Raw genomic sequence first — 113,525 nt, 5'->3', positions numbered from 1 at the left:
CGCAGCCGGACACGACGATCGTCGTCGATCCCGGCCTCGTGGGCCGTGTCGACTGCTTCGGCAACATCGTTCTCACCCGGGAGGAGACGCCGTGATCGACGCCATCGACCCGAGGACGACCGCGCTCCTCACGATCGACCTGCAGAACGACTTCCTCCACCCGGATGGTGCCTACGGCCGCGCCGGCCAGAGTGCGGAGGCGATCGCCGCGCTCCCCGCGCGCATCCGCCCGCTCTCGGACGCACTGCGCGCGGCGGGCGGGACCTACGTGTCGGCGCAGTTCACCCTGGTGCCGGGCCCGGACGGCGAGCCGTTGATCTCGCCGCATCTGAAGGAGCTGCGGCCCTTCCTCGGCAAGGGCGATTTCGCGCCGGGCTCCTTCGGCCACGCCCTCGTCGAGACGCTGGCGCCGGCGGACTATACGATCGAGAAGGTGGCGTATTCGGCCTTCTACCAGACGCGCCTCGAGTTCGTGCTGCGCTTCCTCGGCATCCGCACCCTCGTCGTCGGCGGCATCGTCACCAATGGCGGCGTCGCCTCGACGATCCGGGACGCGCATCTGCGCGACATCCCGACCGTTCTCCTCTCCGACGGCTCGGCCGCGTTCCGGTCCGACGTGCACGAGGCGACGCTCCTGTCGCTGGGCACGGTCACGCGCGTCGCCACATGCGCCGAGGCACAGGTCCTCGTCACGGGAGCCGCCCCATGACCAGCCTCGCCGAACGCCTGCGCCGGCCCGAGATCCTCGTCGCTCCGGGCGTCTACGACGGCCTCACCGCCGCCCTCGCCGAGCAGGCGGGCTTCGAGGCGGTGTACCTCTCCGGCGCCGCGGTCTCCTACACCCGCCTCGGCCGCCCCGACATCGGTCTCGCCTCCGTCTCCGAGATGGCGGACACGCTCGCTCTCGTCCGTGACCGCATCGGCCTGCCGATCGTGGTCGACGCCGACAACGGCTTCGGCAACGCGCTGAACGCGCGGCGCACGATGATCACCTACGAGCGCGCCGGCGCCTCCGCGCTCCAGGTCGAGGATCAGGTCTATCCGAAACGCTGCGGGCACCTGGCCGAGAAATCGCTCGTTCCCTTGCGGGAAATGGCCGGCAAGGTCGCCGCCATGGCGGATGCGCGCCGCTCGGCCGACACGCTGATCATCGCCCGCACCGACGCCATCGCGGTGGAGGGCTTCGAGGCCGCCGTCGAGCGCGCGTCGCTCTATCTCGAAGCGGGGGCGGATGCGCTCTTCGTCGAGGCGCCGCGCTCGCTCGACGAGCTGCGCGCCGTCGCCGAGACCTTCCGAGGCCGTGCGCCGCTGATGGCCAACATGGTCGAGGGCGGCGCGACCCCGATCCGCACCGCGGCCGATCTCGAGGCGATGGGCTTCGACATCGTGATCTTCCCCGGCGGCATCGTCCGCGCGCTGGCAAAGACGGCGGAGGACTATTTCCGCAGCCTGAAGACCGCCGGCTCGAACGCGCCCTTCGCGAACCGCATGTTCGACTTCGGCGGCCTCAACGAGCGTATCGGCACCCGCGCCATGCTCGACGAGGGCAAGCGTTTCGAGAGCTTCGACCCGAAAGGCTGAGCCCGTGCGTGTCGCGCCGCCGCCCCGCGAAGGCTTTCCCGCGCAAGTCGACACCCTGATCGTCGGCGCCGGCGCCGGCGGCATGGTCGTGGCGCTCGCGGCGTCCGACGCGGGCGAAGAGGTGGTCGTCGTCGAACGCGACGCGGTGCCCTCCGGCTCGACGGCGCTCTCCGCCGGCCTGATCCCCGCCGCCGGCACGCGCTTCCAGGCCGAGCACGGCATCTCGGACGACGCCGCGACGTTCGCGGCCGACATCCAGCGCAAGGCGAAGGGCGAAAACGAGCCGGCGCTCGTCGAGACCATGGCGAGCACCGCCGCGGAAGCGATCGAATGGCTCGCCGATCGCTTCGGCCTCGCCTTCTCCCTCGTCCACGATTTCGACTATCCCGGCCACGGCCGGCGCCGCATGCACGGCCTGCCGACGCGCTCGGGCCGTGAGCTCGTCGACGCGCTGCGCGTCGCCTGCGAGGGCGTCGGCGTGCCGATCCTGTGCGAGGCCCGCGCCGACACGCTCTACGCCGACGCCGACGGCCACGTACACGGCATCGGCCTCGTGCGCCCGGACGGATCGCGCGAGCGGATCGGTTGCGAGCGGCTGATTCTGGCCTCGAACGGCTACGGCGGCAACGCCGCGCGGGTCGCGCGCCACATGCCGGAGATCGTCGGCGCGCTCTGGTTCGGCCATTCCGGCAACGACGGCACCGCGCTCGCCTGGGGCGAGGCGCTCGGCGCCGAGATCCGCCATCTCGGCGCCTATCAGGGCCACGGCAACGTCGCGCACCCGCACGGCATCCTGATCACCTGGGCGGTGATCGGCGAGGGCGGTTTCCAGGTCGACCGCACCGGCCGGCGCTTCTGGAACGAGGCGCAGGGCTATTCGGAGGCCGCCCGCGCCGTGCTCGCGCGGCCCGGCGGGGAGGCGTTCGCGATCTTCGACGCGCGCATCGCCGGCATCGCGCGCCAGTTCGCCGATTTCCGCGAGGCGGAGGCGCAGGGCGCCGTGAAGTCCGCGGACACGCTCGCCGCCCTCGCCGCCGCCCTCGGACTGCCGACGGACGCCTTCGCCGAGACCTGCGCCGCCGTCGACGCGGCGAAGGCGGGGCGGGTGGACGACCCCTTCGGCCGCCCCTTCGTCGACGCGACCCCGCTCGCGCCGCCCTTCTGCGGCGTGCGGGTGACGGGCGCGCTGTTCCACACCCAGGGCGGCCTCGCGGTCGACGGGAACGCCCGGGTGCGCCGCGCCGCCGGCGGCACCTTCCCGAACCTCCACGCGGTGGGCGGCGCGGCCTGCGGCGTCTCGGGCTCGGGCGATTCGGGCTATCTCTCCGGGAACGGTCTGTTGGCCGCGGTGACGCTCGGCTATCGAGCGGGGCGGGCGGCCCGTGCGTCGCGCGACGTTCCCGGTTGACCCGGCCGCGTGTGGTCAGGCGCGGCTCTCCCGGCGCAGCATGGCCTCTTCCACCCGTGCGGCGATCGTCTCGATCGCCGGCGGGCGTATGATCGTGTAGTGGTCGGCGTCGAGCACGACCACGTCGAGCGGCGCGGCGAGTTCGCGCCATCGATCGCCGGTCTCGGCGTCGTCGCGGCCGCGGCGCGCGACGACGTGCAGCAGCTCCCCGTCCAGGCGCCTCGGCACGTGCTCTTCGAGCGCCGCGGCACCGGCGCGGAAGACCGCGAAGACGTCCGCGAGATCGGTTTCGCGCATGGGGATGCCGTGCGCGGCGAGGTGCTCGCAAAGAAGGGCGAGCCGATCCGGCAGGGGACGCGACGCGAGATCAGCGAAATCCGGCGGAGGCACCTCGGCCATGGCTGCGACGTCGCCGACGAAGCGGGCGAAGCGATCGTCCCCGCGCCCGTCTCGCGCGCGGCGCGCCGGCACCGGGCTGTCGATCATCGCGACGAGCCCGATCGCCTCGCCCGCGCCCACGAGCTTGCGCGCCATCTCCTGCACGACGAGGCCGCCGAGCGACCAGCCCAGGAGATGGATCGGCCCCCGCGTACGGTTGCGGATCTCCGCCAGGTAGCGGTCCGCCATCTCTCCGATGGACGAAAGCGGGCTCTCGCCGGTCCCCGGGCCGGGCGCGCGCAGCCCCCAGACCGCGCGTCCCTCCGGCAGCGCCCGGGCGAGGGCGGCGTAACAGGCGACGTTGCCGCCGATCGGATGCACGCAGACGAGAGGCGGGCGCGCGTCGCCCGGGCGCAGCCGAGCGAGGATGCCGCCGGCGGCCGCGTCGCGGCCTTCGCGCAGCGCCTCGGCGATGCCTGCGATCGTCGGCCGCGCGAGCAGGCTCGCGAAGGCGAAACGGCACCCGAACCGCGATTCGAGCCGCGCCGCGAGGCGCATGCCGGCGAAGGACGAGCCCCCCAGGCGAAAGAAGTCGTCGTCGCGGTCGACGTCGACGACGCCGAGCACCTCGCGCCACAGCCCCGCGATCGTCTCCTCCAGCCGGTCCCGCGGCGGCGTGCTCCGGCCGCGACCCGGGGTGCGCGCGCCGAAGTCCGGCGCCGGCAGCGCCGAGCGGATCACCTTGCCGTTGTCGCTCAGCGGCAGCGCGTCGAGCGGCATCAGGGCGGTGGGCACCATGTACGCCGGCAGGTCCGCGACGAGGCGCGCGCGCAGCGCCGCGAGGTCGAGCGGGCGGCCGGAATCCTTCGCGACGACCCAGCCGACGAGATGGCGCGTGCCGGCCGGATCGTCGGCGGCCGCGACGAGCGCGGCGGCGACTTCCGGCGCACGCAGCAGCGCGGCCTCGACCTCCGCGCACTCGACGCGGTAGCCCTGGATCTTCACCTGGAAGTCCTCGCGCCCCAGGAACTCGATCGCGCCGTCGGGAAGGAGGCGGCCGCGATCGCCGGTGCGGTAGAGCCGCTCGCCGGTCGCCGGATGGGAGAGGAAGCTCGCCGCGGTGCGTGCCTCGTCGCCGAGATAGCCGAGCGCGACGCCGACGCCGCCGATGTGGATGTCGCCGGGGACCCAGGCCGGGCAGGGGCGCAAATCCGCGTCGAGCACGTGGATCGACTGGTGCTCCATGGCGAAGCCGTAGGGGATGGAGCGCCAGTGCGGGTCGATCGCGCGTATGGGGTAGAGGACCGACCAGATCGAGGCCTCCGTCGCGCCCCCCAGGCTCCAGATCCGCGCCGACGGCGCGCCCGTGCGCACGGCGTCGGGGAGCGTGAGCGGGATCCAGTCGCCGCTGAGCATGACGAGGCGCAACGAGGGCATGACCGCGCCGCGCGTGCCCTCGAGCGCGAGCCGCATCAGGGCCGGCACCGAATTCCAGATCGTGACCCCGTGTGCGCTCACGAGATCGCGCCAGTGCGACGCGTCCTTCGCCAGCACGGGATCGGGCATGATGATGGTCCCGCCCGCGGCCAGCGTGCCGAAGAGGTCCCAGACGGAGAGATCGAAGCTCAGCGAGGAGAGCGCGAGCACGCGGTCGCGGGGGCCGAGCGCGAAGCGCCGGTCGAGGTCGGCGATGGTATTCCAGGCGCCGCGATGGTCGATCATCACGCCCTTCGGCGTACCGGTGGAGCCGGACGTGTAGATCACGTAGGCGAGGTCGGCCGCGCCGCCGCCGTGCGGAGCGGGGGCCTCGTCGGGGGCCTCGTCGTCGGCGGCGAGGTCGTCGAGGCGGATGAGCGGGAGGTCCGGCCACCGGTCGACCGGCCACGCGTGCGCGGCCTTGGTCAGGACCGCGCGCGCGCCGCTTCCTTCGAGCAGCAGCGCGCGTCGCTGCGCCGGCAGGTCGGGGTCGACGGGGACGTAGGCGGCGCCCGCGAGGAGCGTGCCGAGCACGGCGGCCACCTGCTCCCAGCCCTTCTCCAGCGAGACGGCGACGAGGTCGCCGCGCCCCACGCCCCGCGCCTGCAGCGCCCGGGCGACGGCGCGCGCGCGCCGCCGCAGCGCGCCATAGGTGAGGGTGCCGTTCGTGGCGACGACCGCGGCATGATCGGGGTCGCGCAGCGCGGCGTGCTCGAACAGGGCCTCGAGCCGCTCGGGCGCGTCCGTCGGCATCGGCGCGGGGGCGGGCGCGCTCCGTGGCGCCGGCCAGGGATCGCGCCGTTGCCACGTCGCCTCGTCGTCGGCGAGGGCCTCCAGCAGCGCGAGTTGGGCGTCGCAGAGCGCCTCGACGAAGCCGGTCGGGTAGAGATCGACCACGTGATCGAAGGCGAGCACCGCCGATCCGTCCGGCGCGAAGTGGAGCTGGTGGTCGAGGTGGACCTGCGGCACGGCGAGCCGTGCGGTCTCGAGATCGAGCCAGGGGGCGGGTGCGTCGCCCGCGTGCGGCGGCGCCGTCACGGCGGTGAAGGTGACCGGCACGTGCGCGCCGGGACCGCTGCCCGCGCGCTGCTGGAGGGCGCGGGTCACGTCGAGGCCGCTGACGGCGTCGCGCTCGGCGTCGCGCCAGAACCGCCGCTGGAGGTCGCGCACGCGCTCGACGAAAGGCCGATCGCGGGTGGCGTCGACCGCGAGCAGGATCGTCGTGCCGAAATTGCCGATCGTGCGGGCCGCGTCGGGCAGATGCCGGAAGCGGCCCGAGTGCAGCACGGTGATCGCGAAGCGCGTGCTGCCGGAATGGCGCGCGAGTGTCTCCCCGTAGGCGGCGCAGGCGAGGAGGCTCGGCGTGATGCGCAGAGCCGTGCAGCGGGCGACGAGGCGCGCCCACGCCTGTGCGGGGAGCGTGCGGGTCAGGTGCCGGAAGCGCGGCGGCCCGGCGTCCGCGTGCCGCGGGACGAGCGGCAGGGTAGGCGGGCCGGGGAAGTCCGCCAGGCGCGGGCGCCAGTACGCCCAGGCGGCCTCGGCCGCGGGCCCCGCGCGCCGCCGTTGCTGCGCCGCGACGTAGGCGGCGAATCCCATGCCGGGGGACGCGAGGGCGGCGCCGGGATCGCGGGCGAGCGCGACGAGCTCGTCGAGGAGGAGATGGAAGCTCCAGCCGTCCATCATCCACAGGGCGAAGCACGCGTGCAGGCGAAGCCCGGTCTCTCCGCGCACGGCGCGCAGGTCGACCTGCGGCCAGGCCTCGGGCGCGAAGGTCCGCGCACGCATCGCGGCGCGCAGCGCCTCGCGGCGGGCGGTGCGCGCGTCCTCCGGCAGGCCGCGCAGGTCGAGGACCTCGACGGCGGCCGGGCCGGGGTCGTCGAGCACGCGCTGCTCGCCCGACGGCAGCACGACGGCCCGCAGCATCGGGTGGCGGCGCACCAGCCGGTCGTACGCGGCACACAGGCCGTCGGCGGCGTCGGCCGGGAGATCCACCTCGGCGTAGTAGGTCGCCGGCACGCTCAGATCGAGGGCCGCGCTCTGCCCGACCCAGTAGGCCTGCTGGATGCCCTCCAGGATGAAGGTCTCCTCCACCTCGCCAACCGCCGAAGCCCCTGCGTCCGTCATCTGCGCGCTCCCTGCGCCGGTTGCTCGGAGTGCACGATCCTAGCTTGATCGACACTGTTATACTAGAGTAACAACGACTGCAGGGCGAATGTGACCACGCTCGGGTGTTCACCTCGGGTGCATGCGAGAAGGCGGGATCGCGACGATGAAGCCGGAAAGCGCGAGTGGAACGACCGCCCAACTCCAGGGCCGCGCCGATGCCCGCCCCGACGCCCACGACGGCGCGCCCGACGCGATCGCGGCGCACCAGCGCGCCGCGGCGCGCGCCATCGCCGCCCATGGCGGCTATCCCGAGAGCTGGGTGCCGCCACGCGCGGGCACGGATCACGACGTCGTCGTCGTGGGCGGCGGCCAGTCGGGCGTCGCCATCGCCTTCGCCCTGCGCCGGGCCGGGATCGCACGCATCTCGGTGATCGACGCGGCTGCCGAGGGCGAGGAGGGGATCTGGCGCGGGACCGCGCGGATGAACGCCCTGCGCTCGCCCAAGGCGCTGCCGGGCCCCGAGCTCGGCATCCCGGAACTCGCCTTCCGGTCCTGGTACGAGGCTCGTCATGGGGAGGCCGCGTGGGACGCGCTGCCGGCGATCCCGCGGCTCGACTGGGCGGCCTATCTCGACTGGTTCCGCGAGACCGTCGGCGTGACGGTGCGGTTCGGCACGCGGCTCGAGGGCATCGAGCCGGTCGCCCAGGGCCTGCGGCTGCGGCTCGGCATCGAGGGGCGGCCGGCGAACGAGGTCTGCCGCAAGCTCGTCCTCGCCACCGGCTTCGCCGGCAGCGGCGGCGGCGCGGTGCCGGCCTTCGTCCGCGAGGCGCTGCCGGCGCATCTCCACGCCCATGCCGAGGCGCCCATCGACTTCGCCGCGCTGCGCGGGCGGCGCCTGGCGATCTTCGGGGCGGCCTCCTCCGCCTTCGACGCGGCGGCGGTGGCGCTCGAGCACGGCGCGGCCCGCGTGCACATGTTCTGCCGCCACGCCGACCTCGAGCGCCATTCCCTGATGCGGATGCTCTACTATCCCGGCAGCGTCGAGCACTTCCGCCTCCTGCCGGACGCGCGCCGCTGGCGGATCATGAACGCGCTGTGCCGGCGCGCGCAGGGGCCGGTTCCCGACGCCGTGCGCCGTGCCGTGCGCTACGAGACCTTCCACCTCCACTTCGACGCCCGCGACCCGGCGCTCGAGCCACGGAAGGACGGGGTGTGGCTTCGGCTCGCCGGACGCGACACCGGGCTCGCCTTCGATTTCGTCGTCGCCGGCACCGGCTACGCGACGGACCTCGCCGCGCGCCCGGAGCTCGCCGACGTCGTTCCCGACCTCGCGCTGTGGGGCGACCGCTACGTCCCGCCCCCCGGCGAGGAGAACGCGGAGCTGGCGCACCACCCCTACCTGACGCCGGGCTTCGCCTTCACCGAGAAGGTGCCGGGCACGGCGCCGCATCTCGCGGACATCCACTTCTTCGGCGCGGCCGCCCAGCTCGGCAACGGCCGCAACCCGGGCGAAGTCAGCGGCTTTCGCCACGGCATTCCGCAGCTCGTCTCGGCGATCGGCGCGGACCTGTTCGCCGCGGACGCGGACCGCCACGAGGCCCGCATTCTCGGCCCGGTCGCACCGATCCTCGACGAGGCGCTCTATCGCGATCGAGTCTGGGACGGGAGGACGGCATGACCAAGGACGCGACCGCCGCTAGTGCCGGCACCGTGCGCGCGACGATCCTCGACGAGGTGCGCGCTCTGCTCAAGTGCGAGGAGGCCGGGCCGGAGGACCACTTCATGGACCTCGGCGGGGATTCGCTGACGGCACCGATCCTCGCCGGACGGATCGAGGCGGCCTTCGGCACGCGTCCGGAGCTCGAGGAGGTGCTCGGCCGCAGCCTCGGCGATCTCGCCGACATCGTGGCCGCGCGCGCGCCGAAGCGTTGAGGGGGCGCCGGCCGGCGTCGCCGACCCGCGCCCCTCGCGGCCCCCCGGCCGGTCACGCCTCGGCGCGCACGCTCTGCCGCTGCGCACCGAGCCCGGTGATGCCGAGCTCGACGACGTCCCCCGCCTTCAGGTAGCGCGGCGGCTTCAGCCCCTGGCCGACGCCCGGCGGCGTGCCGGTGGAGACGATGTCGCCGGGATGCAGCGTCATGAACTGCGAGAGATAGCTCACGACGTGCGCGACGCCGTAGACCATCGTCGCGCTCGAGCCGTTCTGCATCCTCTCGCCGTTGACCGTCAGCCACATGCCGAGATCCTGCGGATCGGGGACCTCGTCGCGGGTGACGAGCCACGGGCCGATGGGCCCGAACGTGTCGCAGGACTTGCCCTTGGTCCATTGCCCGGCGCGCTTCGTCTGGAAGTCGCGCTCGGAGACGTCGTTGATCACGCAGTAGCCGACCACGTGCGCCAGCGCTTCGCCTTCGCTCACGTGCTTCGCCGGCTTGCCGATCACGACGCCGAGCTCGACCTCCCAATCCGTCGCCGTCGACCCGCGCGGGATGACGACGTCGTCGTTCGGCCCGACGATGGCCGAGGTCGCCTTCATGAAGATCACCGGCTCCGGCGGCACCTCGAGCCCCGCCTCGGCGGCGTGGTCGGCGAAGTTGAGGCCGATGCAGATGAACTTGCCCGTTCCGGCGACGCAGGGCCCGAGCCGGGGGGCGCCGTCGACGACCGGCAGCGCGGCGACGTCGAGTCCGGCCGCCCAGCCGAGATCGGCGAGGGCGCGCCCGCCGACGTCGTCGATCACCCCCGAGAGGTCGCGGATGCGCCCGTCGGCGTCGAGGAGGCCGGGGCGCTCGGCGCCGGCGGGGCCGTAGCGAAGGAGCTTCATGCTGGTGTCGTCCCCCTGGTGGGTCTCGCCCTCAATAGGTCGTGCGGCCGCCGGACAGGTCGAAGGTCGCGGCGGTGGTGAAGGTGTTCTCCTGCGAGACGAGCCAGGCGACCATGGAGGCCGCCTCGTCCACCTCGAGCAGGCGGCCCCGCGGGATGCGCGAGCGCATGTACTCGATGAACTCGGGCGTGAGCTGCTCGAGGATGCGCGTCTGCGCGGTGGCGGGCGTGATGCAGTTGACGGCGATGTCGAAGCCGGCGAGCTCCTTGCCCAGCGACTTCGTCAGGCCGATCACCGCGGCCTTCGAAGCCGAGTAGGCGGCGGCGTTGGGGTTGCCCTCCTTGCCGGCGACGGAGGCGATGTTGACGATCCGCCCGTAGTTGCGCTCCTTCATCCCCGGCACGACCGCCCGGTTGACGTGGAACGTGCCGTTGACGTTGATGTCGATGACGCGCTTCCACATCTCGATGTCGTAGGCGTCGAGCGGCGCGGCCGCGCCGGCGATGCCGGCGGAATTGACGAGGATGGCGATGGGATGGGCGATCTCCTCGGTCCGGCGACGGGCGGCGTCCACCGCGTCCCAGTCGGCGATGTCGACGACCTGCGTCGTCGCCGCCGCGCCGAGTTCGGCGCGCGCCGTCTCGAGCCGCTCCGCGTCGATGTCCCACAGCGTCACCGTGGCGCCCGAGGCGACGAAGCGCCTGGCCATGGCGAAGCCGAGGCCCTGCGCCCCGCCGGTGACGACGGCGTGCCGGCCGTCGAGATCGATCCTGTTCATGTCGGGCTGAGCTCCATCCGCTGCGGGGTCCGCGCGCCCGGACAGCCGGATCGCTCGGGACCGACCGAAGGCGCTTGATCGCCGTTGTTATATTAGTGTAACGCATTCGGCAAGGCGGGAAATCCGCCAGCCGGCACAGGGAGACGCGCAGTGAAGGCGAGCGATACGAGACGCATCGAGAGGACCGGGACGCCGCTGACGGCGCTCGGCATGGGCTGCGCCTCGATGGGCGGGCTCTACACGCCGGTCGACGGCGAGACCTGCCTTCAGGCGCTCGACGCCGCCTGGGCGTGCGGGCTGCGCTATTTCGACGTCGCGCCGATGTACGGTCTCGGCCGCTCCGAGCATCTGCTGGGGCACTTCCTGCGCGAACGGAGAGGCGAAGATGCCGGTGGCGGCGACGTCGTGCTCAGCACCAAGGTCGGCCGCCTGATGGCGCGCGAGCGCCCCGGCCGCCCGCTGCCGCCGGAGGGCGAGCGGAACCCGCTCGATTCCGGCTGGTGCAACGGCCTGCCGTTCCGGGAGGTGTTCGACTATTCCTACGACGCGGTGATGCGCAGCCTCGACGACAGCCAACAGCGCATGGGTCTGGCCGCGACCGACATCCTCTACGTCCACGACATCGGCCGCGTCACCCACGGGGAACGGGCCGAGGCGCATTGGACGGCGCTGACGACGGGCGGCGGCTTCCGGGCGCTCGACGAGCTGCGCCGGGCGGGCGTCATCGCCGGCTTCGGGCTCGGCGTGAACGAGGCCGAGGTCGTGCTCGACGCCATGAACGAGGCGGACCTCGACGCGACGCTGCTCGCCGGCCGCCACACCCTTCTCGAGCAGAGCGCGGACGTGCTGCTCGAGAAGGCGCGCGCCGCGCGCATGGCGATCGTCGTCGGCGGCGTGTTCAACTCCGGCATCCTCGCCGCGGGCGCCGGAGGCCTGCGCAAGTTCAACTACCAGGACGCGCCCGAGGAGGTCGTGCGCAAGGTCGAGCGCCTGGCCGAGGTCTGCGCCGGCTTCGACGTGCCCCTCGCCGCCGCCGCGATCCAGTTCCCGTTCCGCCACCCGGCGATCACCTCGGTGCTGATCGGCGCGCGCCACCCCGATCGGGTGCGCCAGAACGTCGAGTGGTTCGAGACGCCGCTGCCGGACGCCTTGTGGGACGCGCTCGCCCGCGATGGGCTGATCGCCCGATGACGGCCGAAGGCGGGCGGCGGCGCCGCCCGCTACATCGTCGCGCCGATCGTCCAGGGCACGAACTCGTTGTCGCCGTAGCCGAGCGCCTCGGACTTCGTCCGCCCGCCCGATGCCACGCGCAGGATCTCGGCGAAGATCTCCTCGCCCTTGCGCGCCAGCGAGACGCCGTCGAGCACGTCCCCGCAATCGACGTCCATGTCCTCGATCATCTGCTCGTAGACGTGGCTGTTCGAGGCGAGCTTGATCGACGGCGTCGGCTTGCAGCCGAAGGCCGAGCCGCGCCCCGTGGTGAAGCACAGGACGTTGGCGCCCCCCGCCACCTGCCCCGTCGCGGAGACCGGGTCGTAACCCGGCGTGTCCATGAACACGAGGCCGCGCTCGCCGACGAGTTCGGCGTACTCGTAGACCGCGCGCAGGTTCGTCGAGCCGCCCTTGGCGGCGGCGCCGAGCGACTTCTCCAGGATGGTGGTGAGGCCGCCGAGCTTGTTGCCGGGGGAGGGGTTGTTGTTCATCTCCATGTCGTGGCGGGCGGTATAGTCCTCCCACCAGCGGATGCGCTCGATCAGCTTCTCGGCGACCTCCGGCGTCTCGGCGCGCGAGGTGAGGAGATGCTCCGCGCCGTAGATCTCTGGCGTCTCGGAGAGGATGGCGGTGCCGCCCTGCGCGACCAGGAGGTCGACGGCGGCGCCGAGCGCGGGGTTGGCGGTGATGCCGGAATAGCCGTCCGACCCGCCGCATTGCAGCGCGAGCACGAGCTCGGAGACGGGCCGGGGCGTGCGCCGCGCCCGGTCGACGAGCGGCAGCATCTCGACGATGGCGCGCACGCCGGCGTCCACGGTCTTGCGGGTGCCGCCGGTCTCCTGGATCGTCATCGTGCGGAAAGTGGCGCTCTCCTCGACGCCGTAGGACTTCATCCAGCGCGGGATCTGGAAGGCCTCGCAGCCGAGCCCCACCATCAGCACGCCGCCGACGTTGGGATTGGAGGCGATGCCCCATTGCGTGCGTCGCAGCAGATCGTAGGCCGGTCCCTTCACGTCGATGCCGCAGCCGGTCCCGTGCACGAGGGCGATCACGCCGTCGATGTTCGGGAAGTCGCGCAGCACGCCCGAGCGCTCGATCTCCTCGGCGATGAAGCGCGCGACGCTCGCCGAGCAGTTCACGGAGGTGAGCGTGGCGATGTAGTTGCGCGTGCCGACCTTGCCGCTCTCGCGCAGGTAGCCGTCGAACGTCGCCCGCTCCGGCTCCGGCACCATGATCGTCGGCCGGGCGCCCGCGCCGGGCAGGTGGTCGCGATCGAAGGCGCGGACGTAGACGTTGTGCTCGTGGACCCACTCGCCCGCGTCGATCGGGGCACGGGCGAAGCCGATGATCTGCCCGTACTTGACCACCGGCTCGTCCGCCGCGATGGGGCGCGCCGCCATCTTGTGCCCGCGGGGCACGCGCGTCCTCACGGCGATCCCGTCGACGGTCTCGCCGGCCGCGAGCGGCTCGACCGCCAGCACGATGTTGTCGCTGTCGGACAGCTTGATGATGCGCGCCATTCTCTACTCTGCTCGAGGCGGCCGGAGGCCCGCGCCGCCGGAGTGGCGGGGAAGGGGCGGGAACGAGTATTGAATACTAATATAACAGAACCGGCGACGTCAAGGCGCGCGCCCGGGCGGCGACGCCCCGGCCGCCGGCGCGGCCCGTCAGTCCAGGTGGAAGACCTCTTCCATGGCCGCCCACCACTCGCCGTCGGCGCGGGTCGGCAAGGGGCGCTGCATCGGGTCGCAGACCGCCCACCAGCGGCGCATCGCCTCCGAGCGGCCCATCTCGGCGGCATCCGCCGCGAAGTCGGTGCCGTGATACTCCCAATAGGCGAAGAGCAGGTTCTCGGGCTCGCGCAGGAAGATCGAGTAGTTTCGGATGCCGGCCGCGCGGATCACGGCGAGCACCTCCGGCCAGACCTCGCCGTGCACGCGCTTGTACTCCGCGACCGCGGCGGGCTCGAGGGCGATGCAATGGCCCATCCTGCGCATGTCGGCTCTCCTGCGGCGTCTCGCGCCCTCAGCCGGCGAGTTCGCCGGCGACCTCGAACGTGTTCGACAGGGACGTCTCGAGGTGGTGCTCCATGGCGGCCGCAGCCGCCTCCGGGTCGCGCCGGCGCAGCGCCTCGAGGATCGCCTCGTGCTGGGCGATGGTCTGCTCGCCGTAGCCGGGCTTGGGGATGGCGAGGTAGCGCCCGCGGTCCATCTGGGCCTTCGAGATGTCGACGGCCCGCCAGATGCCGGGATAGCCGCTCGTCTCGGCGATGGTGCGGTGGAAGACGTCGTCGAGCTGGATCGCGGTGGCGTAGCGCCTCCGCGAGATCGCCAGGCGATGGGCGGCGATGTTGTCCTCCAGCGCCTCGATCCCGGCGTCCGTCACCTTCGCCGCAGCGAGCCGCGCGCTCTCCATCTCGAGTGCGCGGCGGATGACGTAGGCCTCCTCGAGGTCGTCCCGGCCGATCGGCGCGACGTAGGTGCCCGTCTGCGCCAGGACCTTGATGAAGCCCTCGTCGCTGATGCGCTTGACCGCCTCGCGCACCGGCGTGCGCGAGACGCCCAGCGCCTCCGCGATCGCGACCTCGTTGATCGGGTCCCCCGGCTTCAGCTTGCCCACGACGATCAGGTTGCGGATCTTGTGGTAGATCTGGTCCCGCAGCGGCAGTGCGCGATTGAGGGTGGAGGGATCGAGGTCCATCTGCGCGTTCCTTGCTCGTGCCCGCTTCGCAAGCACGCAATATATTAGCATGTCAAGCGGCGGGCGCCGCCGTCCGGCGCGCCCGCGCTCCCCTGCCCGGAGGCCGCGCACGAAAATGGCGGAAGCCTCTTGAAATGGCTATTATACTAAAATAACGTTCCCTTCCATCGGGGATGCGCGGCGTGCGCGCGGAGAGGACGGGGCCGGCCATGACCGCTGCGGATCGCGCCTTGGACATGCGGGGCATCACCAAGACCTTCCCCGGGGTCAGGGCCCTGTCCGACGTCGATTTCTCGGTCCGATTCGGCACCGTGCACGCCATCGTCGGCGAGAACGGGGCCGGCAAGTCCACCCTGATGAAGATCCTCAGCGGCTCCTACGCGCCGACCAGCGGGACGATCCACGTCGGGGGGCGGGAGGTGCACATGCGCCGCCCGGCGGACGCGCAGGCGCTCGGCATCCGGATGGTGCACCAGGAGCTCAACCTCGTCCCCGACCTGACGGTCGCGGAGAACGTCTATCTCGGCCGCATGCCTGGCCGCTGGACCTTCCTGCGCAGGGGCGAGATGATCGCCCGCGCCGGGGCCGTCCTCGACGAGCTCGGCGCGGGGATCGATCCGCGCGAGCGGCTCGGCAACCTCTCGATCAGCCAGCAACAGATCGTCGAGATCGCCAAGGCCTACGCCGCGGAGCCCCGCATCATCGTGCTCGACGAGCCGACGTCCAGCCTCAGCGAGCACGAGACCGCGGCGCTCTTCCGCATCCTGCGCAGGATGCGCGACGGCGGCATCGCCATCGTCTACATCAGCCACCGCCTCAAGGAGGTCCTCCAGATCGCCGACGAGGTCACCGTCCTGCGCGACGGGAGCAGGATCGAGACACGCCCCGTCGCCGGCATCACCGCCGCCGAGATGATCCGCCTCATGGTCGGGCGCGACGTCGGCAACGTCTTTCCCAAGACCGCCACGAGGATCGGCGCATCGGTGCTGCGGGTGGAGGGGCTCGGCGACGGCGTGCGCTTCGGCGACGTGAGCTTCGACGTGCGCGCCGGCGAGATCCTCGGGCTGACCGGCCTCGTGGGCGCCGGGCGCACGGAGGTGGCGCGCGCGATCTTCGGGCTCGGCCGCATCGCGACGGGCGCGATCCACGTGAACGGCGCGCGCGTGACGATCCGCTCGCCGGCGGACGCGGTGCGGGCGGGCATCGCCTATGTGCCGGAGGACCGCAAGGGGGACGGCATCGTCCCCGCGATGTCCGTGCGCGAGAACATCAGCCTGCCGGTCCTGCGCCGCATCAGCCGGCTCGGGCGGATCAGCCGCAGCGGCGATCGCGCGCTCGCCGCGCGCTATGTCGAGCGGCTCGGCATCTCGCCGCCGGACGGCGAGCGGCGCGTGAGCCTGCTGTCGGGCGGCAACCAGCAGAAGACCGTGATCGCCAAGTGGCTGGCCGCGCGCCCGTCGGTCCTCATCCTGGACGAGCCGACGCGCGGCGTCGACGTCGGCGCCAAGGCCGAGATCCACCACATCATCGGCGAGCTCGTCGCCGAGGGCATGGCGGTGGTGATGATCTCCTCCGAGCTGCCCGAGGTGCTCGGTGTGTGCGACCGCGTCGTCGTGATGCGCGACGGCCTCGCCTCGGAGCCGATCGATCGCCCGCACCTGACGGAGGAACGCGTGATGGAGCTCGCCACCGGCGAGGAAGCGGCATGACGGACATGGTCGGCGAGATCGACGAGATCGGGAAGCTGCGCGAGGCGAGCGCCGCACCCGCCTCCCGCTTCCGGCGGGCCGGGCGCCTCGCGGACATGGGCTCGAAGGCGGGGCTCGTGGTCGCGATCCTGGCGGTGGTGGCCTACGGCGCGCTCGCGAGCCCGGTCTTCTTCACCACCGGCAACTTCGTCAACGTCGCGACCTCGATGTCGATCGTGGGGATCGTCGTCGTCGGCATGACCTTCGTCCTCGTCTCGGGCGGGCTCGCGGACCTCTCCGTGCCCGCGACGATCGCCTGCGGAGCGATCCTCTCGCTCGGGCTCCAGCCCATGCTGGGCACCGTGCCGGCCTTCGTGGTCGCCATGGCGCTCGCGAGCGGCATCGGCCTCGTGAACGGGCTCTTGGTCGGGTACGCCGGCATCAACCCGATCATCGCCACGCTCGGCATCGGGACGATCGGCCTCGGCATCGTCCAGGCGGCGGTGGGGGGCGTGATCGTCTACGGGACGAACCCCGCGTCGGCGGAGTTCGTCAAGGGCCGGCTCCTCGGCGTGCCGGTCGTCGTGATCATCTTCGCGGCCATCGCCGTCGCGGGCCACTACCTGCTCTCGCGCACCTTCTGGGGACGCTGGACGCTGGCGACCGGCGGCAACACCAGCGCCGCCGAGGCGAGCGCGGTGCCGGTGCGCGCGGTCAAGGCCGGCGCCTTCGTGATCACGGGGCTCGTCTCGGGGATCAGCGGCGGGCTGCTGGGCCTCACGCTCCAGAGCGCGCGGCCCCTCGTCGGGACGGGCTACGAGTTCAGCGCGATCACGGCAGTGGTGGTCGGCGGCGTCTCGATCATGGGCGGCTTCGGTTCCGTGCCGCGGGCGATCGCCGGGCTGGTCTTCGTGCAGCTGCTGACGAACGTCATGGCTCTCCAGGGCGTGCGCACGCCGGTTCAGGGCCTGGTGCTCGGCGCGCTGATCGCCGGCGCGGTCGGCCTCGACGCGGTCCTGCGCAAGAGAGGCGGTGGGTGATGCGCACGCTCGAACTCGTCCTGCGCTACCGCGTCGCCATCATCCTGGGCCTCACACTCGCCTGCGCGGCGGTGCTCGTGCCCGGCTTCACGAGCACCTCGACGCTCAGCCTCGGCCTCGACCGGGCGGCCTCGATCGGGCTCGTCGCCATCGGGCTCACGGTGCTCCTCATCGCGGGTCAGATCGACCTCTCCTCGGGCGCTGTCTTCGCGCTCGCGGGAATCGTCTCGGTGATCCTGCAGCCGACGCTCGGCATCGCTCCCGCCGCCGTCGTGGGTATCCTCACCGGCATGGCGGCCGGCGCGGTCAACGGGCTCCTCGTCGTGGGTCTCAGGGTCAACGCGCTCGTCCTGACGCTGGCCACGATGCTGATGTTCCGCTCGCTCGCCCACTGGATCACGCAGAGCCAGCCGGTGACCGGCACCGACATCATGGTCTCGCTCGCGCTCGCGCAGATCTATCTCGACGTCTTCACCCTGCGCAGCGCGCTGTTCCTGGCGGCGATCGTGCTGCTGCACTGGTGGCTCACCCGCACGATCCCCGGGCGCAACGTCTTCGCCGTCGGCTCGAACCGGGTCGCGGCCGAGGAGAGCGGCATCGCCTCGGGGCGCATCATCTTCCTCGGCTTCGTCTTCGCCGGCACGCTCGCGGGCGTCGCCGGGGTGCTGCAGAGCCTGATCACCAACACCGGCTCGCCCGTCTTCGGGTCCGAGCTGACCGTCGCCGTGATCGCCGCCGTCGTCGTCGGCGGCACCCGCATCGAGGGCGGCCGGGGCTCCGCGCTCGGCACGCTCGGCGGCGTGCTGACCATCGGGGCGCTCACCGTCGCGATGGAATTCCAATCCGTCCCCTCGTACGTCCAGCAGGTCGTCACCGGGCTGATGCTCATCCTGCTGGTCGTGCTCGATCGGACCGTGAACACGAGGGGGACGGCGATCGTGAACCGTCCGAGCGCCGTTCGCGCCAACCAGCCGGCTCCGGGAGCCGGAACATGACCGGGAGGAAAACCATGCCCAAGAAGAGCACCATGCCGAGCAAGAACGCCACCGCCCTGACCCTCGCCGCGGCCGCGCTCGTCGCCTCGACGGGCCTCGCGGCGGCCCAGACCGTCTGCTACGTCAACGCCGCGGATTCGCACGCCTACGCGACCCCCGCCAACGAGGCGCTGCAGGCGCGCGCCGCCGAACTGGGGATCGAGATCCTCAGCCTCAGCCAGGACTTCGACGTCCAGAAGGGCACCGAGCAGCTCAACACCTGCGTGGCCCGCGGCGTGGACGGCATCATCCTGTGGCCGCTCGATCCGCAGGCCTACATCCCCGGCCTCGCCAGGGCGCAGCAGGCGGAAATCCCCGCGATCCTCATCAACTCCCCGATGGACGAGGCGGCGGGCCGGTTCGTGCTCTCCTTCACCGGGCCGGACGTCTACCATCAGGGCGAGCTCGCGGCCGACGCGCTCGGCACCGCGCTCGGCGGCGAGGGCTCGGTCGTCGTCATCGCCGGCCAGGCCGGCAATGGCACGACGATCGGGCGCGTCGGCGGCTTCGTCGACCGTCTCGCCGAGGTCGGCTCGAATATCGAGATCCTCGACACGGTCAACGCCGACTTCGACCAGCAGAAGGCGCTCGTCCAGAGCCGCGACCTGATCACCCGGTTCGGCGACCGGATCGACGGGGTCTACGCCAACGACGACACCATGGCGCGGGGCTTCATCGACGCCTGGAAGGAGGCGCGGCCGAACCAGCCGATGCCGCCGATCGTGGGCATCAACGGCCAGCGCGACGCCTTCGAGTCGATCCGCACGGGCGAGATGCACGCCACCATCGTCCAGTCGCCGGTCGAGGACGGCCGGCTCGCCATGGACACGATGGCGCGCATCCTCGAGGGCGAGGAGGTCGAGACGCGCCTGCCCATCCCGCTCACGGTCGTCACCAGCGCCAACGTGAACGACGTCGAGCCGGCGTTCTGACCCGCGAGAGGCCGGCCCGGCGCGCCCGGGCCGGTCTCTTCCCGCAGGATCGCCGACCCGGCGCACGGATGGAGAGCGGCCATGAAGTTCAGCCTCATGTTCTTCTCCGACGCCTATCCGGAGGACGCGGGCGGGGCCTACGCGGTGGTGTCCGAACTCGCGCGCTTCGGCGACGAGAACGGCTTCGAGGCGGTCTGGATACCGGAGCGCCACTTCCACACGCTCGGCGGAATCTACCCGAACCCGGCCGTGATCGCCGCCCATCTCGCCGGCGTCACCGAGCGGATCCGCCTGCGCGCCGGCAGCGTCGTGGTGCCGCTGCACCACCCCGCCGCGCTCGTCGAATCCTGGTCGGTCGTCGATCATCTGTCGATGGGGCGTGTCGACCTCGCCCTCGCCAGCGGCTGGAACGTCGACGACTTCGTGCTCGCGCCCGCCGCCTTCGCCGAGCGACGCGAGCTGTGGCTCGACCGCATCGACGAGATCCGCGACCTCTGGGCCGGGCGGCCCGTCTCCTATCCGAACGGGGAGGGCGCGCCGACCGCGATCCTCACACGGCCGCGGCCGATCCAGGCGCAGCCGGGGCTCTGGCTCACCGCGACGCGCCAGCCCGAAACCTTCCGCGAGGCGGGCGAGCGCGGGCTCAACGTGCTCACCATGCTCGCCGGCATCGGCCTCGAGCAGCTCGCCGAGAAGGTGGCGCTCTACCGCGAGGGCCGCGCACGCGCCGGCCTCGACCCGGCGACGGGGACCGTCACCTTGATGCTCCACACTTTCGTGCACGAGGACATCGACCTCGTGCACCGGGCGGTGCGCGGGCCGTTCCTCGAGTACATCAAGACGAGCCTCGCGAGCCACCTGCGCGGCAAGGCGGTCGACGCGGGGCATGCGCTCTCGCCCGAGGAGTTCGACCAGATGGCCGAGTATTCCTTCGAGCGCTATTTCGGTACGGCGGCCCTGTTCGGCACGCCCGAGAAGACCCGCGCCTATGCGCTCGCCGCGGCGAAGGCCGGGGTCGACGAGATCGCCTGCCTGATGGACTACGGTCCGTCGCTCGCCGACATCCGCGCGAGCCTGCCCCATCTCGCCGCGCTGAGGCGCAGCTTCGAGGGAGCGGGAGCCTGAGCGCCGCCGACGCCGTCGACCGGCGCCCTCGACCGGAAGGAGCCGCGCCGATGAACGAGCCCGTGGCGATCGTCGGCCTGTCGTGCCGCTTCCCCGGCGGCGACGATCCGGAGGCCTTCCACCGCGCGCTCCTCGACGACGCGCCACGCTTTCTCCCGCCGCCGCGCGAGCGCTGGGCCTGGTGCGCGCAGGACGGCGTGCGCGTGCCGCGGGTCGGCCGCCTCGACGACCCGCTCGGCTTCGACTGCGCGCGCTTCCGCATCTCGCCGCGCGAGGCGGAGACCATGGACCCGCACCAGCGGCTGATGCTCGAAGAGGCGCTCCGCGCCCTCGAGGACGCGGGCTGGGACCCCGACACGGTGCGGGGGCGCGCGATCGGCGTCTTCGTCGCCGTCTACGCCCAGGACTTCCAGCTCCATGCCCGGGACGGCGCATGGGACGAGATCTCGCGCCTCTACCTCGCGACCGGGTCGGCGCACTCGGTGGTGCCCAACCGCATCTCCTACGTCCTCGACCTGCGCGGCCCGAGCGAGGTGGTCGACACCGCCTGCTCGAGCGGCCTCGTCGCCCTGCATCGGGCGGTGGCGGCGATCCAGGCCGGAGAGTGCGCGCAGGCGCTCGTGGGTGGCGTCAGCCTGCTGCTCGAGCCGAGCCGGATCGTTCGGCTACAGGAACTCGGGCTGCTCGCCCCCGACGGGTGCTGCTCGCCGTTCGACGCGGGATCGCGCGGCCAGGTTCTGGGGGAAGGCGTCGGTGCGCTCGTGCTCAAGCCGCTCGCGGCGGCGCTGCGCGACGGCGACCGCGTTCGGGCGATCGTCCGGGGAACCGGCGTGAACCACCAGGGCGCACGCTCCGGCGGCCTCACCCGCCCGAGCGCGGCGGCCCAGGCGGAGCTGATCCGCCGCGTCCACGACCGTGATGCCATCGATCCGGGGGAGGTCGGCTACGTCGAGGCGCACGGCAACGGCGGGACGGGCGACGCGATCGAGCTCCTCGCCTTCCAGGAGATCTACCCGTCGGGCATCCCGGTGGGCTCGGTGAAGGGACACATCGGCTTCCTCGAGGCGGCGGGCGGGATATCGCAGCTCGTGAAGGTCGTCGGCGCGATCGACGCGGGCGTCATGCCCGGTACGGCCGGCCACGCGCGCCTGCTCGAGGCCGAGGGCCTTCGCCCCGACAGCTGCCGCATCCTGCGCGAGGCGACGCCGCTCGACGCGCTGGCGCGGCCGGGCGCGCCGTTCACCGCGGGCGTCCACGCCTACGGGCTCGGCGGCTGCAACGCGCACGTCGTCCTCGCGGCGCCGTCGCAGGAGATTCGCGTGGCGGCGAGGCGCCCGGCACGGGAGCCGACGCCGCTGCGCCGGCGCCGCTTCCCGCTCCCGGAGGTTCGCGGGAGCTAGCTGCCGGCGCCCGTCCGGCGAGCGATCTCGCGGGCGAGGTCCGCGACGGTCGGGTGGTCGAGGAACCAGCGCGGCGCGATGCCCACGCCGAAGTGCCGGTCGAGGTCGGATGCGAGCTTCACCGCGATGATCGAATCGACCCCGATCGCGACGAAGGAGGCGTCCGGCGCGACGTCGTCGGCGTGCAGGATTTCCGCGAGGCGCGCCGTGAGGTGCGCGCCGATCGCGTCCTGCGAGATCTGCGGCGGCGCCGGCGCGGGGGCCGGCCCGGCGGTCGCGGCCTGCGCGCCGCGCAGATGCGCCGCGAGCGTGGCCGCCGTGTCGTGGTCGAGGAGCACCTTGGGCGGGATGCGCATCCCGAGCCGCTGCTCGATCACCATGACGAGCCGGATCGCCAGCACCGAGTCGAGCCCCACCACGGAGAACGGCGTCGCGGGATCGAGGTCGTCGAGCTTCAGCAGCTCGACGACGATGGCGCGCAGGTGGTCCGCGAGCCCGTCCGCGAGCCCGTCCGCCGACGTGGCAGTGCGGGGCGCGGGGGCGGCGCCGGCATCGGCCTGCGCCGGCGACTCGGCGGCGCGCAGGAGGCCCGCCTCGAGATCGAGGCTGCGGAACATCCGGTCCGGCCGCCCGTGGACCACGATCGTCTCGGGCGCCCCCCGGCCCATGGCGTCGCGCCAGGCGGGGAGGCCGGCCTCGACGTCGAGGAAGGCGAAGCCGAGGGAGGCGAACCAGTCGTCGAACTCGACGGTGACCCAGCGGTCCCATCGCCAGCGCGACCAGGCGATCGTGCGGCTGGCACCCCGACGCTCGCCGCGCGCCACCGCCGCGGCGCGCCAGCCGGCGAAGGCGCTCTGGAAGGCGCAGCCGTAGGCGTAGTCCGCCCCGCCCGCGAGCCCGAGCGCCGCGAGCGACGAGAACGAGACGAAGAGATCGAGCGGCAGCGCCGCCGTCGCCCGGTCGAGGTTGCGCGTACCCCTGACCTTGGCGCCGCTCACCCGCGCGAAGCTCTCGCGGCTCTTCTTGTAGAGATACGCGTCGTCGTGCGCGGTGACGAGGTTGACGACGCCGTCGAGGCGTCCATGCCGGGCGACGATGGCGTCGACGAGCGCGCGCGTGGCGTCGAGATCGCCGACGTCGCAGGCGGCGTAGCGCACCCGCTCGCGGCCGCCCGCCCGCCGCGCGAGCGCGTCGATTCGATCCGCGACCACGCCTTCGATCGGCGAGCGCCCGCACAGGACGAACGTGGCCTCGACCTCCTCGACGAGCCGCCCGAGCAGTCGGTAGCCGAGCTCCCCGGCGCCGCCGGGCACGAGGTAGACGCCGCCCTCGCGGAACCAGGCGGTCTCGGCGGGGCGCGCCGCGCGCGCCGGCACCCGCGCGAGCGCCGCCCGCATGCGCGTTCCGCCGTCGACGCGGATCGCCTCGGGCGTCGGCGCGGGCGCCGCCGTCACCTCGGCGGCGAGCGCACGGGCCCGGTCCGCGCCTGCGCCGAGATGGATCGTGTGGATGCGCAGCCAATCGTGCTCGAGGAACGCGGACTTCGCGAAGGCGGGGAGGGCGTCGTGCGCCGGCACGGCTCCGGGCGCGCCGGAAAGCGCGTGGAACACCGTCACCGGCCGCCCGAAGGCGTGGTCGACGAGCCCGCGCGCGAGATCGAAGAGCAGCGCGACCTCGCCGTCGCCGTCGCCCTTTGCGTGTCCCTCGCCGGCCGTCTCGCCCGGCAGGACGACGACGAGGTCCGGCGGCGTTCTCGTGATCCGGGCGACGTCGAGCGACGGCTCCGCCCCGGCTCCCCTGCGGCGCAGAATCGTCTCGACGCCGGCCGACTCCGGCAGCACCTCGCGCAGCGCCGGCAGGAAGGCGGCGACCCCGTCCGCGTCGGGGCCGATCACCAGCATTCGCGTGCCGTCGAGGGCGCGCCCGGGAACGAGGGGCGCCTCGCGCCAGACGGGCTCGAGCATCAGCGTCTCGAGCCCGATGCCTTCTTCCGCCCCGGCGGCCGGGGCATCGGGCTCGCGCGGCTCGAACCAGAGGCTGCGGTCCGGCCACGGCGAGACCGGCAGCGGGCAGCGCCGCGCGCCGGCGATGTCCGCCCAAGTCGCCGGCTCGCCGCGCAGCCAGCGGCGGGCGTCCGCTCCGAGCCCGTCGCGGGCGACGATCTCGGGTCCGGCGATCGCGGGATCGTCCGTCCCCGTGGGCGCCTCGGCCAGCCGGCGCAGCGCCCGCGCGAGGTCCGCGAGGGAGGTCGCGTGCAGGACCCGGCGCTCCGGCCGCGCCTCGTTGCGGCTCCGCAGGGTGAAGGCGACGTCCGCCAGCGTCGCGGAGCCGTCGGCGCCGAGCGTCTCCACGGCGTCCGCCAGACCGGCGGCATGGGCGGCGAGCAGCGCGGGGGTCGCCGCCGCGACCGGGACGTCGACGCGCCCCTCCGGCGCCCGCTCCCTCGCCGCGGCCTCCGGGCGACGGATCACGACGCAGGCGTTCGCGCCGCCGAAGCCGAAGGAGTTCACCATCGCCGCACGCGCCGACCCGCCGCCGGCAGCCGCCGGCCAGGGTCCCGCACGTGTCTGCAGGAAGAGCCCCTCCTCGAGCGCGATGTGCGGGTTCTGCCGGCGGAAGCTCGCGAGCCCCGGCAGGCGGTCGTGGCGCATCGCCATCAGCACGTTGATCACGCCCGCCACGCCCGCCGCCGGCTCGAGATGGCCGATCGCCGCCTTCACCGAGCCGAGCGCGCAGGGCGTGGGCGCCAGGCTCTCGCGCGCCCGCAGCCGCCGGAAGGCGCGCCCGACGCTCTCCACCTCGATCGGGTCGCCGAGCACGGTGCCGGTGCCGTGCATCTCGACATAGCCGACGGCGTCCGGCCCGAGCCCCGCGTCGTCGAGCGCGCGGATCATCAGCGCCGTCTGCGCGGCGCTGCTCGGCGCGGTGAGCGAGGCCGCCCGGCCGCCGTGGTTGACCGCGCTGCCCTCGATCACGCCCCAGACGTGGTCGCGGTCGCGGATCGCCTCCTCCAGCGGCCTCAGCAGGAGCGCTCCGACGCCCTCCGCGCGCACGTAGCCGTCGGCGTCGGCGTCGAAGGTACGGCATCGACCGGTCGGCGAAAGAACGCCCATCTGGCGGCCCATCACGAACAGGTCGGGCGTCAGCAGCAGGTTCACGCCCCCGGCGATCGCCAGGTCGCACTCGCCGTCGCGCAGGGCGCGCACCGCGCGGTGGATCGCGACGAGGCTGCCGGAGCAGGCCGTGTCGATCGCCTCGCTCGGCCCGTGCACGTCGAGCAGGTAGGAGACGCGGTTCGCCAGCATGGCGTGGGCATTGCCGGTGCAGGCCTGCGCGCTGCGGATGCCGCGCGCGGCGAGCAGCGCCTGGTAGTCCTGGAACTGCACGCCCGCGAACACGCCGACCGCCCGCCCGGCGAGCGCCGCGGGGTCGTGTCCGGCGTCCCAGATCGCCTCGTAGGCGGCCTTCAGGAACAGCCGGTGCTGCGGATCCATCAGCTCGGCCTCGTAGGCCGAGATGCCGAAGACCTCCGGCGCGAACAGGTCCTCGCCGTCGATGAAGCCGCCGACGCCCACGTCCGTGCGGCCGGGGTCGCGGTGCGGATCGCCGTGGATCGCCTGCGCGTCCCAGCGCCGCCGCGGCACTGGGCGGATCGCGTCGCGCCCGGCCTCCTGGTGCGCCCAGAACGCCTCCTTCGAGGCCGCGCCGGGAAGCCGGCAGGAGACGCCGACGATCGCGATTCCGCCGCGCGTCCGCTCGTCCCCGGATCGGGCGAGGGCCGGTGCGGGGGTGGGCGCGTCCGCGGCGGGGCCCTCCTCGCCGGTCGCCAGGTACCGCGCGAGCCGCGCGGGAGTCGGATGATGCCAGAAGATGGTCGGCTCGAGCGGGCAGTCGAGCTCGGTCGCGAGCGCCTGTGCGAGCTGTGCGGCGACGACCGAGTCGAGCCCGAGCGCGCCGAACGGGTCGTCCGGCCGGCCGCGCGCCGCCGCTTCGCCGGCGAGCGTGCGCAAATGCGCGAGGATGCGCGCCTCCATGACCTCGGCGCTCGGCGCCGAGGTCGCCTTCCCGGGCGCGGCCTCCCTCGGCCGCAGCGGCGACAGCTCCCCCGCCAGGTAGAGGCTCTTCGTCATCCGCCGCTGGACCTTGCCGCTCGTGGTCTTGGGGAGCGAGGCGGGCGGGATGAGCACGACGTCGGCGAGCCTGATGTCGTGCTCGCGCCAGACGGCGTCGCGCACGATGCGCGCGAGCGCCTCGAGGTCGACGCCGTGCCGGGCGGAGCGCTCGATCTCGTGGACGACGACCGTCGTCTCGCCCTCGTCGCCCTCGACGGAGAAGGCGGCGCCGTTCACGGTACGGAAGGCGGCATGGCAGTCCTTGACCGTCAGCTCGATGTCCTGCGGGTAGATGTTGCGCCCCCGCGCGATGATCAGGTCCTTGAGCCGGCCGACGATGAACAGCTCGCGCGCGTGGAGGAAGCCGAGGTCGCCGGTGCGCAGGTAGCCCGGCGCGTTCGCGCCCGCCGGGCTCCGGCCGAAGGTCTCCCGGCTCGCCTGCGGCGCCAGCCAGTAGCCCCGCGCGATGCTGGCGCCGCGCACCCAGACCTCGCCCATCTCGCCCTCGGGCAGCGCGCGCCCGGTCTGCGGATCGACGATGGCGACGTCCATGTCGTCCGCGGGACGCCCCGAGCTCACCAGCTCGACGCTCGTCTCGTCCGCGGCGGAGGCGGGCACCAGCGCGCCGCGGGCGAGCGCCGCCTTGTCGACGCGCAGGAACACCGGCGCCTCGCCGACGCGCGAGGTCGTCGAGAGCAGGGTCGCCTCGGCGAGCCCGTAGGCCGGGAAGAAGGCGTCCGGCGCGAAGCCGTATGGTGCGAAGCGCTCCTGGAAGCCGCGCAGCGTCGAGGCGTGGATCGGCTCGGCGGCGTTGAGCGCGTTGCGCCAGCAGGAGAGGTCGACGCCCTCCATCTGCTCGGGCCGGATCGCCTTGATGCACAGGCGGTAGCCGAAGTCCGACGACATGCTCGTCGTCGCCCGGTAGCGGCCGATCGCCTGGAGCCACAGTGCCGGATTGCCGGCGAAGGCGGCCGGGCTCATCATGAAGCAGGTCGCGCCGACGAAGAGCGTCTGCACCACGATGCCGATCAGCCCGAGGTCGTGGAACAGCGGCAGCCAGCTGACGATGACGGTGCGCTCGTCGTGGCCCATGTGTCGGGCCGTCAGCGCCGCGTTGTGGACGAGGTTCGCATGGCTCACCATCACGCCCTTGGGCGTGCTGGTGGAGCCGGACGTGTATTGCAGGAAGGCGATGTCGGCGGCGCCGGGCATCGCCTCGTCCCAGTCCTCGGGCCGGACCTCGGCCTCGATGTCCTCGATGCACAGCATCTGCGGAAGCGGCACGGACTCCTCGCGCTGCGACCAGGCGCGCATCTTGTCGCGGATGGGCCGGCAGGTGAGGACGAGCAGCGGGCGGCAATCGGCGACGATCGCCTCGAAGGTCGCCCAGCTGCGCTTGCTCGGCTTGGGCGTGTGCGCCGGCACCGCGACGGCTCCGCCGTAGAGCGTGCCCAGGAAGCCCACCACGAACGCGACGCCCTGCGGCAGCAGGAGCAGCACCCGCTCGCCGGCCGCGCCGCGCGCCTGGAGCGCCGCGCCGATGCGCCGGCAGCTCCCGTCGAGCGCGCCCCAGGTCGTGGGCATGTGCTCGTCGAGTCCGTCCCTCAGGTTGGTGTAGGCGATGGTGTCGCCCGTGCGCGCGGCGCGCGCGCGTGCGATCGCGACGAGGGTGTCGTGACGGTCCGCCTGCATCGATCGTCCTCCGCACGCCCCGCCGGATGTAGCGTTACATTAGTATAAGAGATTGGCGGTCGCAATTCGCAAACGCGCGCCGCCGCTCGGGCATCCGCGCGCGTCCTCACGCCTCGTGCGTGATGCCGTAGATCCGGCAGGCGTTCTCGCCGAGGACCCGCCGGTCGCCGCGCAGCCCGTCGGGCAGCGCCAGCATCGTCGCGGCGAGCACCTCGCCGTACTCTCCCGCGACGCGGCAGACCGGCCAGTCGCTGCCGAAGATCAGCCGATCCGGCCCGAAGCACGCGGCGGCGTGGTGCACGAACGGCGCGAGATCGGCGACCGTCCAGCCGGGCTGCCGCGCCTCGGTCACGAGGCCCGATACCTTGCACGAGACGGTCTCGAACGCCGCGATCCGGGCGATGTCGTCCCGCCACGGATCGAGCCTGCCCGACGCGATCGGCGGCTTCGAGAGATGGTCCACCACGGCGCGCAGCCCAGGCACGGCCCCGAGCGCCCGCGCGACGTGAGGCAGGTGCCGCGGGAAGGTGAGAATGTCGAGGACGAGGCCGCTCGCCGCGAGCACCTCCAGGCTGCGCAGCACGGCGGGGCGGAGGATCCAGGCGTCGTCCTCGAGGTCCTGGAGCATCGGGCGCAGGCCGACGAGCTTCGGGTCCTCGCGACAGGCGGCGAGCTGCTCCGCGAAGTCGACGCTCTCGAGATCGAGCCAGCCGACGACCCCGCCGACGAAGGGCGTGCGGGCGGCGAGCCCGAGCAGGAAGTCCGTCTCCTCGCGCGTCTGCGCCGCCTGGACGAGGATCGTGCGGGTCACCCCGAAGCGGCGCAGGTGTGGCTCCAGGTCCTCCGGCAGGTAGTCGCGTCGGAGCACGTCCGGTGCGCCGGCCATCCAGTGATAGTCACCGCGGGCCGTCCGCCACGAATGATGATGCGCGTCGACGATCATGGCCGGCCCTACCCGGTCGCCGCGCGCTCGCCGCGCATCAGGGCGTCGTTCAGGTCCCACGACTGCACGTCGATGAGGAGCGCCGTCTCCGGCCGCTTGAACTTCTCGTTCAGGTAGATCTTGTTCGGCCGCGAGGAGCGCGCGTTCACCTCGTGCGACTTCGGGTGGGGCAGGTGGATGCCCGCTCCCGCCCGAGCCAGCGCGAAGGTCGCGCCGGCCTCGTGGAGCGCGAGCGAGAAGTCGATGTCCTCCGCACCCCAGGTCCGGTAGGCCTCGTCGAACCGGATGCGCTCGCCGAGCGTCTCGCGGCGCACCGAGATGTTGCCGCCCCAGCCGATCGCCCAGGGTGCCGGCAGGTCCGCGAGCCGGTCGCCGCAGCCGGCGTAGATCGGCTCGCGCATGTCCGGGTAGGTGCCGAGCGCACGCAGCCGCGCCAGTGTCGCGTCGACGTCGGCGAGGTCGAGGCTCTCGTCGAGCACGTGCGCGAGCGCCTCGCCGTTGTCGCCCGTGTTGGTGAAGCCGTAGAGATAGCCCAGAACCACCCGGTTCGGCTCGGCATGCGCCTCCACGTGCCCGCGCACGAAGCCCTGCGAGACCACGATGCCGCAGTCGAGGAAGATGCAGACCTCGCCCTCCGCGAGCGCGATGCCGAGGTTTCGGGCGCGGCCGGTGCGGTAGCCCTCGTCCTGCTGATGCACGTAGCGGATCTGCCGCGTCCCCGTCTCCGCCTGCGAGATCTCCCGCACCGCCTCGAAGCTGCCGTCGCTCGAGCCGTCGTCGGCGACGATTATCTCGAAGGCGTCCGGCGCCATGTCGCTCGCGAGGAGCGAGCGCAGGTTGGCGACGAGCATGTCGCGGCGTTGATAGGTCGGGATGATCACGCTCGCGGCGAACCGGTGCGCTCCTGCCATGGGCCTCTCCTCCTCCTCGACGGCCACCGCGTCTGGCGCGCGGCTCCCGTTCGGCACCGCCGCGCACGGCGGGTTCTCGTCACGGGGACGATCTTATTATACTAGTGTAACGTATGCAACGGGATTGCCGTTGGGGAACGTTTCTCACGCGCGGAGGGTGCGGCCCATGGGGGAGCGACGGCCGAGTGCCCGAACGGCGGCCATCGCGCTCGCGATGGGCCTGAACGCGTGCGTCAGCGGGGCGCTCGCCGCGGTCCTGCCGGTCGTGCTCACCGGCGATCTCGGGGCGAGCTACCTCGCCGCGAGCCTCTTCATGGTGGCGGGCACGCTCGCCTCGACGGTCGCGATCCACCGGCTCGGCGCCCTCGCCGACCGCCCGGGGCTGAGGCTCCCCGTCGCATTCGGCGCGGCGCTGTGCGGCTTCGCCGGGGCGCTCGCGCTCGCGGGTCTCGGGAGCTACTGGGCGTCGCTGGCCGTGTTCGCGACGCTGCTCGCCGTCGCCGCGAGCCTCTTCCCACAGCTCATGGCGATCGCCTTCGTGCACGATCCCGCCTTCGCGGCCCGCGCCCGCGCCATCGCCAGCGCGGGCTGGGTGATCGGCCCGCCGATCGGCGGGCTGCTCGTGAGCGGGCAGTCGCGGGAGGCCTTCTTCCTCGCGCTGGCGGGCGCCTACGCGCTCCTCCTGCCGTTGCTGCTCGCCGCCGCGCGCGGTCTCGCGGCGCCGGTTCCCCGCAGCGCCGCCGGCCGGGCGGCGGAGAAGCCGCCCCCGATCGCGACGCCCCGCGGCGTCGGGGGCGCCGTCCTCGCCGTGCTGGCGACCATTCACTTCCTGCTCGGCATCTGCGCGCTGGCGGTCCCTTGGTGGATCGTCGAGATCGGCGGCTCGGCGCGCGACGTCGGCATCGCCTTCGCGATCGCGGCCGCGGTCGAGATCCCGATCATCGCCGGCGCGAACGCCATCCGGCGGCGCGTCGGCCACGCGCGCGTGGTCGGGGCCGCGGCGGGCCTCCTCGCGGTCTATTTCATCACCGTGGCGCTCGTGGAGAGCGTACCCGCGGTTCTCGCCGCGAGCCTCGTGCACGGCGCCGTCACCGGCGCGATGATGGGCACGAGCCTGATCCTACTCCAGGAGCGTCTCCCGGACGAGCCGGGGCGGGCGAGCGCGATCTACTCGAACATGCTGCGCCTCTCCCACGTCGCCGCCCTCGCCGCGGCCGGCGCGCTCGCGCAGTGGCTCTCGGTCGCGGTGATCTTCTGGGCCGCAGCCGGCCTGGCGCTGACGACGGGCGTCGCACTCGCGGTGCTGCGACCGCACGCGAACGAGGTGGGCGACCCGGAAAACGCATCACGGTCGGCGGCGGCCGGGGGAGGGGGGCCGTCGCCCCGAACGGGACGCGGAGGATGAGCGGTCTCGGCAGGTCGTGGCGCCCCCGGCAGGGTCAAAGCCACGATTTGTCCGAGGAGCGTTGGAGCGGGCGATCGGGATCGAACCGACGACATTCAGCTTGGGAAGCTGACGTTCTACCACTGAACTACGCCCGCGTCGGCACCATAGATAGCCGCGCCCGCGGCGGCCCGCAAGCGGGTTTTCGCGCGCCTCGGGTGCACTCCGGGGCCGCCTGGGCGGCCGCTCAGAGCGGCTTCAGGCCGCGCTCGATCTCGGCGCGGCGTGGCTCGAGGAAGGGCGGCAGGGCGAGGCGCTCGCCCAGCGTGTCGAGCGGCTCGTCGACCGCGAAGCCGGGGCCGTCGGTCGCGAGCTCGAAGAGGATGCCGTTGGGCTCGCGGAAGTAGAGGCTGCGGAAGTAGTAACGGTCGACCGGGCCACTGGAGGGCACGCCGAGCCCGCGCAGCCGCTCCGCCCAGGCGTCGTAGTCCGCGTCGGGAATGCGGAAGGCGACGTGGTGGACGCCGCCCGCGCCGGGCCGCGCAGGCGCGAGGCCGGGCTCGACCGCGACGTGGAGTTCCGCCGCCGGGCCGCCCTCGCCCATCTCGAAGACGTGCGTCGTCGAGCCGGGCCGGCCGGGCGTCTGGTACGCGCGCGCCTCGCGCATGCCCATGAGGCGCACGAGGACCGCCGCCGTCGGCGCGAGGTCGGGCACCGAGATCGTGATCGGGCCGAGCCCGCGCACCTGGTGCTCGGGGGCGACCGGCGAGCGCTCCCAGGGATGCGCGGGACCCGCGCCGCCGTCGTCGACGAGCGTCAGCCGCTGGCCTTCGGGGTCCTCCAGGTCGAGCACGAGCCGGCCGTCGCGCCGCTCGATGCCGCGATGCGCGACGCCCCGTTCGGCGAGCCGCGCCTCCCAGAAGGCGAGCGCCGACGCGCCCGCGACGCGCAGGCCCGTGCGGGTGATCGCCCGCGTGCCGCGCTGCTCGCGCCCCACCGGCCAGTCGAAGAAGGTGACGTCCGAGCCCGGCGAGGCGAGCCCGTCGGCGTAGAACAGGTGGTAGGCCGAGACATCGTCCTGATTCACCGTCTTCTTGACGAGGCGCAGGCCGAGCACGTCCGTGTAGAAGGCGTGGTTCCCGGGCGCGTCGGCGGTCACCGCGGTGAGGTGATGGATGCCGGTGAGCTGCAAGGCGACCTCCTGATCTCGGTTCGGATCGAGGTTAGCACGCCCGCGGGGCATGCGGGCTTTCACGGATGCAAGACGCCGCATGCGGCGCGGCCGCCCCGGCGGCCCCCGCCGTCGCGCCGGCGAACCCGTGCTGCTAGGATCGCGTTCGCACGCCGTGCGGCCGTCCCGGGCGCGGTATTCGGATACGTCTCGGGACGAGGAGCGAAGTGCATGATCTGGTCCTTTCCCATCGGCGTCGTCGCCGGCACCGTCGTCAAGATCCACGTCACCTTCGTCCTGTTCCTCGTCTGGATCGCCGGGGCGACCTGGCGCGCGGGTGGCTTCGAGGCGGCGCTGACGACGACGCTCTTCGTGCTCCTCCTGTTCGCCTGCGTGCTCGCGCACGAGTTCGGCCACATCTTCGCGGCGCGCCGCTACGGCATCCGCACGCCGACCGTGATCCTCTCACCGATCGGCGGCATCGCCAGCCTCGAGCGAATCCCCGAGGATCCGCGCCAGGAACTCGTCGTCGCGGTCGCGGGGCCGGCCGTGAACGTCGTCATCGCCGTCGTGCTGTTCCTCGTGCTCGGCGCCACGCTCGACACCGCGAGCTTCGTGGAGATCGAGAACCCCGGCCTGTCGCTGCTCGCCCGGCTCGCGGCGGTCAACGTCATCCTCGTCGTGTTCAACCTCATCCCCGCATTCCCGATGGACGGCGGGCGCGTGCTGCGTGCGTTGCTCGCCATGCGCATGCCGCACGCGCGGGCGACCCGGATCGCGGGGCGTATCGGCCAGGCGGCGGCGGTGGCCTTCGCGGTGATCGGGCTGTTCTGGAACCCGATCCTCATCGTCATCGCGATCTTCGTCTATCTCGCCGCTTCCGCAGAGGTCGAGCAGGTGCAGATGAAGAGCGCCACCCGCGACGCCACCGTCGGCGAGGCCATGGTCAGCGTGGTGGAGACGCTGTCGCCGGGAGCGACCCTCGACGACGCGGTCGAGTGCCTCATCCGCACCTCGCAGAAGGAGTTCCCCGTGCTCGACGGCGCGGGGCGCCCGCGCGGGCTCGTCACCCGCGACGCGCTGATCCCGGCGCTGCGCCACGGCAGCCCGGCCGACCCGGTCCTCGACGTGATGACCCGCGACATCCCCGAGATCGCCGAGGGGGCGCCCTTGGCGGAGGGCATGCGCATCCTCTCGACGTCCCGCGCGCCGGCGCTGTTCGTGCTCGATCCGGCCGGGCGGCTCGCGGGCCTCCTCACGCGCGAGAACCTCGCCGAGGTGATGATGGTGCGCGAGGCCCGCCCGGATTGGCCGCTGCACGCGTCGCGCGGGTCGGGGGGCTGGAAGGATCACACCTATGGTTGAAATGTCCCGGACGTACCGATCTCGCTCGACGACGTTTGTGGAGAGTTGCTATTTCGTTCATGAGACGGCCGTGGAGGATGGGCGATGGACGGGCCGACCCGCGAGGAGGTGGACACCAAGCTCGCCCTCGTCGAGGCGCGGCACGCCACCCAGCTCGAGCGGATCGACGGCAAGATCGACCGCATCGTCGACCAGGTGGCGGCCTTCGCCCGCCAGGCGCGGGCGGACCATGCGGACCTGAAGGAGGAGCATCGCCGCACGCGCCGCGAGTTCGCCGATCTGCGCGGCGAGTTCGATGGCTTGCGCGGTGAGGTCAACGGCTTGCGCGGTGAGGTCAATGGCTTGCGCGGTGAGGTCAACGGCTTGCGAGGCGAGTTCGGTGGCTTGCGGGGGGAGTTCGACGGCTTGCGGAGCGAGACCCAGGGCGTCCGCCTGACGATCGTCGTCACGGTTCTGGGGACCGGCATCGCGCTGTTCGCGGCGCTGAGCGGCGCCATGAGCGGCTTCGTCGGCGCGTTCCAGACCGGGCTGACCGCCTACTCCGCGGCGCCGGCGGCGGAAATTGCGACCACGGCCTCCGGGCCGAACCCGGCGCGGCCCACGCCGGAGACGCCCGGCGCCCCGCGCGCCGCGCCGCCGGAGGCGCCCGCGCCATGAGCCTTGGGCCATGAGCCTCGCGCCATGAGCCTTGGGCCATGAGCCTCGCGCCATGAGCCTCGCGCCATGAGCCTCGCGCGTGGACGCGCCGCGCCGGCGCGGCTATCGTTCCGCAGGGTGAGCCGAATGGCGACCCCGTCGAGTGCGTGGTGGGGGAGGGCGTCGAGATGGGGCTGTCGTGGTGGCCGGCATTGGCACCGGCGGGCGCGATCCCGGTGCGCGGGTGGCGAGGCGTCGTCCTCGCCTGTGTCGCAGGGCCGTGCCTCGCGGGATGGCTGGGGGCCGGCACCGTGCCGGCCGCCGCGCAGGGCGCGGGCGACGGGCTCGGTGCCGGCGAGGCCTGCCCCTTCCAGGTCGACGGGGAGTGCGACGAGCCCGGCATCGGCACCGGCGCCTGCCCCACCGGCAGCGACGCGTGGGACTGCCGGCGCGAGGGCCCACTCTCCGCCAACGCCTGCTTCCACGCGTTCAACGGGACATGCGACGAGCCCGGGACCGGGACGGGCCTGTGCCCGCCCGGCACCGACACGAAGGATTGCCGCGGGCGCCCGAGCCCGGTCTTCTCCGGCCGGGACGACCGCGTCTTCGTCGACGCGACCCGCGCGCCCTGGAGCAGCATCGGGCGGCTCGAGACGCGCACCGGCCATTGCTCGGGCGTGCTCGTCGCGCCGCGCATCGTGCTGACCGCGGCGCATTGCTTCTTCGTGGAGGAGGATTCCAACGTCCGCGACCCCGCGCTCGCCTTCGTCGCCGGCCTCGACGGGCCCCGGGAGGTGGCGCGCAGCGCCGTCGTGCGCGAGATCCTCCCCGACGGCTTCGACAACGCGCGCCATTCCGAGACGAGCGCCATCGACGGGCTCGACTGGGCCTTCGTCGTGCTGGCCGACCCGATCGGCGACGTCGCCGGCTTCATGCGCATCGATCCCGGCTCGCAGGAGGACCTGTCGCGCCGCTTCGACGTGGGCCTGCTCGCCGTCGTGAGCCAGGCCGGCTACAGCGCCGACAGCCAGACGAAGCTGACCGCGCACGAGGGCTGCGCGGTGCTCCGCCTGTTCGAGGACGGCACCTTCTTCCACGATTGCGACGCGATCGACGGGGATTCCGGCTCGCCGCTCTTCGTTCCCGACGGGGACGGCTTCATCGTGCTCGGGATCATGTCGGCGAGCTATCCCGACGGGGACGGGCAGAACGAGATGGCGGTGAGCGCCCATCGCTTCTACGACGCCTGGCGCGACCTGCTGAAGGAGGTGCGCTGACGCGCACCGGCCGACCACGTCATCACGGCGCCGCCGACCGATCGCACCACCGAAGAACCGGAGGATCCGCCATGGCCCATCCCGCCCTGAAGCCCGGCGCGACCGCCGTCGTCACCGGAGGTGCCGCCGGCATCGGCCTCGCCGCCGCCCGCCGCTTCGCCGAGGCGGGCCTGAACGTCGTCGTCGCCGACCTCGGCGAGGAGCGCCTCGCGCGGGCCGCCGCGGTGCTCGACGCCGCGGCACCGCGCGGCGGCGAGGCCATCCTGGCGCGCGCGTGCGACGTCTCCCGTCTGCCGGATCTCGTCGCGCTCGAGGCGGAGGTCGCCGCGCGCTTCGGCGGGACGGACGTGCTCGTGCTCAACGCCGGCATCCAGCCGGGGAGCAGCATCGACGGCCCGCGCGAGGCCTGGGAGCGCGTCCTTTCGGTGAACCTCTGGGGCGTGATCAACGGTGCGCAGGCCTTCGTGCCGGGCATGCGGGAGCGCGGGCGGGACGGGCTCGTGGTGGCCACCGGCTCGAAGCAGGGCATCACGACGCCCCCCGGGGACCCCGCCTACAACGTCTCCAAGGCGGGGGTGAAGGCCTTCGCCGAGGCCCTCGCCCACGACCTGCGCCAGGATCCGGCGTGCCGGATCACGGCGCACCTCCTCATCCCCGGCTTCGTCTTCACCGGGCTCACCGCGCGCGGGCGCACCGAGAAGCCGGCGGGCGCCTGGACGCCGGAGGAGACCGTCACCTTCATGCTCGAGCGGCTGGAGGAGGGCGACTTCTACATCCTGTGCCCGGACAACGAGGTCACCCGGGCCGTGGACGAGAAGCGAATCCTCTGGGCGGCCGGGGACATCGTCGAGAACCGCCCGGCGCTCTCGCGCTGGCATCCGGACTGGACAGAGGCGTTCGGGGCCTTCGCGAAGGCGCGCTGAGCCGAGGGGCGCCGCGCCACGACGGGCGGACCCGCGGGCGGACCCTCTCTTGCATCCCCGACGCAATCCCTATATGGGCGGCAGACGTTCCCCGCCCCATCGCGCATGTCATAACGCGGTCATGGCCCCGCCGGCATACCGGCGCGCCCGGAAGGCGGCTCCCATTCGGAAGAGACCATGCAGCTGCGCAACATCGCGATCATCGCCCACGTCGACCACGGCAAGACCACGCTCGTCGACAAGCTCCTCTCGCAGTCGGGGGCGTTTCGCGAGAACCAGCGCGTCGCCGAGCGCGTGATGGATTCCAACGACCTCGAGAAGGAGCGCGGCATCACCATCCTCGCCAAGGCGACATCGGTCGTCTGGAAGGACGTGCGCATCAACATCGTGGACACGCCCGGCCACGCCGACTTCGGCGGCGAGGTGGAGCGCATCCTCTCCATGGTGGACGGCGCGATCGTGCTCGTCGACGCCGCCGAGGGGCCGATGCCGCAGACCAAGTTCGTGGTCTCGAAGGCGCTGAAGATCGGGCTCAAGCCCATCGTCGCCATCAACAAGATCGACCGGCCGGACGCGCGCCACGTGGAGGTGATCAACGAGGTCTTCGACCTCTTCGCCGCGCTCGACGCCACCGACGAGCAGCTCGACTTCCCGATCCTCTACGGCTCGGGCCGCGACGGCTGGATGGCCGCCGCCCCGGAGGGCCCGCAGGACCAGGGCCTCGCGCCGCTGTTCGACCTCGTTCTCGAGCACGTGCCGCCGGCGGACACCGATCCCGGCCCGTTCCGCATGCTCGGCACCCTGCTCGAGGCCAATCCCTTCCTGGGGCGTATCGTCACGGGGCGCATCGCGTCGGGCGTCGTCAAGCCGAACCAGACGATCAAGGTGCTCGACCGCAAGGGCAACGTCGTCGAGCAGGGCCGCGTCTCGAAGATCCTCGCCTTCCGCGGCATCGAGCGCCAGCCGATCGAGCAGGGCGAGGCGGGCGACATCGTCTCGATCGCGGGCCTCTCGAAGGGCTCGGTCGCCGACACGTTCTGCGACCTCTCCGTCGAGACGCCGATCCAGGCGCAGCCGATCGACCCGCCGACCGTGACGATGTCCTTCATCGTCAACGACAGCCCGCTCGCGGGCACCGAGGGCGACAAGGTCACGAGCCGCATGATCCGCGACCGCCTGATGAAGGAGGCCGAGGGCAACGTCACGCTCAAGATCGAGGAGAGCGCCGACAAGGACTCGTTCTACGTCTCCGGCCGCGGCGAGCTCCAGCTCGCGATCCTCATCGAGACCATGCGCCGCGAGGGCTTCGAGCTCGCCGTGTCGCGCCCGCGCGTCGTCTACATGAAGGACGAGACGACCGGCGAGACGCTCGAGCCGGTCGAGGAGGTCGTGATCGATGTCGACGAGGAGCACGCGGGCGTCGTCGTGCAGAAGATGTCCGAGCGCAAGGGCGACATGATCGAGATGAAGCCGTCGGGCGGCAACCGCCAGCGGCTCGTCTTCCACGCCCCGACCCGCGGCCTGATCGGCTACCAGTCGGAACTGCTGACCGACACCCGCGGCACGGCGATCATGAACCGCCTGTTCAAGGCCTACGAGCCCTACAAGGGCGAGCTGCCGGGGCGCGTCAACGGCGTGCTGATCGCCAACGAGGCGGGCGAGGCCGTGGCCTACGCCATGTGGAACCTGGAGGATCGCGGCCCGATGGTGATCGAGCCCGGCGCCAAGGTCTACCAGGGCATGATCATCGGCATCCACACCCGCGACAACGACCTCGAGGTCAACGTCCTCAAGGGCAAGAAGCTCTCCAACGTGCGCTCGACCGGCAAGGACGAGGCGGTGCGCCTCACCCCGCCGATCCGCATGACGCTCGAGCGCTCGCTCGCCTGGATCCAGGACGACGAGCTCGTCGAGGTCACGCCCAAGAACATCCGCCTGCGCAAGGCCATCCTCGACCCCAACGAGCGCAAGCGCGCGAGCAAGCAGAAGGAAGCGCTCGCGGGGTGAGGTGAGGCGCGGCGCGGATTCACGCGGTCGGTGCGGTCTGCGCGACGGCCGGCCGCTGCGCGGCTACGGGCGTGGCCGCGCTCGCGTCCTCCGTCCCCGCACCCTCCCCACCCGGCAGGAACGCGTCGATCGCCGCCATCACCGGCGCGCGGATCGCGTCCACCTCGGTCAGCAGTTCGTGGCGGGCGCCGGGGACGACGATGGCGTTGCCCGTCTTCAGCCGCGCGGCGAAGCGCTCGACGGCCGGCGTCGAGACGAGGCGGTCGGCGCCCGCGGCCAGCACCAGGGTCGGGATGCGGATCTCGAGCGCCGCCCGCGGCTCCTGGAGGCGGCACATCAAGGCGAAGGCGCCGCGGGCCCAGGCGATCGTCGGGTCGCCGATGGCGCCGTCCTTCAGCGCCGCGGCGGCGTCGGCGTTGCGGGCGTAGCGCAGGCGATCCGACGTGAGCAGGTTCTCGGCGAAGGGCTTCGTCGCCATCGAGGTCTCGCCCCCGCCCGGCACGAACGAGCCGCCGAGCCCCATCAGCCAGAACAGCGTCGCTCCCGCGTGCGCGAGGCGCGGGCGGCGCACCGGCGCGAGCGCGATCATCGGAGCGAGCGCCACGATCCGCTCCGCCGGCAGCCGGCCGCGGCGGGCGAGATCGAGCGCGATCGCGGCCCCCATCGAATGGGCGAGCACCGCGTGCGGGCGCGGGCAGTCCCGCGCCAGCACCTGCGCGGCGATCGCTTCGACGTCGCGCGCGTAGAGGCCGAAGCGGCCGACATGGCCCTTGCGCGGGTCCGCCAGCATCCGCTCGGAGCCGCCCTGGCCGCGCCAGTCGAAGGCGACGACGCAGAAGCCGCGCGCGAGCAGGTCCTCGATCGTCTCGAAGTACTTCTCGATGAACTCGGCGCGTCCCTGGAAGATCGCGACGGTGCCGCGCGGGCGCGCGCTGCGCGCGGGCCAGCGCGCGACGCGCAAGGGTGCGCCGTCGCGCGCGACGATGCGCCCGACGACGGCGCCGGCGGGCTCGGGATTGGCGGCGGTGGGCACGAGCTTCATGGCGCGGCGACCCTACGCCATCCGGGCGCGCGAGGGGAGAGGCGTCACCCCGCGAGCAGCGGGAAGGTGACGCCGAGCGCCCAGGCGAAGGCCACCGCGTTGGCGACACCCGCGACCGCCGGGTGGAGCGTCGCACGGTACGCCCAGCGGCTGAAGAGCCCGTAGACGAGGAGGAAGGCCGCGATCACGGGCACGATGATCACGAGGAAGAACAGCCGCTCGAAGTCGAGCGCAACGGCCAGCGCCAGCGAGAGCACGAAGGCGAGCTTCGCCGCCGGGTAGCCCAGGCGTGCCGCGCCGGCGCCGCGGGTCGCCCATTCGTCGGCGAGGAAGAAGGGCAGGGTGCCCGCGAGCATGATCGCGGCGAGGGGGAGCCGGTCCGCGCCCGGCAGGAAGCTCGTCACGTAGGTGTCGAGCGGCCAGACGATGGCGACGAAACCGAAGGCCACGGCTCCCGCGGCGGCGATCGCGAGCCGGCCTCGATCGAGGGGCGGCGGCGGCACGCTCCAGCCGCGCCGCCGCGCGAGGACGAGGCAGGCGGCGGTGATCAGGCCGTAGGCGAGGAAATGCGCCGCGAGATAGTCCGCGACGAGCACCGGCAGGAAGCTCGTCGGCAGGAGGCGCAGCAGAAGCGGCGTCGCGAGCGCCGGCACGAGGAGGACGATCCACAGCCGCCGCCAGGGCAGCCCGGCGCCCGCGGGTCGCGGGGACACCCGCGGCAGGAGGCGCGAGAGCGGCCGCGCCGCGAGCACGGCGCCGGCGAGCAGCAGCAGGATCAGCGGGCCGCGCCGATCGACGAAGGGGGGCGCGTCGCGGGTGATCCCGAAGGTCGCGTCGAGCCAGGCGACGGTCTCCGCCAGCGTCTCGCGCGCATAGAGCACGCCGACATGCTCGACGCCGTCGGCGAAGACGGCGCGCCGCGCCGTGCCGGACGCGGGGTCGCCGTAGGTGACGCCCTCCTGCGCGGCGCTCCCTCGCGCCGCCGCGTCGGTCGCGAGGCCGACCGCGCGCAGCGCCTCCTCCCGCAGGCCGGCCTCGAGCCCGCCCACGACCACGAGCAGGTTCGCCGGCGCGTCCGCTGTCACCGCCGGCGAGAACATCGAGACGGCGACCACGGACTCGACCGCCGGCAACTCGGCGGCCGCGCGCACGACGATGTCGGAGGCCATGGAATGCCCGACGAGGGCGAGGCGCCCGTCCCCGAGCGCCCGCGCCGCCTGCGCGACCGCGATCGTCTCGGCGACGAGCGTGCGCGTGGCGCCGTCCTCCTCGACGATCGAGCCGGCGAGCGGGCGCGGATTGCGGCCGTGGCCGGCGAAGTCGAAGGAGACGGCGACGTAGCCGTTGCGCGCGAGCGTGACCGCGAAGGCCTGCATCAGCTGGCGCGAGCCGGCGAAGCCGTGGGCGATCACCACCGCCGGCCCGAGAGACTCCCCGGGGGGACGATGGACGCTCGCCGGGATGTGACCGATCGCCACGCGCTCGACGGCGAGCGGCCGCGTCGCCGCCTCGAGCCGCCACAGGGCGAACCCGATCGCCAGCGCCGCGACGAGGGCGAGCGCCCCGTCGACCAGGGTGCGTGTTCCTCCGCCCGTCATGCGCCGCCGTTCCCCCCGATGCGCGATCCGGATCCGAGCCTCGCAGGCCGCGCGCGCCCGCGCAACGCCCCCGTCGCTCGGGTGCACGGACGAGCGAGAGCAATTTTCGGTCAATGTACGCCGACTTATGCACTCGTTTACCGGTGCCTCGTAGTCTTCCCGATGCCGCTCGCGCCCTCGGGTCGTGACGCGGCGGATCGGAGCCCGCGATGACGCCGCCCCCGCCACACCGCCTCGACGCCGCGGATGCCCCGGCCGGCGGCGCGCGCGCGGACGGCGGCGGACGGGGAGCCGAGGGGGCTCGGCCGCAGGCGCGCCGGCTCCTGCCCGCCGCCCTCAGCCTCCTCGGCATGCTCGTTGCGATCTGCGTGCTCGTCCTCTTCGCCCGTGCGGAGGCGCTGCGGGGCGCGGAGGAGCGGGCGACGGGCGCCATGGCGGGGCTCGTCGACGCGATCGGACTCCAGGCCGCCCTCGCCAAGGACGTGGGGCTGCGCGCCGCCGCCTTCCCGGCGGTCGCGGACCGGGACGCCGCGCTCGGTGCGCTGGCCCGTGCGCTCGCGGTCCAGGCGGAGGCGCTCGCCGGCCTGCGCGTGCGGCTCGAGGCCATGCCGAACCGGGAAGCGCTGGACCCCGCCTTCGCCGACTTCGTCGCCCTCGTCGAGCGGGTCGAGGAGAGGGCGGGTGCAGTCGCGCGCGGGGAGGACGCGCTCGCGGCGCTCGTCGAGACCACCGACGCGATCCTCGCCGCCACCGTCGCCTTCGCGACCGAGGTCGGTGCCGTCACGCAGGCCGAGCAGGTGCGCGGCCATGCCCAGCAGGCGATGCTCGAGGGCGCCGCCGCCACGCTGCTGGCCTGTCTCATCGTCTTCGGCCTGTTTCCGGCCCTGTTCATGCTCCATAGGCAGAACCGAGAATTGCGCGGCGCGTCCTGCGAGCTCCAGGCCGCCGCCGAGGAACTCACGGTGATGTCGCGCATGGCACAGGTCGCGCCCTGGCACATCGACTGCCCGTCGGGCGGCGTGCGCTGGTCGCCGCGCCTGCGCGACGTGCTGCGCATTCCCGAGGACGTTCCGGAGACCTTCGCGGGCACGCTCGCGCTGTTCGAGCCGGCCTCGGCCGAGCGGCTGGAAGCGCTGGTGGCGCTGGCGCGGGAGACGGGGGAGGGCTGGGACGTCGAGCTGACCACGATCGCCGAGACCGGCGCGCGCCGGATGCGCTGCTTCGGGCAGGCGATCCGCGAGGAGGGACGTGGCGAGGGACGTGGCGAGGGACGTGGCGAGGGGCGTGGCGAGGGGCGGATCTCCGCGATCGCCTCCGCCGTGCAGGACGTCACCGACGGCGTCCTCGCCCGCGAGCGCTACGAGGCCGCCCAGCAGCGCCTCGCCATCGCCACCGAGGGCGCCAATATCGGGCTGTGGGACTGGATCCCGGGCAGCGACGAGAGTTGGTACAACGAATCTTGGTGGACCATGCTCGGATACGAGCCCGGAGACGTGCCGGAGGCGGCGGCGTCCTGGGTCGCGCTCGTGCATCCCGGCGACATCGCCCACGCGCGCGAGCGCCTCGCGGCGCACATGCGTGGCGAGGCGCCGGACTATCGCGCCGAGTTCCGCATGCGCGCCGCAGACGGAGGCTGGCGCTGGATCCTCGCCGTCGGGCGCGTCGTGGCCCGCGGGCAGGACGGCACGGCGACGCGCCTCTCGGGGCTCCATCTCGACATCACCGAGCGGCGCGAGGCGGAGGCGGCGCTCGCCGAGAGCGAGGAGCGCTTCCGCTCGCTCACGGTGATGGGCTCGGACTGGTTCTGGGAGCAGGACGCGGGCCTGCGCTTCACCCACTTTTCGCAGGAGATCAACGGCCTCTGGAAGGACCGGGCCGAGCTGATCGGCAAGACCCGGCGCGACCTGCCCATCGTGCTCGAGAACACGACCTGGGAGGAGCACCTCGCCGTGCTCGCCCGCCGCGAGCCCTTCCGCGACCTCGAATACAAGGTCGAGGACGGCGTGGTGACGCGTTGGTTCCGGGTGAGCGGAGACCCGGTCTTCGGCCCGGACGGCGCGTTCCGCGGCTATCGCGGCGTGGGCACGGACGTCAGCGAGCGGCGCCTCGCCATGGCCCAGCTCGTCGACGCCAGCCGCGAGGCCTCCGAGCGGGCGCGCGAGCTGCAGCTGACGCTGGCGCACATGATCCAGGGCCTGACCATGTACGACGCCGCCGGGCGGCTCGTGATCTGGAACGACCGCTATCTCGAGCTGATGGAGCTCGACCCCCGCTCGCTGCGCTACGGCATGCACCTCACGGAGGTGCTGGAGTTGCGCCGCGCCGCGGGCTCCTTCGATGGAGACATCGCGCGTGCGGTGCCCGATTTCCTGGAGCGCGTGGCGGCTGGAGAGGAGACCCGCGCGACCGTGCGCACCCGCGGCGGGCGACTCATCGCCCAGAGCAACGCGCCGATCCCCGGCGGCGGCTGGGTCACCACGCACGAGGACGTGACGGAGCGCGAGCAGGTCGCCGCCCGAATCAGCCACGCCGCCCATCACGACGTGCTCACCGGTCTCGCCAACCGCGCCTCGCTGAAGGCGCGCATCGACGAGACGCTGCACTCCGAGTGCGCCACGCCCTTCGGCGTCCTGCTGATCGACCTCGATCGCTTCAAGTCCGTCAACGACACGTTCGGGCACGCGATCGGCGACGCGCTCCTCGTCGAGGTCGCCGAGCGGATGCGCGCCCACGTGCGCCAGGAGGACCTCGTCGCACGGCTCGGCGGGGACGAGTTCGCGGTGCTCGCCCGCGGGCGCGGACGGGAGCAGGGCTGCGAGCGCGAGGCCTGCGAGGCACTGGCGCGCCGCCTGCTCGAGACCCTGACCGAGCCGTTCTCCATCGAGGGACGCCAGATCGTCGTGGGCGCGAGCATCGGCGTCGCGCTCGCCCCGGCCCACGGCCGCGAGGTCGACGAACTCCTGCGCAACGCCGACACCGCGCTGTATCGGGTCAAGGCCGACGGCCGCAACGGCTGGCGCATCTTCGACGGGGACCTCGACGCCGCCGCCCGGGCGCGGCGCGAACTCATCCGGGACCTGCGGGAGGCCATGGGTCGCGGGCAGCTCGCGCTCCACTTCCAGCCGATCGTCGACATCGCGAGCCGGGAGCCCGTGGGCGTCGAGACCCTGCTGCGCTGGCGGCATCCCGACCGCGGCATGGTCTCGCCCTCGGTGTTCATCCCGCTGCTCGAGGAAACCGGTCTCATCACGCCCGTGGGAGACTGGGTGATCGCGGAGGCCTGCCGGCAAGCCCGGGCGCTTCCCGACCACGTCAGCCTCGCGGTCAACGTCTCGCCCGCGCAGCTGCGCAACCGCGGGCTCCTCGACGTCGTCCTCGCCGCGCTCGAGGAGACGGGCCTCGCGCCCGAGCGGCTGGAGCTCGAGGTGACGGAGACCGTGCTCCTCGACGACGACCAGGCGCTGCTCGCGGACCTGCGGCGGGTGAAGGCGCTCGGCGTGCGCATCTCGCTCGACGACTTCGGTACCGGCTACTCGTCGCTCAGCTACCTGCGCATGTTCCCCTTCGACAAGATCAAGATCGACAAGTCCTTCGTCAACGACTTCGTCGAGCGCGAGGACTGCGCGGCGATCGTCTGCTCGATCATCGCGCTCGCACGCAGCCTCGACATGGTCTGCACGGCCGAGGGCGTCGAGACCGAGACGCAGGCGACGATGCTGCGCGCCGCCGGCTGCGACCTCGCGCAGGGCTACCTGTTCTCGCGGCCCGTCCCCCTGGAGCAGCTGCCGCTCGCCGCGTTCGATCTCGCCCCGGAAGGCGGGGAGAGCGCCCGAGACTCCGCGTCGGTTCCGCGCCGGATCGCCTGAGCCGCGACAGCCGGTCCCGCCCCCGCGCGCATGCGCACCCCTCGCCAGGCGCCGCCGAATCGTCCATAGCTCGTGGGAACGGGAAGCGAACGGCGAGGCGCGGGTGACGGCGGCGGCACGGGCGGGCGAGGTCGAGGTCGAGAGCGGCCGGGCGGATGTCGGCGCGGTCGAGATCGCGCTCGGGCGGCTCGTGCTCGTGCTCGACCGGGACGGCGTCGCCTGGCTGCCGGACCACCGCACGCTGCTCGTCGCCGACCTGCACCTCGAGAAGGGCTCCTCGCGCGCCCGCCGCGGATTCCTGCTGCCGCCCTACGACACGCGCGAGACGCTCGCGCGCCTCGCTGCCCCCGTCGCGGCGCACCATCCGGCGCGGGTGATCGCGCTCGGCGACAGCTTCCACGACCCCGACGGACCCGCCCGCCTCGACGCCGACGCGCGCGGGGCGCTCGCGGCGCTCCAGGCGGGGCGCGACTGGCTCTGGCTCACCGGCAACCACGATCCCGCGCTGCCCGCCACGCTCGGGGGCGAGGTGGCGGACACGGTCGCGCTCGACGGCGTCGCGCTGCGCCACGAGCCGCGGAGCGAGCCGGGCTCCGAGCCGGAGATCTGCGGCCATCTCCACCCCGTCGCCAAGGTGCGCCTGCGCGGGCGCGCCGTGCGCGCACGCTGCTTCGTGCACGACGGCAGGCGGCTGGTGATGCCGGCCTTCGGCGCCTATGCGGGCGGGCTCAACGTCTGCGACGCGGCCTTCGCGCCGCTCTTCCCCAACGGCTTCACAGCCCGGGTGGCCGGGCGCGAGCGACTCTACACGGTCTCCTCTCGGGCGCTGTGCGGGGATTGATCCGCGTAGCGGGGGCATCGGCCCTCACCCGGCCAGCCGCTGCGCCTCGTCCTTCGCGGCGGCGAGGTCCCGCAGGAAGCTCTCGTAGCCCGCCGCCTTCGCGTCCTCGTCGGGCAGGCGCAGCAGCCAGGAGGGGTGGACGGTGACGAAGCCCGGCAGGACCAGGCCGTTTGTCTCGAAGCGGGCTGGGCCGCGCGACCGCATCAGCGGCATCGCCTCGCCCGCGAGCGCGGTGAGCGCGGTGGCGCCCAGCGCGACCGTGAGGCGCGGGCGCACCAGGGTGAGCTCCTCCATCAGCCACCAGCGGTAATGCTTGATCTCGCCGAGCGAGGGCTTCTGGTGGATGCGGCGCTTGCCGCGCGCCACGAACTTGAAGTGCTTGACCGCGTTCGTGACATAGCAGGCGTCCCGGTCGATCCCGACCTCGCCCAGCGCCTTCGCCAGGAGCCGTCCCGCCGGGCCGACGAAGGGGCGGCCCTCCAGGTCCTCGACGTCGCCGGGCTGCTCGCCGACGAAGGCGATCAGCGGCGCGACCGGCCCCTCGCCGATCACGGCCTTGGGCGAGAAGTCCTGCGGCGGCTCGTAGGCGCGGATCATCGCCGCGAGTTCGTCGAGCGTGCGGGGGCGCGCGCCGGCGTCGAGCGCCGCGAGGGCGGCGCGGGGCTCGCGTTTCGTGGGCCTGGTGGGCTCCCGGTCCATCATGCCGCCAACGCGCGAGGCCGCCCCGCGGACGAGATCGGGGATGAGCTCGGCCTCGGGCAGGTTCTTCCAGTACTTCTTCGGCATCTCGGCGCGCATCGCGGTCGGGTTGACCCGCGCCGGGTTGAAGATCGCGCCGTAATACTCCCGCCAGCCCTCCTCGAACCCGTCGTGCGCGGGCGCGTCCTCCGGGCGGCCGGGCGGGCCGTAGGCGAGCCGCTCACGGTCCCACAGGATCGAGCCGTCGGGCGTGTGGATCGACCAGAGCATCGCGCCGAAGCGGTCGCGGAAGAAGGGGCCCACCGCGCGCAGGATGTGATGCTCGGGCTCGAACCAGGCGGCGAAGCGCTCGGGCTCGGCGCCCTCGACTTTCCGGAAGCGCACGAAGGCGTGCATCTTGTGGATGTCGCGGCCGATGTTGCGGCGCATGATGTGCAGCCGGTGCATCAGCGGATCGGCGACGATCTCCGGCAGCCGCCGCTCGCCGTTCGCGACGCGCCAGATCAGCGCGTAGAGCAGCGCCCAGCGCTCGGGATCGCGGTGCATCGCGACGTCCTTCACGATCGGCGGCACGGTCTTCGGCAAAGCGAGCGGCGGCGCCTCGGCGATCTGCGCCTCCGGCAGCAGGCTCGCCGTGCCATCGTCCTCGAACACGACGTCGTCGGGCGCCACGCTCTCCGTGACGAGCGCGCGGGCGGCGCGGCGAAACCCGTCGAGATCGGCCCCGGGTGCGAGGATGACGCGGCGCATCAGAACAGGGTGAGCTGCTCGGCGGGGCGCTGCACGAGCGCGGCCCTGAGGTCGAGGCGGTCGAGCAACGCGCCCGGCGTGTGGTCGCTCGCGACGAGGAAGGCGCGCGCGCGCTTCACCGAGCCCGCGAGCCGCGCGACGTCGTCGAGGGCGAGCCGGCGGTGGCGGCGCGCGACGAGGATCTTGTCCACCGCCTTGACCCCGAGCCCGGGCACCCGCAGCAGCAGTTCCCGGTCGGCGCGGTTGACGTCGACCGGGAAGCGCTCGCGGTGCTTCAGCGCCCAGGCGAGCTTGGGGTCCACCTCGAGGTCGAGCATGCCGGCGGTCGCGCCGGCCGCGATCTCGTCGACGTCGAAGCCGTAGAAGCGCAAGAGCCAGTCCGCCTGGTAGAGCCGGTTCTCCCGTTGGAGCGGCGGCGGCTTCAGCGGCAGGAGCCGGCTCGAATCGGGGATCGGCGAGAAGGCGGAATAGTAGACGCGCCGCAGCGCGTAGCCGGAATAGAGCGCGGTCGAGGTGCGCAGCACGTCGGTGTCGGTCGCGGCGTCGGCGCCGACGATCATCTGCGTCGACTGGCCTGCGGGCGAGAAGCGGCGCGCCGTGCGCGTCGTCTTGCGCTCGGCCTTCGCCTCGACGATGCGCTCCTTCATGCGGCCCATGGCGCCGCGGATGGTGGCGTCGTCCTTCTCGGGCGCGAGCGTCTTCAGGCTTTCGCGCTGCGGCAGCTCGATATTGATCGACAGCCGGTCGGCGTAGAGCCCCGCCTCCTCGATCAGGAAGGGGCTCGCCTCGGGGATGGTCTTGAGGTGGATGTAGCCGCGAAAGCCGTGCACCTCGCGCAGCGTCTTCGCCACGCGCACCATCTGCTCCATCGTATGGTCGGCGTTCTTGACGATGCCCGAGGAGAGGAACAGCCCCTCGATGTAGTTGCGCTTGTAGAAGTTGAGCGTCAGGTCGACCACCTCCTCGACCGTGAACCGCGCCCGCTCGACATTGGACGAGCGCCGGTTGACACAGTAGACGCAATCGTAGAGGCACCAGTTCGTCAGCAGGATCTTCAACAGGCTCACGCAGCGCCCGTCCGGCGTGTAGGCGTGGCAAATCCCGCTGCCCCCCGTCGACCCCAGCCCGTCCGTGCGGGACGTGCGCCTGGGCGCACTCGAGGACGCGCAGGACGCGTCGTACTTGGCCGCGTCGGCGAGGACGCGCAGCTTGCGGGACAGGGCGGGCACCATGTGGGGGAGAATGCGCCGGGTTCTCGGTTCGTTCAAGGGGGTAGGATGTCGCGGGGGGCACGCGTCGACGGCCATCCACAGCCCGCGACGCCCCACCCCTCGACAGGCGCGCGGCCAAAACGGATAAGGAACGGCGCGGCGGATCGGGACTGGAGGGCGAGGGGCCATGGCGATCATCAAGGACCCCGGCTTCGTCCATCTCCACGTCCACTCCTCCTACTCCCTCCTCGAGGGCGCGCTGCAGATCGGCGCGCTCGCCAAGCTGGCACTGGCCGATCGCCAGCCGGCGCTGGCGCTGACCGACACGAACAACCTCTTCGGCGCGCTGGAATTCTCCGAGAAACTGTCGGGCTCGGGCATCCAGCCGATCGCGGGCGTGCAGATCACCACCTGCTTCGAGACGCCCGATCCGGGGCAGCGGCAGGGGCCGGCAGCGGCCGCGGCGGGGCTCGCCAACCTCGTGCTCTTGGCGCAGAGCGAGGAGGGCTACCGCAACCTGATGCGCCTCGTCACGCGCGGCTATTTCGACGTCCAGCTCGGCGGCAGCCCGCAGGTGTCGCTCGCCGCGCTCGCGGAGCATGCCGAGGGCGTGATCGCGCTCACCGGCGGGCTCGGCGGGCCGCTCGACCGCGCCTTCGCGACGGGCCGGCCGGAGCTGGCCGCCGCGCGGCTCTCCGCGCTGGAGGCGATCTACGGCGACCGTCTCTATGTCGAGATCCAGCGCCACGGGCTCGAGGAGGAGCGCGCGGTGGAGGGCGCGCTGATCGCGCTCGCCGACGAGCGCGGGCTACCGCTGGTGGCGACGAACGAGCCCTTCTTCGCGAAGGAAAACGACTACGAGGCGCATGACGCGCTGCTCGCGGTGGCCGAGGGCCAGGTCGTCGCCAACACCGACCGGCGCCGGCTCTCGCCCGAGCACCGCTTCAAGACCCGCGCCGAGATGGCCGCGCTCTTCGCCGACCTGCCGGACGCGCTCTCCAACACCGTCGACGTCGCGATGCGCTGCGCCTACCGCGTGACGACGGTGAAGCCCATCCTGCCGCGCTTCACCGCGGACGCCGAGGGCGTCGACGGCGAGGAGGCGGAGGGGCTCGAGCTCGAGCGCCAGGCGCAGGAGGGGCTCGCTGCGCGGCTGAAGGCCCATGGCCCGGCGCCGGGGACGACGGAGCAGGAGTATCACGACCGGCTCGCCTTCGAACTCGGCATCATCCGGCGGATGAAGTTCCCCGGCTACTTCCTCATCGTCGCCGACTTCATCAAGTGGGCCAAGGACCACGACATCCCCGTCGGCCCGGGCCGCGGCTCGGGCGCGGGCTCGCTGGTGGCCTGGTCGCTCACCGTCACCGACATCGACCCGCTGCGCTTCGGCCTGCTGTTCGAGCGCTTCCTCAACCCCGAGCGCGTCTCGATGCCGGACTTCGACATCGACTTCTGCGTCGACGGCCGCGAGGACGTGATTCGCTACGTGCAGGAGCGCTACGGCGAGCGCCAGGTCGCGCAGATCATCACCTTCGGCACGCTGCTCGCCCGCGGCGTGCTGCGCGACGTCGGCCGCGCGCTCGCCATGCCCTTCGGGCAGGTGGACAAGCTCTGCAAGCTCGTGCCGCAGAACCCGGCGAAGCCCGTCACGCTCGAGCAGGCCATCGCCGACGAGCCCAAGCTGCGCGAGGCGGCCGAGCAGGAGGAGGTGGTCGAGCGGCTCCTGCGCATCGCGCAGAAGCTGGAGGGCCTCCACCGCCACGCCTCGACCCACGCCGCCGGCGTCGTCATCGGCGACCGGCCGCTCCAGGAGCTCGTGCCGCTCTACCGCGACCCGAAGACGGGCATGCGGGTCACGCAGTACAACATGAAGTGGGTCGAGCAGGCGGGGCTGGTGAAGTTCGACTTCCTCGGCCTGAAGACGCTCACCGTGCTGCGCAACGCCGTCGATCTCCTGAAGGAGCGAGGCGTCGCCGTCGATCTCTCGAACCTGCCGCTCGACGACCCGAAGACCTACGAGATGCTGGGGCGCGGCGAGACGGTGGGCGTGTTCCAGGTGGAATCGGCGGGCATGCGCAAGGCGCTCGTCGAGATGCGCGCCGACCGGATCGAGGACCTGATCGCGCTCGTCGCCCTCTACCGCCCGGGTCCGATGGCCAACATCCCGGTCTATTGCGAGCGCAAGCTCGGCCGAGGCCGGGACGAAAGCGGCTGGTACCCGCACCCGAAGCTCGCGCCGATCCTGCGCGAGACCTTCGGGATCATCGTGTACCAGGAGCAGGTGATGGAGGTGGCCAAGCTGCTCGCCGGCTACTCGCTCGGCGACGCCGACCTCCTGCGTCGCGCAATGGGCAAGAAGATCAAGGCGGAGATGGACAAGCAGCGCGTCCGCTTCGTCGACGGCTGCAAGGCGAACGGCATCGAGGAGGGCAAGGCCGACGAGATCTTCGACCTGCTCGCCAAGTTCGCCGACTACGGCTTCAACAAGTCCCACGCCGCCGCCTACGCGGTGGTCTCGTACCAGACGGCCTGGGTGAAGGCGAACCATCCGGTCGAGTTCCTGGCGGCGTCCATGAACCTCGACATCGACAACACCGACAAGCTCTCCGAATTCCGCCGGGAGGCGCAGCGGCTGGGCATCAAAGTGGAGCCGCCGTCGATCAACCGCTCGCAGGTGCGCTTCTCGGTGGCGGGCGGCGCCATCCGCTACGCGCTCGCCGCGGTGAAGGGCGTGGGCCGGCAGGCGATGGAGGCGATCGTCGCCGCGCGGGGCGACACGCCCTTCGCGGACCTCGCCGATCTCGCCCGGCGCTTGCCGCCGAAGAGCGTCAACAAGCGCATCCTGGAGAACCTCGTCGGCGCCGGCGCCTTCGACGACCTCGAGCCCGACCGCGCCCGCGCCTTCGCGGCGATCGAGCCGATGCTGTCGCTCGCCGCCCAGGCGGCGGAGGCGGAGACGACGGGGATCGTCGACATGTTCGGCGGCCTCGCCTCGGCGGACGTCTCGCTGCGCGTGCCGGACCACGAGCCGTGGACGGCGTCCGACCGCCTGCAGCGCGAGTACGACGCGGTCGGCTTCTTCCTCTCGGGCCATCCGCTCGACGAATATTCCGAGCTCCTCGGCAAGCTGCGCGTCCAGCGCTGGAGCGACTTCGTGCGCTCCGTCCGCGCCGGCGCCAGCGTCGGGCGCCTCGCCGCGACCGTGCTCGACCGGCAGGAGCGGCGCACCAAGTCCGGCTCGAAGATGGGCATCCTCCAATTGTCCGATCAGTCCGGACACTTCGAGGCGATCGTCTTCTCGGAGGGCCTCCAGCGCTTCCGCGACCAGCTCGAGCCCGGCTCGGCGGTGGTGCTCGTGGTGCAGGCGGGCGTCGAGGGCGAGGACGTGCGCGCGCGCATCAACGCCGTGGAGCCGCTCGACGAGGCCATCGCCAAGCACCAGAAGGGCATGCGCATCTACCTGCGCGACGAGCGACCGGTGCGCTCCGTGCAGGAGCGGCTGAAGGCACGCGGCGAGGGCGAGGTCTCCCTCGTGCTGATCCTCGACGGCGGCGAGCAGGAGGTGGAGGTGAAGCTGCCCGGCAAGTACCTGGCGACGCCGCAGATCGCGGGGGCGCTCAGGGCGGTGCCGGGGGTGGAGTGGGTGGAGATCAGTTGACCGGAGGGGGAGGGTCGCCGATCCTGACGGAACAGGCGGCTGCGCCGCGCATGCAGGCCGACACGGGCTCGATGCAGAACAAGTTCCGGAAGCTCCAGACGCTCACCCTGAAGGGGTTCAAGTCGATCCGCGCGATCGAGGAGCTTCCGTTCGCCGATATCAACATCGTGTTGGGGCCGAACGGCGCCGGAAAGAGCAATTTCGTCGGCTTCTTTCCCTTCATCGCCCGTCTCGCCCGCGAGGAGCTGCAGGACTACGTCGCGAAGCAGGGCGGGATCGAGAAGGTGCTCTTCTTCGGACCCAGCAACACCTCACAGCTGAGAGTCTACTTCCGCTCAGATCTGAGCGAATATTCTGCGACGCTCGAGCCTACCTCGGACGGCGGTCTCTTTTTCGCGAATGAGGAATGCAGCGTACATGGTTACGGGCGTTCGATCGGCGTACCCCGACAGTTCGAGACGCAGCTTCGCCGTACCGATGCCGCAGCCGAAATCCCTCGCTACATCTACGAGCCCATCGAGAACTGGCGCGTCTATCACTTCCACGACACGTCGGCGTTCGCGCCGCTGCGCAGCCTGTCGCGCCTGACCGAGCCCGAGCGCCTGGATGCGGACGGCGGCAATCTCGCTGCCTTCCTGTACTATCTCCAGGAGAAGCACCCGGACATCCTCACCGGCGTCAGCGACGCCTTGCGTCGCGTCGCCCCCTTCTTCGGCGGCTTCGTCCTGCGGCCCGAGGCGCTCAACCCCGACACGATCCGCCTGCGCTGGCGCCATCGCGGGCGCGATCCGCTCTTCGACGTGTCGGACCTGTCCGACGGCACGCTTCGCTTCGTCGCGCTCGCGGCGCTGCTGCTGCAGCCCGACCCGCCCTCCACCATCGTCCTCGACGAGCCCGAGCTCGGCCTCCACCCGGCGGCGCTCGCCGAGCTCGCGGCGCTCATGCACGAGATCGCGCCGCGGGTGCAGATCATCGCCGCGACGCAGTCTCCCACATTCGCCAATCATTTCGGCTGGCGCGACGTGATCATGGTCGATCGCGTGGACGACGCCTCCACCTTCCGGCGCCTCACGGAGGCGGAGGTCGCGCCCTGGGCTTCCGACCACGGCATCGGCGACATGTGGGAGAGGAACCTCATCGGAGGCCGGCCCTGATGGTCCGTCTCGCGGTCCATGTCGAGGGCCAGACCGAGGAGCGCTTCGTCGAGGACGTGCTCGCGCCGCACCTCGAAGCCCTCGGCGTCTTCCCGCAGCCCGTCCTGATCGCGACCGGCCGCAACGCCGACGGGAGCCGCGCGCGGGGTGGCGGGGTGAACCTCGATCGCGTGTGCCTCCAGCTCCGGCGGCTCCTCGCCGGATTTCCGGACGGCCACGTGACCACGTTCTACGACCTTTACGCCTTCGGCGGCCGTGCGCCGGGCGAGAGCGCGGACGCGCTCGAGGCGCGCATCCACGAGGCTCTGGGCGCGCCGGCCAATCTCGTCCCCTACGTCCAGCGGCACGAGTTCGAGGCGCTTCTCCTGAGCGCGCCGGACGTCGTCGCCCGGCATTTCCGCCGCGACGACCTCGCCGGCATCATCGAACGCGCGCTCGCGCCGCTGGGTGGCCCCGAGGACCTGAACGACGGCGCGGCGACCGCGCCCTCGAAGCGGCTGGAGGCCTGGACGCAGGGCATGCCGCAGCGCTATGCGAGCGGCACCAAGCTGCGCCACGCGCCACCGATCTGCGCGCGCATCGGGCTCGGGCCCATGCGCGCGGCCTGCCCCCGGTTCGACGCCTGGATCGCGCGCCTCGAGCGCCTAGCACCCGCCTGAGCCCGCCCGTGCACCTCCACACCCTCCTCCTCGCCCCCGGCCCCGACTTCCGCACCCGCCCCGTCCCGGAGGCCGCGCTCGTCTTCGGCGGGCTTTCGGGCGATCTCCATCACGGGCTCGTGCGCAAGGCGGATGCGCGCACGCCCTGGCACGCGCGCGGCACGCCGATCGCCAACACGCGGCAGGTGTCGCTCGTGTCGGTGGAGGAACTGGCGGAGGTGGCCGAGGCGCTGGGCATCCAGGAGGTCGACCCCGCCGACCTCGGCGCGAACCTCGTCCTCTCCGGCGCGCCGGCGCTCGGCGCGACGCCGCCGGGGACGCGGCTCCTGTTCCCGTCGGGCGCGACCCTGTTCGTGACGGAGGCGAACCCGCCCTGCCGCCAGCCCGGCCGCAAGCTCGCCGCCGCGCACGGCCGGCGCGAGCTTGAATTCGCGTTCGTGAAGGCGGCGAAGGGAAAGCGCGGGCTCGTCGCGTTGGTCGAGCGGGAGGGGGCGATCCGGGCGGGGGATGCGGTGCGGCCGCTCGCGCCGACGCGGGGGTGAAGGAGCGCCGCCCACCGCGCTTGCATTCGCCGTCCCGAGCCCGTATATGCGCGCCCATCCCACACGCGGAGCCATGTCGTGCCCAGACGGCGCGACGCACCCGGTGCCGGCTGACGAAGCCGGAACGCGGCCCCGCGGAGGCTAGAACCGGAGAGTAGAATCAGATGGCCCTTCCCGACACCTCCATGCGCCAGCTCCTCGAGGCCGGCGCGCACTTCGGCCACCAGTCCCACCGCTGGAACCCGAAGATGCTGCCGTTCATCTTCGGCACGCGCAACAACATCCACATCATCGACCTGGCCCAGACGGTGCCGATGTTCTACCGCGCCCTGCAGGCGGTGAGCGACACGGTCTCCCGCGGCGGCCGCGTGCTGCTCGTCGGCACCAAGCGCCAGGCCCAGGACGCGGTGGCGGACGCCGCCAAGCGCTCGGCCCAGTACTACGTCAACTCCCGCTGGCTCGGCGGCATGCTGACGAACTGGAAGACCATCTCGGGCTCGATCACGCGCCTGCGCAAGGTCGACGAGATCCTCGCCGGCGGGGCCCAGGGCCTCACCAAGAAGGAGCGCCTGATGCTCGCCCGCGAGAAGGACAAGCTCGAGCGGGCGCTCGGCGGCATCAAGGACATGGGCGGCGTGCCCGACCTGATCTTCGTGATCGACACCAACAAGGAGCAGCTGGCGGTGAAGGAGGCGACGCGCCTCGGCATCCCGGTGGCCGCCATCGTCGACACCAACTGCGACCCCGACGGCATCACCTACCCGATCCCGGCCAACGACGACGCCGGCCGCGCCATCGCGCTCTACTGCGACCTGATCGCGCGGGCCGCACTCGACGGCATCTCCCGCTCGCAGGGGGATCTGGGCATCGACATCGGCGCCTCCGAGGCCCCGATGGTCGAGGAGCTTCCCGAGGTCGCCGCCGGCCCGGCCGAGGCGCCGGTCGATCTCGCGGTCGAGCAGACGGACACGTTCGAGCGCCTCGCCGCCCCGCGCGGCGCGCCCGACGACCTCTCGAAGCTCACCGGCGTCGGCCCGGAGCTCGAGCAGACCCTCAACGACGGCGGCGTCTTCCACTACTGGCAGATCGCGGCGCTGACGGACGAGGAGGCGGCCGCGCTGGACGCCGACCTCAAGCTCAACGGCAAGATCGCGCAGAACGGCTGGGTCGCCCAGGCGCGCGCCATGCTGGAAGCCGCCGCCGCGTAACCCGCCCGAGCGTCATCGCCGCGTCGCATTCCTGCGATGTCGGTGGGGCCGCGCCCGTGACGACATCAGCCCGGCGTGCCGAGAAGCGGACCGCCGGGCTCCTTTCATGACGGAGACCCGAGATCATGGCGAACATCACCGCGGCGATGGTGAAGGACCTGCGCGAGAAGACCGGCGCGGGCATGATGGACTGCAAGAACGCGCTCGGCGAGACCGACGGCGACATCGAGGCCGCGGTCGACTGGCTGCGCAAGAAGGGCCTCGCCAAGGCCGCCAAGAAGGCCGGTCGCGTCGCGGCCGAGGGCCTCGTCGCCGTCGAGCTGCGCGACGGCAAGACCGCCGGCGTGGTCGAGGTCAATTCCGAGACCGACTTCGTCGCCCGTAACGAGCAGTTCCAGGCCTTCGTCTCCCAGGCCGCGAAGCTCGTCCTCGACACCGACGGCACCGTCGACGGCCTCACCGCCGCCTCCTACCCGGGTGCGAGCGGCACGGTCGGCGAGAAGCTCCAGGAGCTGATCGCCACGATCGGCGAGAACATGACCGTGCGCCGCACGGCCAAGGTCGGCGTCGGCGAGGGCGTCGTCGCCTCCTACGTCCACGGCGCGGTGGCCGAGGGTCTCGGCAAGATCGGCGTCGTCGTCGCGCTCGAGTCGGCCGGCGAGAACACCGACGAGCTCGCGACCCTCGGCCGCCAGATCGCCATGCACGTCGCCGCGACGAACCCGGTCGCGGTCGACGCGTCGGGCGTCGATGCGGCGACGGTCGAGCGCGAGTCGGCGATCCTGCGCGACAAGAACGCCGGCAAGCCCGACCACGTTCTCCAGAAGATCGTCGAGAGCGGCCTGAAGTCCTACTACAAGGAGGTCACCCTCCTGGAGCAGTCCTTCGTACACGACCCCTCCAAGAGCGTCGCCCAGGTGCTCAAGGAGGCCGAGGGCAAGGTCGGCGGGCCGATCGCGATCGGCGGCTTCGTGCGTTACGCGCTCGGCGAGGGCATCGAGAAGGAAGAGAGCGACTTCGCGGCCGAGGTCGCCGCGCAGGCCGGCGTCAAGGCCTGATCGCCGTCCCCCGCGAACCGAGTCGACCCAGGGGCCCCCGCCGAACGCGGGGGCCCTTCTTCGTCGTGCAGGGCGTATCGCGCCGCCACTCCGACGCGGGGCCGATGTGGCAATAATGTCCTAGACGCTGCCGGGCTTATCGGTGAGCTTCCCTTCGGTTCGAGTGATCGGAGGGGCGATGTTCGCGAGGTTCGGAATCGTCGTTGCGGCGCTCCTCGTCACGATGGGGGGCGCGCTCGCGGCCGACAGGGCCGCGGAAGGGCAGCCGCCGGTCGCGGAGGCGAGCTGGACCGGCCTCTATGCCGGCGCCTGGATAGGCGGCCGGACGTCGCGGGTCGGCGTCACCGCCTGCCCCGGTGGCGTCGTGGGCCAGAACTGCCCCGAGGGATTCGGGCTGGACGGCTTCGTCGCCGGCGTCAACGTGGGCTTCGATCTCCAGCTCGACAACGGCGTCGTCCTCGGCGCCTTCCTGGTGCTGCCGCTCACGCGCGACGACGAGGTCGTCACGACCCCTCTGTTCGAGCCGTTCGGCCTGTCGTGGCGGGTGACGCCGAAATTCGTCGGTGCCCTGGCCGCGCGCGTCGGCTACGCGTTCGGCGATGTCCTGCCCTACGCGGTGGTCGGCGTTTCGCGCGCATGGGTGGAGAGCCAGACGCTCTCGTTCGGATTGCCCCTCAACCAGCCGGTCGAGGTCGCGCACACGGGCATGGTGCTCGGCGGGGGGCTCGAGATGCGGCTCACGCAGAACGTGTCGGTCGACGGCCGGTATCTCCTCGGCCTCCTCGGCAGCGCGACATACGATTTCTGCGGCAATCCGCCCTGCGGCTCGTCCTACGACAGCGTCTCGCACAATTTCCTCGCCGGACTGAACTACCGCTTCTGAGGGCGACGTGCGCTCCTGCCGGTCGCCCTCCCGCGGCCGGCTCGGTCGTGTCGCGAAAAGCGGGCGTTTCGCCTTGCGCGCAGCGCCGGGCGGCGGCAGTGTGCCGCCCGCCGGGCCGATCGGGCATGGAGAAACGGGAGACTGCGACGTGGCGCTGCCCTACAAGCGAATTCTGGTGAAGCTCTCGGGCGAGGCGCTGCAGGCGCCCGACGGGTATTGGCTCGAGGCGCAGACGCTGGCCGCGCTCGCCGGCGACATCGCCCGCGCCAGCGACGCCGGGTTCCAGATCGCGCTGGTGATCGGCGGCGGCAACATCATCCGCGGCGCGCGCATGAGCGCGGCGGGATGGATCGACCGGGCCACCGCCGATTCGATGGGCATGCTCGCCACCGTCATGAACTCGCTCGCGCTGGAGACCGCGCTCAACGCCGCCGGCGTGCCGGCGCGCACGATGTCGGCGGTGTCGATGCCCACGATCTGCGAGACCTACGCGCGCCAGCCGGCGCTCCACCATCTCGACAAGGGCCAGGTCGTGGTGCTCGCCGGCGGCACCGGCAACCCGTTCTTCACGACCGACACCTCGGCCGTGCTGCGCGCCGCGGAGCTGCGCTGCGACGCCGTCCTCAAGGCCACGCAGGTCGACGGCGTCTACTCCGCCGACCCCAAGCGCGACCCGAGCGCCCAGCGCTACGAGCGCCTCACCCACGACGAGGCGATCGCCGCCGACCTCAAGGTGATGGACACGGCCGCCTTCGCGCTCGCCCGCGAGCAGCGCCTGCCGATCGTGGTGGGCAGCGTGCATCCGCCCTCCTCGGTGGCCGCGATCCTGGAGGGCAGCGCACCCGCGACGGTCGTCGCCCCTTGATGCGGCGCCGCCATCGGCGTAAGCCGGGTCGGAATTGGGACTGAGGCGAGAGACCGATGAGCGACGAATTCGACATCAACGACGTTCGGCGGCGGATGCAGGGCGCGGTGGCGTCCCTGAAGAACGACCTGTCCGGCCTGCGCACGGGCCGCGCCTCCGCGAGCCTCGTCGAGCCGATCACCGTCGAAGCCTACGGCGCGGCGATGCCGATGAACCAGGTCGCGACGATCTCCGTGCCCGAGCCGCGCCTGCTCTCGGTGCAGGTCTGGGACCGCGGCATGGTCGGCGCGGTGGAGAAGGCGATCCGCGAGTCCGATCTCGGTCTCAACCCGCAGACGGAAGGCCAGGTCATCCGGCTGCGCATCCCCGAGATGAACGAGCAGCGCCGCAAGGAGATGGTCAAGGTCGCGCACAAGTACGCGGAGGAGGCCCGCATCGCCGTCCGCCACGTGCGCCGCGACGGGCTCGACACCTTGAAGAAGCTGGAGAAGGACGGTCTCCTCTCGCAGGACGACGAGAAGCGCCACGCGACCGAGGTGCAGAAGGTGACCGACGAGCACGTCGCCGAGGTCGATTCGGTCGTCGCCGCCAAGGAGAAGGAGATCATGCAGGTCTAGAGCCGGCCCGCATGAGCCTCCCCGTCTCGAGGAACCCGCAACCCATGACCCACGGGCGCGACAGCGGCGCCGCCGCACGAGATCCAGCGCATGCCCGCTGACGCCGCACAGGCGGCGCTCGCCGCGCCCGCGCCCCGGGAGGCGGCGGACCCGCGTGCCGATGCGGCCGCGGTGCCGCGCCACGTCGCCATCATCATGGACGGCAACGGCCGCTGGGCGGCGAGGCGCGGCCTGCCGCGGGTCGAGGGGCATCGCCGCGGCGTCGAGGCGGTGCGCCGCGCCGTCGAGCTCGCGGGCGAGGCCGGCGTGCGCTACCTGACGCTCTACTCGTTCTCCGCCGAGAACTGGTCGCGCCCGGCCCAGGAGGTCTCGGACCTGATGGGCCTGCTCAAGCACTTCGTGCGCAAGGATCTCGCGACGCTCCACCGCAACGGCGTGCGGGTGCGGATCATCGGCGAGCGCGCGGGGCTGCCCGCCGACATCGTCGGCGTGCTGGAGGAGGCGGAGACGCTCACGCGCGGCAATGCGGGCCTCACCCTCGTCGTCGCCTTCAACTACGGCGGTCGCCAGGAGATCGCCCGCGCCGCGCGCGTTCTCGCCGAGGAGGTCGCCGCCGGGCGGCTCTCGCCGCGGGACATCACCGTGGAGCGGCTCTCCGCCGCGCTCGACACGCGCGACATCCCCGACCCGGACCTCGTGCTGCGCACCTCCGGCGAGCAGCGGATCTCGAACTTCCTGCCCTGGCAGAGCGCCTATTCCGAACTCGTCTTCCTGCCCGACCTGTGGCCCGACTTCGGGCGCGAAGCCTTCGCCAAGGCGCTCGCCGAGTACGCCTGCCGCGAGCGTCGCTTCGGCGGCCTCGGGCCGGGGACGCTCTGACATGCCCGCTCCCGGCCCGCGCGGCGAGGAGGGGGGCTTCCTGCGCTCGGAGACCGGGGTCAGGCTCCTTTCGGCGCTCGTGCTGGTGGCGCTGGCGCTGGGGACCGCGTGGCTCGGCGGCTATGCCACCGGCCTGTTCTGGCTCCTGGCCGCGACCGCGGCCGCCCGCGAATGGCTCGACGTGACGAAGCCCGAGCGCCGTGAGCCGATCTGGGCGGCGATGTTCATGGGCCTGATCGCGCTCGCGACATCGGTCATGATCGCGGCGCCGGAGGCGGCGCTGCTCTGGCTCGTGCTGTTCCCGGCGGGGATCCTCGTCTTCGGCGGGCGCTGGCGGGATCGCCTCTGGAGCCTCCTCGGCTTCGCGGTCGTCGTGATCCTCGCCACCGCACCGTCGATCGTTCGCGAGCATCCCGCGCTCGGCCTCACCGGTCTCCTCTGGATCTTCGCCGTCGTCTGGGGCACCGACGTCGCCGCCTACTTCACGGGACGCGCGCTCGGCGGGCCGAAGCTCGCGCCGCGGATCAGCCCGGGCAAGACCTGGTCGGGCTTCTTCGGCGGGCTCGTCGTCGGCACGCTGGCGGGGGCGCTCGTCGTGGCGGCCGGGGAGGCGCTGGGCTGGGAGCGGCCGCTCGGCTGGACGGCGATCGTCGTCCTCACCGCGGTCGCGTCCGTGATCGGCCAGGCGGGCGACCTCGCCGAATCGAAGCTCAAGCGCCACTTCAACGTGAAGGATTCGAGCAGGCTGATCCCCGGCCACGGCGGCGTGCTCGACCGGATAGACGCCTTCGTCGCGGTGTGCGCCTTCGTGCTGCTGAGCCTGGGGATCGCGACGCTCGCGGGCGGATCCGCGACGGGTTGATGACACGCGCCGCGCTTTGCCTCATAAGGTGTCCGCAACGCGGGGAGGGCCGATGCCGATCGACGACGAGGCGCCCGGAGAGGCGCCCAGAGAGGTGCCCGGAGAGGCATCCGGTGGCGCGCCGCGCCGCATCACCATCCTGGGCGCGACGGGCTCCGTCGGGCGCTCCACGGCGGACGTGGTGCGCACGCACGCCGATCGCTTCGCGGTCGAGGCCGTGGTCGGTGGCCGGGACGCGGGGGCGCTCGCCGATCTCGCGGTCGCGCTCGGAGCACGCTTCGCGGCGGTGGCGGACGAGGCTGCCGGGCCGGCGCTGAGGGAAGCGCTCGCGGGCACCGGCATCGCCTGCGGCGCCGGCGAGGCGGCGGTGATGGAGGCCGCGACCCGCGAGGCGGACGTCGTGCTCGCCGCCATCTCCGGCGCGGCCGGCCTCGCGCCGACGGTCGCGGCGATGCGCGAGGGCGTGACGATCGCGCTGGCCAACAAGGAATGCCTCGTCTCGGCCGGCGCCGCCTTCATGGCGCAGGCGCGCCGCCTCGGCGTGCGGCTCCGCGCCGTCGATTCCGAGCACAACGCGCTCGAGCAGGCGCTCGGCGCCGGGCGCCGGGAGGACGTCACGGCGCTGACGCTGACCGCGTCGGGCGGTCCCTTCCGCACCTGGGAGCGCGAGCGCCTCGCCCGCGCGACGGTCAAGGAGGCGCTCAAGCACCCGACCTGGTCGATGGGCGCCAAGATCACCATCGATTCGGCCAGCCTGATGAACAAGGGCCTCGAGCTGATCGAGGCGCACCACCTGTTCTCGATGCCCGCCGAGCGGCTCGAGGTGCTGGTCCATCCGCAGTCCATCGTGCACGGCCTCGTGCACTGGCGCGACGGCTCGATCACCGCCGGGCTCGCCGCGCCGGACATGCGCATCCCCATCGTCAACGCGCTCGCGGTCGACGGCGCGCGGCTCGATCTCGACGTGCCGCGGGTCGATTTCGCGGCGCTGGGCGGCTTCACCTTCGAGCGCGCCGACACCGATCGCTTTCGCTGCCTCGCTCTGGCGCAGGCGGCGATGGCGCAGGGCGGCGGCGCGCCGACCGTGCTGAACGCGGCGAACGAGATCGCGGTGGCCGCGTTCTGCGCCGGGCGCATCGGCTTCTTCGGCATCGCCGAGACGGTGGAGGCGGCGCTGGACGCGATGAGCGCGGCGCGCCTGCCGGCGCCCGCCAGCGTCGGGGAGGCGTTAACGCTGGATGCGGAAACCCGCGCGCGGACGCAGGAAATCTTGCAGGATCGGGCGACGCGCCCGATCTCTTGACGATACGGGTAGACGAGCGGCGGGGTCCCCGCCGGGCACGACGGGACGATGCCGCCGAGGCGCGGCCGGAGGGAGAGCGAGATGGAATTCCTGAGCGCGATCGGCGGCGGCGCCGTCGACATCCTCTTCGGCTACCTCGTGCCGTTCCTCTTCGTGCTCGCCGTCGTCGTGTTCGTGCACGAAATGGGGCACTTCCTCGTCGGTCGCTGGTGCGGCGTCGGCGTGCAGGCCTTCTCGATCGGCTTCGGGCCGGAGCTCGTGGGCTGGAACGACCGGCAGGGGACGCGTTGGAAGGTCTGCGCGATCCCGCTGGGCGGCTACGTCAAGTTCTTCGGCGACGCCGGTGCCGCCTCGACCCCCGACAACGCGGGTCTCTCGCAGATGAGCGAGTCGGACAGGGCGAAGAGCTTCCACCACAAGCCGGTGGCGCAGCGCGCGGCGATCGTCGCCGCGGGGCCGATCGCCAACTTCATCCTCGCCATCCTCGTCTTCGCCGGCGTGTTCTGGGCGAACGGCCGCACGGTGCTCGTGCCGCAGGTCGACGTGGTGCTCGAGAACAGCGCCGCGGAGCGCGCCGGCTTCCAGCCCGGCGACCTCATCGTGGAGATCGACGGGCGCTCGATCGTCAGCTTCAACGACATGCAGCGCATCGTCTCGTCCTCCGCCGAGGACCGGCTCTCGATCGTGGTGGAGCGCGACGGCCGGCTCGTGACGCTCGAGGCCACGCCGGAGCGGCGCGTCGCCGAGACCGCGTTCGGGGCCCAGCGCATCGGCATGCTCGGCATCCAGGCGGCGAATTCGCCCGACGCGATCCGCCACATCGACTACGGGCCGATCGAGGCGCTCGGGCTCGGGGCCTACGAGAGCTATTTCGTGGTCGAGCGCACGTTCGACTATCTCGGCCAGCTGATCACCGGGCGCGAGAGCGCCGACCAGCTGTCCGGCCCGATCCGCATCGCCAAGGTCTCGGGCGACGTGGCGGAGGCCGGCGGGATCGTCTCGCTGATCACGCTGATGGCGGTGCTCTCGGTCTCGATCGGGCTCATCAACCTCTTTCCCGTGCCGATGCTCGACGGCGGCCATCTGATGTTCTACGCGGTGGAGGCCGCGCGCGGCCGGCCGCTGAGCGAGAACGCCCAGGAGATCGGCTTCCGCATCGGCTTCGCGCTGGTCATCTTCCTGATGCTCTTCGCCACGTGGAACGATATCGTTCACCTTATCAACCCGTTGACCGCCGAAGGGACGTGACACGAACGCCACGCCGGGGCAAAATTCCGCTCGGGTGGACGACACGGCGGTTGCTTGGCCGCGCGACTCGGTTAGAAGCGGGATTTGACCAGAACGGTCGGGAGGCGTTCCAGAGCCTGCCGGTCCGGGTGGCAACCCGTGGCAATCAAGAACGAGACGGGCTCATACATGTCGATGACAGTGGAACGCCGGCGTAGAGCGGCGAAGCGGACGTCCGTCGCGATCGCGGCGCTCATGGCGACCTTCACCGTGAGCGAGGCGCTGGCGCAGCAGGTCGTCGTGCGCGGCAACAGCCGCGTCGCCGACGAGACCATCCGCGCCTACGTCACCGGCGTCAGCGCCGAGGAGGCGCGGCGCAACCTCGTCGCCACCGGCTTCTTCTCCGACGTGCGCGTGAGCCGTCAGGGCGGCCAGCTCGTCGTCACCGTCGTCGAGAACCAGATCATCAACCGGGTCGCCTTCGAGGGGAACCGACGCCTTCAGAGCGAGGCGCTGATCCCCGAGCTGCAGACCCGCGCCCGCCAGCCCTACAACCCCGCCACCGTCGCCGCCGACGTCTCCCGCCTGCAGGAGATCTACCGGCGCACCGGCCGCGGCCTCGCGACCGTGACGTCGCGCATCGTCGACCTGCCGGACGGGCGCATCGACGTCGTCTTCACAGTCGACGAGGGCAGCAAGACCGGCATCCGCGAGATCAACTTCACCGGCAACGAGGTCTTCTCCGACGGTCGCCTGCGCGACGTCATGACCTCGACGGAGTCGAACATCCTGTCGTTCCTCAAGACGACGGACGTCTACGACCCCGACCGCCTCGCCGCCGACCTCGAGCAGATCCGGCGCTACTATCTCCGCAAGGGCTACGCCGACTTCCGCGTCGTGGGCACGAACGTGCAGTTCGACCCGCAGCGCGAGGGCTACGTCATCGACATCGCCGTCGAGGAAGGCCAGCAGTACCGCGTCGGCACCGTGGCGATCGACTCGCGCATCCCCGACGTCACGACCGAGGAACTGCGCCGGCGCGTGCTCACCCGCGAGGGTCAGGTCTACGACGCCACCGCCGTCGAGCGCACGCTCGTCGACCTCACGACCGAGGTCGCGCGCCGCGGCTACGCCTTCGCGCAGGTGCGCCCGGCGGGCGAGCGCGACCCCGTGGCGGGCGTCGTCAACGTCACCTACATCGTCGAGGAGGGTCCGCGCGTCTACATCGAGCGGATCAACATCCGCGGCAACACCCGCACCCGCGACTACGTCATCCGCCGCGAACTCGATCTCGGCGAAGGCGACCCCTACAACAAGGTGCTGATCGACCGGGCCGAGCGGCGCCTCAACGCGCTCGGCTTCTTCGAGCGCGTCCGGATCTCGAACGAGCCGAGCCAGTCGCCCGACCGCGTGGTGCTCAACATCGACGTCGAGGACAAGCCGACCGGCTCGTTCTCCGTCGCCGGCGGCTACTCCACCTCGGACGGCTTCATCGGCGAGGTGTCGCTGTCGGAGGCGAACTTCCTCGGCCGCGGCCAGGCGGTGCGCATCGCCGGCTCCTGGGGCGAGCGCACGCAGGGCTTCGACTTCTCGTTCACCGAGCCGTACTTCCTCGGCTACCGCGTGGCCGCGGGCGTCGACCTGTTCTCGCGCTTCTCCGAGGCGTCCAACACCGGCCGCTACGACACGCGCACCACCGGCGGCACCCTGCGCTTCGGCGTGCCGATCACCGAGCAGTTCTCGGTCACGGCCCGCTACTCGCTCTACCAGCAGGACATCGACGTTCCGGCGGCGTTCCGCGACGGCAATGCCGCCAACGGCGAGGCGTCGCTTGCGATCAAGGAGGCCGCCGGCGAGACGATCACCTCGCTCGTGGGGCTGACGTTCACCTACAACTCGCTCGACAACCCGCGCAACCCGCGCGAGGGCATCTTCGCCGAGATCCGGCCCGAGATCGCCGGGCTCGGCGGCGACTCCGAGTTCTTCCGCGTCACCGCGGATGCGCGTTACTATCAAGAGCTGTTCGAGGACGTGGTCGGCATCGCGCGCGTCCAGGGTGGCCACATAGCGGCGCTCGGCTCCCAGGACCTGCGCATCCTCGATCACTTCTTCCTCGGCTCGTCGCTCGTGCGCGGCTTCAAGTCGTCGGGCATCGGCCCGCGCGACATCTCGACGGGCGACATCGCGAACGCGATCGGCGGGACGACCTACTTCGGCGGCTCGCTCGAGGTGCAGTTCCCGCTGCCGCTGCTGCCGCGCGACTTCGGCTTCCGCGGCGCGGTCTTCGCCGACGCCGGCACGCTCTACGACTACCAGGGCCGCACGGTCTTCTCCGGTGGGCAGACCATCCGCGTGCAGGAGAACGACGAGATCCGCTCGTCCATCGGCGCGAGCCTGCTGTGGGCCTCGCCGCTCGGACCGCTGCGGTTCGACTACGCCTACGTCCTCTCCAAGGCCGACGCGGACCAGACGCAGGCGTTCCGCTTCTCGGGCGGGACGAGCTTCTGACGCCGGCTCGCCGGCCGCTTCGGCGGGCCGGCGGGGACGACCCGAAATCGGGCGCGCGGGGGATGGAGCCCTCCGCGCGCCCGTTCGTTTCAGGGCATGCGCCGCGCCCTCGGCCGGCATGCGGCTCGACACCGCGGCTCGACACCGCGGCGCGCGCCGAGGCCCGCCGGCCCCACCCAGGAGAACGCCTTGCCGGAGCCCGTGTTCTTCCCGAAAGCCGGCGCGCTCACGCTGGGCGAGATCGCCGATCTCGCGGAGGCGGCGCTGCCCGCCGGTGCCGACCCGCAGGCCGAGATCGACGAGGCCGTGCCGCTCGAACGGGCCGGTCCGCGGAGCCTCGCCTACATGGACAACCCGTCCTACGCCGAGGCCCTCGCGGCGACGGCCGCGGGCGTGGTGCTCGTCTCCAAGCGCTTCGCCGAGCGGGTGCCCGCGGGCTCCCTCGGCCTCGTGTGCGCCGACCCCTACCGCGTCTTCGCCGCCGCGCTGGCGCGGCTCCACCCGAGCGCCGTGCGCCCGGGCTCGTGCTTCGGCGCGCAGGGCGTCTCGCACGGCGCTCTCGTGCATCCGACGGCACGCATCGAGCACGGCGCGACGATCGACCCCGGCGCCGTCGTCGGCCCGCACGTCGAGATCGGCAAGGGCACGGTCGTGTGCGCGGGTGCCGTGGTGGGCCCGCATTGCCGGATCGGGCGCGACAGCGCCGTCTCGGCCGGCGTGACGCTCGCCCACGCGCTCGTCGGCAACCGGGTGATCCTGCATCCCGGCGTCCGCATCGGCCAGGACGGCTTCGGCTTCGCGATGGGTCCGCGCGGGCACGTCAAGGTCCCGCAGATCGGGAGGGTGATCGTCCAGGACGACGTCGAGATCGGCGCCAACACCACGATCGATCGCGGCTCGGGCCGCGACACCGTGATCGGCGAGGGCACCAAGATCGACAACCTCGTCCAGATCGGCCACAACGTCGTCATCGGCCGGCACTGCGTGATCGTGTCCCAGGTCGGCATCTCCGGCTCGGCCACCCTCGGGGATTTCGTCGTGCTCGGCGGCCAGGTCGGCGTGATCGGCCACGTCACGATCGGCGACGGTGCCCAGATCGCGGCGACGTCGAACGTCAACGGCGACGTACCGGCCGGCGCGCGCTGGGGCGGCACCCCCGCCAAGCCGGTGCGCGAGTGGTTCCGCGAGATCAACGCCGTCAAGACGCTTGCATCCCGGCGCAGTTTCGCGAAAGACGACGGCGCCTGACGGGCGCGACGAGCGAGAAGGAAGGGAGGCGTGAGCATGAGCGAGACGACCGGCGAGGGTGGGCCGACGAGCCTTGAGGCCGTCGACATCGTCGAGATCCTGGAGCTCCTGCCCCACCGCTACCCGTTCCTGCTCGTCGACCGCATCCGCGACATCGACGGGGACCGGTCCTGCGTCGGCATCAAGAACGTGACCTTCAACGAGCCGCAGTTCACGGGCCACTTCCCCACGCGGCCGATCTTCCCGGGCGTGATGATCTGCGAGGGCATGGCGCAGACGGCCGGCGCCATCTGCGTGCTCTCCCAGCGCGGCGCGAAGAAGAAGCCCGAGCAGGTGTTCTTCATGACCATGGACAAGGTCAAGTTCCGCAAGCCCGTGCAGCCGGGCGACGTGCTCGAGTACCGCATGACGAAGCTCAACCAGCGCCGGGCGATGTGGTGGTACCGCGGCGAGGCCTATGTCGACGGCACGCTCGTCGCCGAGGCGGAGCTGTCGGCGATGCTGGTGCTCTCTTGAGCGCGACGATCCACCCGACCGCGATCGTCGAGGACGGCGCCACGCTCGCCGCGGGCGTCTCGATCGGCCCGTTCTGCCGCGTCGGCGCCGACGTCCGGCTCGGCGAGGGCGTCGTGCTCGAGAGCCACGTCGTGGTGGAGGGGCACACCACGATCGGCGCGCGCACGCGCGTCCATCCCTTCGCCTGCCTCGGCGGCCCGCCGCAGGACTACAAGTACGACGGCAGCCCGACGCGGCTCGTCGTGGGGTCCGACTGCACCATCCGCGAGGCGGTGACGATGCATCGCGGCACGCCGCAGGGCGGCGGGGAGACGCGGGTGGGGGATCGCTGCTTCATCCTGGCCTACGCCCACGTCGCCCACGACAACCGCATCGGTCACGACGTCGTCCTCACCAACACCGCGATGCTCGGCGGGCACGTGACGATCGGCGACTACGCCATCGTCGGAGGCGGTGCCGGCATCCACCAGTTCGTGCGCATCGGCGCCTACGCCTTCGTCGGCGGGCTCGCGGCGGTGGAGCACGACGTGATCCCCTACGGGATGGCGATCGGCAACCGCGCGGATCTCGCCGGGCTCAACCTCGTCGGCCTCAAGCGGCGCGGCGTACCGCGCGAGGCGATTCACGCGTTGCGCCGGGCCTATCGCGCGCTGTTCGAGGGCGCCGGCACGCTCGCCGAGCGGGCGGACGCGGTCGAGGCGCAGTACGGCGAGATCGCACAGGTGCGCGAGATCCTCGACTTCGTGCGCAGCGCCGGCCGGCGCTCGATCATGACCCCGGGCGCGGGCGCCTGACCATGGACGGGGAGGGGCCGGTCGTCGTCGTCGCCGGCGCGGGTGCGCTGCCGGGCCTGCTGATCCGCGCGCTGGATGCGGCGGCGCGCGAGCGCCGGGTGATCGCGTTGAAGGGTTTCGCCGACGCGTCGCTCCGGCGCACGGCGGACTGCACCATGAGCCTCCTCGACGTCACCGGCATCCTCGCCCGGCTCGCCACCTGGCGTCCCGCCGCGGTGACGCTGGCCGGCGGCGTCGCGCGCCCGTCGCCCGCGGCGCTCGCGAGCGGGGTCGCCGCCTGGCGCAACCGCCGCGAGATCGCCGAGCTGTTCGCGCGTGGCGACGACCACCTCCTGCGCGGGGTCGTCGCGCTGCTCGAGGAGGAGGGCCATCGCGTCGTCGGCGCCCACGAGATCGCGCCCGATCTCCTCGCGCCGGCGGGCGTGCTCGGCGCCGTCGCGCCCGACGCCGAGGCGCGGCGCGCCATCGAGACCGGCTTCGCCTGCCTCGCGGCGCTCTCGCCCTTCGACGTCGGCCAGGCCTGCGTCGCGGTGGCGGCGCGGGTCGTGGCGATCGAGGGCGCGGAGGGGACCGACCGCATGCTCGCCCGCGTCGGCGGCGGCGTTGCGGGTCGGCTCGCGGGCCTCGTCCGACCTCTGCGGCACGCGAAGCCCACCGGCGGCATCCTCGTCAAGTCCGCCAAGGCCGGGCAGGACCACCGTGTCGACCTCGCCGCGAGCGGCCCGCGCACTGTCCGCAACGCAGCCCGCGCGGGGCTCGCCGGCATCGCGCTCGGCGCCGGCGCGACGCTGACGATCGAGCGCGACGCCATGATCGCGGAGGCGGACCGGGCGGGGCTGTTCCTGGTCGGCGTCGACCCGGCCCGACCGGGGGAGGTGCCGGCATGACCGACGCGCCGCTGTTCTACCTCGTCGCCGGCGAGGAATCGGGGGACGCGCTCGGCGCCGGCCTGATGCGCGCCCTGCGCGCCCGCGTCCCCGGCGCGCGTTTCGTGGGTGTCGGCGGCGCGCGCATGGCCGAGGAGGGGCTCGACAGCCTGTTTCCCATGGCGGAGATGTCGGTCATGGGCATCCTGCCGGTGATCGCCCGGCTGCCCTCGCTGCTGCGCCGCATCGACCAGACGGCGAAGGCCGTCGTCGCCGCCGAGCCCGACGTCCTCGTCCTGATCGACAGCCCGGACTTCACGCATCGCGTGGCGCGCCGTGCCCGCAAGCGGCTGCCGGACCTCACCGTGATCAATTACGTCTCGCCGACCGTCTGGGCCTGGCGGCCGGGGCGGGCGAAGGCGATGCGGGCCTACGTCGACCACGTCATGGCGCTCAAGCCCTTCGAGCCCGCCGCGCACGCGCGCCTGGGCGGCCCGCCCTGCACCTATGTCGGCCATCCGCTGATCGAACACACCCACGCGCTTCGCCCGGCACCGGGCGAGCGCCGGCCCGTCGGGGAGGGGCCGCTCGAGCTGCTCTTGCTCCCAGGCAGCCGCCGCTCCGAGGTCTCGCGCCTGCTGGCGCCCTTCGGCGACGCCATCGCCCGCATCGAGGCGACGCTCGGGCGCGACGTGTCCCTCACGCTGCCGGCGGTCGATCACGTGCTGCCGCTGATCGAGGCGGGCGTGCGCGACTGGCCGCGCGCGCCCACGATCGTGCGCGGCGAGGAGGCCAAGCGCGCCGCCTTCCGCCGGGCGAACGCGGCGCTCGCCGCCTCGGGCACGGTGACGCTCGAACTCGCGCTCTCCGGCGTGCCGATGGTGGTCGCCTACAAGGTCTCGAAGCTCGAGGAGCAGCTCAAGTGGCTGCTCACGATCGACACGATCGTGCTCGCCAACCTCGTCCTCGGCGAGAAGGCGTTCCCGGAGCTCATCCAGGACCAGTGCCGCGGCGAGACCCTCGCCGCCGCCCTCGCGCCCCTGTGCGCCGAGGGCCCCGCGCGCCGCGCCCAGCTCGACGCCATGTCCCGGATCGACGCCGCCATGGACCTCGGCGGCGAGACGCCGAGCGAGGCGGCGGCGCGGGTGGTGCTGGAGACGATGGGACGGTGAGCGGGAACGCTCGCCGTCTGGCGGGCATGCTGTCGTCATGGTAGCAGTAGGCCGTGCATGCACTATCCTACGCGAAAAAATTCTACGATGCCGACGGTCCGCTTCATCCTCGATCCGAATCGTCTCCCGGAAGTGTCGGACGAGACGGCCGCGCGGTGGGATGCCCTCGCCGACGAGGACATCGACTTCTCGGATGCGCCGGAGCTCGACCCCGCATTCTGGCGCGAGGTCGAGCCGCACACGCCGGGTCCGAAGCCGACCGTGACGATGAGGGTCGACCCGGAGGTCGTCGCGCATTTCAAGAAGGAGGACCCGAAGGGATACACGCGGCGCATGGCCGAGGTGCTGGGCTCCTATGTCCGTGCCAAGGCGAAGCGCTGAGCGGCACCTTCGCGGGCGTGCCCGTTGACGTGCGTCCCGGCGCATGGCGCTATGCGACCTTCCGCAACGTCTACGCCCGCGACCCCCGCCCATGACCGTCCGCGACCGCCTGGAGACCATCCTCTCGCGCCTCGACGCCCGAGCCGGCGACGAGCGCGTCTACACCCGCCTCTACCCGGATGCGGCCCTTGCGGCCGCGGACGCCGCCGACGCGCGTCGCCGCGTCGGGGTCTCGCTCGGGCCGCTCGACGGCGCGATCGTCTCGATCAAGGACCTGTTCGACGTCGCCGGCGAGCCGACGACGGCGGGCTCGGCCATCCTGCGCGACGCGGAGCCGGCGCGGGAGGACGCGCCGGTCGTCGCACGGCTGCGCCGGGCCGGCGCGGTGATCCTGGGCAAGACGAACATGTCCGAGTTCGCCTTCTCGGGCATCGGCATGAACCCGCATTTCGGCACGCCGGGCAACGCCGCCGATCCCGCGCGCGTGCCCGGCGGCTCGTCCTCGGGCGCCGGCGTGAGCGTGGCCGAGGGCACCTGTGACATCGCCATCGGCACCGATACCGGCGGCTCGGTGCGCATCCCCGCTTCCCTCAACGGCGTCGTCGGCCTCAAGCCGACGAGCGGGCGTGTGCCGACGGCCGGCGCCTACCCGCTCTCGCGCACGCTGGATTCGATCGGCCCCCTCGCGCGGACGGTGGCGGAGTGCGCCGCCGCCGACGCGGTGATGGCCGGCGCGGAGCCGCAGGCGCTCGCGCCGATGCCGGTGGCGGGCCTGCGCATCGGCGTGCCGCGCGGACTCCTGTTCGGTCAAGTCGAGGACGTCGTCGCCAGCGGTTTCGAGGCGACGCTCGCGCGGCTCTCGGCGGCCGGCGCGCGGATCGTCGAGCACGGCATCGACGACCTGCTCGACGCCATGGCCGAGGCCGCGACGCGGGCCGGCGCGCCGCTCGTGGCGATCGAGGCCGCGGCCGTGCATGCGCGGATGCACGAGACCCACGCCTCCGGCTACGACCGCAACGTCCTCGCCCGCATCCGCCTCGGCGCCGGCGTGAGCGCAGCGGCGTACCAGGCCTGTCTCGCGACCCGCCGCGCGCTGATCGCCGCCATGGACCGGCGGCTCGTGCCCCTCGACGTTTTGGCGCTGCCGACGACGGCGACGACGGCGCCGGAGATCGCGGCGCTCGCGGCCGACGACGACGCTTTCCGGCAGGCGAACCTGCTGATCCTGCGCAACACCACCTTCGGCAACCTGTTCGACCTCTGCGGCGTCAGCCTGCCGATACCGGGGATGCCGCGCCCCGCGGGGCTGATGCTGCTCGCCCGCGGCGGGCGCGACCGCACGCTGCTCGAGGTCGCGGCGGGCATCGAGCCGCTTCTCGCCTGTTGACGACGGCCGCGGTGCGGCCACGCCCCGCTTCCCTCGCGCGCCCGGGCGTCGTAACCCGGACGCAGACGCGAGGAGGCGGGCATGCGGCTGACGGTCACCACCTGGAACATCAACTCGGTGCGCCTGCGCCTGCCGCTCGTGCTGCAATTCCTCGACGCGCACGCGCCCGACGTCCTGTGCCTCCAGGAGACCAAGTGCCCGGACGACAAGTTCCCGTCCTCCGACCTCCGCAAGGCCGGGTACGAGCACATCCAGTTCGTGGGGCAGAAGGGCTATCACGGCGTCGCGGTGCTCTCGCGCCTGCCGCTCGAGACGCCGCGGGTGATGAGCTTCTGCGGCAAGGCGGACGCCCGCCACATGGCGGTGCGTCTCGCCCCCGGCGCGGGCGCGGCGGCGGGAATCACGATCCACAATTTCTACGTCCCCGCCGGCGGCGACGTGCCCGATCCGGCACTGAACGAGAAGTTCGCCCACAAGCTCCAGTTCCTGGCCGAGATGCGCGCCTGGGGCGCGGCCGAGCGACCGACGGCGGCGCCGGCGATCCTGGTGGGCGACCTCAACGTCGCGCCGCTCGAGCACGACGTGTGGAGCCACAAGCAGCTGCTCGGCGTCGTCAGTCACACGCCGGTGGAGACCGAGGCGCTCGAGACGCTGCGCCTCGAGGCCGGCTGGGCCGACGCCGCGCGCGTGCTCGTGCCCGAGCCCGAGAAGATCTACACGTGGTGGAGCTACCGCGCGCCGGACTGGGCCAAGGCGAACAAGGGCCGGCGGCTCGACCACGTCTGGCTCTCGCCCGACCTGATGGAGACCTGCCGCAGCGTGGACGTCCTGCGCGACGCCCGCGGCTGGGACCGGCCGTCGGATCACGCGCCGGTGACGGCGACGCTCGTGCTGTGAGGGAGGTCGCCTCCGCCCTCTGGCCCGCGCTCGCCTGCACGACGCCCCGCCTCGTCCTGCGCCCGCTCTCGGCCGCCGACGCGCCCGCACTGCGGGCGATCACCGACGATCCCGCGGTCGCACCCTTCGTGTCCTTCCTGCCGCACCCGTTCGGCATCGACGACGCCCATGCCCTGATCGCGCGCAACCACGCCGGCGCTCAGGAACGCTTCCTCGGCATCTTCCGCGACGGGGCGCTGATCGGCGTGATCGGCGCGCACGCGCATGCGCCGGTGGGAGAGCGCCCGGCGATCGAGATCGGCTACTGGCTCGCCGCGGACGCGCGCGGCGCCGGCCACGCGCGCGAGGCGGCCCGCGGCCTCGTGGCGCGGCTGCGGGCGCTCGCGCCGGAGGCGGCGGTCGTGGCCGAGGTGGCGCCGGAGAACGCGGCCTCGCGACGGCTGCTCGGCGACGTCGGGTTCGTGGAAGCGGGGATGGCCGGCGAGCGGCCGGGGCGGGGGCTCATGGTGCTCGGCGGGCCCGGCCTCGAGGAACGCAAGTCTCGCGTGGATGAAGACCACCATTAATTTTCGCTTTATTCGAGCTGTTCGGTAACGTTGGGGAAGTCGAAAGCAATCTTCAGATCCATAAACATTTGATTCAGCCTTGCCGTGGTGAAATCCGAACAGCGCGCCTCCCCGGCCGCGCCCACAGGAGGTCATCGTCATGCGCAAGCTCGCCACCTTCGCCGCCGGCATCCTGCTCGCCGCCGGCCTCGCCACGTCCGCCCAGGCCGATCTCGCCCCGCTGGAGATCGAGGGCGCCACCACCGTGGACGCCGACGGCGTCATCGAGCTCATCACCTCCACGCCGAGCCTCGTCATCCTCGACAACCGCAGCCAGGGCGACTACGACGCCGGCCACATCGAGGGCGCGGTTCGCCTGATCGACACCGACATCGCCTCGGAGGCGGACATCTTCGCCCACGCCGCGAAGGACGACCCGGTGCTGTTCTACTGCAACGGTCTCTCCTGCGGCCGCGCCGCCAACGCCGTGATCAAGGCGGTCGGCTACGGCTACTCGGACGTCTACTACTACGCGCTCGGCATGGAGGAGTGGAAGGAGCGCGGCCTGCCCCTCGCCTCGAACTGACCCGCAGCGGCATCGCCCCGGCGCGGGAAGGGCGCCGGGGCGCGGCGCACATCGACCGCGAGCGACCGAGCCCGCCACAAAGCCCCGGACCCGAGCCATCATGACCGAGCACAAGAAGCTTCTCGCCATCCTCGTCGCGTCGGCCGTGCTGAACTGCATCGCGGCGATCGGCGTCATGTCCCTCGTCACTTCGCGCTACGAGGGGGCCGTCCACGAGGCGACGGCGAGCCAGCTCGGCTCGATGCTCAACGGCTACGTCTCCGACGTCGCCTGGGGCGAGTACGCGCAGAAGGTGACGGTGCTCGCCGGCCAGATCGCGCAGGTCGCCGAACTGCGCGACGCCGCGGGCGCCTCCGACGCCGCGGCGGCCGCCGACGTCCTGCCGGAGATGCTGCGCCGCGAGGCGGTGACGTCCGGCGCCGTGGCGGTCACCGGGCTCGCGCTCTACCGGCCGGACGGCACGCCGATCGCGGAGCACGCGGCGATGCCGGGCGTGGTCTCGCCGGCCGATCTGCCCGCCCGGCTCGCCGGTCGCTCCGGCGCGGCCGCGCTCGAGACGCTGCGGGTCGAGTGGTCCGCCGACGGCGCGCCGCGGCTCGGCATCGTCGTGCCCGTGGGCGGGCTGCGGGTCGTGGGCTACCTCGCCGTCCACGCCGATCCGCTCCACGCCCTGCGCGAGGCGGACGCGCGGCTCGGCCTCGAGCTCGCCTTCCTCGCCGCCGGCGGCGGCCGCACGCTCGCCGACCTCGACGGATACGCCCTGCCGGAGGGCGCGGTCCCGGCCTCCGCCACCCTGCCGATCCTCGATGCGGAGGGCGCGCCCGCCTTCGACGTCGCGGTGCGCTGGGACGTGGCGCGCTCCGCCGCCACCATGGCCGAGACCCGCACCTTCTCGCTCGCCGTTCTCGTCGCCGCGGTCGCGCTCGTCGGGCTCGGCACGATCGCCCTCGTCTTCCGCCTGATGCGCCGTATCGCCCGCGCCGAAACCGACGCCGCCGAAGCGGCCATGCGGGCGCGGGCGGCGGAGGAGGAGGAGCGCCGCAACGCCGACGACGTCCGCGCCCGGGAGGCGGCGGAGGCCCGTCGCCGGGAGATGATGGCGATGGCCGACGCGCTCGACGCCTCCGTCGCCGGCGTCGTGCAGGCCCTGTCGAGCGCCGCCGCGCAGATCGAAGGCTCCGCGGGCGGCCTCGTCGCCCTCGCCGCCACCACCACCGAGCGCGGCCGCGAGGCCGGCGACGCCTCCGTGCGCGCCAGCGCCGACGTGCAGACGGTCGCCTCCGCCAGCGAGGAGCTGAGCCTGTCGATCTCCGAGATCGGCGGGCGCGTCTCGCAGGCGTCCGAGATCGCCGGCTCGGCGGTGTCCGAGGCGTCCGCGGTGGGCGACAAGGTCCGCGCGCTCGGCGAGGCGACGGCGCGCATCGGCGACGTGGTCGAGCTCATCGACGCGATCGCGGCGCAGACCAACCTGCTCGCGCTCAACGCCACGATCGAGGCGGCGCGGGCGGGAGAGGCCGGCAAGGGCTTCGCCGTCGTCGCCGCGGAGGTGAAGACCCTGGCCGCCCAGACCGCCAAGGCCACCGAGGAGATCACCGGCCAGATCGGCGCCGTGCAGGGCGCGGCCGGCGAGGTCGTTGGCGCCATCGACGGCATCAGCCGCACGATCCGCGAGATCAGCGGGATCTCGACCCAGGTCGCCGCCACGGTCGAGCAGCAGCGCGCCGCCACCGCCGAGATCGCCCGCTCCGTGGCGCAGGCGGCCGAGGGCGCCGCCGGCATCGCCGGCAACGTCTCCGAGGTCACCGACGCCGCGGCGCAGACGACCGACAAGGCCGGCGAGCTGCGCACCGCGTCGGGCGCGCTCACCACCCAGGCCGAGATGCTGCGCCGGGAGATGGCGGCGTTCCTGGACAAACTCAGGGCGGCGTGAGGGCGATCACGGGAGGATCGGCACGTTCTCCAGCATCGCCGCACGCTGCAGGGCTCGGTCCCTCGTGGCCAGCGGTAGGCGCTCACGGCAGGCGAGTGCAATGTAGGTCGCATCGTACGCCGAAAGATTGTGCATCAGCGCGTAGTCGAGCACCTCGCTCGTCGTCAGCGGCTCTGCGAGCGCGACTGGTAGCCTTTCGATCTTGGTCATGGACAAGACGAGCCGGTCCCGCTCGATTCGCCCCCGGCGATGTGCGACCAGTATCGCATTGCGGACCTCGTGCATGAAGAGGTCTGGTACGAGCGCCCTGGTGTCCACCAGGGAAGACGCAAGGGCATCGACCGCTTCGTCGGTCTCGTCCGGCAGGAGCCATGCCAGGGCGATCGATGCATCCATCACGAAAGGCATCAGTATCGATGCCCTTCGTGCTTCCACGCGGCGACTTCATCGGCGCTGACGGGTTTCACCCCCGGACCATTTCGAAAGGCAAACAGGTCCTCGATGGCGGCGACGCGCCGTGCCCGATCATCGATCGGGATGAGGCGGGCGATCGGCCGATCGCCCCGCGCGATGACGAAGTCGTCGCCGGCTTCCACGCGTGCCAGGAGCTGCGACAAGCGGGTCTTGGCGTCTGCAACCTTGACCGTTTCCGACATCGTGGACCTCCTCGGCTTCGAGGTCTGGAATATGCATGTGACCGCCGTGTTGGTCAACCACATGGTCAACCTGTCGCCCCGTTCACCCCATCCGCGCCCCGACCCGCATCAGGTCGCGCGTCAGCGCCTCCAGCTCGGCGGCGAGGATCGCGTGCATGCCGGCCGCCGCGCGGGGGTATTCCTCGAGCACGCGGCGCATCAGCGGGCGGGTGAGGCGGATCACGCTCGCCTCCTCGCGGGCGGTGGCGGTCGCCGGGCGGCGGGTCTCGGCGAAGAGCGCGGCGGCGCCGATCAGGTCCCCCGGCCGAGCGACGGTGACGGGCTTGCCGCCCTCGACGTCGAGCCCGATCGCGCCCTCGGCGACGACGAAGCCGCAATCCGCCCGGTCGCCCTTGCGAAACAGCGCCTCGCCCTGGCGCAGGCGCCGCTTGTCGGCGGCGAAGGCGAGCAGGCGCAGGCCGTCGCGATCGATCAGGCCGATCAGGGGAGCGCGCGCGAGGAGCGCGATATCGTCGTCGAGGGACATCGCGCCTCGGGCGGGATCAGGGGACGAGCTTGTAGCCGCCGCCCTCGGTGACGAGGAAGCGCGCCGAAGACGGGTTCGGCTCGATCTTCTGGCGCAGGCGGTAGATGTGCGTCTCGAGCGTGTGGGTGGTGACGTTGGAATTGTAGCCCCACACCTCGGCGAGCAGCGTGTCGCGGGAGACCACCTTCTGCCCCGCGCGGAAGAGGAAGCGCAGGATCGCGGTCTCCTTCTCGGTGAGCTTGAGCTTGGAGCCCTTGTCGGAGACGAGCAGCTTGGCGCCGGGGCGGAAGGAATAGGGTCCGATCTGGAAGATCGCGTCCTCGGAGGCCGCGTATTGCCGCAGCTGCGCGCGGATGCGGGCGAGCAGCACGGCGAACTTGAAGGGCTTGACCACGTAGTCGTTCGCCCCGGCCTCGAGGCCCAGCACCGTGTCGGCGTCCGAGCCCTGGCCGGTGAGCATGATCACCGGCGAGCGGAAGCCGTGCTTGCGCATCAGCTTGACGCCCTCGCGCCCGTCCATGTCCGGCAGGCCGACGTCCATGATGACGAGGTCGATGCGGTCCGCCTGCACGGCCTTCATCGCCTCCCCCGCCGTCTCGGCGGTGGTGACGACGAACTCGTCGTAGAGGGCGAGCTGCTCGGCGAGCGTGTCGCGCAGGTCCTGGTCGTCGTCGACGACGAGGATGCGGTTGGCGTTCGACATGGGAAGTCCTCGACCACGGAGCCGTGTCGCTCACGGCTGTAGACTAAACCGTCGCATGTCGGCAACAAGCGGCGGCGAGGGGTTCATGAGCGGTTATGCCCAGGCGAATGCCCAGCCGAGCGCCGGGCCGGGCGCCGGCGAAGGAGGGGGACATGACATCGCAGACGCTCTCGCGCATCGCCGTGCACCGCGCCGTCGGCGCGCGCCACCGCGGCCGGCTGCATGCCGGCGGCCTCGTCCTGCCCTGCGCCCTCGGCCGCGCGGGCATCCGCCGCGACAAGCGCGAGGGCGACGGCGCGACGCCCGCGGGCACGGTGCGCCCGCTCGGCGCCTTCTTCCGCGCCGATCGCGGGCGGCGGCCGGAGACGCCGCTGCCGCTCGCGGCGATTCGCGCGGCCGACGGCTGGTGCGACGCCCCCGGCGACCGCAACTACAATCGCCCGGTGCTGCTGCCCTACCCGGCCAGCGCCGAGCGGATGCGCCGCGAGGACCGGCTCTACGACCTCGTCGTCGACCTCTCGGCCAACCGCGCGCCGATCCGGAAGGGACGCGGCAGCGCGATCTTCCTGCACGTGGCGAGGCCCGGCTTCCAGCCGACGGAGGGCTGCATCGCCCTGGAGCCGCGCGCCCTGCGGAGGCTCCTCGCCCGGATCGGGCCGCGCACCCGCTTCGTGGTGGGCTGAGGCGCGGCCCGGCCGCTTCGGTCGCGGCTCAGTGGGCGCCGTGGCCCATGGGTCGCATGCGCGAGCCCATGGCCCCCACGGAGTAGGTGATCGGCACCTCGCCGGCGCGCTCGAACACGAGCGTGCCCGCGAAGCTCTCGCCCTCGGCGAGGGGCCGCTTCAGGCCCATGAACATCACGTGGTAACCGCCGGGCGCGAGGGCCACGCTCTCGCCCGCCGGGATCTCGAGCCCGCCCTCGACCGGCGCCATGCGCGCAACGCCGTCCACGGTCTCCATGGAGTGGACCTCGAAGCGCTCCGAGATCTCCGCGGAACCGCCGACGAGCCGGTCGGGCTCGGAGCCGGTGTTGACGATGGTGAGGTAGCCGCCGGCGACCGGCGCGGCGCCGGGCGTCGCGCGCGACCAGGGTCCCTCGATCCGGATGTCGCCGGCTTCGAAAGTCTCGGCCGCCGCGGCGGGGAGGAGGGGGGCGCCGGCGAGGCCGAGCGCGAGGGCGGCCGCGAGCGCGGCGCGGGTGAGGGTCGTGAGCATGGGCGTGGTCTCCATCGGATCGACGTGATCCGGATCGCGTGGGAAAGGACGTCGTTGGTCGAGGGCGCGATCAGGAGACGGGCGGCGCGCGGGCGCCGAGGGAGGAGGTGGCCGCGCGCGGGCGCGGGGCTTCGGTGCGCAGGGCGGTCGGGGCGAGGGGCTCGGCGAGGCGCACCGGCGGCGACGCGGTCGCCGACGGCGCGAGGACCGGGCCGGAGGGACCCGTGCCGAGGCGGCAGGCGAGCCGGCAGGTGTCCGCCGGCGCATCCGCAGGCATCGAGCCGTCGACCGGGCACCAGACGGTTTCCCCCGTCCCGGTCGCGCCCGCCGAGAGGGCGAGGGCGCCGGACAGGCCGCCGAGCAGGCTCGCGAGCACGAGCCCGTAGAGCGCCACGACGGCGATCGTCGTGCGCACGAGTCGGGCCAGTCGCGAGAGCGTCCTCATGCGCGAGGCTCTACGCGCACGCTCCGCTGCGCGCAAGCGCGTTCGGCGACGGCCGGGCGGCCGGGGCGATCGCGACGCGAGGATCGTCGGCCCCGGTGTCACGATCCGAGGATCGCCACTCCCATGGCGACGAGGGTCCATGCGGTCGCGTAGGCGCCGAGGACGATCCGGCGCCGTCCGGCGGGCAACCGCAACGGCTGCGCCGGGACGGTCGCCGGCGTGATGAAGCGCAGCGTGAGCCAGCCGCCGAACACGCCCCAGAAGCCGGTCGCGAGCAGGAAGAGGTGCATCACCCCCCAGCCGATCGTCTCGGGTCCCGCGAGGAGACCGAACAGCGGCAGGGTCGACACGAGCGGCCACAGAGCCAGGATCGGCGTGAACGCCACCATGGCGAGCTGCGACTCGACGCTCGAGCCCGGCTCGATCGGCCACGCGCGCGCCGGCTTCCGCGGACCCCCGAGGGTGCCATGCTCCATGATGCTTCGACTCCCGCGCTCGGACGCACGCCGTTCGTGCCAGCCACGCTTACGCCGCCGAAGGCCCGGCGGTCTCCCCCGCGCAGCGCGGCATTTCGTCCAGGAGGCGGGGGTGCGCCGGGGCGCCCGCCCCACGAAAGTGCGATATCCCCCTAGCTTGCGGCGCGGCCACCGCCTCCAGTAACGTGCCACGCAACAAAAGCCCGACGATCGCCCCGCGCGGCGCACGTCGGGCACGTATCGCGGGGAGGACACGCATGGCTGAGAAGATCTACGACGTCTCGCGGGATTGGGCCGAGCGCGCCCATGTCGACGCCGCGAAGTATCGCGAGATGTACGAGGCGAGCCTCGCCGACCCCGACGCCTTCTGGGCGGAGCACGGAAAGCGCATCGATTGGTTCCGCCCCTTCACCAAGGTGAAGAACACCACGTTCGGCCCCGGCGACGTCTCGATCGCGTGGTTCGAGGACGGGACCACCAACGTCGCCTACAATTGCGTCGACCGCCATCTCGGGACCCGCGGCGACCAGGTCGCCATCATCTGGGAGGGCGACGACCCGGGCGAGTCGAAGCGCATCACCTATCGCGAGCTGCACGAGCACGTGTCGCGCTGGGCCAACGTCCTGCGCAACCGCAACGTCGGCAAGGGCGACCGCGTCACGCTCTACCTGCCGATGATCCCCGAGGCCGCCTACGCCATGCTGGCCTGCGCGCGGCTCGGCGCCATCCACTCGATCGTCTTCGGCGGCTTCTCGCCGGACGCGCTCGCCGGGCGCATCGAGGATTGTGCGTCGCGCTGCGTGATCACCGCGGACGAGGGCCTGCGCGGCGGCCGCAAGGTGCCGCTCAAGGCCAATGTCGACGCCGCGCTCGAGCGCCTGCCGCCGGACTCCGTCGACCACGTCGTCGTGGTTCGGCGCACCGGCGGCGCGGTCGCCATGGACCCCGGCCGGGACGTCTACTACGACGCCGCCGCGGAGATGGTGACGGCCGAGTGCCCCTGCGAGGAGATGAGCGCGGAGGACCCGCTGTTCATCCTCTACACCTCCGGCTCCACCGGCAAGCCGAAGGGCGTGCTGCACACGACCGGCGGCTATCTCGTCTACGCCTCGATGACGCACCAGTACGTCTTCGACTACAAGGAGGGCGAGGTCTACTGGTGCACGGCCGACGTCGGCTGGGTGACGGGCCACAGCTACATCGTCTACGGCCCGCTCGCCAACGGCGCGACGACGCTGATGTTCGAGGGCGTGCCGACCTACCCGTCGATCTCCCGCTTCTGGGACGTGGTCGACAAGCACGAGGTCAACATCTTCTACACGGCGCCCACCGCCATCCGCTCGCTGATGGGCGCGGGCGAGGACCCGGTGCGCAAGACCTCGCGCGCGTCGTTGCGCCTCCTCGGCTCGGTCGGCGAGCCGATCAACCCCGAGGCCTGGGAGTGGTACCATCGCGTGGTGGGCGAGGGGCGCTGCCCCATCGTCGACACCTGGTGGCAGACGGAGACCGGCGGCATCCTCATCACGCCGCTGCCGGGCGCCATCGCCCAGAAGCCGGGCTCGGCGACGCTGCCCTTCTTCGGCGTGAAGCCGGAGATCGTGGACGCCGAGGGCAAGGTGCTCGACGGCGCCTGCGAGGGCAACCTGTGCATCGCCGACTCGTGGCCGGGCCAGATGCGCACGGTCTACGGCGACCACGAGCGCTTCATCCAGACCTACTTCTCGACCTACGCGGGCAAGTACTTCACCGGCGACGGCTGCCGCCGCGACGAGGACGGCTACTACTGGATCACCGGCCGCGTCGACGACGTCATCAACGTCTCCGGCCATCGCATGGGCACCGCCGAGGTCGAGAGCGCCCTCGTCGCGCACCCGAAGGTGTCTGAGGCGGCCGTGGTCGGCTACCCGCACGACATCAAGGGCCAGGGCATCTACGCCTACGTCACGTTGATGGCGGGCATCGAGCCGTCGGAGGAGCTGCGCAAGGAGCTCGTCGTCCACGTCCGCAAGGAGATCGGCCCGATCGCCTCCCCCGACAAGATCCAGTTCGCCCCGGGCCTGCCCAAGACCCGCTCGGGCAAGATCATGCGCCGCATCCTGCGCAAGATCGCCGAGGACGAGTTCGGCGCGCTCGGCGACACCTCGACGCTGGCGGACCCGGCGGTGGTGGACGATTTGATCGAGCATCGGCAGAACAAGCGTGGGGCTGCGGCTTGAGGTGGAGTGGGCGCGAGGCGGCTGCGGCCTCCTCGCGTCCTCGGCCGCCACCCGCTAGGCTCGACGGAACTCTCCTCTCAGGACGGTGAGAGGAGCGCTGTGCTTCTTGGGCGTCACGGGACGACCCGAAGGAGCGAACGTCGATGAACAGAACACCCGTCAATCCCTGGCCCTGGTCGCTGCCGCTGGGCTACAATCAAGGCGAGATACTCGCGGGCGCGACGCGCACGCTCGTGTGCGCGGGCCAGACCGCCGTCGATGCGGGAGGCGAGCCGCAGCATCCGGGGAACATGCGTGGCCAGATCACGCTCTCGCTCGACAATCTCGAAGAGATCCTGCGTGCGGCCGGGATGAGCCTCTCGAACGTCGTGCGGCTCGTCGTCTATGCCACCGACGTCGACGAGGCAATCGCGAACCTGGATCTCCTGGGCGGCCGGTTCGGCCCGGCCGGGGTGGCGCCGCCCATGACGCTCATCGGTGTCACCCGCCTCGCGCGGCCGTCCCTCCTGTTCGAGATCGAGGCGACGGCGGTGGCCTGAGCGCGGCCCGATGTCCGCCCCGTTCACGCCGCCGTGTCCCGGGTCAATACAGGCGAGCGGCGCTCGAGAGCGGGAGTGAAGGGAGCGATGCGGCGGGCGGAAAGGCTGTTCAGGCTGGTCAACGAGATGCGCAGCCGTCGCATCAGCCGCGCCCGCGAGCTGGCGGCGGCGCTCGAGGTCAGCGTCGCCACGATCTATCGCGATATCGCGCACCTCCAGGCCTCGGGCCTTCCGATCGACGGCGAAGCCGGCGTGGGATACATCCTGCGGCCCGGCTTCGACCTGCCGAACGTGGCCTTCACCCACGACCAGATCGACGCCCTGGCCGTGGGGTTGTCCTTCGTCGAGCGGACCGGCGATCCCGTCCTGGCCACGGCCGCGAAGGAAGCACGCGCGCTGATCCAGGCGAGCCTGCCGTCGCCCGAGGAGCGCCGGCTCGCCGACGCGCCGTTCTACAGCCTCCAGCCAAGGCGGACCGCGTCGCCGCACGACGGCCTCGTCCGCCGCGCGATCCGCGATCAGCGGGTCGTCGAGATCGGCTACACCGACGCGGCCGGCCACACGACGCGCCGGCGTCTGCGCCCGCTCGTGATCTGGGACTTGCCGGACGGCTGGATGGTCTCGGGCTGGTGCGAATTGCGCAATGGCTTCCGTACCGTCCGCCACGACCGGATCTGCGGCATCGACCTCACGGACGACAGGTTCGCGGAAGACGAGCGAACGGGCCTCATCGCCTTCATGGCGACGGAGCGATGCGACGCGTGAGGCGAAGCACCCGCGGTCGGAGCCGGCGGGGCGCCTCGCTTGAAATCGGGCGAGGGGCGTGGCCATCTCCGCGCGAAGCCCTCGCGCCGGAGCCCCACCCCCATGCCCCTCGACGAATCCCTCCCCTTCATCCCCGTCCGCATCGCCGTCCTCACCGTCTCCGACACCCGCGACCTCGCGCAGGACAGGTCCGGCGACACGCTCGTCGGGCGCATCGCGGCGGCGGGGCATCATCTGGCGGATCGGGCGATCGTGCGGGACGAGGTCGCGGCGATCCGGGCCGCCGTGCAGGGGTGGATCGCGCGCGAGGATGTCGATGTCGTGATCACGACGGGCGGGACCGGCTTCACCGGGCGCGACGTCACCCCCGAGGCGATCGAGCCGCTGTTCGAGAAACGGATGGAGGGGTTCTCGGCGGTGTTCCACCGCATCAGCTACGACAAGATCGGCACCTCGACGCTGCAGTCGCGCGCGACCGCGGGGGTCGCCGGGGCGACCTACGTGTTCGTGCTCCCGGGCTCGCCCGGCGCCTGCAAGGACGCCTGGGACGGCATCCTCGGCCCGCAGCTCGACTATCGCCATCGGCCGTGCAACTTCGTCGAGATCATGCCCCGCCTCGACGAACACCTGAAGCGCGGCAAGCTCAAGGGCTGACGCGGTCGGTCAGGCCCGCTCCTCGCGGACCAGCGTCGCTGCGAGCCGCACGACTCGCGGTCGCGCGCCCTCCGCGAGGTGGGAGACGTGGACGAGGTCGCCCGCGCGCGGGCGGCGCGCACCCGCGGCGAGCCGAGCGAGGAGCCCGGCCAGAAGTCCCGCCTCCTCGCGGCGCATCCGGCCGAGCGCGCCGGGGGCCACCGCAGGCGCGGTGCCGGCGAAGCGCTCGAGCGGGCGGGAGAAGCCCTCGAGCGGTACGTCTCCCGCCGCGAGCAGCAGCAGCCAGTCCCGCCGCGCGGCACGCGCCCCCGCCCGCCAGGGCGCCTCGCCCGGCGCCAGCGCCACGAGCGTCGCGCCCGCGGCGTCCGCGATCGCGTCGATCGCCGGCTGCGGCGTGCCGTGCACCAGCACGACGGCATCGGCGATCGTGCCCTCTGCCACGCCGGGCACCAGCGCCGCGATCGTCGCGGCGAGGGCCTGCGGGTCACCGTCGGGGAGGATGAGCGCGCTGATCATGCCGTCCTCATAGCGCAGCCCCACGGCCGCGTAACCCTTCGGCCGGGCGCTCTTCCGCGCGCCGTCGCGACGGGCGCGAACGGAACCCGGAGGGACTTGCGTCGTTCTCATTTCGTTCGTATAACGGCGAACAGAACAGAGACGGAACCAACCGGAACCGATGCGAACGTTCGTTCGGAGGTCGTCATGAGCCCGGTCGCCAGCACGGCGCGCGCGCTGCGCCACGTCATCGTCCCCGGCCCGCGGGATGCGTCCCCACGGGAGCCGGCGCTCCGCGATCCCTCGGTGCGCGATCTGCAGCGCCGCGCGCTCCTGCGCGACACCGGCCGGCCCGACGCCGTGGCCGAGCGGCTGAGGCGCGGGCGCGGCGCGCAGACGAACGAGACCGGGCGCTACGAGCGCATCACCCGCGAGGCCTTCGAGGAGGACAGGCTCCACGACGAGGAGGAGCGCGCGCTGGCGCTGGCGACCGAGGTGGTGGAGGAACGCGCGCGCACGATAATCGCGAGGAACCAGTCACCCGACATCGGCTTCGACTACTCGATCAACCCCTATCGGGGCTGCGAGCACGGCTGCTTCTACTGCTACGCCCGCCCGAGCCACGCCCATCACGGCCTCTCGCCCGGCCTCGACTTCGAGACGAAGCTCTTCGCCAAGCCGGACGCTGCGGCGCTGCTGGAGCGCGAGCTCGCGGCGAAGAGCTACGTTGCGAAGCCCATCGCGCTCGGCGCCAACACCGATCCGTACCAGCCGGTGGAGCGGCGCTACCGAATCACGCGCTCGGTGCTCGAGGTTCTGTCGAAGCGATCGCATCCGGTGGGGATCGTCACGAAGTCGCATCTCGTCACGCGCGACGTCGACATCCTCGGGCCGATGGCCGAGCGCGGCCTCGCCAAGGTGGCGATCTCGCTGACCACGCTCGACCCGGTGCTCGCCCGGCGGATGGAGCCGCGGGCGGCGACGCCGGCGCGGCGGCTCGACGCGATCAAGCGGCTCACCGACGAGGGCATCCCCGTGACCGTGCTCGTCGCGCCGATCGTGCCGGCGATCAACGACCACGAGATCGAGCGCATCCTGGAGGCGGCGCACGCGGCGGGCGCGCGCGAGGCGGGCTACGTGCTGCTGCGCCTGCCCGACGAGCTCAAGGGCCTCGCTCGGGACTGGCTGATCGAGCACTATCCCGATCGGCTGGAGCGCGTGCTCTCCCTCGTGCGCCAGACCCGCGGCGGCAAGGAATACGACGCGACCTGGGGCGTGCGACAGACCGGGACGGGGGCCTATGCCTGGATGATCGGGCGGCGCTTCGAGACGGCGGCGCGCCGGCTCGGCCTCAACGCGACGCGCACCCGGCTGCGCACGGACCTGTTCGAGCCGCCCGACACCGCCCGCCGCCGGGCGGCGGAGGACCAGCTCTCGCTGTTCGCGTGAGGAGGGCGCCCGGCGGCGCGTGTCACGCCTCCCCGGCGGCCGGAGCGGGGAGGCCCTCGACGAGACCGCGCTTCTTCAGCAGCGGGCCCACGTCCGGCATGCGGCCGCGGAAGGCGGCGTAGGCCTCGGCCGGGTCGCGGCGGTTGCCGGCGGCGTAGACGTGCTCGCGCAGCCGTGCCGCGGTGGCGGGGTCGAAGACGTCGCCCGTCTCCTCGAAGGCCTCGAACGCGTCGGCGTCGAGCACCTCGGACCACATGTAGCTGTAGTACCCCGCGGCGTATCCCGAGCCCGCGAAGACGTGGGCGAAATGCGGGGTGCGGTGGCGCATGACGATCTCGTCGGGCATGCCGATGCGGGCGAGCGCCTCGTGCTCGAACGCCTCCGGGTCGAGGTTGCCGGCGTCCGGCAGGAGATGGAAGTCGAGGTCGACGAAGGCGCAGGCGAGGTATTCCACCGTGGCGAAGCCCTGGTTGAAGGTGCGTGCGCCCGCGAGCTTGTCGCGCAACGCCTGCGGCATCGGCTCGCCGGTGCGATGGTGGCGCGCGAAGCGCTCCAGCACCTGCGGCGTTTCGAGCCAGTGCTCGTAGAGCTGCGAGGGCAGCTCGACGAAGTCGCGCGCCACCGCGGTGCCGGCGAGCGAGGGATAGGTCACCTCCGAGAGGAGCCCGTGGAGGGCGTGGCCGAACTCGTGGAAGAGCGTGCGCGCGTCGTCGAAGGAGAGCAGCGCCGGCGCCTCGGGGCCGCCGGCGGAGAAGTTCATCACGTTGACGATGATCGGCCGCACCCGCCCGTCGAGATTCTGCTGGGAGCGGAAGGCGGAGGCCCAGGCGCCGGAGCGCTTGGAGGGCCGCGCGAAGTAGTCGCCGTAGAACAGGCCCACGTGCGCGCCCGCCGCGTCGCGCACCTCGAAGGCGCGCACGTCCGGGTGCCAGCGCGGAACGTCCGGGCGCTCCTCGAAGGTGAGCCCGAACAGGCGCTGCGCGACATGGAAGGCCGCCTCGATCATGCGGTCGAGCGGCAGGTACGGCTTGATCGCGCCCTCGTCGAGGTCGTAGCGGGCACGGCGCACGCCCTCGGCGAGGTAGCGCCAGTCCCAGGGCGCGACGTCCGGGCTCTCGCCCCGCTCGGCGGCGAGCGCGGCGAGCGCGTCGCGCTCCTCCCGCGCCCGGGCGCGGGCGGGCTCCCACACCCGCCCGAGGAGATCGCTCACGGCCTCGGGCGTCTTCGCCATCGCGTCGTCGAGCTTGTAGTGCGCGAAGGACTCGTAGCCGAGCAGCCGCACGCGCTCGGCCCGCAGCCGAACCGTCTCGGCGACGATGCCGCGGTTGTCCCGCGCGCCCTCGTGCGCGCCGCGTCGTGTCCAGGCCTCGAAGGCGCGCTGCCGCAGGTCGCGCCGTGCCGAGAAGGCGAGGAACGGTTCGACCGACGAGCGCGCCAGTGTGATCACGTGCCTGCCCGGGAGGCCGCGATCCGCCGCCGCCCGCGCCGCGGCGGCGACGAGCCAGTCGGGCAGGCCCGCGAGATCCGCCTCGCCCTCCAGCACGAGCGTGAAGCCGCTCTCGTCGCCGAGCACGTTCTGGCCGAAGGCGGTGCCGAGCTCGGCCAACCGCGCGTCGATCTCGGCGAGCCGCGCCTTCGCTTCCGGCGCGAGCATCGCGCCCGCGCGCACGAAGCCCAGATGCGTGCGCTCGAGGAGCCGCAGCGCCTCGGCGTCGAGGCCCAGTGCGTCGCGCGCCTGGAACACCGCATCGACGCGCGCGAACAGGCCGGCGTCGAGCATGATCTTCGAGGAATGCCGCGACAGGCGCGGCGCCATCGTCCGCTCGATACCCTGGATCGCCTCGTTCGTGTGCGCGCCCGCGAGGTTGTAGAACACCATGGCGACGCGCCTGAGGTCGCGCCCGGCGCGCTCGAGGGCGAGGATGGTGTTCTCGAAGGTCGCGGGCGCCTCCGCGTCGCGGATCGCGGCGATCTCCGCCTCGTGCGCGGCGAGCCCGGCCTCGAAGGCCGCCTCCATGTGCTCGGGCACGATCGCCTCGAAGGGCGGCGCCTCGAACGGCGTCTCCCATGCCCGGAAGAAGGGGTTCTCGCTCGAGGTGACATCCGCGGGCATGGGCCGGCGCTCCTGCTGTCGTGTCGTTCGTGTCGCTCGCTTCGAGATAGGCGCTCCCCTCGCGCGCGTCGAGGCGCTATCGAGGAGGGGCCATGCCCATTCACGATCCCGCCGCCTTCATCCGTGCCCACACGCGGCTCCTGCCGGTGCCCCACGCGCCACGGCTCCGCCTCCACGTCGCCGACGAGGCGACGGCCCTGTGGGAGAAGACCGAGGAGGAGCTCGGGGAGATCGGGCTGCCGCCGCCGTTCTGGGCCTTCGCCTGGGCCGGCGGGCAGGCGCTCGCGCGATACGTGCTCGATCATCCGGAGGTCGTGGCCGGGCGCAGCGTGCTCGACTTCGCGGCGGGCTCGGGGCTCGTCGGCATCGCGGCCGCGCGGGCGGGCGCGGCGCGGGTCGAGGCCGCCGACATCGACCCCTTCGCCTGCGCGGCGATGCCCCTCAACGCCGCGGCGAACGGCGTCGCGATCCACCCGCGCGCGGCCGACCTCGTCGGGATCGACGAGGGCTGGGAGGTCGTGCTCGCCGGCGACATCTGCTACGAGCGCGACCTCGCCGCGCGGGTGCTGGCCTGGCTGCGCGGGCTCGCCGCCCGCGGCGCGACCGTGCTCGTCGGCGACCCCGGCCGCGCGCATCTCCCCAGGGACGCCGAGGCCGCCGGCCTCGCGCCGCTCGCAACCTACGAGGTGCCGGTGACGCGCGCGCTCGAGGACGCCGAGATCAAGCGCAGCACCGTCTGGCGCCTGCGCTGAGGCGCCCTCAGTCCCCCGCGATCGCCTCCCGCGCCGTCCGCGCGAGTGCCGCCCGGCTCGCCGGGCGGGTGTAGAACATGTGCCCGCCGGGATAGGTCTCCTCGACGATCCGCTCCTGCAGGCTCGCGGGGAGCTGGCGCAGGACGAGCGTCGAGGCGAAATAGGGCGTCACGAGGTCCGTGAGCCCGTGTACCACGACGACGTCGAGGCTCTCGTCGAGCGCCATCGCGGCGGCGAGCGCGCCGAGCGCCTCCGGGGCGGAGCGCGCCGAGCCGTAGTCCCAGGCCCTGGAGACGCCGCCGTTGAGGAGCACCCATTGCCGCTCGGGCACCCAGTCCAGCTTCTCCCGGTAGAGCGTCAGCGCCGCCGCCGTGAGCGGCGCGGTGAGCGCGTCGAGGACCGGGTCGCGGTAGCGCGGCGTGGCGCGGGTGGGCGCGGGGTCGGGCGTGGTGACGCCGGTATCGTAGAGGCTGCCGACGCGGCCCTCGTCTCGCCAAAGCTCCCGGGCGAGGAAGCTGGCGTCGATGCGCCCGGCCTGCCGTCGAACGAGGTCCTCGGGCAGGCCGGTGAGGTCCGCGATTCGCGCCACCACCCGCCCGACCGCGTCCTCGTCCGAGAGGCCGGCGAGCAGGTCGGAGACGTACTCCCCGGTGGCGTAGGCCTCGACCTCGGCGAGCGCCTCCCGCGAGGCCTCCCCCGCCGAGATCCTCGCGGCCTTGTCGAGCGCCGCCGCGGCGAGCGAGGGCAAGAGCGCGACCCGGCCCATCAGGTTCGTGTCGACGGGGCTGATCCAGGCGAAGTCGAGCACCGGCGAGACGAGGACGAGGGCGGAGAGTGCCATGCCGCGATCGCTCGCGAGCGTGTCGGCGAGGAGCGGCATGCGAAAGCCGCCGTAGCTCTCGCCGACTGCGGCCTTGGGCGAGGCGGCGCGGCCGTTCTCGACGGACCAGCGCACGACGAAGTCGGCGAGCGCGGCGATGTCGCCGGAGACCGAGAGATAGCGGCTGCGCGTTTGGTCGCTCGGCGCCACGAGCCGCGAGTAGCCCGTGCCGACGGGGTCGACGAAGACGAGGTCGGTGAAGGCGAGCCAGGTGTCGGGGTTCTCCGAGAGGGCCGGCGGGGCGGAGGGCACGATGACGTCCTCGCCGAAGCCGATCGTCCAGGGGCCGAGCGCGCCGAGATGCAGGTAGGCGGAGGCCGCGCCGGGCCCGCCGTTGACGACGAACGTCACCGGGCGGCGCGCCGGGTCGGCCTCGGGATCGACGTAGGCGACGTAGGCGATGTCCGCCTCCTCCTCGCCGGAGGAGCCCGTCAGGGTGAGCACGCCCGCGGTGGCCGAGAAGGCGAGGGGCTCGCCGTCGACGACGAACTCGTGGCGGGTGGTCACGGGCTCGGGCAGCCGCAGCCCGTCGGCGGAGACCGGACGATCGGCGGCCGGCGTTCCGCCCGCCGGCTCCTGAGCGAGGACGGACGCGGGGAGGAGGACGATGCTCGCCGCGAGCAGGCGAGCCGCGAGGAGGATCGCGTGCGGGCGTGGAATTCTGGACGGGGTCAAGGTGGGCTCCGGGAGGTTGGATCGGTCGCCCAGCCTAACGCACGCGTGCCGATCCGGAGCCGCACCCGCGCTCACGGCTTCGCGAGGCGCGCGCACCGTGCGGGCGTGAGCGACCACGGACCAGCGCATGGCTCCAGAGAATGGCCGAAGGCTCGGATGGTGGGCGCGACAGGGATTGAACCTGTGACCCTTCGCGTGTGAAGCGAATGCTCTCCCGCTGAGCTACGCGCCCGTTCCGAGGCGCGCTTCTTAGGCCGACGCGCGCGCTCCGTCAAGCGTTCGATCGCCGGCGCTCGCGTGGCGGATTTCTCGTCTTCGCGGCGTGCCGGCAACAGCACATTCACGAAATTCTGATTATGGTCCCGGCGTGGCATTTCGTAGGCTGCATGGTGACCTCGCGTCATCGGCGAGCGAGCGGGTGTCCCCGGCACGCGTCAAGGACCAGGAGCTTCCATGCGGTTCGTTCTCTCACTCACCCTGGCGCTGGCCGTCGCCCTCGGCGCCCTCGCCCTGCAGCCGACGCGGGCGTCGGCGGAATGGATCAACCCCGCCCTCCTCGACGGAGCCGGCGGCGTCGGCGGCGACTTCTTCCAGGGCTCGTCGATCCCGCGCCGCGTCGTCGACTACGACGGGCGCTACGCGCCGGGCACGATCGTGATCAGCCATTCCGAGCGCCGGCTCTACCTCGTGCAGGAGGGCGGCAAGGCCATCCGCTACGGCGTCGGCGTCGGCCGCCCCGGCTTCGGCTGGCGCGGGTCCTACCGTCTCACCCGCATGGCCGAGTGGCCGGATTGGCGCCCGCCGGCGGCGATGCGCCGCCGCCAGCCGGGACTGCCGGTGTTCATGGCCGGCGGCCCGGAGAACCCGCTGGGCGCCCGCGCCCTCTACATCGGCAACACGCTGTGGCGCATCCACGGCTCGAACGAGCCGCACACGATCGGCGAGGCGGTCTCCTCGGGCTGCATCCGCATGACCAACGAGGACGTGACGGACCTCTACAGTCGCGTGCGCGTCGGCGCGCGCATCGTGATGAAGGACTGAGCGTCGGGCGCCGGGCCGGTCGAGCGCGAAGGAAAGCGCCGCCCGGCTCAGCGTCGGCGCGGCGGCTCGCGCGACATCCCCTTCGCCGCGAGCTCGGAGAGGTACTCCGACCAGCGCTCGGCGTGCTGCTCGCCGAGGCGGCGCAGGTAGTCCCATCCATAGATGCCGGTGTCGTGCATGTCGTCGAAGACGAGCTTGACGGCGTAGTTGCCCACCGGCTCGACGCCGATGATCATCACCTCCATCTTGCCCGGCACCGTCTTGCGCTCGGCGGGGGAGTGGCCCTGCACCTCCGCCGACGGGCTCGTCACCCGCAGGTACTCCGCCGGCAGGGCGAAGGTCGCGCCGTCGTCGTAGGTCACCGTCAGCGTGCGGCGGTCGCGGGAGACGCGCAGCTCCGTCGGCCACGCGACCGCGGCGCCGCCGCTCGCTTCGGACATCTCGATCGCGCTCATCGGCAATTCCTTCATTCGCGCATGCGCATGCGTTGACGCGGCCGGGCTTCTCTTCCATCCTCCCGCGCCCATATGGCGAGGACGGCCGGCGGACGATACAGAAGCCGCGCGCGCGGGCAAGACGTGGCGCAGTCCGGTCCGGCGACGGTTGCGGGAGGAGTCGAGTTGAGCGAGCCGATCATCACGCGCGCCGCGAGCGAGGCGGCCCCCGACGCGGGCGCGCCGCTCGTCGACCCGTTCGGCCGGGCGATCTCCTACCTGCGCGTCTCCGTCACGGACCGCTGCGACTTCCGCTGCGTCTACTGCATGTCGGAGAACATGACGTTCCTGCCCAAGCGCGACCTGCTCACGCTCGAGGAGCTGGACCGGCTCTGCTCGGTCTTCGTGCGCCACGGCGTGCGCAAGCTGCGGATCACCGGGGGCGAGCCGCTGGTGCGTCGCGACATCATGACGCTGTTCCGCAACCTCGGCCGCCATCTCGAGACCGGCGCGCTCGAGGAGCTGACCGTCACGACCAACGGCTCGCAGCTCGCCCGCCACGCCGCCGAGCTCGCCGCGTGCGGCGTGCGGCGCATCAACGTCTCCATGGACACGCTCGACGCCGACAAGTTCCGCGCCATCACCCGCTGGGGCGACCTCGGCCGCGTCATGGAGGGGCTCGACGCCGCTCAGGCGGCGGGCCTTTCGGTGAAGATCAACGCGGTGGCGCTCAAGGGCGTCAACGAGGACGAGATCGAGCCGATGCTGGAATGGGCGCACGGGCGCGGCATGGATCTCACGCTCATCGAGGTCATGCCGCTCGGCGAGATCGAGACCCACCGGGTCGACCAGTTCCTGCCGCTCTCGCAGGTCCGCGCCCGGCTGATGGACCGCTACACGCTCGCGGACCTGCCGGACCGCACCGGCGGCCCCGCGCGCTACGTCCGCGTGGCGGAGACCGGCGGGCGGCTCGGCTTCATCACGCCGATGACGCACAATTTCTGCGAGAGCTGCAACCGCGTCCGTCTCACCTGCACCGGCACGCTCTACATGTGCCTCGGCCAGGAGGACGCCGCCGACCTGCGCACGCCGCTGCGCCAGTCGGAGGGCGACGCGCGTGTCGCCCAGGCCATCGCCGACGCGATCACGCGCAAGCCCAAGGGCCACGACTTCGTCATCGACCGCCGCGTGAACCGCCCGGCGGTGGGGCGGCACATGAGCGTGACGGGGGGGTGACGCCGGCGGTCTCGTCTCGCTGCACCGCGGCATCTTCCGTTCCCCGCGTGATGCGCTAGTGTGCGCCCCGTAGCCGCGGGAGACGCACACATGAAAGAGCTCACGGACCGCACCGCCCTCGTCACCGGCGGCACGTCGGGGATCGGCCTCGCCATAGCCGAGGCGCTCGCCGGCGCGGGCGCCAACGTGATGATCGACGGCTTCGGGGAGACCGACGCCTGCGAGGCGCTCGCCAAGCGGCTCGCCGACGCGCACGGCATCAAGGCCGCCTGGACCGGCGCCGACGTGTCCAAGCCCGACCAGCTCGCAGCCGCCGTGGACCGCGCCGAGCGCGAACTCGGCCCCGTCGACATCCTTGTCAACAACGCGGGCGTCCAGCACGTCTCGCCGGTGGAGGACTTCCCCGTCGAGCAGTGGGACCGCATCGTCGCGATCAACCTCTCCTCGGCCTTCTACGCGACGCGCCTCGTGATAGGGGGCATGAAGGAGCGCGGCTTCGGGCGCATCGTCAGCACGGCCTCGGCGCACTCCCTCGTCGCCTCGCCCTACAAGTCCGCCTACGTCGCGGCCAAGCACGGGCTCGTGGGCTTCACCAAGACGGTGGCGCTGGAGGCGGCGGCCCACGGGGTCACCGTCAATTGCATCTCGCCCGGCTACGTCTGGACGCCCCTCGTCGAGAAGCAGATCCCCGACACGATGAAGGCGCGCGGGCTCACCCGCGAGCAGGTGATCGAGGACGTGCTCCTCAAGGCCCAGCCGACCAAGGCGTTCGTCACCGTCGAGCAGGTCGCCGCCATGGCGCTGTTCCTGTGCTCCGACGCCGCGAGCCAGGTGACGGGGGCGAACATCTCCATGGACGGAGGGTGGACGGCGCAGTGAGGGGGCTGCCGCAACGGTGCCGATAAGCTTGAAACAGTGCACCTGGTGCACTATCTTCTGATCGCCGGGGGCGTAGCCGATGGCGAGGATCGCCTCGTTCGGACGGTACGCCGTCTACATCTATGCGGCGCCTGCGGAGCATCCGCCGCCGCACTTCCACCTGGTCGGACCGGACACGAACGTCTCGATCGCGATCAGGACCGGAAAGGTGATCGAAGGCGCATGTCGCGACCGGGCGCTTCTTGCTGAAGTTCGCCGCTGGGCGACACGGGAGCGAGGCAGCCTCTTGGCGAAGTGGGAGGAGCTCAATGAGCGGCGATGATGACTTCGTGGTCGGCCGGAGGCTTCCTTCGATCGCAGCGGTTCGGGCCCTGGAGCCATTTCGTGTCGAGGTGACGTGGGAGCATGGTGAGCGTGCGGGTGGACCGGAGGTGATCGATCTCGGCCCATTCATCGAGCGCTTCGCAGTCTATGCTCCGCTCGACCGGGATCGTGCCTTGTTCATGACGGCCCGCCTCGGACCTTACGGCTCATCGATCGAGTGGGGCGACGGATCGATCGACTTGAGCTCCGTAGCGCTCGAGGAGATCGCCAGCGAGGCCGAGGCGACGTTGGACTTCAAGGCGTTCCTCGACGAGCAGGGATGGACGTTCGACATCGCCGCGAGGCGTCTCGGTCTCGGGCGTAGAACCGTTGCCTACTACGCTGCGGGCCGTCCCGTGCCGAAAGCCGTCGCCCTAGCTTGCCGATTTTTTCAGCTGTCACGGGCGCAGCGCCGGAGCATGGCGCCCGGCCACGTCAAGCGGACGAGACACAAGGCCGCATGACCGAGCGCTCCCCACTCCCCGGCCTCGCCGGTCCCCGCGCCGAGAAGGCGGTCTCCCTCGCGCTGCAGGGCGGGGGCGCGCACGGGGCGTTCACCTGGGGCGTGCTCGACGCCATCCTGGAGGACGGTCGGCTCGCCATCGAGGCGGTGTCGGGGGCGTCCGCGGGCGCCATGAACGCCGTCGTCCTCGCGGAGGGCTGGCGCCGCGGCGGCGCGGACGGGGCGCGGGCCTGCCTGGAGCGCTTCTGGCGCACGATCAGCCTCGACGGCGACCTGCCCGCGTACAAGGCCCGCATGGTGCGTCAGGCGCTGGGCCTGTGGACGGACGAGCGCTCGCCCTGGCGCTTCTGGACGGAGGCCTTCTCTCCCTTCACCACGCCCTACCAGAACATCCTCGACGTCAACCCGCTGCGGGACGCGCTGGCCGACCTCATCCGCTTCGAGGAGGTGCGCGCCTGCGGCGACGTCAAGCTGTTCGTCTCGGCGACCAACGTCTGGACCGGCAAGATCCGGGTGTTCGCGCGCGAGGAGCTGACCGTCGACCACCTCCTCGCGTCCGCCTGCCTGCCGGAGATCTTCAAGGCGGTGGAGATCGACGGGGTGCCCTACTGGGACGGCGGCTACATGGGCAACCCGCCGCTCTTCCCCCTCTTCTACGGCGTCGCCACCGACGACGTGCTGCTCGTCCAGATCAACCCGATCGAGCGGCGCGAGACGCCGCGCACCCGGGCCGAGATCCGCGACCGGCTCTCGGAGATAGGCTTCAACGCGCCGCTACTGCGCGAGCTGCGCGCCGTCGACTTCGTGACGCGCCTGCTCGACGAGGGCAAGCTCGCCGAGGGCGACTACAAGCGCGTGCTGATGCACCGGATCGAGCCGACGGGGCACTTCGACGATTTCCCCGCCTCCACGCGCCGCAAGGCGGACTGGACGATGATGAAGACGCTGTTCGAGCGCGGCCGCGGCGCCGCGCGGGACTGGCTCGCCCGGCACTGGGAGGACATCGGCGTGCGGCCCACGATCGAGCTCAAGCGCGACTATTCCTGAGCCGCAGCGCGGCGCGCGATCTCCGTGCGCGATCTCCGTGCGCGATCTCCGTGCGCGATCTCCGTGGACGACCGGCGGAATGTGGCGCCGCGTGGCGCCGGCGCCCTTGCGCGCGCATGCTTCTTGCTTGACGGTCGGCGAGCAACTCGACCGTGAGAGCCCGCGCCCCGTGTCCATTCTCGTCGCCCTGCACCACGTCACGCAGTATCGGTACGACCGGCCGATCGGCATCGGCCCGCAGGTGATCCGCCTGCGGCCGGCGCCGCATGCCCGCACGCGCGTCCCCAGCTACGCGCTCAAGGTGCAGCCCGCCAATCATTTCATCAACTGGCAGCAGGACCCGCACGGGAACTGGCTCGCGCGGCTCGTCTTCCCCGAACCCGCGAGCGAGCTGAAGATCGAGGTCGACCTCACCGCCGACATGGCGGTGGTCAACCCGTTCGACTTCTTCGTCGAGCCCTATGCCGACGACTTCCCCTTCGCCTACGCGCCGGATCTGGCCGAGGAGCTCGAGCCCTATCTCCAGCCGGAGGAGCCGGGCGAGCGGATGGAGGCGTTCCTCGCCGCCATCGACCGCACGAAGCGCAGCACGGTGACCTTCCTCGTCGAGCTCAACGCCCTCGTCCAGAGCGCGGTGCGCTACATCGTCCGGATGGAGCCCGGCGTGCAGACGCCGGAGGAGACGTTGACGCTCGGCTCCGGCTCCTGCCGCGATTCGGCGTGGCTGCTCGTCCAGATCCTGCGCCGCCTCGGCTTCGCGGCGCGCTTCGTGTCGGGCTACCTGATCCAGCTGAAGGCCGACATCGACCCGATCGAGGGACCCAAGGGCACCGAGCACGACTTCACCGACCTGCACGCCTGGGCGGAGGTCTACGTGCCCGGCGCCGGCTGGATCGGCATGGACGCGACGTCCGGCCTCTTCTGCGGCGAGGGCCACATCCCTCTGTGCGCCACGCCGCACTACCGCTCGGCGGCGCCGATCACCGGCGCGACCGACCCGGCGAACGTCGAGTTCGGCTTCGAGATGCACGTCACCCGCATCCTCGAGGCGCCGCGCGTCACGCGGCCCTTCGACGAGACGGCCTGGGCGGCGCTCGAGGCGCTGGGAGACCGGGTCGACGAGGACCTCGTCGCCCAGGACGTGCGCCTCACGACGGGCGGCGAGCCGACCTTCGTCTCCATCGACGACCCCGACGGGGCGGAGTGGAACATCGCCGCCGTGGGGCCCACCAAGAAGGATCGCGCGGACACCCTGATCCGGCGCCTGCGCGACCGGTTCGGGCCGGGCGGCTTCCTGCATTACGGGCAGGGCAAGTGGTATCCCGGCGAGCAGTTGCCCCGCTGGGCCTTCGGGCTCTACTGGCGCCGCGACGGCGAGCCGATCTGGCGAGACGCCGCGCTCATCGCGGGTCCGGGCGCGGCGGCCACGAAGGCCCCGCCCGCCGCGGCGAAGCGCTTCGTCGAGGGGCTCGCCGAGCGGATGCACCTCTCCGCCGGCTACGCCCAGCCGGCCTGGGAGGACCCCGCGCACTGGCTGATGAAGGAGGCCGAGCTGCCGGAGGGCGTCGACCCCGCCAACCCGGCCCTGAAGGACCCCGAGGAGCGCGCACGCATGATGCGCGTGTTCGAGCGCGGCCTCGGCGAGCCGGTGGGCTTCGTCCTGCCCATCCAGCGCTGGAACGCGGCGGACGGCGCGCGGCGCTGGCGCTCCGAGATCTGGCGCACGCGCCGCGGCAAGCTGTTCCTGATCCCGGGTGATTCGCCGGTGGGCCTGCGCCTGCCGCTCGACTCCCTGCCCGTCATCGCGCCCGAGCACTACCCCCACATCCACCCACGCGATCCGCTGGAGCCGCGGGGCGCGCTGCCGCGCTATCCGCGGCCCGACCGCGATCCGGCGGCGCGGCGCCAGGCCGTCGCCGCGCAGAACGCCGTGGGCGAGGCGGTGCGCACCGCGCTCTCGGTGGAGGTGCGCGACGGGATCATCCACGTCTTCATGCCGCCGGTGGAGCAGGTCGAGGATTATCTCGAGCTCCTCGCCGCCGTCGAGGCGACCGCCCGCGAGACGGGGCTACCCGTGCGCGTGGAGGGCTACACGCCGCCCTTCGACCCGCGCATCGACGTGATCAAGGTCACGCCCGATCCCGGCGTCATCGAGGTCAACATCCAGCCCGCCGCCTCCTGGCGCGAGGCGGTGGCGATCACGTCGGGCGTCTACGAGGAAGCGCGGCAGGCGCGGCTCACCGCCGAGAAGTTCATGGTCGACGGCCGCCACACCGGTACCGGCGGCGGCAACCACGTCGTGCTCGGCGGCGCGAGCCCGCCCGATTCGCCCTTCCTGCGCCGGCCGGACCTGCTCAAGAGCCTGATCCTCTACTGGCAGCGCCATCCCTCCCTGTCGTTCCTGTTCTCCGGGCTGTTCATCGGCCCCACCAGCCAGGCGCCGCGCCTCGACGAGGCGCGCGACGACGCGCTCTACGAGCTCGAGATCGCGCTCGCGCAGGTGCCGGACCCCGACGTCGGCAGCATCCCGCCCTGGCTCGTCGACCGGCTGTTCCGCAACCTCCTCACCGACGTCACCGGCAACACCCACCGCGCCGAGATCTGCATCGACAAGCTCTACTCGCCGGACGGGCCGACGGGCCGGCTCGGCCTCGTCGAGTTCCGCGGCTTCGAGATGCCGCCGGACGCGCGGATGTCGCTCGCGCAGCAGCTCCTGCTGCGCGCCCTCGTCGCCTGGCTCTGGCGCGAGCCGCAGGGCGGCTCGCTCGTGCGCTGGGGCACCGGCCTGCACGACCGCTTCATGCTCCCGCACGTCGTCTGGGAGGACTTCCGCGGCGTGCTCGCCGACCTGTCGGAAGCCGGCTATCGCTTCGAGGAGAGCTGGTTCCGGGCGCAGTGGGAGTTCCGCTTCCCGCTCTACGGCCGGGTCGAGCACGGCGGCGTCGCGCTCGAGCTGCGCCAGGCGCTCGAGCCCTGGCACGTCATGGGCGAGGAGGGGGCGATCGGCGGCACCGTGCGCTACGTCGACTCGTCCGTCGAGCGGCTGGAGGTGCGCGCGCAAGGGATCGTGCCCGGCCGCCACGTCATCGCCTGCAACGGCCGGCGCCTGCCGATGACCTCGACGGGACGCGGCGGCGAGGCGGTGGCGGGCGTGCGCTACAAGGCCTGGCAGCCGCCGTCGGGGCTGCACCCGACGATTCCCGTCCACGCGCCGCTCACCTTCGACGTCATCGACGGCTGGAACCGCCGCTCGCTCGGCGGCTGCGTCTACCATGTCGCCCATCCGGGCGGGCGCAACTACGAGACCATGCCGGTCAATTCCTACGAGGCCGAGGCGCGCCGCCTCGCGCGCTTCCAGGACCACGGCCACACGCCCGGGCGCATCGACCCGCCGCCGGAGGAGCCCGCCGCGGAATTCCCGATGACGCTCGACCTGCGGAGGCCGCCGGCATGACGGCGCTCACCCGGGCCCAGGCGCGCGAGCTGATCCATGGCCTGAGCCATTGGACGCAAGGCTACGCGCCGTTGCCCGGGGCCGCCGACGAGCTGATCGGCCCGGACGGGACGCCGCGCCCGGCCTGGGCGCGCCTCGCCCGGGCGCTCGGGCCGATGAGCCCCGGCGATCTCGCCCGCGGCTTCGGCTCGGCCGAGCGGCACATCCGCGAGGTCGGCATCTCCTATCGCGTCCACGGCGAGGCCGCGGACCGGGCCTGGCCTGTCGCGCACCTGCCGATCGTCATCGACGCCGCCGAATGGAAGGCGATCGCCGCGGGCGTGGCCCAGCGCGCGCGGCTGATGGAGGCGCTGCTCGCCGAGATACACGCCGGCGGCGCGGCGCCCGACGGCGCGCCGCCGGCGGCCGCGATCGTGGGGAGCCCGAACTACCTGCGCCCCCTCGTCGGCGTCGCGCCGCCGGGCGGGCGGCACCTGTCGCTCTACGCCGTCGACATCGGCCGCGGACCCGATGGTCGCTGGTGGGTGCTGAACGACCGCACGCAGGCGCCGTCGGGGGCCGGCTACGCGCTCGAGAACCGCATCGTGCTCTCGCGGGTCTACCCCGCGCTGATGGAGCGCCTGCGCGTCCAGCGGCTCGCGCCCTTCTTCGCCGCCTTCCGCGACGGGCTCGCCGCGCTCGGCGCGCGGGAGGATCCCCGCATCGGCCTGCTGACGCCGGGGCCGTACTCCGAGACCTATTTCGAGCAGGCGACGCTCGCGCGCTATCTCGGCCTGCCGCTGGTCGAGGGCGACGATCTCGTGGCGCGCGACGGGTCGGTCTACGTGCGCACCGTGTCGGGCCTGAAGCGAATCGACGTGCTCTGGCGGCGCGTCGACGGCGACTACTGCGACCCGCTCGCCCTCGACGCGCGCTCGCGGCTCGGTGTGCCCGGGCTCGTCGCGGCGCTGCGCGCGGGTGGCGTCGCCATGGCGAACATGCCCGGCGCCGGCGCCGTCGAGCAGCCGGCGCTGATGGGCTTCATGGCCCTGCAGTGCCGCCGGCTGCTGGGCGAGGACCCGCTCCTGCCCAACATCGCCACTTGGTGGTGCGGCGAGCCGGTGGCGCGGGAGGAGGCGCTCGCGCGGCTCGAGACGCTCGCCTTCGCCGACGCCTTCGTGCCCGGCCCCTCGACGCTCGGCGCCGAGCTCGACGCGCAGGGCCGCGCCGCGCTCGCCGCACGCATCCGCACCCGCGGTGTCGACGTCGTCGGCCAGGAGGTCGTGCGCCTGTCGACGACGCCGGTGTGGCGCGACGGGACGCTCGAGCCGCGGCCGTTCTCGCTGCGCGTCTACGCGGCGGCGACGCCGAGCGGCTGGCAGGTGATGCCCGGCGGCTTCGCGCGCATCGCCGAGCGGCCGGACGCGCGGGCCGTCAGCATGGGCGAGGGCACGCTCTCCGCCGACGTCTGGGTGCTCGCGGACGCGCCGGTGGCGCGGGTCTCGCTCGTGCCGCAGGAGCGCATCCGCCGCGTCTCCGGCCACCTGCCGAGCCGCGCCGCCGACAACCTGTTCTGGCTCGGGCGCTATCTCGAGCGGGCGGAGGCGACGACGCGGCTCGTCGCGGCGCTCGCGGCGGCGCGGCTCGAGGGCGGGGAGGGCGGCCCCGGCGACGAGACGGTGGCGCGGCTCGAAGGCCTGATCCGCGCGCTCGGCGCGGTTCCCGATGACGAGGAGGATGCCGAGAGCGCGGACGGAGAGGGCGGGGGAGGGCGCGAGGCGGCGGCGGTCTCGCTCGTCGCGGCGCTCCCTGCGCGCGACATCGCCCGCACGGCCCTCGACGACGCAGCGGCGCCCGGCTCCGTCGCGGCCGCGATCGCCTCCGCCCGGCGGGCGGCGTCGCACCTGCGCGACCGGCTCGCGCCGCAGGCCTGGCGGCTCGTCTCGGAGCTGTCCCCCGGGGCGCCCGCGGGCGAGGACGAGATCGCCTCGCCGGCCGACACGCTCGACCGGGCGCAGGCGCTGCTCGAACGGTTCGCCGCCATCGCCGGGCTCGTGCACGAGAACATGACGCGCTCGGACGGCTGGCGGCTCCTCGACATGGGCCGGCGCATCGAGCGCGGGCTCGCCGCCTGCCGGGTCACCGGCGCGCTCGCGGGCGCGGGCGCCACGAGCGGCGACCTCGACGCGCTCCTCGACATCGTCGACTGCCAGATCACCTACCGCACGCGCTACCTGTTCGGGCCGGCGCCCGCGCCGGTGCGCGACCTCGCGCTGATCGACCCGAACAGCCCGCGCTCGCTCGCCTTCCAGGCCGAGCGCATCCTCGAGCACGTGCGCGCGCTCCCCGCCTTGCGCGAGGACGGCCTGCCCGAGCCGCCCGAGCGTCTCGCCGCGACGCTGGCACGCGGCCTCGCCATCGCCGACGCCGCCACGATCGACGCGCCGGCGCTCGCCGCCTTCGAGGCGGACCTCGCCGATCTCGCGGACGCGATCGGCGCGCGCTACTTCCCTCACGGCGCCGCGGCGGAGCGGCCCGAGAAGCTGAGCGGCCTCGCGTGATCTACCGCATCCGCCACGTCACGACCTATTCATACGAGGCCACGGTCGCCTCCGCGCGCTGCGTGCTGCGGCTCACGCCGCGCGACGACGCCGGGCAGGCGCGGCTGTTCGGCGACGTGCGTGTGACGCCCGATGCGCGGCTGCGCGAGGAGACCTGCTTCTTCGGGGCGCGCCTGCATCACGCCGAGATCGACACGCCCCACCGCGAACTGCGCATCGAGGCCCGCGCGCGGGTGCGGATCACGCGCACGCCGCCGGCCGTGCCCGCGGAAGACCCCGCCTTCGAGGACGTGCGCGCCGCCGCCGCGACGGGCACGAGCCGCGCGCCGGACGCGCCGGTCCACGCGCTCTTCCCCAGCCAGGCCGTGCCGGCGGCGCCGGAGATCGCGGCGTGGGCGAGCGCCTCGCTGCCGGAGGGCACGGGCGTCTTCGCCGGCACGCGCGATCTCATGCGGCGCATTCACGCCGAGTTCGCCTACGCGCCCGGCGAGACCGACGTCGCCACCCCCGCCCGCGAGGCCTTCCGCGCCCGCAGGGGCGTGTGCCAGGACTTCGCCCACGTGATGATCGCCGGGCTGCGCGGGCTCGGCCTGCCGGCGCGCTACGTCTCCGGCTACCTGCGCACCATTCCCCCCGAGGGCCGGCCGCGGCTCGTCGGGGCGGACGCCACCCACGCCTGGGTCGAGGCCTGGTGCGGGCCGGATCTCGGCTGGATCGGCTTCGACCCCACCAACGCCGCCCTCGTCGGCCCCGATCACATCGTCCTCGCCGTCGGGCGCGACTACGCCGACGTCTCCCCCGTCGACGGCGTCGTGATCTCCTCCGGCGGGCAGAGCCTGGCGGTCAGCGTCGACGTGGTTCCGGAGGAAGAGGAGCGCGGGGCCTGATCCCGCGCCGTTCGCTCCCTTGCGTTCTCCGCGGCCCTGGTGCTTGTGTCGGGCGAGGGGAAGGACACGATGACGACGCTGACGACAGACGGCATCCAGCCCGCCGAGACGATTCGGGCGCTCGCCCGTGAGGGCGCCATCGCGAGTGAACGGCCCTTCCTGGCCGACCAGGTCCAGCCGGCGAGCCTCGACCTGCGGCTCGGCGCCCGCGCCTGGCGGGTGCGCGCGAGCTTCCTGCCGGGGCCGCGCCGCAGCGTGCGTGCGCGGCTCGACGGCATCGCGCTCCACGAGCTCGACCTGTCGCGGCCCGTCGTGCTGGAGACGGGCTGCGTCTACATCGCCGAGATCCAGGAGCGCCTCGCGCTCCCCGCCGACCTCTCCGCCTCCGCCAACCCGAAGAGCTCGACGGGGCGCATCGACGTGTTCACCCGCGTGATCGCCGACCAGGCTCAGGAGTTCGACGTGGTGGACGCCGGCTATCGCGGCCCGCTCTACGCCGAGATCTCGCCGCGCACCTTCCCCGTCCTGGTGCGCGAGGGCACGCGGCTCTCGCAGCTGCGCCTGCGCCGGGGCGAGGTGCGGCTCTCGGACGACGAGCTCGCCGCGCTCCACGCCAGCCAGACGCTGGTGACCTCCGCGACGCCCTCCTTCCAGAACGGCATCGCGGTCTCGGTCGATCTCTCCGGCTTCGGCGAGGGGCGGCTCGTCGGCTACCGCGCCCGCCGCCACACCGCCCTCGTCGACGTCGACGCGGTGGGTGCGCATCGAACGGCCGACTTCTGGGAACCGCTCCACGCCGACGGCGGGGGGGAGCTGATCCTCGACCCGGGCCAGTTCTACATCCTGGCTTCGAAGGAGGCGGTGCACGTGCCGCCGGACTACGCCGCCGAGATGGTGCCGTTCGATCCGCTGGTGGGCGAGTTCCGCGTCCACTACGCCGGCTTCTTCGATCCGGGCTTCGGCCACGCCGGCGCCGACGGGGCCGGCGCGCGCGCGGTGCTCGAGGTCCGCTCGCGCGACGTGCCCTTCATCTTGGAGGACGGCCAGACGGTCGGCCGCCTCGTCTACGAGCGCATGGCCGCCCGCCCGGCGGTGCTCTACGGGGCGGGCGCGGGCTCGAACTACCAGGCGCAGGGGCTCAAGCTGTCGAAGCACTTCGCCTGAGCCGCGCGCCCCGGGCGCGCGGGTCAGCGCAGGCGCTCGTCGAGGAACCTCAGCATCGCGTCCCAGGACTGGAGGTCCGCCTCCGGCTCGTAGTCGCCGCTGCCCCACACCGTGAAGGAATGGCGCGCGCCGCCGTAGATCTCCATGCGGTAGTCGATCTCGGCCTCGTTCAGCGTGGCGGCGAGCGCCGCGACGTCCTCCATGCCCGAGACCGGGTCGGCGGAGCCGTGGAGCACCAGGAGGTCGCCCCGCATCGCGTCCCAGGTCGCGCCCTCGGGCGCCTGCAGGCCGCCGTGGAAGCTCACGAACGCATCGAGATCGGCGCCCGCGCGGGCGAACTCCAGCACGGCCGCGCCGCCGAAGCAGTAGCCGATCACCGCCGCCGCCTCCGGGTCGACGCCGTCCTGCATGCCGGCCGTCTCCAGCGCCGCCGCGAGGCGCGCGCGCATCGCCGCGCGGTCGGCGTAGAGCTTGCCGGATTCCGCGCGGCTCTCCTCGGTCGTCGTCGGGCGCACGCCCCGGCCGTAGAGGTCGACCGCGAAGGCCGCGTAGCCGCGCTCGGCGAGCATGGTGGCGCGGCGCTCCTCGTAGGCGCCGAGCCCGTCCCAGTCGTGGATGACGAGGACGAGCGGGCGGTCCTCGTCGAAGCCCTCGTTGACGGCGAGGAAGCCCTCGTAGGCGACGCCGTCGATCTCGTAGACGACGGCCTCGGTGCGGATCTGCGCCTGCGCGGCGCCCCCCGCGAGGACGAGGGCGGCAGCGCCCGCGGCGATGGCTTCGAGGGTGCTGTGCATGGGGGCTTCCTCTCGATGGTGGGGATACCGATGCACCGGAGTTAGGGCGCGGTGGCCGCGAGGAAAGTCGTGAACGGCGATCACGCAACCGTGATCACCGCGCCACTGGAAAGCACAATTGCAGTCCTATTTCGATGTGTGCGACGCGCTGCAAGACTATCTCTGGCGCGCGCTCCCCCGATAGCCAGCAAAAGAGAGGCTAGCCATGCGTTTCCTCAAGACGATGACGATCGCCGCCGCTGCAGTCCTGATGACGGTTTCCGTCTCCAAGGCCCAGGACATCGTCGATACCGCGGTCGCCGCCGACGATTTCACGACGCTCGTCGCCGCGGTCGAGGCCGCCGGGCTCGTCGAGACGCTCAAGGGCGAGGGGCCGTTCACGGTCTTCGCGCCGACGGACGCCGCCTTCGCAGCGCTGCCGGAGGGCACGGTCGAGAACCTGCTCCTGCCGGAGAATCGCGATCAGCTCGTGGCCGTGCTGACCTACCACGTCGTTCCCGGGCGCGTGATGTCCTCCGACCTCGCCGGCCAGCAGGTCTCGCCGGAGACCGTGCAGGGCTCGACCCTGATGATCGACGCGACCGGCTCCTCGGTGATGGTCAACACCGCCACCGTCGTCACCGCCGACGTGGAGGCCTCGAACGGCGTCATCCACATCATCGACACGGTGCTCATCCCCGAGTGAGGCCGGTCCCGGAGGTCGCCTCCGGGCCTCTCGTAGCGACGGGCCGTCCGCACCCCGTGCGGGCGGCCTCTTCGCGTGCGGCCTCAGCCCAGCACCTCGCCGGGCGCATGCGCCAGCACGACGACCCGCGTGCCGGTGGGCACGCGACGGTGCAGGTCGATGATGTCCTGGTTGAACAGCCGGATGCAGCCCGACGAGATCGCCGTGCCGATGGACCAGGGCTCGTTCGTGCCGTGGATGCGGTAGAGCGTGTCGCGACCGCCCTGGTAGAGATAGAGCGCCCGCGCTCCGAGCGGGTTCTCGACCCCGCCCGGCAGGCCGCCGGCAACGGGGCCGTAGCGCTCCGGCTCGCGGCGGATCATGTTCGCGGTCGGCGTCCAGCGCGGCCAGGCGGCCTTGCGCGCGACCGTGGCGGTTCCCGCGAAGGCGAGTCCCTCCTTGCCCACGCCGATGCCGTAGCGCATCGCCTGCCCGCCACCCAGCGAAAGGTGCAGGAAGCGCTGGTTCGTGTCCACCGTGATCGTGCCCGCGGGCTCGCCGGTCGGGTCGCGCACGACCTGGCGCCAGAAGCGCGGATCGACCACGCCCGGGTCGATCGCCGGGAGCGGGTGCTCCTCGTTCGGCAGCGCGGCGTACATCGCCTGCACGTCCGGCGGAATGGCGGGGGCGAGCGGCTCGACCGGCGCACGCGCGGCCTGCACGCAGCCGCCGAGCGCGAGCGTGCCGCCGATGATGAAGCCGCGCCTGGTGATGTCCGCGATCATGATGATCGACCTTCCTTTCCTCTTCGTCCTTCGGCCCCTGCACGTCCCGTACAGGCTCGTCGGCGATGCGTCGACGCCTTCACGAGAGTTTGAGGCGTTCGTGAGGCGCCCGCGCGGGTCGTGCTCGCACATGCGAAGGGCGTCGCCCCCGCCGGGGAGCGACGCCCTTCGCATAAAAGCCGCGCGCGTGCGCGCGGGTCAGTTGCGGTATTGCTGGATGCGCGTGGTGCGCAAGCCGGCGAGGCCGTGCTGGTCGATCGAGTGCTGCCAGGAGAGGAATTCCTCCGTCGTCAGCGTGTAGCGCTGGCAGGCTTCCTCGAGGCTCAGCAGCCCGCCGCGGACCGCGGCGACCACCTCGGCCTTGCGACGGATCACCCAGCGACGGGTGTTCGTCGGCGGCAAGTCCGCGATCGTCAGCGGGCTGCCGTCGGGCCCGATGACGTATTTCGCCCTCGAGCGAAGCGGTTCGGTCATGGTACTCTCACACACTCGACTGACCAATGTCGGGTGCGACGTTACGGCCCGGCGCTTAAGAAAGGCTGAAATGAAAACCTCGGTTTCGACACCGAGGACTCGCGCTGCCGGCGCGATCACGTTTGCGAGACTCCCGTCACCTGCGAGAGCGGCACGCGCACGTTTCCGGCGATCAGGACCGGTTCGGCGCCGGTGAGGTCGAGACCCGTCACGTTGCCCGAGAACGTCGTCGAGACCTCGACCGGCTGGCCGGCGGCATCCAGCCCCTGGACGCGGATCGCGTAGCTTCCCGGCGGCGCCACGGCGCCGGTGTCGGTGCGCCCGTCCCAGACGAAGCTCTGCTTGCCGGCCTGGAGCGCCTGCTGCCGCGTCGCGACGACCCGCCCCGTGGCGTCGAGGATCTCGACCGCCGCCCTGGAGGCCGCCCGCGGCAGCGTGAGGCTCCAGGTCGCCTGCCCGTTCTCGAGCTGGGCCTCGCGGCCCATCGCCTCGATGCGCTTGCCGATGAAGCTCGACGCCGTCGAGACGTTGGCGGCGCGCGTCGAGGTGAGGAGCGAGCCCAGCATCTCGTTCGTCTTGATCTGCTGCTCGACCGAGGCGAACTGGACGAGCTGCTGGGTGAACTGGTTCGTGTCCAGCGGATCGAGCGGGCTCTGGGCCTGGAGCTGCGTGGTCAGCAGCGTCAGGAACTGGTCGAAGTTCTGCGCGATCGCCCGCCGGTCGCGGCCGGCCTCGCTCATCCCGCCCTGCGCCGCGGCCTGTGAGGCCGCACTCGTCACGCCGCTCGCCATCGCCCGTCCTCCTCAGATCCGTACGTCGACGCCGACGAGCCCGCCGGCGAGCAGCCGGCGCGGCGCGAGCGCCTCGAGCGCGCGCGGCTCCGGCGGGCCGCCGCCGCGCTCGCCGTCGCCGCGCCGCCCGCGGCCGTCGCGACCCTCGCGATCGGCGAAGGCGGTCTCGCCGCGGCCGAAGGCCTGGCCGTCGCTCCTGCCGTCGTCCTGCTTCAGCGACATCTGCACCGAGCTCTCGTTCGTCTTGAGGCCCGCCTGCTCGAAGGCGCGCTCCAGCGCCTTCGCGTCGCGCTGGAGCAGCGCGAGCGTCTCGGGCCTCTCGACCTGGAGGCGGGCGGTCACCTCGCCTTCCTCGATCTCGAGCGAGACGTCGATGCGGCCGAGCTCGACGGGGTCGAGCCGGATCATGAAGCGGTTGAGGTTGCCCAGGCTCCTGAGCCCGATCTCGATCGGCACCGCGCCGAGCGGCACGTTCGCCAGGACCGGCGGCTGCGGCGCTCCGGGTGGCGTCGCCGTGGCGGGCGCGGGAGCCGGCGTGGGCGGCGGGACCTGGATCTGCGGCTGCGGCAGGGGCGTGGTGCCCGGCTGCGGCTGCGACTGGGGCTGGGATTGAGTCTGGCCCTGCGCCTGGCCCTGCGCCTGGGCCTGCGCCTGGGCCTGGGCTTGTGTCTGCGATTGGCTCGCGGACGCCTCCGCCTGCGGCGTGGCGCCGGGCTGTGCCCCGCCCGCGCCCGTCGGCTGGAGGACACCCTGCTGGCCGGCCGCCGCCTTCGCCTGGCCGTCGAGGGCGGCGCTCGCGTCTCCGCCGACCGCGGCCGCGGGAAGGCTCGACGGCTCGACCGTCGGGGCGGGGACGGCCGCGTCGGGTACAGCGGCCCGGGCGAGCGCCTCGGCCAGAGGGCCCGCCGTCGGCGACGCGGCGGCCGGCGTCGATGCCGGCGTGCCTTCGCCTCGGGCCCCGGCGGCCGGCGCTCCGGCCTCCGTCGCCGATGCTCCCGATGCCGCGGCGCCGCGGCCGCGGGCCGTGGCGCCGGAGGCGCCCGGGATAGCAGCCGAGCCGGGGGCCGCACCCGCCCGTGCCGCGGCGGCGATCGCCGCGCCGGGCGGCGTCGTCGGTGGACCGCCGTGCGATCCGCCGGGAGCCGGCGCCGGAGCCGCGGCGAGCGCGACTGCGGCATGACCCGCGGTTTCGGCGCCGGACGCCGGCGCGTCCGCGCCGGCGTGCCCGTCGATCGGCGCGGCCGCGTCGTCCGGCGTGCCGGCCGCCGCCGGCTTCGGCGCCGCCTCCGCGGGCGAGGGTGCCGCGGGCGCGTCCGTCTCCGGCGGCGCGGAGAGCGATCCGGCCGTGCGGTCGTCCCCCACGGTCTCGGCGCGAGCCTCCTCGATCCGCGGACGATCGTTCGGCGCGTGCGCGTCCGGACGCTCGCGGACGGCGCCGACGTCGTCGCGCCGCTCGGCGTCTCGGCTCGCCTCGTCGCGCCTCTCGATGTCTCGCGCGTCCCGGGATCGCCGCGTGCGATCCGGCCCGCCGCTGTCGACGTCGTCGCGCGCGCGCGGCTCCGCTTCGCGGGCGCGGCCCGCGTCGTCGGGCCGGTGCGGCTCGGCCCGCGGCTCGAGCCGCGTGTCGGCGCGCCGCTCCGGGCGCCCCGGCGGATCGTCCGCATCGACGCGGAACGCGGGCGCGTCCTCGCGTGGCCGCGCCTGCGGCCGGGGATCGGGACGCCGGGTGGGATCGGCGGCTAGGGGGTCGAGACGCATCGTGTCCTCGTACCGGTGACGCGGGCCCGGGGCGCTGTCGCGCACCGGGCTCCGGAGGCGACGCCGCAAGAGCCGGGCCAGCCCGGGGATCCTCCCGCCCGTCCCGCGCATCCCGCCCAGAAGCCTTGCCGCGCAAGGCATCGGGCTCCGCCGCCGGCGCGTGGTTCCGCTCGGCGGACGCCCGCCGCCCGGCAGCTTCCGCCGGGCCGCGCGGCAGAAACTGCCGCCCCGCGCTGGAAAGAGCGGCCCCGCATCGCTATAGAAGGGGCGTGCGTCGCCAGCCGGCACACCCGCGCGCGAGCGCGGACGAGAGAGCGCGAACCGAGAGCGCGGACCGAGGAGGAGCCGGAGCGGCATGACGAACAGCCTCGACATCGCCAAGGCACCGTCGGCGACGCGCGTCGTCGTCGCCATGTCGGGCGGCGTCGATTCCTCCGTCGTCGCCGCGCTCCTGAAGCGGGAGGGCTACGACGTCGTCGGCGTCACGCTCCAGCTCTACGACCACGGTGCGGCGGTCCACCGCGCCGGCGCCTGCTGCGCGGGACGGGACATCCACGACGCCCGCCGCGTCGCGGAGACGATCGGCATCCCGCACTACGTGCTCGACTACGAGAGCCGCTTCCGCGAGGCGGTGATCGAGCGCTTCGCCGACAGCTATCTCTCGGGCGAGACGCCGATCCCCTGCGTCGAGTGCAACCGCTCGATCAAGTTCCGCGACCTGCTCGAGACCGCCCGCGAGCTGGGCGCGGACGTGCTCGCCACCGGCCACTACGTCGCGAGCCGCCCGCTCGCCGGCGGTGGGCGCGGCCTGTTCCGCGCGGCGGACCCGGACCGCGACCAATCCTATTTCCTCTACGCCACGACCCCCGCGCAGCTCGACCTCCTGCGCTTCCCGCTCGGCGAACTCGCCGACAAGGGCGAGACCCGCGCGCTCGCCCGCACGCTCGGCCTCGCGGTGGCGGACAAGGCGGACAGCCAGGACATCTGCTTCGTGCCGCAGGGCCGCTATTCCGACGTGATCACCCGGCTCAAGCCGCACGCGGCCGCGCCGGGCGAGATCGTGCATCTCGACGGGCGGGTGCTCGGCCGTCACGAGGGCATCATCCACTACACGGTGGGCCAGCGGCGCGGCCTCGGTCTCTCGGTGGGCGAGCCGCTCTACGTGGTCGCGCTCGATGCCGAGGCCGCGCGGGTCGTCGTCGGCCCGCGCGAGGCGCTCGCGACGCGCTCCATCCGCCTGCGCGACGTGAACTGGATCGGCGACGGCCCGATCGAGCGGCTCGACGCCGGGCTGGAGGTCGCGGCCCGCGTGCGCTCGACCCGCGCGCCGCGGCCGGCGCTGCTGCGCCGCGTCGCCGGCGAGGCGGGACCGGAGATCGAGGTCTCGCTCGCCTCGCCGGAGGACGGCGTCTCACCCGGCCAGGCCTGCGTGCTCTACGAGAGCGACGACCCGCGCGCCCGCGTGCTCGGCGGCGGCGTCATCGCCAGGCGGCTCGACGCGGGAGCGGGAGAGCCGCGCCGCGCGCCGAGCCTCGCCGAGAGCACCGCCTCGGCCTGACGGACGCCCGACCCTACCCCGAGAGGACCGAGAATGGCCGTCCAGTACGACCTCGAAGGCCAGCGCCGCGTCTACGAGCGCTGGGCCCCCATCTACGATCGCGTCTACCACAAGTTCCTCTCGGACGCGCATCGCAAGACCGCGAAGGCGGCGGCGGCCTGCGGACCGGACATCCTCGAGATCGGGGTGGGGACCGGGCTCGTCCTGCCCTACTACCCGCGAACCGCGCGGGTGTACGGCGTCGATCTGTCGATCCACATGCTGGCGAAGGCGCGCGAGAAGGTGCTCGCCGGCCTGCCGCAGGTGAAGCTCGTCGCGGCCATGGACGCCTGCCGGCTCGGTTTCGCGGACGCGTCCTTCGACGCGGTCGCCGTGCCCTTCGTCATCACCCTGGTGCCGGACCCGGAGGGGGCGCTCGACGAATGCGCGCGCGTGCTCAAGCCCGGCGGCGAAATCGTCGTCGCCTCGAAGCTCGGGCGCGACACGGGTCCGATCGCGGCGGTGGAGGACGCGGTGGCGCCGCTGATGGCCAAGGTCGGCTGGTCGTCCGCCTTCAAGATCAGCCGCATCGCGGCCTGGGCGGAGCGGCGCGGCCTCGCGGTGGAGGAGGTCGCGCCGCTGTTCCCGGCGGGCTTCTTCAAGCTGATGCGCGTGAGGAAGCCCGCCGCCTGAGGTCGCGGCTCACGCCGCCTTCACCTGCTTCAGGAAGCCGCCGACCTCCTGCGAGAGGCCGTTCGCCTGCTCGCTCAGCGCGCGGGCGGCGGAGAGGACGTCGTCGGCCGCCTTGCGGGTGGCCGAGGCGCCGTCCTTGAGCTCGACGACGGAGCCCGAGACCTCGTCGGTGCCGCGGGCGGCCTCCTGGACGTTGCGGGCGATCTCGCTCGTGGCGACGCCCTGCTGCTCCATGGCGGCGGCGATGCCGGTGGCGATCCGGCTCATCTCCGCGACCGTTCCGCCGATACCGGCGATGGCCGCGACCATCTCGTCGGCGACGCCCTGGATCTGCCTCACGTGGGCGGCGATCTCCTCGGTGGCCTTGCCGGTCTGCTCGGCGAGACCCTTCACCTCCGCGGCGACGACGGCGAAGCCCTTGCCGGCCTCTCCGGCGCGCGCCGCCTCGATCGTGGCGTTGAGCGCGAGCAGGTTCGTCTGCCCGGCGATGCCGTTGATGAGCGAGACGATCTCCTCGATCTTCTGCGCCGAGGTGGCGAGCGAGCGCGCCACGTGGTCGGTGCGCTCGACGTCGGCGACGGCGTTGCTCGAGATCTCGGCGGACTTCGTCACCTGCCGGCCGATCTCCTGGACCGACGCGCTCATCTGCTCGGTGGCGGTGGCGACCGCCTGGACGTTGGCCGAGGTCTGCGCGGCGGCCGCGGCGAGCGAGGTCGAGCGGCTGTTGCCGGCGTCGGCCGTCGTAGTCATGCCCTGGGCGGTGGCCTGCATGCGCGCCGCCGCCTCGCCGAGCCCGCGGGTGAGCCCGGCGATGGTCTCCTCGAAGCCGCGCATCAGCCGCTCGAGCGCCTGTGCGCGCCGCTCCTTGGCGGAGGCCTCGCGGGCGGCCTCCTCCTCGGTGGCGCGCTGGCCGCGCAGCGCGTCGGCGAAGACGCCGACGGTGCGGGCCATGGCGCCGATCTCGTCGCGCCGCGCGGTGTCGGGGATCGGCGCGTCGAGGTCGCCCTCGGCGAGGCGGATCATCCGCGCCGAGAGCCGCGCGACGGGCCGCGCCACGCTGCGGCCGAGCGCGAAGCCGATGCCGGCGAGCAGCAGCGTCGCGATCGCGGCGGCGCCGAGGAAGCCGTTGCGCGCCTGCGCCGTCATCGCCTCGATGTCGTCGATGTAGACGCCGGTGCCGATGATCCACTGCCAGGGCTGGTGCCCCTCGACGTAGGCGAGCTTGGGACGCAGCAGCTCCTCGCCGGGGTTCTTCCAGTCGTAGGCGAAGAAGCCGCCGCCGGCGCGGGCGAGCGTCGCCAGCTCGAGGATGATCGAGCGCCCCTGCGGGTCCTTGAGGCCCGACGTGTCGGTGCCCTCCATCGCCGGATTGAGCGGATGCATGACGGTGATGGCGTCGTAGCGGTGGATGAAGAAGTACTCGTTGCCGGCGTAGCGGATCGCCCGCAGGGCGTCGGCGGCGCGGGCCTGCGCCTCCGGCTCGGTCAGCTCGCCGCGCTCCGCCCTGGCGTGGAAGTCGGCGACGATGGTGCGCGCGCTCTCGACGAGATTGCGCAGCGACTCTTCCTTGCGCTCGCGCAGGTGCTCGGAGAGCGTCGCCGAGCCGATCAGCGCGAGCCCCGCGAGCGCGAGGAAGGCGACGGCGACGAGGGCGTAGAAGCGGCCGGCGACGCCGACGACGGGGCCGGACCGGGTTTTCGTGCTCGGGGAAGACTTCGTGGTCGTGGACGACATGGATGCTTGGCTCCGGTTCTCCCCATCGCCATGGAGCCGCGCTCGTTAAGGAAGCCTGAGTATTCGCCGGTCGGGCACGGGTTTTCGCATCCGTCAGCAGGAGTCCGCAACCGTTACGCGGCGAGGTGTCGACGAGGTCGTCGCGGGCGGGTGACGACGCCCCGCGCCGCGCCCGCACGGGCCTCCTCGCGTAGGCCCGCCGGCGCCCCGCGGACCGTCTTGACAGCCCCCGGCGCCCTCCGTATACCCCGCCAACCGACGCGGCGCCCCGCGCGCCGCCGGCCGGGGGCGGAGTAGCTCAGCTGGTTAGAGCAGAGGAATCATAATCCTCGTGTCGGGGGTTCGAGTCCCTCCTCCGCTACCATCTCCCCGA

98 protein-coding genes and 3 tRNA genes (1 of these 101 running past the window's edge) are annotated in these 113,525 nt (G+C 72.7%); 67 read left to right on the top strand and 34 right to left on the bottom strand.

Going from position 1 to position 113,525, the window contains the following annotated elements; all coding sequences use genetic code 11:
* The 4 genes in view from AB9M23_RS09645 to AB9M23_RS09630 are tightly spaced (at most 4 nt apart) and all read left to right on the top strand, a layout consistent with a single transcriptional unit that may run on beyond the window.
* Positions 1-95: the final stretch of a hydantoinase/oxoprolinase family protein gene (locus AB9M23_RS09645; protein ID WP_372424319.1), read on the top strand. It extends 1,972 nt beyond the left edge of the window; 95 of the gene's 2,067 nt are visible here — the last part of the coding sequence; its start codon lies beyond the left edge, outside the window; the stop codon is at positions 93-95.
* Positions 92-709 carry a cysteine hydrolase family protein gene (locus AB9M23_RS09640; RefSeq protein WP_372424318.1) on the top strand — a complete coding sequence of 206 codons (618 nt, stop codon included), beginning with the start codon at positions 92-94 and terminating at the stop codon, positions 707-709. Before AB9M23_RS09645 ends, AB9M23_RS09640 begins: the two co-directional genes overlap by 4 nt.
* Complete coding sequence (locus AB9M23_RS09635) at positions 706-1,581, top strand: isocitrate lyase/PEP mutase family protein (RefSeq protein WP_372424317.1); 876 nt, start codon at positions 706-708, stop codon at positions 1,579-1,581. Before AB9M23_RS09640 ends, AB9M23_RS09635 begins: the two co-directional genes overlap by 4 nt.
* A 4-nt stretch (positions 1,582-1,585) precedes the next feature.
* Positions 1,586-2,989, top strand: coding sequence for an FAD-dependent oxidoreductase (locus AB9M23_RS09630; protein ID WP_372424316.1), 1,404 nt, complete (start codon positions 1,586-1,588; stop codon positions 2,987-2,989).
* Positions 2,990-3,004: 15 nt separating this feature from the next.
* Here the strand turns inward: AB9M23_RS09630 and AB9M23_RS09625 are convergent, their stop codons facing one another.
* A complete protein-coding gene (locus AB9M23_RS09625; protein ID WP_372424315.1) occupies positions 3,005-6,967 on the bottom strand; it encodes a non-ribosomal peptide synthetase in 3,963 nt (1,320 codons plus the stop codon).
* A gap of 145 nt (positions 6,968-7,112) precedes the next feature.
* Here AB9M23_RS09625 and AB9M23_RS09620 point away from each other — a divergent pair, with 145 nt between their 5' ends.
* Both AB9M23_RS09620 and AB9M23_RS09615 read left to right on the top strand, forming a co-directional pair.
* The gene (locus AB9M23_RS09620) at positions 7,113-8,627 is read left to right on the top strand and encodes an FAD/NAD(P)-binding protein (protein WP_372424314.1); all 1,515 of its coding nucleotides are present in this window, start codon (positions 7,113-7,115) and stop codon (positions 8,625-8,627) included.
* On the top strand, positions 8,624-8,881 hold the full coding sequence (locus tag AB9M23_RS09615; RefSeq protein ID WP_372424313.1) for an acyl carrier protein: 258 nt from the start codon (positions 8,624-8,626) through the stop codon (positions 8,879-8,881). The genes AB9M23_RS09620 and AB9M23_RS09615 overlap by 4 nt, the downstream gene beginning before the upstream one ends.
* Positions 8,882-8,933: 52 nt before the next feature.
* On the opposite strand, the gene AB9M23_RS09610 is transcribed toward AB9M23_RS09615, so the two are convergent.
* Entirely contained in the window at positions 8,934-9,773 is an 840-nt protein-coding gene (locus tag AB9M23_RS09610) for a fumarylacetoacetate hydrolase family protein (protein WP_372424312.1), read from the bottom strand.
* A 31-nt stretch (positions 9,774-9,804) separates the two neighbouring features.
* Positions 9,805-10,551: an SDR family NAD(P)-dependent oxidoreductase gene (locus AB9M23_RS09605; protein WP_372424311.1), complete on the bottom strand. Its 747-nt coding sequence runs from the start codon at positions 10,549-10,551 to the stop codon at positions 9,805-9,807.
* 210 nt (positions 10,552-10,761) lie between these two features.
* Here AB9M23_RS09605 and AB9M23_RS09600 point away from each other — a divergent pair, with 210 nt between their 5' ends.
* Positions 10,762-11,742 (top strand): aldo/keto reductase, encoded by a 981-nt coding sequence (locus AB9M23_RS09600; protein ID WP_372424492.1) that lies wholly within the window; start codon positions 10,762-10,764, stop codon positions 11,740-11,742.
* Between the two features lie 29 nt (positions 11,743-11,771).
* Here AB9M23_RS09600 and AB9M23_RS09595 read toward each other — a convergent pair whose 3' ends face one another.
* The 3 genes from AB9M23_RS09595 to AB9M23_RS09585 form a co-directional block, all read right to left on the bottom strand.
* Entirely contained in the window at positions 11,772-13,283 is a 1,512-nt protein-coding gene (locus AB9M23_RS09595; RefSeq protein WP_372424310.1) for a UxaA family hydrolase, read from the bottom strand.
* Between the two features lie 147 nt (positions 13,284-13,430).
* On the bottom strand, positions 13,431-13,760 hold the full coding sequence (locus AB9M23_RS09590; RefSeq protein ID WP_372424309.1) for an L-rhamnose mutarotase: 330 nt from the start codon (positions 13,758-13,760) through the stop codon (positions 13,431-13,433).
* 28 nt (positions 13,761-13,788) lie between these two features.
* Positions 13,789-14,463 (bottom strand): GntR family transcriptional regulator, encoded by a 675-nt coding sequence (locus AB9M23_RS09585; RefSeq protein WP_372424308.1) that lies wholly within the window; start codon positions 14,461-14,463, stop codon positions 13,789-13,791.
* 209 nt (positions 14,464-14,672) lie between these two features.
* Here AB9M23_RS09585 and AB9M23_RS09580 point away from each other — a divergent pair, with 209 nt between their 5' ends.
* From AB9M23_RS09580 to AB9M23_RS09555, 6 genes are all read left to right on the top strand, one after another.
* Positions 14,673-16,172, top strand: coding sequence for a sugar ABC transporter ATP-binding protein (locus AB9M23_RS09580; RefSeq protein ID WP_372424307.1), 1,500 nt, complete (start codon positions 14,673-14,675; stop codon positions 16,170-16,172).
* Complete coding sequence (locus AB9M23_RS09575; protein WP_372424306.1) at positions 16,169-17,191, top strand: ABC transporter permease; 1,023 nt, start codon at positions 16,169-16,171, stop codon at positions 17,189-17,191. The genes AB9M23_RS09580 and AB9M23_RS09575 overlap by 4 nt, the downstream gene beginning before the upstream one ends.
* Positions 17,191-18,186, top strand: a complete 996-nt coding sequence (locus AB9M23_RS09570) for an ABC transporter permease (RefSeq protein ID WP_372424305.1) — start codon at positions 17,191-17,193, stop codon at positions 18,184-18,186. The genes AB9M23_RS09575 and AB9M23_RS09570 overlap by 1 nt, the downstream gene beginning before the upstream one ends.
* A 14-nt stretch (positions 18,187-18,200) precedes the next feature.
* The gene (locus AB9M23_RS09565; RefSeq protein ID WP_372424304.1) at positions 18,201-19,157 is read left to right on the top strand and encodes a sugar ABC transporter substrate-binding protein; all 957 of its coding nucleotides are present in this window, start codon (positions 18,201-18,203) and stop codon (positions 19,155-19,157) included.
* An 81-nt stretch (positions 19,158-19,238) separates the two neighbouring features.
* Positions 19,239-20,282: a MupA/Atu3671 family FMN-dependent luciferase-like monooxygenase gene (locus tag AB9M23_RS09560; protein WP_372424303.1), complete on the top strand. Its 1,044-nt coding sequence runs from the start codon at positions 19,239-19,241 to the stop codon at positions 20,280-20,282.
* 50 nt (positions 20,283-20,332) lie between these two features.
* The gene (locus AB9M23_RS09555; protein ID WP_372424302.1) at positions 20,333-21,682 is read left to right on the top strand and encodes a beta-ketoacyl [acyl carrier protein] synthase domain-containing protein; all 1,350 of its coding nucleotides are present in this window, start codon (positions 20,333-20,335) and stop codon (positions 21,680-21,682) included.
* On the opposite strand, the gene AB9M23_RS09550 is transcribed toward AB9M23_RS09555, so the two are convergent.
* The 3 genes from AB9M23_RS09550 to AB9M23_RS09540 all read right to left on the bottom strand — a co-directional run bounded on the left by AB9M23_RS09550 (position 21,679) and on the right by AB9M23_RS09540 (position 29,340).
* The gene (locus AB9M23_RS09550; RefSeq protein WP_372424301.1) at positions 21,679-27,486 is read right to left on the bottom strand and encodes an SDR family oxidoreductase; all 5,808 of its coding nucleotides are present in this window, start codon (positions 27,484-27,486) and stop codon (positions 21,679-21,681) included. The two genes, AB9M23_RS09555 and AB9M23_RS09550, sit on opposite strands and share 4 nt — an antisense overlap.
* Positions 27,487-27,592: 106 nt before the next feature.
* The gene (locus tag AB9M23_RS09545) at positions 27,593-28,429 is read right to left on the bottom strand and encodes an amidohydrolase family protein (protein WP_372424300.1); all 837 of its coding nucleotides are present in this window, start codon (positions 28,427-28,429) and stop codon (positions 27,593-27,595) included.
* Positions 28,430-28,437: 8 nt separating this feature from the next.
* On the bottom strand, positions 28,438-29,340 hold the full coding sequence (locus tag AB9M23_RS09540) for a glycosyltransferase (RefSeq protein WP_372424299.1): 903 nt from the start codon (positions 29,338-29,340) through the stop codon (positions 28,438-28,440).
* A 166-nt stretch (positions 29,341-29,506) separates the two neighbouring features.
* On the opposite strand from AB9M23_RS09540, the gene AB9M23_RS09535 reads away from it, so the two are divergent.
* Entirely contained in the window at positions 29,507-30,745 is a 1,239-nt protein-coding gene (locus AB9M23_RS09535) for an MFS transporter (RefSeq protein WP_372424298.1), read from the top strand.
* 62 nt (positions 30,746-30,807) lie between these two features.
* Here AB9M23_RS09535 and AB9M23_RS09530 read toward each other — a convergent pair.
* Positions 30,808-30,882, bottom strand: a tRNA-Gly gene (locus tag AB9M23_RS09530).
* Between the two features lie 89 nt (positions 30,883-30,971).
* A complete protein-coding gene (locus tag AB9M23_RS09525) occupies positions 30,972-31,916 on the bottom strand; it encodes a ring-cleaving dioxygenase (RefSeq protein ID WP_372424297.1) in 945 nt (314 codons plus the stop codon).
* A gap of 210 nt (positions 31,917-32,126) precedes the next feature.
* Here AB9M23_RS09525 and AB9M23_RS09520 point away from each other — a divergent pair, with 210 nt between their 5' ends.
* The 5 genes from AB9M23_RS09520 (at position 32,127) to typA (ending at position 38,103) form a co-directional block, all read left to right on the top strand.
* Positions 32,127-33,260: a site-2 protease family protein gene (locus tag AB9M23_RS09520; RefSeq protein ID WP_372424296.1), complete on the top strand. Its 1,134-nt coding sequence runs from the start codon at positions 32,127-32,129 to the stop codon at positions 33,258-33,260.
* 84 nt (positions 33,261-33,344) lie between these two features.
* Positions 33,345-33,917: a hypothetical protein gene (locus AB9M23_RS09515; protein ID WP_372424295.1), complete on the top strand. Its 573-nt coding sequence runs from the start codon at positions 33,345-33,347 to the stop codon at positions 33,915-33,917.
* Between the two features lie 167 nt (positions 33,918-34,084).
* On the top strand, positions 34,085-35,173 hold the full coding sequence (locus AB9M23_RS09510; RefSeq protein WP_372424294.1) for a trypsin-like serine peptidase: 1,089 nt from the start codon (positions 34,085-34,087) through the stop codon (positions 35,171-35,173).
* Between the two features lie 71 nt (positions 35,174-35,244).
* Complete coding sequence (locus tag AB9M23_RS09505) at positions 35,245-36,096, top strand: SDR family NAD(P)-dependent oxidoreductase (protein ID WP_372424293.1); 852 nt, start codon at positions 35,245-35,247, stop codon at positions 36,094-36,096.
* A gap of 177 nt (positions 36,097-36,273) precedes the next feature.
* On the top strand, positions 36,274-38,103 hold the full coding sequence (gene typA, locus AB9M23_RS09500; protein ID WP_372424292.1) for a translational GTPase TypA: 1,830 nt from the start codon (positions 36,274-36,276) through the stop codon (positions 38,101-38,103).
* Positions 38,104-38,122: 19 nt separating this feature from the next.
* On the opposite strand, the gene AB9M23_RS09495 is transcribed toward typA, so the two are convergent.
* Positions 38,123-39,145 carry an alpha/beta fold hydrolase gene (locus AB9M23_RS09495; RefSeq protein ID WP_372424291.1) on the bottom strand — a complete coding sequence of 341 codons (1,023 nt, stop codon included), beginning with the start codon at positions 39,143-39,145 and terminating at the stop codon, positions 38,123-38,125.
* A gap of 44 nt (positions 39,146-39,189) precedes the next feature.
* Positions 39,190-40,743: an alpha/beta hydrolase gene (locus AB9M23_RS09490; protein WP_372424290.1), complete on the bottom strand. Its 1,554-nt coding sequence runs from the start codon at positions 40,741-40,743 to the stop codon at positions 39,190-39,192.
* Positions 40,744-40,952: 209 nt separating this feature from the next.
* On the opposite strand from AB9M23_RS09490, the gene AB9M23_RS09485 reads away from it, so the two are divergent.
* Both AB9M23_RS09485 and pdeM read left to right on the top strand, forming a co-directional pair.
* Positions 40,953-44,609, top strand: a complete 3,657-nt coding sequence (locus AB9M23_RS09485; protein WP_372424289.1) for a sensor domain-containing protein — start codon at positions 40,953-40,955, stop codon at positions 44,607-44,609.
* Between the two features lie 103 nt (positions 44,610-44,712).
* Positions 44,713-45,450 (top strand): ligase-associated DNA damage response endonuclease PdeM, encoded by a 738-nt coding sequence (pdeM, locus tag AB9M23_RS09480; RefSeq protein WP_372424288.1) that lies wholly within the window; start codon positions 44,713-44,715, stop codon positions 45,448-45,450.
* A 24-nt stretch (positions 45,451-45,474) separates the two neighbouring features.
* Here the strand turns inward: pdeM and AB9M23_RS09475 are convergent, their stop codons facing one another.
* Both AB9M23_RS09475 and AB9M23_RS09470 read right to left on the bottom strand, forming a co-directional pair.
* Positions 45,475-46,899 (bottom strand): UdgX family uracil-DNA binding protein, encoded by a 1,425-nt coding sequence (locus tag AB9M23_RS09475; protein ID WP_372424287.1) that lies wholly within the window; start codon positions 46,897-46,899, stop codon positions 45,475-45,477.
* Entirely contained in the window at positions 46,899-48,131 is a 1,233-nt protein-coding gene (locus AB9M23_RS09470; RefSeq protein WP_372424491.1) for a putative DNA modification/repair radical SAM protein, read from the bottom strand. Before AB9M23_RS09470 ends, AB9M23_RS09475 begins: the two co-directional genes overlap by 1 nt.
* A 166-nt stretch (positions 48,132-48,297) precedes the next feature.
* Between AB9M23_RS09470 and dnaE the strand changes: the two genes are divergently transcribed.
* The 13 genes from dnaE to rseP all read left to right on the top strand — a co-directional run bounded on the left by dnaE (position 48,298) and on the right by rseP (position 63,046).
* Positions 48,298-51,768 (top strand): DNA polymerase III subunit alpha, encoded by a 3,471-nt coding sequence (gene dnaE, locus AB9M23_RS09465; protein ID WP_372424286.1) that lies wholly within the window; start codon positions 48,298-48,300, stop codon positions 51,766-51,768.
* Complete coding sequence (locus AB9M23_RS09460) at positions 51,765-52,922, top strand: AAA family ATPase (protein WP_372424285.1); 1,158 nt, start codon at positions 51,765-51,767, stop codon at positions 52,920-52,922. The genes dnaE and AB9M23_RS09460 overlap by 4 nt, the downstream gene beginning before the upstream one ends.
* Positions 52,922-53,581, top strand: coding sequence for a DUF4276 family protein (locus AB9M23_RS09455; protein WP_372424284.1), 660 nt, complete (start codon positions 52,922-52,924; stop codon positions 53,579-53,581). Before AB9M23_RS09460 ends, AB9M23_RS09455 begins: the two co-directional genes overlap by 1 nt.
* A gap of 8 nt (positions 53,582-53,589) precedes the next feature.
* Entirely contained in the window at positions 53,590-54,123 is a 534-nt protein-coding gene (locus AB9M23_RS09450; RefSeq protein WP_372424283.1) for an MOSC domain-containing protein, read from the top strand.
* A gap of 164 nt (positions 54,124-54,287) precedes the next feature.
* Positions 54,288-55,331, top strand: a complete 1,044-nt coding sequence (locus AB9M23_RS09445) for a 30S ribosomal protein S2 (RefSeq protein ID WP_372424282.1) — start codon at positions 54,288-54,290, stop codon at positions 55,329-55,331.
* Between the two features lie 125 nt (positions 55,332-55,456).
* Positions 55,457-56,389, top strand: a complete 933-nt coding sequence (tsf, locus tag AB9M23_RS09440; protein ID WP_372424281.1) for a translation elongation factor Ts — start codon at positions 55,457-55,459, stop codon at positions 56,387-56,389.
* A gap of 178 nt (positions 56,390-56,567) precedes the next feature.
* Entirely contained in the window at positions 56,568-57,272 is a 705-nt protein-coding gene (locus tag AB9M23_RS09435) for an outer membrane protein (protein WP_372424280.1), read from the top strand.
* Between the two features lie 148 nt (positions 57,273-57,420).
* Complete coding sequence (gene pyrH / locus AB9M23_RS09430) at positions 57,421-58,137, top strand: UMP kinase (protein WP_372424279.1); 717 nt, start codon at positions 57,421-57,423, stop codon at positions 58,135-58,137.
* Positions 58,138-58,193: 56 nt separating this feature from the next.
* Positions 58,194-58,754, top strand: a complete 561-nt coding sequence (gene frr / locus AB9M23_RS09425) for a ribosome recycling factor (RefSeq protein WP_372424278.1) — start codon at positions 58,194-58,196, stop codon at positions 58,752-58,754.
* A 90-nt stretch (positions 58,755-58,844) separates the two neighbouring features.
* Positions 58,845-59,633, top strand: coding sequence for an isoprenyl transferase (locus AB9M23_RS09420; RefSeq protein WP_372424277.1), 789 nt, complete (start codon positions 58,845-58,847; stop codon positions 59,631-59,633).
* A 1-nt stretch (position 59,634) separates the two neighbouring features.
* Positions 59,635-60,495 carry a phosphatidate cytidylyltransferase gene (locus tag AB9M23_RS09415; protein ID WP_372424276.1) on the top strand — a complete coding sequence of 287 codons (861 nt, stop codon included), beginning with the start codon at positions 59,635-59,637 and terminating at the stop codon, positions 60,493-60,495.
* Between the two features lie 52 nt (positions 60,496-60,547).
* Complete coding sequence (gene dxr, locus AB9M23_RS09410; RefSeq protein WP_372424275.1) at positions 60,548-61,798, top strand: 1-deoxy-D-xylulose-5-phosphate reductoisomerase; 1,251 nt, start codon at positions 60,548-60,550, stop codon at positions 61,796-61,798.
* Positions 61,799-61,879: 81 nt separating this feature from the next.
* Positions 61,880-63,046, top strand: coding sequence for an RIP metalloprotease RseP (gene rseP, locus AB9M23_RS09405; protein WP_372424274.1), 1,167 nt, complete (start codon positions 61,880-61,882; stop codon positions 63,044-63,046).
* A gap of 71 nt (positions 63,047-63,117) precedes the next feature.
* On the opposite strand, the gene AB9M23_RS09400 is transcribed toward rseP, so the two are convergent.
* The gene (locus AB9M23_RS09400; protein WP_372424498.1) at positions 63,118-63,282 is read right to left on the bottom strand and encodes a hypothetical protein; all 165 of its coding nucleotides are present in this window, start codon (positions 63,280-63,282) and stop codon (positions 63,118-63,120) included.
* Here AB9M23_RS09400 and bamA point away from each other — a divergent pair.
* The 12 genes from bamA to AB9M23_RS09340 all read left to right on the top strand — a co-directional run bounded on the left by bamA (position 63,215) and on the right by AB9M23_RS09340 (position 75,855).
* On the top strand, positions 63,215-65,533 hold the full coding sequence (gene bamA, locus AB9M23_RS09395) for an outer membrane protein assembly factor BamA (protein WP_372424273.1): 2,319 nt from the start codon (positions 63,215-63,217) through the stop codon (positions 65,531-65,533). The two genes, AB9M23_RS09400 and bamA, sit on opposite strands and share 68 nt — an antisense overlap.
* Positions 65,534-65,722: 189 nt before the next feature.
* Entirely contained in the window at positions 65,723-66,781 is a 1,059-nt protein-coding gene (gene lpxD / locus AB9M23_RS09390) for a UDP-3-O-(3-hydroxymyristoyl)glucosamine N-acyltransferase (RefSeq protein ID WP_372424272.1), read from the top strand.
* A gap of 36 nt (positions 66,782-66,817) precedes the next feature.
* Positions 66,818-67,297: a 3-hydroxyacyl-ACP dehydratase FabZ gene (gene fabZ, locus AB9M23_RS09385; protein ID WP_372424270.1), complete on the top strand. Its 480-nt coding sequence runs from the start codon at positions 66,818-66,820 to the stop codon at positions 67,295-67,297.
* Positions 67,294-68,091, top strand: a complete 798-nt coding sequence (gene lpxA, locus AB9M23_RS09380) for an acyl-ACP--UDP-N-acetylglucosamine O-acyltransferase (protein WP_372424269.1) — start codon at positions 67,294-67,296, stop codon at positions 68,089-68,091. Before fabZ ends, lpxA begins: the two co-directional genes overlap by 4 nt.
* 2 nt (positions 68,092-68,093) lie before the next feature.
* Positions 68,094-68,978, top strand: a complete 885-nt coding sequence (locus tag AB9M23_RS09375; RefSeq protein WP_372424268.1) for an LpxI family protein — start codon at positions 68,094-68,096, stop codon at positions 68,976-68,978.
* Positions 68,975-70,129: a lipid-A-disaccharide synthase gene (gene lpxB, locus AB9M23_RS09370; RefSeq protein WP_372424267.1), complete on the top strand. Its 1,155-nt coding sequence runs from the start codon at positions 68,975-68,977 to the stop codon at positions 70,127-70,129. Before AB9M23_RS09375 ends, lpxB begins: the two co-directional genes overlap by 4 nt.
* An 87-nt stretch (positions 70,130-70,216) precedes the next feature.
* Positions 70,217-70,510: a BrnA antitoxin family protein gene (locus tag AB9M23_RS09365; protein WP_372424266.1), complete on the top strand. Its 294-nt coding sequence runs from the start codon at positions 70,217-70,219 to the stop codon at positions 70,508-70,510.
* A 91-nt stretch (positions 70,511-70,601) separates the two neighbouring features.
* Positions 70,602-71,897 (top strand): amidase, encoded by a 1,296-nt coding sequence (locus AB9M23_RS09360; RefSeq protein WP_372424265.1) that lies wholly within the window; start codon positions 70,602-70,604, stop codon positions 71,895-71,897.
* Positions 71,898-71,978: 81 nt separating this feature from the next.
* On the top strand, positions 71,979-72,794 hold the full coding sequence (locus AB9M23_RS09355) for an exodeoxyribonuclease III (protein ID WP_372424264.1): 816 nt from the start codon (positions 71,979-71,981) through the stop codon (positions 72,792-72,794).
* Positions 72,791-73,360, top strand: a complete 570-nt coding sequence (locus AB9M23_RS09350) for a GNAT family N-acetyltransferase (RefSeq protein WP_372424263.1) — start codon at positions 72,791-72,793, stop codon at positions 73,358-73,360. Before AB9M23_RS09355 ends, AB9M23_RS09350 begins: the two co-directional genes overlap by 4 nt.
* Before the next feature lie 139 nt (positions 73,361-73,499).
* On the top strand, positions 73,500-73,925 hold the full coding sequence (locus AB9M23_RS09345; protein WP_372424262.1) for a rhodanese-like domain-containing protein: 426 nt from the start codon (positions 73,500-73,502) through the stop codon (positions 73,923-73,925).
* Between the two features lie 100 nt (positions 73,926-74,025).
* Positions 74,026-75,855, top strand: a complete 1,830-nt coding sequence (locus AB9M23_RS09340) for a methyl-accepting chemotaxis protein (protein WP_372424261.1) — start codon at positions 74,026-74,028, stop codon at positions 75,853-75,855.
* A gap of 6 nt (positions 75,856-75,861) precedes the next feature.
* Here AB9M23_RS09340 and AB9M23_RS09335 read toward each other — a convergent pair whose 3' ends face one another.
* The 4 genes from AB9M23_RS09335 to AB9M23_RS09320 form a co-directional block, all read right to left on the bottom strand.
* Entirely contained in the window at positions 75,862-76,263 is a 402-nt protein-coding gene (locus AB9M23_RS09335; protein WP_372424260.1) for a type II toxin-antitoxin system VapC family toxin, read from the bottom strand.
* Positions 76,263-76,511 carry a type II toxin-antitoxin system Phd/YefM family antitoxin gene (locus tag AB9M23_RS09330; protein ID WP_372424259.1) on the bottom strand — a complete coding sequence of 83 codons (249 nt, stop codon included), beginning with the start codon at positions 76,509-76,511 and terminating at the stop codon, positions 76,263-76,265. The genes AB9M23_RS09335 and AB9M23_RS09330 overlap by 1 nt, the downstream gene beginning before the upstream one ends.
* Before the next feature lie 82 nt (positions 76,512-76,593).
* A complete protein-coding gene (locus AB9M23_RS09325; protein WP_372424258.1) occupies positions 76,594-77,037 on the bottom strand; it encodes a cyclic nucleotide-binding domain-containing protein in 444 nt (147 codons plus the stop codon).
* A gap of 16 nt (positions 77,038-77,053) precedes the next feature.
* A complete protein-coding gene (locus AB9M23_RS09320; protein ID WP_372424257.1) occupies positions 77,054-77,740 on the bottom strand; it encodes a response regulator transcription factor in 687 nt (228 codons plus the stop codon).
* Positions 77,741-77,892: 152 nt separating this feature from the next.
* On the opposite strand from AB9M23_RS09320, the gene AB9M23_RS09315 reads away from it, so the two are divergent.
* Positions 77,893-78,423 (top strand): L,D-transpeptidase family protein, encoded by a 531-nt coding sequence (locus tag AB9M23_RS09315; protein WP_372424256.1) that lies wholly within the window; start codon positions 77,893-77,895, stop codon positions 78,421-78,423.
* A gap of 28 nt (positions 78,424-78,451) precedes the next feature.
* Here AB9M23_RS09315 and AB9M23_RS09310 read toward each other — a convergent pair whose 3' ends face one another.
* The 3 genes from AB9M23_RS09310 to AB9M23_RS09300 form a co-directional block, all read right to left on the bottom strand.
* The gene (locus tag AB9M23_RS09310) at positions 78,452-78,955 is read right to left on the bottom strand and encodes a copper chaperone PCu(A)C (protein WP_372424255.1); all 504 of its coding nucleotides are present in this window, start codon (positions 78,953-78,955) and stop codon (positions 78,452-78,454) included.
* Positions 78,956-79,025: 70 nt separating this feature from the next.
* A complete protein-coding gene (locus tag AB9M23_RS09305) occupies positions 79,026-79,400 on the bottom strand; it encodes a hypothetical protein (protein WP_372424254.1) in 375 nt (124 codons plus the stop codon).
* Between the two features lie 98 nt (positions 79,401-79,498).
* Positions 79,499-79,876: a hypothetical protein gene (locus tag AB9M23_RS09300; protein WP_372424253.1), complete on the bottom strand. Its 378-nt coding sequence runs from the start codon at positions 79,874-79,876 to the stop codon at positions 79,499-79,501.
* A 257-nt stretch (positions 79,877-80,133) separates the two neighbouring features.
* Between AB9M23_RS09300 and acs the strand changes: the two genes are divergently transcribed.
* From acs to moaB, 4 genes are all read left to right on the top strand, one after another.
* Entirely contained in the window at positions 80,134-82,092 is a 1,959-nt protein-coding gene (gene acs, locus AB9M23_RS09295; protein WP_372424252.1) for an acetate--CoA ligase, read from the top strand.
* Positions 82,093-82,235: 143 nt separating this feature from the next.
* A complete protein-coding gene (locus AB9M23_RS09290; protein WP_372424251.1) occupies positions 82,236-82,631 on the top strand; it encodes a RidA family protein in 396 nt (131 codons plus the stop codon).
* A gap of 87 nt (positions 82,632-82,718) precedes the next feature.
* Positions 82,719-83,396 carry a helix-turn-helix transcriptional regulator gene (locus AB9M23_RS09285; RefSeq protein ID WP_372424250.1) on the top strand — a complete coding sequence of 226 codons (678 nt, stop codon included), beginning with the start codon at positions 82,719-82,721 and terminating at the stop codon, positions 83,394-83,396.
* Positions 83,397-83,498: 102 nt separating this feature from the next.
* Complete coding sequence (gene moaB, locus AB9M23_RS09280; protein WP_372424249.1) at positions 83,499-84,050, top strand: molybdenum cofactor biosynthesis protein B; 552 nt, start codon at positions 83,499-83,501, stop codon at positions 84,048-84,050.
* A gap of 9 nt (positions 84,051-84,059) precedes the next feature.
* Here the strand turns inward: moaB and AB9M23_RS09275 are convergent, their stop codons facing one another.
* The gene (locus AB9M23_RS09275) at positions 84,060-84,566 is read right to left on the bottom strand and encodes a hypothetical protein (RefSeq protein ID WP_372424248.1); all 507 of its coding nucleotides are present in this window, start codon (positions 84,564-84,566) and stop codon (positions 84,060-84,062) included.
* Positions 84,567-84,752: 186 nt separating this feature from the next.
* Between AB9M23_RS09275 and AB9M23_RS09270 the strand changes: the two genes are divergently transcribed.
* A complete protein-coding gene (locus tag AB9M23_RS09270) occupies positions 84,753-85,994 on the top strand; it encodes a PA0069 family radical SAM protein (protein WP_372424247.1) in 1,242 nt (413 codons plus the stop codon).
* Between the two features lie 22 nt (positions 85,995-86,016).
* Here AB9M23_RS09270 and AB9M23_RS09265 read toward each other — a convergent pair whose 3' ends face one another.
* Positions 86,017-88,107: a M3 family metallopeptidase gene (locus AB9M23_RS09265; protein WP_372424246.1), complete on the bottom strand. Its 2,091-nt coding sequence runs from the start codon at positions 88,105-88,107 to the stop codon at positions 86,017-86,019.
* Between the two features lie 92 nt (positions 88,108-88,199).
* On the opposite strand from AB9M23_RS09265, the gene AB9M23_RS09260 reads away from it, so the two are divergent.
* Positions 88,200-88,859 carry a class I SAM-dependent methyltransferase gene (locus AB9M23_RS09260; RefSeq protein WP_372424245.1) on the top strand — a complete coding sequence of 220 codons (660 nt, stop codon included), beginning with the start codon at positions 88,200-88,202 and terminating at the stop codon, positions 88,857-88,859.
* Between the two features lie 7 nt (positions 88,860-88,866).
* Here AB9M23_RS09260 and AB9M23_RS09255 read toward each other — a convergent pair whose 3' ends face one another.
* Both AB9M23_RS09255 and AB9M23_RS09250 read right to left on the bottom strand, forming a co-directional pair.
* Positions 88,867-90,414: a S10 family peptidase gene (locus AB9M23_RS09255; RefSeq protein WP_372424244.1), complete on the bottom strand. Its 1,548-nt coding sequence runs from the start codon at positions 90,412-90,414 to the stop codon at positions 88,867-88,869.
* 157 nt (positions 90,415-90,571) lie between these two features.
* Positions 90,572-90,646: transfer RNA gene (locus tag AB9M23_RS09250), tRNA-Val, on the bottom strand.
* Between the two features lie 221 nt (positions 90,647-90,867).
* On the opposite strand from AB9M23_RS09250, the gene AB9M23_RS09245 reads away from it, so the two are divergent.
* A complete protein-coding gene (locus AB9M23_RS09245) occupies positions 90,868-91,455 on the top strand; it encodes a L,D-transpeptidase (protein WP_372424243.1) in 588 nt (195 codons plus the stop codon).
* 47 nt (positions 91,456-91,502) lie between these two features.
* Here AB9M23_RS09245 and AB9M23_RS09240 read toward each other — a convergent pair whose 3' ends face one another.
* The gene (locus AB9M23_RS09240) at positions 91,503-91,910 is read right to left on the bottom strand and encodes a gamma-butyrobetaine hydroxylase family protein (protein WP_372424242.1); all 408 of its coding nucleotides are present in this window, start codon (positions 91,908-91,910) and stop codon (positions 91,503-91,505) included.
* Positions 91,911-92,075: 165 nt separating this feature from the next.
* On the opposite strand from AB9M23_RS09240, the gene moaA reads away from it, so the two are divergent.
* From moaA to AB9M23_RS09195, 9 genes are all read left to right on the top strand, one after another.
* Complete coding sequence (moaA, locus tag AB9M23_RS09235) at positions 92,076-93,125, top strand: GTP 3',8-cyclase MoaA (protein WP_372424241.1); 1,050 nt, start codon at positions 92,076-92,078, stop codon at positions 93,123-93,125.
* A gap of 90 nt (positions 93,126-93,215) precedes the next feature.
* Positions 93,216-94,004: a 3-hydroxybutyrate dehydrogenase gene (locus tag AB9M23_RS09230; RefSeq protein ID WP_372424240.1), complete on the top strand. Its 789-nt coding sequence runs from the start codon at positions 93,216-93,218 to the stop codon at positions 94,002-94,004.
* A gap of 79 nt (positions 94,005-94,083) precedes the next feature.
* The gene (locus AB9M23_RS09225) at positions 94,084-94,326 is read left to right on the top strand and encodes a DUF4160 domain-containing protein (RefSeq protein WP_372424239.1); all 243 of its coding nucleotides are present in this window, start codon (positions 94,084-94,086) and stop codon (positions 94,324-94,326) included.
* Positions 94,313-94,831: a DUF2442 domain-containing protein gene (locus tag AB9M23_RS09220; protein ID WP_372424238.1), complete on the top strand. Its 519-nt coding sequence runs from the start codon at positions 94,313-94,315 to the stop codon at positions 94,829-94,831. The genes AB9M23_RS09225 and AB9M23_RS09220 overlap by 14 nt, the downstream gene beginning before the upstream one ends.
* Entirely contained in the window at positions 94,828-95,877 is a 1,050-nt protein-coding gene (locus AB9M23_RS09215; RefSeq protein WP_372424237.1) for a patatin-like phospholipase family protein, read from the top strand. Before AB9M23_RS09220 ends, AB9M23_RS09215 begins: the two co-directional genes overlap by 4 nt.
* Positions 95,878-96,046: 169 nt before the next feature.
* Entirely contained in the window at positions 96,047-99,331 is a 3,285-nt protein-coding gene (locus AB9M23_RS09210; protein WP_372424236.1) for a transglutaminase family protein, read from the top strand.
* Positions 99,328-101,871: a circularly permuted type 2 ATP-grasp protein gene (locus tag AB9M23_RS09205; protein ID WP_372424235.1), complete on the top strand. Its 2,544-nt coding sequence runs from the start codon at positions 99,328-99,330 to the stop codon at positions 101,869-101,871. The genes AB9M23_RS09210 and AB9M23_RS09205 overlap by 4 nt, the downstream gene beginning before the upstream one ends.
* The gene (locus tag AB9M23_RS09200) at positions 101,868-102,758 is read left to right on the top strand and encodes a transglutaminase family protein (RefSeq protein ID WP_372424234.1); all 891 of its coding nucleotides are present in this window, start codon (positions 101,868-101,870) and stop codon (positions 102,756-102,758) included. The genes AB9M23_RS09205 and AB9M23_RS09200 overlap by 4 nt, the downstream gene beginning before the upstream one ends.
* Positions 102,759-102,827: 69 nt before the next feature.
* The gene (locus AB9M23_RS09195; RefSeq protein ID WP_372424233.1) at positions 102,828-103,922 is read left to right on the top strand and encodes a 2'-deoxycytidine 5'-triphosphate deaminase; all 1,095 of its coding nucleotides are present in this window, start codon (positions 102,828-102,830) and stop codon (positions 103,920-103,922) included.
* A 23-nt stretch (positions 103,923-103,945) separates the two neighbouring features.
* On the opposite strand, the gene AB9M23_RS09190 is transcribed toward AB9M23_RS09195, so the two are convergent.
* Positions 103,946-104,716 (bottom strand): dienelactone hydrolase family protein, encoded by a 771-nt coding sequence (locus AB9M23_RS09190; protein ID WP_372424232.1) that lies wholly within the window; start codon positions 104,714-104,716, stop codon positions 103,946-103,948.
* A gap of 205 nt (positions 104,717-104,921) precedes the next feature.
* Between AB9M23_RS09190 and AB9M23_RS09185 the strand changes: the two genes are divergently transcribed.
* On the top strand, positions 104,922-105,401 hold the full coding sequence (locus AB9M23_RS09185) for a fasciclin domain-containing protein (RefSeq protein WP_372424231.1): 480 nt from the start codon (positions 104,922-104,924) through the stop codon (positions 105,399-105,401).
* An 83-nt stretch (positions 105,402-105,484) separates the two neighbouring features.
* Here AB9M23_RS09185 and AB9M23_RS09180 read toward each other — a convergent pair whose 3' ends face one another.
* The 4 genes from AB9M23_RS09180 to AB9M23_RS09165 form a co-directional block, all read right to left on the bottom strand.
* Positions 105,485-106,165: a L,D-transpeptidase gene (locus tag AB9M23_RS09180; RefSeq protein WP_372424230.1), complete on the bottom strand. Its 681-nt coding sequence runs from the start codon at positions 106,163-106,165 to the stop codon at positions 105,485-105,487.
* Between the two features lie 198 nt (positions 106,166-106,363).
* On the bottom strand, positions 106,364-106,639 hold the full coding sequence (gene sciP, locus AB9M23_RS09175; RefSeq protein ID WP_029030908.1) for a CtrA inhibitor SciP: 276 nt from the start codon (positions 106,637-106,639) through the stop codon (positions 106,364-106,366).
* 116 nt (positions 106,640-106,755) lie between these two features.
* Positions 106,756-107,430, bottom strand: coding sequence for a flagellar hook assembly protein FlgD (locus tag AB9M23_RS09170; RefSeq protein ID WP_372424229.1), 675 nt, complete (start codon positions 107,428-107,430; stop codon positions 106,756-106,758).
* A gap of 12 nt (positions 107,431-107,442) precedes the next feature.
* On the bottom strand, positions 107,443-109,188 hold the full coding sequence (locus tag AB9M23_RS09165) for a flagellar hook-length control protein FliK (protein ID WP_372424228.1): 1,746 nt from the start codon (positions 109,186-109,188) through the stop codon (positions 107,443-107,445).
* 355 nt (positions 109,189-109,543) lie between these two features.
* Here AB9M23_RS09165 and mnmA point away from each other — a divergent pair, with 355 nt between their 5' ends.
* Both mnmA and AB9M23_RS09155 read left to right on the top strand, forming a co-directional pair.
* Complete coding sequence (mnmA, locus tag AB9M23_RS09160) at positions 109,544-110,746, top strand: tRNA 2-thiouridine(34) synthase MnmA (RefSeq protein ID WP_372424227.1); 1,203 nt, start codon at positions 109,544-109,546, stop codon at positions 110,744-110,746.
* A gap of 33 nt (positions 110,747-110,779) precedes the next feature.
* The gene (locus tag AB9M23_RS09155; protein WP_372424226.1) at positions 110,780-111,418 is read left to right on the top strand and encodes a class I SAM-dependent methyltransferase; all 639 of its coding nucleotides are present in this window, start codon (positions 110,780-110,782) and stop codon (positions 111,416-111,418) included.
* Positions 111,419-111,427: 9 nt separating this feature from the next.
* Here AB9M23_RS09155 and AB9M23_RS09150 read toward each other — a convergent pair whose 3' ends face one another.
* Positions 111,428-113,152 (bottom strand): methyl-accepting chemotaxis protein, encoded by a 1,725-nt coding sequence (locus AB9M23_RS09150; RefSeq protein ID WP_372424225.1) that lies wholly within the window; start codon positions 113,150-113,152, stop codon positions 111,428-111,430.
* Positions 113,153-113,439: 287 nt separating this feature from the next.
* On the opposite strand from AB9M23_RS09150, the gene AB9M23_RS09145 reads away from it, so the two are divergent.
* Positions 113,440-113,516 (top strand) — tRNA-Met (locus AB9M23_RS09145).
* Positions 113,517-113,525 lie beyond the last annotated feature (9 nt).

Origin of the sequence: Salinarimonas chemoclinalis, from assembly GCF_041514305.1 — a bacterium.
In the GTDB taxonomy this organism is placed as follows: domain Bacteria; phylum Pseudomonadota; class Alphaproteobacteria; order Rhizobiales; family Beijerinckiaceae; genus Salinarimonas; species Salinarimonas chemoclinalis.
The sequence above is the reverse complement of the archived record's forward strand: the minus strand, read 5'-3'. Positions and strand labels throughout refer to the sequence as shown.

Coding starts and splice junctions, on each gene's coding strand:
- AB9M23_RS09435 (WP_372424280.1), top strand. CDS start 56,568: ATGTTCGCGAGGTTCGGAATCGTCGTTGCGGCGCTCCTCGTCACGATG.
- AB9M23_RS09335 (WP_372424260.1), bottom strand. CDS start 76,263: ATGCCTTTCGTGATGGATGCATCGATCGCCCTGGCATGGCTCCTGCCG.
- AB9M23_RS09185 (WP_372424231.1), top strand. CDS start 104,922: ATGCGTTTCCTCAAGACGATGACGATCGCCGCCGCTGCAGTCCTGATG.
- AB9M23_RS09510 (WP_372424294.1), top strand. CDS start 34,085: ATGGGGCTGTCGTGGTGGCCGGCATTGGCACCGGCGGGCGCGATCCCG.
- AB9M23_RS09345 (WP_372424262.1), top strand. CDS start 73,500: ATGCGCAAGCTCGCCACCTTCGCCGCCGGCATCCTGCTCGCCGCCGGC.
- frr (WP_372424278.1), top strand. CDS start 58,194: ATGAGCGACGAATTCGACATCAACGACGTTCGGCGGCGGATGCAGGGC.
- AB9M23_RS09180 (WP_372424230.1), bottom strand. CDS start 106,165: ATGATCGCGGACATCACCAGGCGCGGCTTCATCATCGGCGGCACGCTC.
- AB9M23_RS09170 (WP_372424229.1), bottom strand. CDS start 107,430: ATGGCGAGCGGCGTGACGAGTGCGGCCTCACAGGCCGCGGCGCAGGGC.
- AB9M23_RS09400 (WP_372424498.1), bottom strand. CDS start 63,282: ATGAGCGCCGCGATCGCGACGGACGTCCGCTTCGCCGCTCTACGCCGG.
- AB9M23_RS09365 (WP_372424266.1), top strand. CDS start 70,217: ATGCCGACGGTCCGCTTCATCCTCGATCCGAATCGTCTCCCGGAAGTG.
- AB9M23_RS09635 (WP_372424317.1), top strand. CDS start 706: ATGACCAGCCTCGCCGAACGCCTGCGCCGGCCCGAGATCCTCGTCGCT.
- AB9M23_RS09245 (WP_372424243.1), top strand. CDS start 90,868: ATGCGGTTCGTTCTCTCACTCACCCTGGCGCTGGCCGTCGCCCTCGGC.
- rseP (WP_372424274.1), top strand. CDS start 61,880: ATGGAATTCCTGAGCGCGATCGGCGGCGGCGCCGTCGACATCCTCTTC.
- AB9M23_RS09225 (WP_372424239.1), top strand. CDS start 94,084: ATGGCGAGGATCGCCTCGTTCGGACGGTACGCCGTCTACATCTATGCG.
- AB9M23_RS09285 (WP_372424250.1), top strand. CDS start 82,719: ATGCGGCGGGCGGAAAGGCTGTTCAGGCTGGTCAACGAGATGCGCAGC.
- bamA (WP_372424273.1), top strand. CDS start 63,215: ATGTCGATGACAGTGGAACGCCGGCGTAGAGCGGCGAAGCGGACGTCC.
- AB9M23_RS09300 (WP_372424253.1), bottom strand. CDS start 79,876: ATGGAGCATGGCACCCTCGGGGGTCCGCGGAAGCCGGCGCGCGCGTGG.
- AB9M23_RS09260 (WP_372424245.1), top strand. CDS start 88,200: ATGCCCATTCACGATCCCGCCGCCTTCATCCGTGCCCACACGCGGCTC.
- AB9M23_RS09320 (WP_372424257.1), bottom strand. CDS start 77,740: ATGTCGAACGCCAACCGCATCCTCGTCGTCGACGACGACCAGGACCTG.
- AB9M23_RS09415 (WP_372424276.1), top strand. CDS start 59,635: ATGCCCGCTCCCGGCCCGCGCGGCGAGGAGGGGGGCTTCCTGCGCTCG.
- AB9M23_RS09360 (WP_372424265.1), top strand. CDS start 70,602: ATGACCGTCCGCGACCGCCTGGAGACCATCCTCTCGCGCCTCGACGCC.
- AB9M23_RS09215 (WP_372424237.1), top strand. CDS start 94,828: ATGACCGAGCGCTCCCCACTCCCCGGCCTCGCCGGTCCCCGCGCCGAG.
- AB9M23_RS09290 (WP_372424251.1), top strand. CDS start 82,236: ATGAACAGAACACCCGTCAATCCCTGGCCCTGGTCGCTGCCGCTGGGC.
- AB9M23_RS09150 (WP_372424225.1), bottom strand. CDS start 113,152: ATGTCGTCCACGACCACGAAGTCTTCCCCGAGCACGAAAACCCGGTCC.
- AB9M23_RS09615 (WP_372424313.1), top strand. CDS start 8,624: ATGACCAAGGACGCGACCGCCGCTAGTGCCGGCACCGTGCGCGCGACG.
- AB9M23_RS09595 (WP_372424310.1), bottom strand. CDS start 13,283: ATGGCGCGCATCATCAAGCTGTCCGACAGCGACAACATCGTGCTGGCG.
- AB9M23_RS09605 (WP_372424311.1), bottom strand. CDS start 10,551: ATGAACAGGATCGATCTCGACGGCCGGCACGCCGTCGTCACCGGCGGG.
- AB9M23_RS09155 (WP_372424226.1), top strand. CDS start 110,780: ATGGCCGTCCAGTACGACCTCGAAGGCCAGCGCCGCGTCTACGAGCGC.
- AB9M23_RS09475 (WP_372424287.1), bottom strand. CDS start 46,899: ATGCGCCGCGTCATCCTCGCACCCGGGGCCGATCTCGACGGGTTTCGC.
- AB9M23_RS09220 (WP_372424238.1), top strand. CDS start 94,313: ATGAGCGGCGATGATGACTTCGTGGTCGGCCGGAGGCTTCCTTCGATC.
- AB9M23_RS09600 (WP_372424492.1), top strand. CDS start 10,762: ATGGGCTGCGCCTCGATGGGCGGGCTCTACACGCCGGTCGACGGCGAG.
- AB9M23_RS09580 (WP_372424307.1), top strand. CDS start 14,673: ATGACCGCTGCGGATCGCGCCTTGGACATGCGGGGCATCACCAAGACC.
- AB9M23_RS09545 (WP_372424300.1), bottom strand. CDS start 28,429: ATGATCGTCGACGCGCATCATCATTCGTGGCGGACGGCCCGCGGTGAC.
- sciP (WP_029030908.1), bottom strand. CDS start 106,639: ATGACCGAACCGCTTCGCTCGAGGGCGAAATACGTCATCGGGCCCGAC.
- AB9M23_RS09555 (WP_372424302.1), top strand. CDS start 20,333: ATGAACGAGCCCGTGGCGATCGTCGGCCTGTCGTGCCGCTTCCCCGGC.
- AB9M23_RS09340 (WP_372424261.1), top strand. CDS start 74,026: ATGACCGAGCACAAGAAGCTTCTCGCCATCCTCGTCGCGTCGGCCGTG.
- AB9M23_RS09325 (WP_372424258.1), bottom strand. CDS start 77,037: ATGTCCCTCGACGACGATATCGCGCTCCTCGCGCGCGCTCCCCTGATC.
- AB9M23_RS09490 (WP_372424290.1), bottom strand. CDS start 40,743: ATGACGGGCGGAGGAACACGCACCCTGGTCGACGGGGCGCTCGCCCTC.
- AB9M23_RS09270 (WP_372424247.1), top strand. CDS start 84,753: ATGAGCCCGGTCGCCAGCACGGCGCGCGCGCTGCGCCACGTCATCGTC.
- AB9M23_RS09610 (WP_372424312.1), bottom strand. CDS start 9,773: ATGAAGCTCCTTCGCTACGGCCCCGCCGGCGCCGAGCGCCCCGGCCTC.
- AB9M23_RS09570 (WP_372424305.1), top strand. CDS start 17,191: ATGCGCACGCTCGAACTCGTCCTGCGCTACCGCGTCGCCATCATCCTG.
- AB9M23_RS09585 (WP_372424308.1), bottom strand. CDS start 14,463: ATGGACCTCGATCCCTCCACCCTCAATCGCGCACTGCCGCTGCGGGAC.
- AB9M23_RS09240 (WP_372424242.1), bottom strand. CDS start 91,910: ATGAGCGCGATCGAGATGTCCGAAGCGAGCGGCGGCGCCGCGGTCGCG.
- tsf (WP_372424281.1), top strand. CDS start 55,457: ATGGCGAACATCACCGCGGCGATGGTGAAGGACCTGCGCGAGAAGACC.
- typA (WP_372424292.1), top strand. CDS start 36,274: ATGCAGCTGCGCAACATCGCGATCATCGCCCACGTCGACCACGGCAAG.
- AB9M23_RS09520 (WP_372424296.1), top strand. CDS start 32,127: ATGATCTGGTCCTTTCCCATCGGCGTCGTCGCCGGCACCGTCGTCAAG.
- AB9M23_RS09355 (WP_372424264.1), top strand. CDS start 71,979: ATGCGGCTGACGGTCACCACCTGGAACATCAACTCGGTGCGCCTGCGC.
- acs (WP_372424252.1), top strand. CDS start 80,134: ATGGCTGAGAAGATCTACGACGTCTCGCGGGATTGGGCCGAGCGCGCC.
- AB9M23_RS09485 (WP_372424289.1), top strand. CDS start 40,953: ATGACGCCGCCCCCGCCACACCGCCTCGACGCCGCGGATGCCCCGGCC.
- AB9M23_RS09230 (WP_372424240.1), top strand. CDS start 93,216: ATGAAAGAGCTCACGGACCGCACCGCCCTCGTCACCGGCGGCACGTCG.
- AB9M23_RS09590 (WP_372424309.1), bottom strand. CDS start 13,760: ATGCGCAGGATGGGCCATTGCATCGCCCTCGAGCCCGCCGCGGTCGCG.
- lpxB (WP_372424267.1), top strand. CDS start 68,975: ATGACCGACGCGCCGCTGTTCTACCTCGTCGCCGGCGAGGAATCGGGG.
- AB9M23_RS09165 (WP_372424228.1), bottom strand. CDS start 109,188: ATGCGTCTCGACCCCCTAGCCGCCGATCCCACCCGGCGTCCCGATCCC.
- AB9M23_RS09625 (WP_372424315.1), bottom strand. CDS start 6,967: ATGACGGACGCAGGGGCTTCGGCGGTTGGCGAGGTGGAGGAGACCTTC.
- AB9M23_RS09420 (WP_372424277.1), top strand. CDS start 58,845: ATGCCCGCTGACGCCGCACAGGCGGCGCTCGCCGCGCCCGCGCCCCGG.
- AB9M23_RS09535 (WP_372424298.1), top strand. CDS start 29,507: ATGGGGGAGCGACGGCCGAGTGCCCGAACGGCGGCCATCGCGCTCGCG.
- AB9M23_RS09515 (WP_372424295.1), top strand. CDS start 33,345: ATGGACGGGCCGACCCGCGAGGAGGTGGACACCAAGCTCGCCCTCGTC.
- AB9M23_RS09205 (WP_372424235.1), top strand. CDS start 99,328: ATGACGGCGCTCACCCGGGCCCAGGCGCGCGAGCTGATCCATGGCCTG.
- AB9M23_RS09190 (WP_372424232.1), bottom strand. CDS start 104,716: ATGCACAGCACCCTCGAAGCCATCGCCGCGGGCGCTGCCGCCCTCGTC.
- AB9M23_RS09195 (WP_372424233.1), top strand. CDS start 102,828: ATGACGACGCTGACGACAGACGGCATCCAGCCCGCCGAGACGATTCGG.
- AB9M23_RS09375 (WP_372424268.1), top strand. CDS start 68,094: ATGGACGGGGAGGGGCCGGTCGTCGTCGTCGCCGGCGCGGGTGCGCTG.
- AB9M23_RS09275 (WP_372424248.1), bottom strand. CDS start 84,566: ATGATCAGCGCGCTCATCCTCCCCGACGGTGACCCGCAGGCCCTCGCC.
- AB9M23_RS09265 (WP_372424246.1), bottom strand. CDS start 88,107: ATGCCCGCGGATGTCACCTCGAGCGAGAACCCCTTCTTCCGGGCATGG.
- AB9M23_RS09560 (WP_372424303.1), top strand. CDS start 19,239: ATGAAGTTCAGCCTCATGTTCTTCTCCGACGCCTATCCGGAGGACGCG.
- mnmA (WP_372424227.1), top strand. CDS start 109,544: ATGACGAACAGCCTCGACATCGCCAAGGCACCGTCGGCGACGCGCGTC.
- AB9M23_RS09495 (WP_372424291.1), bottom strand. CDS start 39,145: ATGAAGCTCGTGCCCACCGCCGCCAATCCCGAGCCCGCCGGCGCCGTC.
- dxr (WP_372424275.1), top strand. CDS start 60,548: ATGCCGATCGACGACGAGGCGCCCGGAGAGGCGCCCAGAGAGGTGCCC.
- AB9M23_RS09305 (WP_372424254.1), bottom strand. CDS start 79,400: ATGAGGACGCTCTCGCGACTGGCCCGACTCGTGCGCACGACGATCGCC.
- moaB (WP_372424249.1), top strand. CDS start 83,499: ATGCCCCTCGACGAATCCCTCCCCTTCATCCCCGTCCGCATCGCCGTC.
- AB9M23_RS09470 (WP_372424491.1), bottom strand. CDS start 48,131: ATGGTGCCCGCCCTGTCCCGCAAGCTGCGCGTCCTCGCCGACGCGGCC.
- AB9M23_RS09540 (WP_372424299.1), bottom strand. CDS start 29,340: ATGGCAGGAGCGCACCGGTTCGCCGCGAGCGTGATCATCCCGACCTAT.
- AB9M23_RS09620 (WP_372424314.1), top strand. CDS start 7,113: ATGAAGCCGGAAAGCGCGAGTGGAACGACCGCCCAACTCCAGGGCCGC.
- dnaE (WP_372424286.1), top strand. CDS start 48,298: ATGGCGATCATCAAGGACCCCGGCTTCGTCCATCTCCACGTCCACTCC.
- AB9M23_RS09505 (WP_372424293.1), top strand. CDS start 35,245: ATGGCCCATCCCGCCCTGAAGCCCGGCGCGACCGCCGTCGTCACCGGA.
- AB9M23_RS09330 (WP_372424259.1), bottom strand. CDS start 76,511: ATGTCGGAAACGGTCAAGGTTGCAGACGCCAAGACCCGCTTGTCGCAG.
- AB9M23_RS09455 (WP_372424284.1), top strand. CDS start 52,922: ATGGTCCGTCTCGCGGTCCATGTCGAGGGCCAGACCGAGGAGCGCTTC.
- AB9M23_RS09310 (WP_372424255.1), bottom strand. CDS start 78,955: ATGCTCACGACCCTCACCCGCGCCGCGCTCGCGGCCGCCCTCGCGCTC.
- AB9M23_RS09575 (WP_372424306.1), top strand. CDS start 16,169: ATGACGGACATGGTCGGCGAGATCGACGAGATCGGGAAGCTGCGCGAG.
- fabZ (WP_372424270.1), top strand. CDS start 66,818: ATGAGCGAGACGACCGGCGAGGGTGGGCCGACGAGCCTTGAGGCCGTC.
- AB9M23_RS09315 (WP_372424256.1), top strand. CDS start 77,893: ATGACATCGCAGACGCTCTCGCGCATCGCCGTGCACCGCGCCGTCGGC.
- AB9M23_RS09550 (WP_372424301.1), bottom strand. CDS start 27,486: ATGCAGGCGGACCGTCACGACACCCTCGTCGCGATCGCACGCGCGCGC.
- AB9M23_RS09565 (WP_372424304.1), top strand. CDS start 18,201: ATGCCCAAGAAGAGCACCATGCCGAGCAAGAACGCCACCGCCCTGACC.
- AB9M23_RS09445 (WP_372424282.1), top strand. CDS start 54,288: ATGGCCCTTCCCGACACCTCCATGCGCCAGCTCCTCGAGGCCGGCGCG.